92 protein-coding genes, 2 tRNA genes and 2 pseudogenes are annotated in these 99,285 nt (G+C 65.9%); 53 read left to right on the top strand and 43 right to left on the bottom strand.

Translation table 11 applies throughout. From position 1 onward, the window contains the following. Positions 1–417: 417 nt before the first annotated feature. The 8 genes from AC1DS6_RS24300 to AC1DS6_RS24265 form a co-directional block, all read right to left on the bottom strand. Positions 418–1,404, bottom strand: a complete 987-nt coding sequence (locus tag AC1DS6_RS24300) for an L-threonylcarbamoyladenylate synthase (protein ID WP_477103315.1) — start codon at positions 1,402–1,404, stop codon at positions 418–420. Between the two features lie 114 nt (positions 1,405–1,518). Continuing rightward, positions 1,519–2,763 carry a 5-(carboxyamino)imidazole ribonucleotide synthase gene (locus AC1DS6_RS24295; RefSeq protein WP_477103314.1) on the bottom strand — a complete coding sequence of 415 codons (1,245 nt, stop codon included), beginning with the start codon at positions 2,761–2,763 and terminating at the stop codon, positions 1,519–1,521. 59 nt (positions 2,764–2,822) lie between these two features. Continuing rightward, a complete protein-coding gene (gene purE / locus AC1DS6_RS24290; protein ID WP_035869268.1) occupies positions 2,823–3,320 on the bottom strand; it encodes a 5-(carboxyamino)imidazole ribonucleotide mutase in 498 nt (165 codons plus the stop codon). 60 nt (positions 3,321–3,380) lie between these two features. Continuing rightward, positions 3,381–4,289, bottom strand: coding sequence for a phosphoribosylaminoimidazolesuccinocarboxamide synthase (locus AC1DS6_RS24285; protein WP_441635984.1), 909 nt, complete (start codon positions 4,287–4,289; stop codon positions 3,381–3,383). Between the two features lie 173 nt (positions 4,290–4,462). Next, positions 4,463–5,527, bottom strand: coding sequence for a class II fructose-bisphosphate aldolase (fba, locus tag AC1DS6_RS24280; RefSeq protein ID WP_045237234.1), 1,065 nt, complete (start codon positions 5,525–5,527; stop codon positions 4,463–4,465). A gap of 124 nt (positions 5,528–5,651) precedes the next feature. Continuing rightward, positions 5,652–7,088: a pyruvate kinase gene (gene pyk, locus AC1DS6_RS24275; RefSeq protein ID WP_477103313.1), complete on the bottom strand. Its 1,437-nt coding sequence runs from the start codon at positions 7,086–7,088 to the stop codon at positions 5,652–5,654. 13 nt (positions 7,089–7,101) lie between these two features. Continuing rightward, complete coding sequence (locus AC1DS6_RS24270; protein ID WP_477103312.1) at positions 7,102–8,001, bottom strand: DUF4349 domain-containing protein; 900 nt, start codon at positions 7,999–8,001, stop codon at positions 7,102–7,104. A gap of 32 nt (positions 8,002–8,033) precedes the next feature. Beyond that, complete coding sequence (locus AC1DS6_RS24265) at positions 8,034–9,242, bottom strand: phosphoglycerate kinase (protein WP_441629322.1); 1,209 nt, start codon at positions 9,240–9,242, stop codon at positions 8,034–8,036. Positions 9,243–9,593: 351 nt separating this feature from the next. Between AC1DS6_RS24265 and AC1DS6_RS24260 the strand changes: the two genes are divergently transcribed. Continuing rightward, positions 9,594–10,757 (top strand): helix-turn-helix transcriptional regulator, encoded by a 1,164-nt coding sequence (locus tag AC1DS6_RS24260; RefSeq protein ID WP_441629320.1) that lies wholly within the window; start codon positions 9,594–9,596, stop codon positions 10,755–10,757. On the opposite strand, the gene AC1DS6_RS24255 is transcribed toward AC1DS6_RS24260, so the two are convergent. The 4 genes from AC1DS6_RS24255 to AC1DS6_RS24240 all read right to left on the bottom strand — a co-directional run bounded on the left by AC1DS6_RS24255 (position 10,730) and on the right by AC1DS6_RS24240 (position 16,239). Then, a complete protein-coding gene (locus tag AC1DS6_RS24255) occupies positions 10,730–11,053 on the bottom strand; it encodes an AzlD domain-containing protein (RefSeq protein WP_035869280.1) in 324 nt (107 codons plus the stop codon). The genes AC1DS6_RS24260 and AC1DS6_RS24255 overlap by 28 nt on opposite strands. Further along, positions 11,050–11,868: an AzlC family ABC transporter permease gene (locus tag AC1DS6_RS24250; protein WP_441629317.1), complete on the bottom strand. Its 819-nt coding sequence runs from the start codon at positions 11,866–11,868 to the stop codon at positions 11,050–11,052. Before AC1DS6_RS24250 ends, AC1DS6_RS24255 begins: the two co-directional genes overlap by 4 nt. Before the next feature lie 228 nt (positions 11,869–12,096). Then, positions 12,097–13,122, bottom strand: coding sequence for a Bug family tripartite tricarboxylate transporter substrate binding protein (locus tag AC1DS6_RS24245; protein ID WP_441629315.1), 1,026 nt, complete (start codon positions 13,120–13,122; stop codon positions 12,097–12,099). 177 nt (positions 13,123–13,299) lie between these two features. Then, the gene (locus AC1DS6_RS24240; protein ID WP_477103318.1) at positions 13,300–16,239 is read right to left on the bottom strand and encodes a DEAD/DEAH box helicase; all 2,940 of its coding nucleotides are present in this window, start codon (positions 16,237–16,239) and stop codon (positions 13,300–13,302) included. Positions 16,240–17,319: 1,080 nt separating this feature from the next. Here AC1DS6_RS24240 and AC1DS6_RS24235 point away from each other — a divergent pair. The 6 genes from AC1DS6_RS24235 to AC1DS6_RS24210 all read left to right on the top strand — a co-directional run bounded on the left by AC1DS6_RS24235 (position 17,320) and on the right by AC1DS6_RS24210 (position 21,987). Next, on the top strand, positions 17,320–18,240 hold the full coding sequence (locus tag AC1DS6_RS24235) for a branched-chain amino acid transaminase (protein WP_441629313.1): 921 nt from the start codon (positions 17,320–17,322) through the stop codon (positions 18,238–18,240). A 58-nt stretch (positions 18,241–18,298) separates the two neighbouring features. Then, complete coding sequence (locus tag AC1DS6_RS24230) at positions 18,299–18,493, top strand: zinc-finger domain-containing protein (protein ID WP_035869287.1); 195 nt, start codon at positions 18,299–18,301, stop codon at positions 18,491–18,493. A 121-nt stretch (positions 18,494–18,614) separates the two neighbouring features. Next, on the top strand, positions 18,615–19,637 hold the full coding sequence (waaF, locus tag AC1DS6_RS24225) for a lipopolysaccharide heptosyltransferase II (RefSeq protein WP_441629311.1): 1,023 nt from the start codon (positions 18,615–18,617) through the stop codon (positions 19,635–19,637). A 57-nt stretch (positions 19,638–19,694) separates the two neighbouring features. Further along, positions 19,695–20,135 (top strand): YybH family protein, encoded by a 441-nt coding sequence (locus AC1DS6_RS24220; RefSeq protein WP_035869293.1) that lies wholly within the window; start codon positions 19,695–19,697, stop codon positions 20,133–20,135. A gap of 55 nt (positions 20,136–20,190) precedes the next feature. Further along, complete coding sequence (locus AC1DS6_RS24215; RefSeq protein ID WP_441629309.1) at positions 20,191–21,264, top strand: YheT family hydrolase; 1,074 nt, start codon at positions 20,191–20,193, stop codon at positions 21,262–21,264. A gap of 123 nt (positions 21,265–21,387) precedes the next feature. Next, on the top strand, positions 21,388–21,987 hold the full coding sequence (locus AC1DS6_RS24210; protein ID WP_441629307.1) for a DUF2946 family protein: 600 nt from the start codon (positions 21,388–21,390) through the stop codon (positions 21,985–21,987). A gap of 37 nt (positions 21,988–22,024) precedes the next feature. Here the strand turns inward: AC1DS6_RS24210 and AC1DS6_RS24205 are convergent, their stop codons facing one another. After that, the gene (locus AC1DS6_RS24205) at positions 22,025–23,779 is read right to left on the bottom strand and encodes a M48 family metallopeptidase (protein WP_477103317.1); all 1,755 of its coding nucleotides are present in this window, start codon (positions 23,777–23,779) and stop codon (positions 22,025–22,027) included. A 204-nt stretch (positions 23,780–23,983) separates the two neighbouring features. On the opposite strand from AC1DS6_RS24205, the gene moaC reads away from it, so the two are divergent. The 4 genes from moaC (at position 23,984) to AC1DS6_RS24185 (ending at position 27,255) form a co-directional block, all read left to right on the top strand. Next, positions 23,984–24,466 carry a cyclic pyranopterin monophosphate synthase MoaC gene (moaC, locus tag AC1DS6_RS24200; protein ID WP_441629305.1) on the top strand — a complete coding sequence of 161 codons (483 nt, stop codon included), beginning with the start codon at positions 23,984–23,986 and terminating at the stop codon, positions 24,464–24,466. A 400-nt stretch (positions 24,467–24,866) separates the two neighbouring features. Then, positions 24,867–25,412 (top strand): Cache 3/Cache 2 fusion domain-containing protein, encoded by a 546-nt coding sequence (locus AC1DS6_RS24195; RefSeq protein WP_441629303.1) that lies wholly within the window; start codon positions 24,867–24,869, stop codon positions 25,410–25,412. Between the two features lie 743 nt (positions 25,413–26,155). Continuing rightward, a complete protein-coding gene (locus tag AC1DS6_RS24190) occupies positions 26,156–26,638 on the top strand; it encodes a hypothetical protein (RefSeq protein ID WP_441629301.1) in 483 nt (160 codons plus the stop codon). An 83-nt stretch (positions 26,639–26,721) separates the two neighbouring features. Beyond that, on the top strand, positions 26,722–27,255 hold the full coding sequence (locus tag AC1DS6_RS24185) for a YMGG-like glycine zipper-containing protein (protein ID WP_441629299.1): 534 nt from the start codon (positions 26,722–26,724) through the stop codon (positions 27,253–27,255). Between the two features lie 79 nt (positions 27,256–27,334). On the opposite strand, the gene AC1DS6_RS24180 is transcribed toward AC1DS6_RS24185, so the two are convergent. The 7 genes from AC1DS6_RS24180 to recA form a co-directional block, all read right to left on the bottom strand. Beyond that, entirely contained in the window at positions 27,335–29,182 is a 1,848-nt protein-coding gene (locus AC1DS6_RS24180; RefSeq protein ID WP_441629297.1) for a PglL family O-oligosaccharyltransferase, read from the bottom strand. 158 nt (positions 29,183–29,340) lie between these two features. Next, complete coding sequence (locus AC1DS6_RS24175) at positions 29,341–30,036, bottom strand: TerC family protein (RefSeq protein WP_276291409.1); 696 nt, start codon at positions 30,034–30,036, stop codon at positions 29,341–29,343. A 305-nt stretch (positions 30,037–30,341) separates the two neighbouring features. After that, entirely contained in the window at positions 30,342–31,223 is an 882-nt protein-coding gene (gene sucD / locus AC1DS6_RS24170) for a succinate--CoA ligase subunit alpha (RefSeq protein ID WP_035869320.1), read from the bottom strand. Positions 31,224–31,304: 81 nt separating this feature from the next. After that, positions 31,305–32,471, bottom strand: coding sequence for an ADP-forming succinate--CoA ligase subunit beta (gene sucC, locus AC1DS6_RS24165; RefSeq protein ID WP_441629294.1), 1,167 nt, complete (start codon positions 32,469–32,471; stop codon positions 31,305–31,307). Between the two features lie 68 nt (positions 32,472–32,539). Then, complete coding sequence (locus tag AC1DS6_RS24160; protein ID WP_441629292.1) at positions 32,540–33,214, bottom strand: DUF2889 domain-containing protein; 675 nt, start codon at positions 33,212–33,214, stop codon at positions 32,540–32,542. 300 nt (positions 33,215–33,514) lie between these two features. Beyond that, the gene (recX, locus tag AC1DS6_RS24155) at positions 33,515–33,982 is read right to left on the bottom strand and encodes a recombination regulator RecX (RefSeq protein ID WP_035869328.1); all 468 of its coding nucleotides are present in this window, start codon (positions 33,980–33,982) and stop codon (positions 33,515–33,517) included. A 138-nt stretch (positions 33,983–34,120) separates the two neighbouring features. Beyond that, entirely contained in the window at positions 34,121–35,188 is a 1,068-nt protein-coding gene (gene recA / locus AC1DS6_RS24150) for a recombinase RecA (RefSeq protein WP_045237253.1), read from the bottom strand. 310 nt (positions 35,189–35,498) lie between these two features. Between recA and AC1DS6_RS24145 the strand changes: the two genes are divergently transcribed. The 11 genes and pseudogenes from AC1DS6_RS24145 to AC1DS6_RS24095 all read left to right on the top strand — a co-directional run bounded on the left by AC1DS6_RS24145 (position 35,499) and on the right by AC1DS6_RS24095 (position 46,762). After that, positions 35,499–36,185 (top strand): response regulator, encoded by a 687-nt coding sequence (locus tag AC1DS6_RS24145; protein WP_035869333.1) that lies wholly within the window; start codon positions 35,499–35,501, stop codon positions 36,183–36,185. A 97-nt stretch (positions 36,186–36,282) separates the two neighbouring features. Then, positions 36,283–37,839: a sensor histidine kinase N-terminal domain-containing protein gene (locus AC1DS6_RS24140; RefSeq protein WP_477103311.1), complete on the top strand. Its 1,557-nt coding sequence runs from the start codon at positions 36,283–36,285 to the stop codon at positions 37,837–37,839. Continuing rightward, positions 37,836–38,153 (top strand): DUF4212 domain-containing protein, encoded by a 318-nt coding sequence (locus AC1DS6_RS24135; protein WP_441629286.1) that lies wholly within the window; start codon positions 37,836–37,838, stop codon positions 38,151–38,153. Before AC1DS6_RS24140 ends, AC1DS6_RS24135 begins: the two co-directional genes overlap by 4 nt. Positions 38,154–38,410: 257 nt before the next feature. Then, a complete protein-coding gene (locus AC1DS6_RS24130; protein WP_477103310.1) occupies positions 38,411–40,111 on the top strand; it encodes an MFS transporter in 1,701 nt (566 codons plus the stop codon). A gap of 182 nt (positions 40,112–40,293) precedes the next feature. Continuing rightward, a tRNA-Met gene (locus AC1DS6_RS24125) sits at positions 40,294–40,370 on the top strand. 103 nt (positions 40,371–40,473) lie between these two features. Beyond that, positions 40,474–40,635 (top strand): annotated as a pseudogene (locus tag AC1DS6_RS24120) (ParA family protein); the annotation flags it as partial. 20 nt (positions 40,636–40,655) lie between these two features. Beyond that, on the top strand, positions 40,656–41,069 hold the full coding sequence (locus AC1DS6_RS24115; protein WP_477103309.1) for a hypothetical protein: 414 nt from the start codon (positions 40,656–40,658) through the stop codon (positions 41,067–41,069). Continuing rightward, positions 41,062–41,514, top strand: coding sequence for a calcium-binding protein (locus tag AC1DS6_RS24110; RefSeq protein WP_477103308.1), 453 nt, complete (start codon positions 41,062–41,064; stop codon positions 41,512–41,514). The genes AC1DS6_RS24115 and AC1DS6_RS24110 overlap by 8 nt, the downstream gene beginning before the upstream one ends. Positions 41,515–41,898: 384 nt before the next feature. Then, positions 41,899–43,578, top strand: a complete 1,680-nt coding sequence (locus AC1DS6_RS24105) for an ABC-F family ATP-binding cassette domain-containing protein (RefSeq protein ID WP_441629278.1) — start codon at positions 41,899–41,901, stop codon at positions 43,576–43,578. Between the two features lie 622 nt (positions 43,579–44,200). Then, positions 44,201–46,405, top strand: coding sequence for an OsmC domain/YcaO domain-containing protein (locus AC1DS6_RS24100; protein ID WP_477103307.1), 2,205 nt, complete (start codon positions 44,201–44,203; stop codon positions 46,403–46,405). Positions 46,406–46,685: 280 nt separating this feature from the next. Next, positions 46,686–46,762 (top strand) — tRNA-Met (locus AC1DS6_RS24095). A gap of 270 nt (positions 46,763–47,032) precedes the next feature. Here the strand turns inward: AC1DS6_RS24095 and AC1DS6_RS24090 are convergent. The 3 genes from AC1DS6_RS24090 to AC1DS6_RS24080 are packed head-to-tail and all read right to left on the bottom strand — an operon-like array spanning position 47,033 to position 52,326. Beyond that, positions 47,033–49,534 carry a spermidine synthase gene (locus AC1DS6_RS24090; protein ID WP_441629274.1) on the bottom strand — a complete coding sequence of 834 codons (2,502 nt, stop codon included), beginning with the start codon at positions 49,532–49,534 and terminating at the stop codon, positions 47,033–47,035. A gap of 15 nt (positions 49,535–49,549) precedes the next feature. Next, on the bottom strand, positions 49,550–50,266 hold the full coding sequence (locus AC1DS6_RS24085; RefSeq protein ID WP_441629328.1) for a protein-L-isoaspartate(D-aspartate) O-methyltransferase: 717 nt from the start codon (positions 50,264–50,266) through the stop codon (positions 49,550–49,552). A gap of 23 nt (positions 50,267–50,289) precedes the next feature. Beyond that, complete coding sequence (locus AC1DS6_RS24080; RefSeq protein WP_477103316.1) at positions 50,290–52,326, bottom strand: thioredoxin domain-containing protein; 2,037 nt, start codon at positions 52,324–52,326, stop codon at positions 50,290–50,292. Positions 52,327–52,564: 238 nt separating this feature from the next. Here AC1DS6_RS24080 and AC1DS6_RS24075 point away from each other — a divergent pair, with 238 nt between their 5' ends. Both AC1DS6_RS24075 and AC1DS6_RS24070 read left to right on the top strand, forming a co-directional pair. Beyond that, positions 52,565–53,002, top strand: coding sequence for a universal stress protein (locus AC1DS6_RS24075; RefSeq protein ID WP_441629272.1), 438 nt, complete (start codon positions 52,565–52,567; stop codon positions 53,000–53,002). Beyond that, on the top strand, positions 52,999–53,124 hold the full coding sequence (locus AC1DS6_RS24070; RefSeq protein ID WP_441629270.1) for a hypothetical protein: 126 nt from the start codon (positions 52,999–53,001) through the stop codon (positions 53,122–53,124). The genes AC1DS6_RS24075 and AC1DS6_RS24070 overlap by 4 nt, the downstream gene beginning before the upstream one ends. A 57-nt stretch (positions 53,125–53,181) precedes the next feature. On the opposite strand, the gene AC1DS6_RS24065 is transcribed toward AC1DS6_RS24070, so the two are convergent. Next, complete coding sequence (locus AC1DS6_RS24065; protein WP_441629268.1) at positions 53,182–56,028, bottom strand: AMP-binding protein; 2,847 nt, start codon at positions 56,026–56,028, stop codon at positions 53,182–53,184. Between the two features lie 230 nt (positions 56,029–56,258). Here AC1DS6_RS24065 and AC1DS6_RS24060 point away from each other — a divergent pair, with 230 nt between their 5' ends. The 10 genes from AC1DS6_RS24060 (at position 56,259) to AC1DS6_RS24015 (ending at position 65,800) form a co-directional block, all read left to right on the top strand. Then, entirely contained in the window at positions 56,259–56,924 is a 666-nt protein-coding gene (locus AC1DS6_RS24060) for a TetR family transcriptional regulator (protein ID WP_477103306.1), read from the top strand. A gap of 222 nt (positions 56,925–57,146) precedes the next feature. Then, on the top strand, positions 57,147–58,151 hold the full coding sequence (paaA, locus tag AC1DS6_RS24055) for a 1,2-phenylacetyl-CoA epoxidase subunit PaaA (RefSeq protein WP_477103305.1): 1,005 nt from the start codon (positions 57,147–57,149) through the stop codon (positions 58,149–58,151). Positions 58,152–58,164: 13 nt separating this feature from the next. Next, a complete protein-coding gene (paaB, locus tag AC1DS6_RS24050) occupies positions 58,165–58,449 on the top strand; it encodes a 1,2-phenylacetyl-CoA epoxidase subunit PaaB (protein ID WP_035869507.1) in 285 nt (94 codons plus the stop codon). Between the two features lie 11 nt (positions 58,450–58,460). Further along, on the top strand, positions 58,461–59,264 hold the full coding sequence (gene paaC / locus AC1DS6_RS24045; protein WP_441629264.1) for a 1,2-phenylacetyl-CoA epoxidase subunit PaaC: 804 nt from the start codon (positions 58,461–58,463) through the stop codon (positions 59,262–59,264). 6 nt (positions 59,265–59,270) lie between these two features. Then, positions 59,271–59,816 (top strand): 1,2-phenylacetyl-CoA epoxidase subunit PaaD, encoded by a 546-nt coding sequence (gene paaD / locus AC1DS6_RS24040; protein WP_441629262.1) that lies wholly within the window; start codon positions 59,271–59,273, stop codon positions 59,814–59,816. A gap of 23 nt (positions 59,817–59,839) precedes the next feature. After that, on the top strand, positions 59,840–60,928 hold the full coding sequence (paaE, locus tag AC1DS6_RS24035; protein WP_035869387.1) for a 1,2-phenylacetyl-CoA epoxidase subunit PaaE: 1,089 nt from the start codon (positions 59,840–59,842) through the stop codon (positions 60,926–60,928). 45 nt (positions 60,929–60,973) lie between these two features. Continuing rightward, positions 60,974–62,662: a phenylacetic acid degradation protein PaaN gene (gene paaN / locus AC1DS6_RS24030; protein ID WP_477103304.1), complete on the top strand. Its 1,689-nt coding sequence runs from the start codon at positions 60,974–60,976 to the stop codon at positions 62,660–62,662. Between the two features lie 293 nt (positions 62,663–62,955). Then, on the top strand, positions 62,956–64,281 hold the full coding sequence (gene paaK / locus AC1DS6_RS24025; protein WP_477103303.1) for a phenylacetate--CoA ligase PaaK: 1,326 nt from the start codon (positions 62,956–62,958) through the stop codon (positions 64,279–64,281). Positions 64,282–64,398: 117 nt separating this feature from the next. Beyond that, positions 64,399–65,382, top strand: a complete 984-nt coding sequence (locus tag AC1DS6_RS24020; RefSeq protein WP_477103302.1) for a Bug family tripartite tricarboxylate transporter substrate binding protein — start codon at positions 64,399–64,401, stop codon at positions 65,380–65,382. Positions 65,383–65,560: 178 nt separating this feature from the next. Continuing rightward, entirely contained in the window at positions 65,561–65,800 is a 240-nt protein-coding gene (locus AC1DS6_RS24015; RefSeq protein ID WP_441629254.1) for a DUF2789 domain-containing protein, read from the top strand. Positions 65,801–65,875: 75 nt separating this feature from the next. Here the strand turns inward: AC1DS6_RS24015 and AC1DS6_RS24010 are convergent, their stop codons facing one another. The 3 genes from AC1DS6_RS24010 to ku all read right to left on the bottom strand — a co-directional run bounded on the left by AC1DS6_RS24010 (position 65,876) and on the right by ku (position 68,010). Then, on the bottom strand, positions 65,876–66,187 hold the full coding sequence (locus tag AC1DS6_RS24010) for a hypothetical protein (RefSeq protein ID WP_441629252.1): 312 nt from the start codon (positions 66,185–66,187) through the stop codon (positions 65,876–65,878). A 115-nt stretch (positions 66,188–66,302) separates the two neighbouring features. Continuing rightward, a complete protein-coding gene (locus AC1DS6_RS24005; protein ID WP_441629250.1) occupies positions 66,303–67,109 on the bottom strand; it encodes a MerR family transcriptional regulator in 807 nt (268 codons plus the stop codon). 7 nt (positions 67,110–67,116) lie between these two features. Next, positions 67,117–68,010 carry a non-homologous end joining protein Ku gene (gene ku, locus AC1DS6_RS24000; RefSeq protein ID WP_441629248.1) on the bottom strand — a complete coding sequence of 298 codons (894 nt, stop codon included), beginning with the start codon at positions 68,008–68,010 and terminating at the stop codon, positions 67,117–67,119. 372 nt (positions 68,011–68,382) lie between these two features. On the opposite strand from ku, the gene tolA reads away from it, so the two are divergent. After that, positions 68,383–69,096, top strand: coding sequence for a cell envelope integrity protein TolA (gene tolA / locus AC1DS6_RS23995; RefSeq protein WP_441629246.1), 714 nt, complete (start codon positions 68,383–68,385; stop codon positions 69,094–69,096). Positions 69,097–69,214: 118 nt separating this feature from the next. Here the strand turns inward: tolA and AC1DS6_RS23990 are convergent, their stop codons facing one another. The 6 genes from AC1DS6_RS23990 to AC1DS6_RS23965 all read right to left on the bottom strand — a co-directional run bounded on the left by AC1DS6_RS23990 (position 69,215) and on the right by AC1DS6_RS23965 (position 75,306). Beyond that, complete coding sequence (locus AC1DS6_RS23990) at positions 69,215–70,027, bottom strand: MetQ/NlpA family ABC transporter substrate-binding protein (protein ID WP_441629244.1); 813 nt, start codon at positions 70,025–70,027, stop codon at positions 69,215–69,217. Between the two features lie 132 nt (positions 70,028–70,159). After that, positions 70,160–71,614, bottom strand: a complete 1,455-nt coding sequence (locus AC1DS6_RS23985; RefSeq protein WP_441629242.1) for an efflux transporter outer membrane subunit — start codon at positions 71,612–71,614, stop codon at positions 70,160–70,162. Then, entirely contained in the window at positions 71,611–72,537 is a 927-nt protein-coding gene (locus AC1DS6_RS23980; RefSeq protein ID WP_441629240.1) for an efflux RND transporter periplasmic adaptor subunit, read from the bottom strand. Before AC1DS6_RS23980 ends, AC1DS6_RS23985 begins: the two co-directional genes overlap by 4 nt. Beyond that, entirely contained in the window at positions 72,534–72,743 is a 210-nt protein-coding gene (locus AC1DS6_RS23975; RefSeq protein ID WP_035869418.1) for a DUF1656 domain-containing protein, read from the bottom strand. Before AC1DS6_RS23975 ends, AC1DS6_RS23980 begins: the two co-directional genes overlap by 4 nt. 33 nt (positions 72,744–72,776) lie before the next feature. Then, positions 72,777–74,840, bottom strand: a complete 2,064-nt coding sequence (locus AC1DS6_RS23970; protein WP_477103301.1) for an FUSC family protein — start codon at positions 74,838–74,840, stop codon at positions 72,777–72,779. Positions 74,841–74,844: 4 nt separating this feature from the next. After that, positions 74,845–75,306, bottom strand: coding sequence for a MarR family winged helix-turn-helix transcriptional regulator (locus AC1DS6_RS23965; RefSeq protein ID WP_276286350.1), 462 nt, complete (start codon positions 75,304–75,306; stop codon positions 74,845–74,847). Between the two features lie 458 nt (positions 75,307–75,764). Between AC1DS6_RS23965 and AC1DS6_RS23960 the strand changes: the two genes are divergently transcribed. The 6 genes from AC1DS6_RS23960 (at position 75,765) to AC1DS6_RS23935 (ending at position 80,877) form a co-directional block, all read left to right on the top strand. Beyond that, positions 75,765–76,562, top strand: coding sequence for a crotonase/enoyl-CoA hydratase family protein (locus AC1DS6_RS23960; RefSeq protein WP_477103300.1), 798 nt, complete (start codon positions 75,765–75,767; stop codon positions 76,560–76,562). Between the two features lie 47 nt (positions 76,563–76,609). Beyond that, a complete protein-coding gene (locus AC1DS6_RS23955; RefSeq protein WP_477103299.1) occupies positions 76,610–77,788 on the top strand; it encodes a thiolase family protein in 1,179 nt (392 codons plus the stop codon). Positions 77,789–77,830: 42 nt separating this feature from the next. Continuing rightward, the gene (locus AC1DS6_RS23950) at positions 77,831–78,595 is read left to right on the top strand and encodes an SDR family NAD(P)-dependent oxidoreductase (protein WP_441629230.1); all 765 of its coding nucleotides are present in this window, start codon (positions 77,831–77,833) and stop codon (positions 78,593–78,595) included. A 110-nt stretch (positions 78,596–78,705) separates the two neighbouring features. Beyond that, positions 78,706–79,620: a LysR family transcriptional regulator gene (locus AC1DS6_RS23945; protein WP_441629228.1), complete on the top strand. Its 915-nt coding sequence runs from the start codon at positions 78,706–78,708 to the stop codon at positions 79,618–79,620. 352 nt (positions 79,621–79,972) lie between these two features. Beyond that, entirely contained in the window at positions 79,973–80,308 is a 336-nt protein-coding gene (locus AC1DS6_RS23940; protein ID WP_477103298.1) for a T6SS effector amidase Tae4 family protein, read from the top strand. Next, a complete protein-coding gene (locus tag AC1DS6_RS23935) occupies positions 80,305–80,877 on the top strand; it encodes a hypothetical protein (protein ID WP_441629224.1) in 573 nt (190 codons plus the stop codon). Before AC1DS6_RS23940 ends, AC1DS6_RS23935 begins: the two co-directional genes overlap by 4 nt. 139 nt (positions 80,878–81,016) lie before the next feature. Here AC1DS6_RS23935 and madM read toward each other — a convergent pair whose 3' ends face one another. Both madM and madL read right to left on the bottom strand, forming a co-directional pair. After that, positions 81,017–81,805, bottom strand: a complete 789-nt coding sequence (gene madM / locus AC1DS6_RS23930) for a malonate transporter subunit MadM (RefSeq protein ID WP_441629222.1) — start codon at positions 81,803–81,805, stop codon at positions 81,017–81,019. A 9-nt stretch (positions 81,806–81,814) separates the two neighbouring features. Further along, a complete protein-coding gene (madL, locus tag AC1DS6_RS23925; RefSeq protein WP_441629220.1) occupies positions 81,815–82,225 on the bottom strand; it encodes a malonate transporter subunit MadL in 411 nt (136 codons plus the stop codon). A 418-nt stretch (positions 82,226–82,643) separates the two neighbouring features. Between madL and mdcA the strand changes: the two genes are divergently transcribed. The 7 genes from mdcA to mdcH are packed head-to-tail and all read left to right on the top strand — an operon-like array spanning position 82,644 to position 88,817. Next, the gene (gene mdcA, locus AC1DS6_RS23920; protein ID WP_477103297.1) at positions 82,644–84,302 is read left to right on the top strand and encodes a malonate decarboxylase subunit alpha; all 1,659 of its coding nucleotides are present in this window, start codon (positions 82,644–82,646) and stop codon (positions 84,300–84,302) included. Further along, on the top strand, positions 84,302–85,210 hold the full coding sequence (locus AC1DS6_RS23915; protein ID WP_477103296.1) for a triphosphoribosyl-dephospho-CoA synthase: 909 nt from the start codon (positions 84,302–84,304) through the stop codon (positions 85,208–85,210). The genes mdcA and AC1DS6_RS23915 overlap by 1 nt, the downstream gene beginning before the upstream one ends. Further along, complete coding sequence (locus AC1DS6_RS23910; RefSeq protein ID WP_441636651.1) at positions 85,210–85,524, top strand: malonate decarboxylase subunit delta; 315 nt, start codon at positions 85,210–85,212, stop codon at positions 85,522–85,524. The genes AC1DS6_RS23915 and AC1DS6_RS23910 overlap by 1 nt, the downstream gene beginning before the upstream one ends. After that, on the top strand, positions 85,521–86,372 hold the full coding sequence (locus AC1DS6_RS23905; RefSeq protein ID WP_441636653.1) for a biotin-independent malonate decarboxylase subunit beta: 852 nt from the start codon (positions 85,521–85,523) through the stop codon (positions 86,370–86,372). Before AC1DS6_RS23910 ends, AC1DS6_RS23905 begins: the two co-directional genes overlap by 4 nt. Beyond that, positions 86,369–87,199 carry a biotin-independent malonate decarboxylase subunit gamma gene (gene mdcE / locus AC1DS6_RS23900; protein WP_477103295.1) on the top strand — a complete coding sequence of 277 codons (831 nt, stop codon included), beginning with the start codon at positions 86,369–86,371 and terminating at the stop codon, positions 87,197–87,199. Before AC1DS6_RS23905 ends, mdcE begins: the two co-directional genes overlap by 4 nt. A 32-nt stretch (positions 87,200–87,231) precedes the next feature. Further along, positions 87,232–87,882 carry a malonate decarboxylase holo-ACP synthase gene (locus AC1DS6_RS23895; protein WP_477103294.1) on the top strand — a complete coding sequence of 217 codons (651 nt, stop codon included), beginning with the start codon at positions 87,232–87,234 and terminating at the stop codon, positions 87,880–87,882. Next, positions 87,879–88,817 carry a malonate decarboxylase subunit epsilon gene (gene mdcH / locus AC1DS6_RS23890; RefSeq protein ID WP_441636671.1) on the top strand — a complete coding sequence of 313 codons (939 nt, stop codon included), beginning with the start codon at positions 87,879–87,881 and terminating at the stop codon, positions 88,815–88,817. Before AC1DS6_RS23895 ends, mdcH begins: the two co-directional genes overlap by 4 nt. Positions 88,818–88,826: 9 nt before the next feature. Here mdcH and AC1DS6_RS23885 read toward each other — a convergent pair whose 3' ends face one another. Next, on the bottom strand, positions 88,827–89,297 hold the full coding sequence (locus tag AC1DS6_RS23885; RefSeq protein WP_006158020.1) for an Lrp/AsnC family transcriptional regulator: 471 nt from the start codon (positions 89,295–89,297) through the stop codon (positions 88,827–88,829). 161 nt (positions 89,298–89,458) lie between these two features. Here AC1DS6_RS23885 and AC1DS6_RS23880 point away from each other — a divergent pair, with 161 nt between their 5' ends. Beyond that, complete coding sequence (locus AC1DS6_RS23880) at positions 89,459–90,370, top strand: DMT family transporter (protein ID WP_035869461.1); 912 nt, start codon at positions 89,459–89,461, stop codon at positions 90,368–90,370. Positions 90,371–90,471: 101 nt separating this feature from the next. Next, complete coding sequence (locus AC1DS6_RS23875; protein WP_035869463.1) at positions 90,472–90,852, top strand: hypothetical protein; 381 nt, start codon at positions 90,472–90,474, stop codon at positions 90,850–90,852. Between the two features lie 51 nt (positions 90,853–90,903). On the opposite strand, the gene AC1DS6_RS23870 is transcribed toward AC1DS6_RS23875, so the two are convergent. From AC1DS6_RS23870 to AC1DS6_RS23860, 3 genes are all read right to left on the bottom strand, one after another. Continuing rightward, positions 90,904–91,932 carry a DUF6352 family protein gene (locus AC1DS6_RS23870; RefSeq protein WP_441636659.1) on the bottom strand — a complete coding sequence of 343 codons (1,029 nt, stop codon included), beginning with the start codon at positions 91,930–91,932 and terminating at the stop codon, positions 90,904–90,906. 58 nt (positions 91,933–91,990) lie between these two features. Then, positions 91,991–93,226, bottom strand: coding sequence for an aminotransferase-like domain-containing protein (locus AC1DS6_RS23865; protein ID WP_477103293.1), 1,236 nt, complete (start codon positions 93,224–93,226; stop codon positions 91,991–91,993). 102 nt (positions 93,227–93,328) lie between these two features. Further along, positions 93,329–94,279: a Bug family tripartite tricarboxylate transporter substrate binding protein gene (locus AC1DS6_RS23860; RefSeq protein ID WP_276290381.1), complete on the bottom strand. Its 951-nt coding sequence runs from the start codon at positions 94,277–94,279 to the stop codon at positions 93,329–93,331. A gap of 264 nt (positions 94,280–94,543) precedes the next feature. Here AC1DS6_RS23860 and AC1DS6_RS23855 point away from each other — a divergent pair, with 264 nt between their 5' ends. Both AC1DS6_RS23855 and AC1DS6_RS23850 read left to right on the top strand, forming a co-directional pair. After that, the gene (locus tag AC1DS6_RS23855; RefSeq protein WP_441636663.1) at positions 94,544–95,491 is read left to right on the top strand and encodes a LysR substrate-binding domain-containing protein; all 948 of its coding nucleotides are present in this window, start codon (positions 94,544–94,546) and stop codon (positions 95,489–95,491) included. A 104-nt stretch (positions 95,492–95,595) separates the two neighbouring features. Then, positions 95,596–95,817 (top strand): hypothetical protein, encoded by a 222-nt coding sequence (locus tag AC1DS6_RS23850; protein ID WP_441636665.1) that lies wholly within the window; start codon positions 95,596–95,598, stop codon positions 95,815–95,817. Positions 95,818–96,018: 201 nt separating this feature from the next. Here the strand turns inward: AC1DS6_RS23850 and AC1DS6_RS23845 are convergent, their stop codons facing one another. Both AC1DS6_RS23845 and AC1DS6_RS23840 read right to left on the bottom strand, forming a co-directional pair. After that, a complete protein-coding gene (locus AC1DS6_RS23845) occupies positions 96,019–96,438 on the bottom strand; it encodes a carboxymuconolactone decarboxylase family protein (protein ID WP_441636667.1) in 420 nt (139 codons plus the stop codon). A gap of 81 nt (positions 96,439–96,519) precedes the next feature. Further along, positions 96,520–96,663 (bottom strand): hypothetical protein, encoded by a 144-nt coding sequence (locus tag AC1DS6_RS23840; RefSeq protein WP_441636669.1) that lies wholly within the window; start codon positions 96,661–96,663, stop codon positions 96,520–96,522. A gap of 276 nt (positions 96,664–96,939) precedes the next feature. Here AC1DS6_RS23840 and AC1DS6_RS23835 point away from each other — a divergent pair, with 276 nt between their 5' ends. After that, positions 96,940–97,377, top strand: a complete 438-nt coding sequence (locus AC1DS6_RS23835) for a universal stress protein (protein ID WP_045237308.1) — start codon at positions 96,940–96,942, stop codon at positions 97,375–97,377. A gap of 412 nt (positions 97,378–97,789) precedes the next feature. Here AC1DS6_RS23835 and AC1DS6_RS23830 read toward each other — a convergent pair whose 3' ends face one another. After that, positions 97,790–98,833, bottom strand: coding sequence for a serine/threonine protein kinase (locus tag AC1DS6_RS23830; RefSeq protein ID WP_477103292.1), 1,044 nt, complete (start codon positions 98,831–98,833; stop codon positions 97,790–97,792). Positions 98,834–98,857: 24 nt separating this feature from the next. Then, positions 98,858–99,285 (bottom strand): annotated as a pseudogene (locus AC1DS6_RS23825) (DEAD/DEAH box helicase); the annotation flags it as partial.

The raw sequence follows: 99,285 nt of genomic DNA, 5'->3' as shown, positions 1-99,285 counted from the left end.
GGTTCCGTCGTGGGCGCGGTGGCACCGGGTGATATGCCCGAGGCCTTCACCACCGCGCCCGCCCCACCACGAAACCATGGGCATGTGATGTGTCGTGGTAGCCCGCGCCGGTAACGGCAGATGTGGGCATGGTCACCGCGCACGAGGTCAGGGGCATCACTACGAAACCCATGGGTCGTGCCATTGCGATGCCCTGCAAGCTGGTAACGGCAGATGCCAGCAGAACTGCGGCCGTACGACGAAACCAGCGTCCCTCGCACTCGCGATTGCTCTGCCCCCGGCAGGGTCGGCTTTCTTCTCGTTAGTCTTCTTTGCCGAGGCAAAGAAGAGTGACCGGCGTCCCCCGCAGGGGGATGTCGTACGCTCTTGGGTCCAACAACCAACACCGCCAAAACCAACGCCCCAAGACCGCCCCCCTTACCCCCCAAACGCAGCAGCAGCCCGCTGCAACCGATCCCTAACCCCATCCCACTCACACCCATCCGGCAAGACCTCAAACACCAGTCTCGAATACCCCTCCCGATCCAACCTCCGCAACAACCGATAAAGCTCTCGAGCATAAGCCTCGGCGTCGGCAGGCGCCTGCACCCAAACGCACCGCGGATCGGCAACCGCCTCGCCCCCCACCCATGCCACTTTGGCATCAGCAGGCAAATCCGCCAACTGGGCCGGCAAATCCGCAGCGGAAGACAACGCCAGCGAAGTATGCGGCGCATAGTGCGCCTTAAGCGTCCCCGAAGCCCGCGGCGCAGCGGCATCCGGCGGCAAGGGCGTCACGCCCAGGACCTGCGCCATCATCGCCGCCGTAATCGCGCCAGGTCGCAGCAATACGGGGCCAATGCCCTGCTCCAGCCGCGATAGATCCACGATGGTCGATTCAATGCCAACCTCCACCCCATCGCCTTCGAGCACAAAGACGGCGTCGCCAAACTCATCCCGCACATGCTGCGCGGTGGTCGGGCTGACCTGGCCGAACTTGTTTGCCGACGGCGCGGCAATGCCTCCTCGCCCGCGCTTGAAGCGTGCCAGCAGCGCCTGCGCGACGGGATGCGAGGGGCAACGCAGGCCGATGCTGTCCTGCCCGCCGGCCACCGCTGCCGGTATATGACTGGCGCGCTTGAGGATCAGCGTGAGCGGGCCAGGCCAGAAGGCGTCGATCAGTTGCTGCGCGGCCGGCGGCACGTCGTCGACCCAGTAGCTGATATCGCCGCCGTCCACCACGTGCACGATGATCGGATGGTTGGACGGCCGGCCCTTGGCCGCGTAGATGCGGGCGATGGCCTGGGGGTTTTCCGCGTCGGCGCCGAGGCCGTAGACCGTCTCGGTGGGAAAGGCGACCAGCTCGCCGGCTTCCAGCAGTTGGACCGCTTGGTCAAGTTCGGCGGACGTGGGCATGCGCGACATCGGGGATCTCTGGGGTGGGCGTTACTACGAAACTACAAAACTACGAAGCTACAAGACTACGAAAGCGGGAGAACCCGCCGGGCACGCCGACAGCGCACCCGACCGGGCAAGCCTTCACGACTCGATGTGCAGCGCCTTCAAGGCAGCGTCGAACGCGCGGCCCGCATCGGCGGCTTCGCCGCCCACGCAGTTCACATGGCCCATCTTGCGCGAGGGGCGCGCATCGTTCTTGCCGTACAGGTGCAGCTTGGCACCGGACTGCGCCACGACTTCGTCCCAGGCCGGCGTGCGCTCCAGACCGAACTCGAACCACACATCGCCCAGCAGGTTGAGCATCTTGCCCGCCGAATGCTGGCGCGTGCTGCCCAGCGGCAGGCGGGCCATGGCGCGCACCTGCTGCTCGAACTGGCTGGTTTCGCAGGCGTCCATGGTGATATGGCCCGAGTTGTGCGGGCGCGGCGCCATTTCGTTGGCAACCAGCGAGCCGTCCGTCAGCACGAAGAACTCGATGCACAGCACGCCCACATAGCCCATCTCGGTGGCGATGGTGGCGGCGGCTGCGCGGGCCCGCGCGGCGATCTCGTCGGAAACGCTCGTGGCGGGCATCACGGTGGAGAACAGGATGCCGTCGCGGTGCACGTTTTCGGCCAGCGGCCAGGTGGCGGTGCTGCCGTCGGCGGCACGCGCGGCCAGCACCGAGACCTCGTAGGCCAGCGGCAGCATCTTCTCCAGCACGCAGGGCACGTGCTGCATGGCGCGCCAGGCAGCACGCACGTCCTCGCGGCTCTTGACGCGGGCCTGGCCCTTGCCGTCGTAGCCCATGCGCGCGGTCTTCAGGATGCCCGGCAGCAGGTCTTCGGGCAACTGGTCGACGTCGGCGTCGTGCTGGATCACCCAGTGCGGCGCGGTGGGCACGCCAGTGCGCTCGGCGCAGGAGGCGAAGAACTTCTTCTCGCCGATGCGGTTCTGCGCGATCGACACGCAGTAGCCGCGCGGCGCCACGAAGGCGCCCAGTTGTTCGAGCCGGTCCAGCGAGAGCGACGGCACGTTCTCGAATTCGGTGCTCACCGCCGGGCACAGTCTGGCCATCTCGGCCAGCGCGGCTTCGTCGGTGTAGGCCGCGCAGATATGCTTCTCGGCGATGGTGCCGGCCGGGCTGTCCTGGTCCGGATCGAGCACGCAGACCTTGTAGCCCATCGCCTGGGCGGCATGGGTGAACATGCGGCCGAGCTGGCCGCCGCCCAGCATGCCGAGCCAGGCGCCGGGCAGCACCGGCGCGCTGGGGTTGTCGATGCCGAACTCGGCACGCGACTCCGGCGTGTGGGCTTCGACCAGGTGGGGATGGATATCGGTGGGCATTGCGCGTCTTTCCGGATTCGGGGCTTAAGCTAGTCGGCTGGTCTGGTGTTGCTTGCGTGTTATACCGGCAGCGTCATCGCGCGCGCAGCTTCGGTCTGCCTGGCACGGAATGCTTCCAGCGCCGCGGCCAGCGCGTCGTCGGTGGTGGCCAGCGTGGCGATGGCGTGCAGCGCGGCGTTGGCGGCGCCAGCCTCGCCGATGGCGAAGGTGGCGACGGGCACGCCCTTGGGCATCTGCACGATCGACAGCAACGAGTCCTCGCCGCGCAGGTAGCGCGACGGCACGGGCACGCCGAATACCGGCACGATGGTCTTGGCGGCGATCATGCCGGGCAGGTGCGCGGCACCGCCGGCACCGGCGATGATGGCGCGCAGGCCACGTTCACGCGCCGTGGCGGCGTACTCGAACATATCGTCGGCCATGCGGTGGGCGGATACCACGCGCGCTTCGAAGGCCACGCCGAAATCCTTCAGCATGGCGACCGCGTTCTGCATCACGTCCCAGTCGGAACTGCTGCCCATCACAACGCCGACCAGCGGCTTGGCTGTATTGCTCACGTTAAATCCTTAAATATCGTCTGGCGCCTGGTGGCGCCAGTCCTCGCCATCCGGCAATGATTACTGCAGTTCCTCGCCGGTCAGGCGCGTCAGCGCCTCGCGGTACTTGGCGGCGGTCTTCTCGATCACGTCGGCCGGCAGCGCCGGTGCCGGCGCGGTCTTGGGCCACGGCTTGCCGTCGATACGCACCGATTCCAGCCAGTCGCGCACGAACTGCTTGTCGAAGGACGGCGGGTTGGTGCCGACCTGGTAGGAATCCGCCGGCCAGAAGCGGGAGGAATCCGCGGTCAGCACTTCGTCCATCAGCGTCAGCGTGCCGTTCTCGTCCAGGCCGAACTCGAACTTGGTGTCGGCAATGATAATGCCGCGCGTGGCGGCATAGTCGGCCGCTTCCTTGTACAGGCGGATCGAGATGTCACGCATCTGGCGGGCCAGGTCGGCGCCGATGCGGGCTTCGGTTTCGGCGAAGGAGATGTTCTCGTCGTGCTCGCCCATCTCGGCCTTGGCGGCCGGGGTGAAGATCGGCTCGGGCAGCTTCTGCGCGTTCTGCAGGCCGGCGGGCAGTTCGATGCCGCAGACGCTGCCGGTAGCCTGGTAATCCTTCCATCCGCTGCCGGCCAGGTAGCCGCGCACCACCGCTTCCACCAGGATCGGCTTGAGGCGCTTGACCACCACGGCGCGGCCTTGCACCTGCTCGACCTCGGCCGGGCTCACGACGCTCTCGGCGGAGACATCGGTCTCGTGGTTCGGCACGATGTGGGCCAGCTTCTTGAACCAGAAGTTGGCCATCTGGTTGAGCACGCGGCCCTTGGCCGGGATCGGCTCGCCCAGGATGACGTCGAAGGCCGACAGGCGGTCGGTGGTGACGATCAGCAGCTTGTCGTCGCCGACGGCGTAGTTGTCGCGGACCTTGCCGTGACCGAGCAGCGGCAGCGAAGTGATGGAGGACTGATAGAGAGCGTTCGACATGGTGGTTCCGATAGGAGGCACTAACAGAATGATCCCGAGTGATCCTGAGTGACCCGGCGCATCATTTTGTTAGTGCCTCTCGGGCCCCGGCAACATGCGCCGGGGCCTGAAAAGCGTCGTCCCCGCGCCTCTCCTTGTTACGGGATCAGGGCGGGGACGGCACGGGGTTCGGCTTACTGCACGACCTGGGCGAGTTCGCCCGACTTGTACTTCTGCGCGACGGCGTCCAGCGAGACCGGCTTGATCTTGGATGCCTGGCCTTCGCAGCCGAAGGCGATGTAGCGTGCCTTGCAAACCAGCTTGGCGGCTTCGCGGGCCGGCTTCAGGTACTCGCGCGGATCGAACTTGCTGGGGTTCTCGGCAAAGAAGCGGCGGATCGCGCCGGTCATGGCAAGGCGGATATCGGTGTCGATATTGATCTTGCGCACGCCGAACTTGATGGCTTCCTGGATTTCCTCGACCGGCACGCCGTAGGTTTCCTTCATGTCGCCGCCGAACTGGCGGATTTCGGCCAGCAGTTCCTGGGGCACCGAGGACGAGCCGTGCATCACCAGGTGGGTGTTGGGGATGCGGGCGTGGATTTCCTTGATGCGGTTGATCGCCAGGATGTCGCCGGTGGGCTTGCGGGTGAACTTGTAGGCGCCGTGCGAGGTGCCGATGGCGATGGCCAGGGCGTCGAGCTGGGTGGCCTTGACGAAGTCGGCGGCCTGTTCCGGGTCGGTCAGCAGCATGGAGTGATCCAGCTTGCCTTCGGCGCCGATGCCGTCTTCCTCGCCGGCTTCGCCGGTTTCGAGCGAGCCCAGGCAGCCAAGTTCGCCTTCGACGGTCACGCCGATGGCGTGCGACATCTGCACCACCTTGCGGGTTACGTCGACGTTGTATTCGTAGTCGGCCGGGGTCTTGCCGTCTTCACGCAGCGAGCCGTCCATCATCACGGAGGAGAAACCCAGGTCGATCGCGGCCTGGCAGATCACCGGCGACTGGCCGTGATCCTGGTGCATCACCACCGGGATATGCGGGTAGGCTTCCACGGCGGCTTCGATCAGATGGCGCAGGAAGTGCTCGCCGGCATACTTGCGCGCGCCGGCGGAGGCTTGCATGATCACCGGCGCATTGACCTCGTCGGCGGCCTGCATGATGGCCTGAACCTGTTCCAGGTTGTTCACGTTGAAAGCGGGCAGACCGTAGCCGTTTTCGGCGGCGTGGTCGAGCAGCTGGCGCATCGATACGAGTGGCATGTCAAAACTCCTAAAGAAAGAATGGGGTGTCTCGGTATTCGTTTATTCGTCTTCGCATATTGGCTATGCGTGTGCGGCTGATCCTACGTGCACGGCGGCCGGCGTTCTGTCCGGCGCGGCACACTCAGGCGCCGACGCGGACAATCTTCAGCGTATTGGTGCCGCCCGGCTGGCCCATCGGCTCGCCAATGGTCAGCACGATAAAATCGCCGCGCTGCACAACGCCGCGCGACAGCAAGAGTTCCTCGGCCTGCTCCAGCGCGGTATCGCGGTCGGCGCTGGCTTCCAGCGGCAGCGGCACCACATTGCGGTAGAGCTGCATCTTGCGCTGCGAGGCCACGTTGGGCGTCATCGCGTAGATCGGCACATGGATGCGGTGCCGGCTCATCCACAGCGCGGTGGCGCCGGAATCGGTCAGCGCGGCGATGGCCTTCACCTGCAAATGATAGGCGGTGAACAGCGCGCCCATGGCGATCGACTGGTCGATGCGGCCAAAGGTCTGGTTGAGGAAATCGGTGTCGAGCTGGACCACCTCGGATTTCTCCGCCTCGACGCAGACCGCGGCCATGGCTTCCACGGTTTCCACCGGATAGCGGCCGGCGGCGGTCTCGGCCGACAGCATCACGGCGTCGGTGCCGTCCAGCACGGCGTTGGCCACGTCCGACACCTCGGCGCGCGTCGGCACCGGGTTGACGATCATGCTCTCCATCATCTGGGTAGCGGTGATGGTCAGCTTGTTGGCCTCGCGCGCCAGCCGGATCATGCGCTTTTGCAGCGCCGGCACGGCCGCGTTGCCCACTTCCACGGCCAGGTCGCCGCGGGCCACCATGATGCCGTCGGAGGCCTGCAGGATCTCTTCCAGCACGCCCGGGCGGATCGCCTCGGCGCGCTCGATCTTGGCGATCATGCGAGCCTTGTGCTGGTGCGGCTGGCCGGCCACGGCGGCGAGCTGGCGGGCCATTTCCATATCGGTGGCGTTCTTGGGAAAGCTCACCGCGACATAGTCCGCGCCCAGCGCCATGGCAGTCTTGATGTCGTCCATGTCCTTGGCGGTCAGCGCCGGCGCCGACAGGCCGCCGCCCTGGCGGTTGATGCCCTTGTTGTTGGACAGCTCGCCGCCGATCCGGACCGTGGTGAAGATCTCGTGGCCGAGCACGCGGTCCACCACCAGCACGATCAGGCCGTCGTTGAGCAGCAGCAGGTCGCCCGGGCCCACGTCGCGCGGCAGGTCTTCATAATCCAGGCCCGCCCGCTCCTGGTTGCCCAGGGTGCAGGTGGAATCAAGGATGAAAGCGTCGCCCGGCTGCAGCGTGATCTTGCCGTTCTCGAACTTGCCGACGCGGATCTTCGGCCCTTGCAGGTCGGCCATGATGGCGACTTCCCGGCCGCAGGCCCGGGCCGCCTCGCGCACCAGGCGGGCGCGCTCGATATGGTCCGCGGCTACGCCGTGGGAGAAGTTCAGGCGCACCACGTCGACCCCTGCCGCGATCATGCGCGTGAGCATTTCCAGCGTGCTGGAGGCGGGACCGATGGTGGCGACAATCTTGGTCGAGCGGGTCATTGGCAAATCTTCCTTATCGAGGGCCAGCGCCGTCCGGCGGCGCCGGCACGGCTTGCTTCCTGCGCGCCACGCGGCGCCGGCGCCAGGCCAGCGCCAGCCACAGCAGCGGCACGCCAACCAGCAGCCAGGGCAGCGCGCCGGCGGCCACGCGGATCAGCACGGCCAGGCTGCCGAGGAACAACTCGGCGATATCGTTAAAAGCGTCGCGCAGCGGCGATACCTTTCGTTGGCTGACAAAGCTCTCGCGCGCAATAAAGTCGATACGGACTTCGTTGCGGTCGGTTTGCGCCGCCAGCATCTTGCGCAGGCCGTGGATGGTATCCAGTTCGCCCTGCACGCGCGCCAGTTCGCGCTCCAGCTCGATCACGTCGCGCAGCGGACCGCGCGCGTTCTGCAGCATGGCACGCAGGCGGTCGCGCAGCTCGGTGGTGTTCTTGATGCGGGCCTCGGCATCGATCACCTGGTCGGTCTTGTCTTCGCTCGACACGGCGTTGGATACCACCGTGCCGCCTTGCTCCGCCGCTTTCAGCAGGTCCGGCAAGGATTTCGGCGCGATGCGCGCGCGCAGCTCGCCACGCGGCGATGCGCCATCGCGGCTGCGCGTGAAACCCGCCTCCAGCAACTCGCAGCCCAGCGCCTGGCAACGTTGCACCACGCTCTTCCAGCCGGCCTCCAGGGCATCGGCGGTATTCTCCACCGTCAATGCGTACTTGAGCGCGAGGTAGCGGCGCTCCGCTTCCTGCTGCTCTCCCTGTCCACCCTGCCCGCGCGCCATTTCCGCCGCCGCCATGCCCGCGGCCGGCGCGGCAGCCAGGGTGCGCCCGTCGGGCGCGCCGCCCGGGCGGCCGCAGGCGGCCAGGGCCAGCAGCATCGCGGCCAGCAGCAACGCTGCAAGGCCGCGCCTGCCGCCCATGTCCCCGCCAATCCCCCGCAGAGCCGCCACCCTCAGCCCGCGGCGCGCTGTTCCAGCACCTCGAAAGCGGGCAGCTTCTTGCCCTCCAGGAACTCCAGGAAGGCGCCACCGCCGGTGGAGATATAGCCCACGCGGTCAGCGATGCCATATTTGGCGATGGCCGCCAGCGTGTCGCCGCCACCGGCGATCGAGAAGGCCCTGGACTCGGCAATGGCATGCGCCAGCACCTGCGTGCCGTTGCTGAACTGGTCGAATTCGAACACGCCGACCGGGCCGTTCCACACGATGGTGCCGGCGGCCTTGAGCTGCTCGGCCAGCATCTGCGCGGTCTTGGGGCCAATGTCGAGGATCATGTCGTCGTCGGCCACTTCCTTCGCGTCCTTGACGGTAGCCGTGGCGGTGGCGCTGAATTCCTTGGCGCACACCACGTCCACGGGAATCGGCACCGAAGCGCCGCGCGCGGCCATCAGGTCGATGATGGTGCGGGCGTCGGCCACCAGGTCCGGCTCGGCCAGCGACTTGCCGATCTTGAGGCCGGCCGCCAGCATGAAGGTATTGGCGATGCCGCCGCCAACGATCAGGTTGTCGACCTTGCTGGCCAGCGTCTTGAGGATGGTCAGCTTGGTGGACACCTTGGAACCGGCCACGATCGCCACCAGCGGGCGCGCAGGCTGGCCCAGGGCCTTGCCCAGCGCATCGATCTCGGCAGCCAGCAGCGGGCCGGCGCAGGCGATGGGGGCGTACCTGGCGATACCGTGGGTGGTGGCCTCCGCGCGGTGCGCGGTGCCGAAGGCGTCGTTCACATAGACGTCGCACAGCCTGGCCATCTTCTGCGCCAGTTCGTCGCTGTTCTTCTTCTCGCCCTTGTTGATGCGGCAGTTTTCCAGCAGCACTACTTCACCGGGCTTGACCTGGCTGACTTCGCCGGTGCCGTCGACCCAGTTCTGCACGAGCTTGACGGGCTTGCCGAGCAGTTCGCCCAGGCGCGCGGCTACGGGGGCAAGCGAATCCTCGGGCTTGAACTCGCCCTCGGTGGGGCGGCCCAGGTGCGACGTCACCATGATGGCAGCGCCGGCCTTGAGGCAAGCCTCGATGGCGGGCACCGAGGCGCGGATACGGGTGTCTTCGGTGATATTGCCGGCGTCATCCTGCGGCACGTTCAGGTCGGCGCGGATAAAAACACGCTTGCCGGCAATTTTGCCTTCGGAGATGAGATCGGAAAGACGCAGGACAGAGGTCATGGCGGTGGCTGGGGAGCGAAAATCGGGGAAAATCGGCATTTTACCTGATCGCAAGAGCCATTTTGCGCGATTGGAACCACGATGCACCCTGCCGTGAGTGCTGCAATCGCCGCATGCGGCGAACGACGTGCCGCGTCCTTGCAACGCACCCCCTGAAAGGAGGGTGCGACAATCGGCCTGCGTCTCGTACGCTCATGTCGAAGCGCGCGATGTATGCACAAAATATGCACGCAAAAACATAGCCGGAGGCCCGCTACAGACGGGACCCAAGGCACGGAGCCGGGCACGCCCGAATGAGCGGCGTCGGCGCCACACGGCTGATGCCGTTGTCGCGAAGGCAGGGGGGTAATCATGAACGAAGACATGCACGGGGCAATCCGTGGCTTGTACGAAGGGATTCTTGACGCGCAGGCGTGGCAGCAAAGCTTGTACACCATGAGCGGCATCGTTGGCAGCGCGCATGCATCGATGATCGTGCGCGACACGGATCGCGACCTGATGACGGTCAATGAAATGGTGCGCCCGGTACAGGAGTTGTTCAGCGCCTACGAAAAGGAGTTCCACGAAATCGACCCGGGCAAGCTGTTCGCCCACAACCTGAGCCCCGGCGAGTGGTACATCGACGTGCGCGATTTCGGCGAGGGCGCGATGCAGCGCAGCCCGTTCTACCGCGACTTCTTCCACCGCTTCGGCCTGTGCTCCTATGCGGCCTGCCTGGTGGAGCGAAAGCCGCACTACGAAGTGTATTTCTCCCTGCAGCGCGCCTTCTCGCAGGGCATGTTCACGGCAGCGGACGTCAGCGCGCTGGACTGGGCGCTGCCCCATATGCGCAGCGCCATAGCCATGCGCGATCGTACCGTCGAGCTGTCCACGCTGGCGCAGCTATCGGCGCAAATCCTGGAACGGCTGTCGTTTGGCGTGATCGCCTTCTCGCCCGAGCGCCGCGTCTTGCTGAGCAACAGCATCGGTGAGCGCTGGGTGCGGCGGCTCGACCCCGCCGGCAAGACCAGCGAGTGGCAGCTGTCGCGCTCGCTGCCGGACATGATAGCCGCGGCCTGCTCGCTCCAAAGCACGGTGCCGGCACAGGCCGCGATGGCACGCCATGCCGATGGCGGCAGCGCGCAGCTGATCGTGATGCCGCTGCCGCCGTCCCATATCTTCGCGCTGCCCTGGCAAAAGCCCAGTGCGCTGGTGGTGATCCATGAAGACGCGCATGCGCCGGTGCAACTCCCGCACCTGCTGCGCGAAATCTACGGCCTGACCCCGGCCGAGATCCGCCTGGCCACCCTGCTGGCCACCGGCATCGGCCTGCCCGAAGCCAGCGAGCGCCTGCGTGTGCGGCATGAGACCGCGCGCAGCCAGCTCAAGGCGGTATTCCTCAAGACCGGCGCCACCACGCAGGCCCGCCTGACACGGATGCTGACCCAGCTGAGTACCGCGCTCGGGCCCGGCACGGGAACCCCTGCTCCGGAATCCGCGCCCGACGCTCAACCGAGCAATCGAAGCGCTGTATAGACCGCCATGCCTGCCGCGATCATGCCAACCATGCGCCGCGTCAGCAGGTAGAACACCAGGGCGACCGCCCCGGCCACCAGCTTGTAGTTGCCCGGCGCAATGGTGAAATGCCCCTGCCACGTCATCAGGTCGGGCAGGATGATGGCCGCCAGCGCCGCCGCCGGCGCGTAGCGCAGCGCGCGCTGGATGCGGTCGGGCACCGTCACGCGCTCGCCCGCCATCAGGAACAGCGCGCGGGTGACGATGGTCACCACCGCCATGCCCACCAGCGCGACCCAGATCTCGAGATGGCTCATGAACGGTCCTCGGCCGACTGGGGAGGCACCTGCGCCGCCGCATGCTCCAGCTTGCGGCGGCGGATACCGCGCAAGGTCGCCCGGGCCGCCAGTTCGTCGCTGGCCATGCCGGCCGCGATCGCGCCCACCACTGCCGCCACCAGGCCCAGCCGGTAAGGCAAGTGAAAGCACAGCAGCGCCAGGGTCGAAGCCACCGCCACCGCCAGCATCGTGGAACGCGAGTTGATGGTGGAGACCATGACCGGGATCAGCGCGAGGGTACCGGCCAGCCCAAGGCCCCAGCTATCCGGGAACGCGCTGGCCAGCACGATGCCGATGATGGACGAGACCTGCCACATGGCGAAGTTGGTCAGCGCCATGCCCCAGAAGTAGCCCTCCTTGCCCGGCTCGTGGCCCGGCGTGGCATAGCGCTGCATGAAGTAGACGAAATGCAGGTCGCCGTTGAAGGACCCCAGCAGGGTGCGGCGCCACAGCGGCAGGTAACTGAAATGCGGCTGCAGTCCCGCACTGAAGATGACAAATCGCAGGTTGACGATGGCGGCGGTCAGCCAGACCGTCCACAACGGCAAACCCGCCGCGAACAGCGGCAGCACCGACAACTGGGCCGAGCCCGCGTAGACCAGCAGCGACATGCCGATCGCCTCGGGCACGTTCATCACCGATTTGCTCATGGCCACGCCGGTCACCAGCCCCCAGGAGAACACCGCGGGCAGGGACGGGGCGAAATAGCGCGCGCCCTCGATAAAGCCGGCCCGCTCGGCCGGGGCAATACGATGCCAGGGACGCAGCAGGGCCTGGGGCGGTCGGAATGTCATGTTCTAAGGTCTTGGGGGGAAGCGGCGCCGGCTCCGCCACAGTGGAAAGCCTGGGGCACGTGAGTTGCCCGACGGGCGGGGCGCGCGGGCAAGGCCCCATTATAGGGCCAGCCCCGGCCACTCGTAAGCAACCGCTTAACAGATTCGCCGTTGCCCTTGGCTGGGGTGCCTGCAAATAAAAAGCCCCCGCATGCGGGGGCCCTGCAGGTGGGGACGGCCGTGCGGGATTCAGTCGATCGAGGCGCCCACGCTCTTCACCACGCCGGCCCACTTCTGGCGATCCGCCTTCACGGTGGCCCGGAACTGTTCGACCGTCTCGATCCGCGGCGAATTGCCGGCATCGATCAGTTTCTGCCGGATCGCCGGCGTTTCCAGCGCGACCTGGACCGCGTCATTGATCTTCTTGCTGATCCTGGCGTCCAGTCCCTTGGGTCCGAAGAAACCAAACCAGATAGTGCTGTTAAACCCGGCCAGGCCACTCTCGGCAATCGTCGGCACCTCCGGGATCACCGCCACTCGGTTCCTGGTGGTCACGCCCAGCAGCCGGACCTTCCCCGCCCTGTATTGCGGCAACACGCTCTGCACCTGATTAAAAATGCAGCAAACCTCGCCCTTTAGCACGGCCTGCAACGCATCCGGGCCGCCCTTGTACGGCACGTGGACCATGTCCAGGCCGGCGCGCGCATTGAACTCGGCGAAGGCCAGGTGGGTGCCGGTACCGTTGCCGGTGGACGCGTAGTTGTACTTGCCCGGATTGGCCTTGACCTTCTCGATGAATTCCTTCACCGACTTCACGTCGATCACGGACGGGTTGACCGTCAGCACATTGGACACTTCCACCAATGGTGCCACGGGCGTGAAATCGGCCTCGGCGTCGAACGGCAGGCTCTTATACAGGGCCGGGTTGATGCCGTGGGTGGCGGCGGTGCCGAGCAGCAGCGTGTAGCCGTCGGGCTTGGCGTGCGCGACCACTTCGGAGGCCACGTTGCCGCCCGCGCCGGGGCGGTAGTCATAAATGATGGTGGTCTTGAGCGACTTCTGCAGCGATTCCTGCAGGGTGCGGCCGACCATGTCCACGCCCGAACCGGCGGTAAAGCCCATCAGGATGGTAATCGGCTGGGCGGGCCATGCCGGGTCCTGGGCACGGGCCGGCGCGGCCAGCGTGCAAAGCGCGGCCAGGGCGCCCAGACCGGCTGCCAGGCGAGAAACCGGGCGGGAAACAAGGGAAATGCGGCGGGATGCAATGCGGAGCATGGGGGTACCGTCGGAAAAATGAATGCGGGTCGGGGCTGCCGGCCGGGGTCTGGCGCCCCGGGCCAAAACAGCAAGATACCAACGATCCGCCGCATTACCAACGATGGAGTTCGCTTGAAGGTATGCCATGTTGGTATAAGCAGACATGGAGCGGAATCGCGATGGGCAACGACGCCCCTAGTTGCGCAGCAGACCCACCAGTTCGTCGATGTCTGGCAGCGCGGCCGCCGTGCCGGTCAAGCCGTCCCCGCCCTCCCCGATCTCCAGGATGCCGTCGGCCAGCGCCCGCTTGCCGTGGTGCAGCGCAAGGATGCGCTCCTCGATGGTGCCCGCGCTGATCAGCCGGTACACCGTCACCGGCCGCTGCTGCCCGATGCGGTGGGCGCGGCCCATGGCCTGGTCCTCGGCGGCCGGGTTCCACCACGGGTCGGCGATGATCACGTAGTCCGCCGCGGTCAGGTTGAGGCCGAAACCACCGGCCTTCAGGCTGATCAGGAAGACATCGCCCTGCCCCGCCTGGAAAGCCGCCACGCGCCGGGTGCGCTCGGCTGCCGGCGTGGCGCCGTCCAGGTACTGCCACGCCAGCCCGGCCTCGTCCAGTCCCCGGCGCAGCAACTGCAGGAAGTCGACAAACTGGCTGAACACCAGCGTCTTGTGGCCGTTGGCGGCCAGTTCGCCGGCCAGTTGCACGAACGCGCGCACCTTGGCGCCCTCCTGCCCCAGATCCAGCTCGGGCGTGACCAGGCGCGCGTCGCAGGCGGCACGGCGCAGCCGCATCAGTTGCGCCAGCACATGGATGCGTGCCTCGGCGCCGGGCTGGCCGGAGGCGGTCCGGCGCGCCTTCGGGCCGCTGACCGCTGCCTCGGCTTCGGCCAGCGCCTGGCGGCGCAGCGCTTCATAGTGAGCCGCCTCGACCGGCTCCGGCTCGATGCGCAAGACCAGTTCGGTGCGTGGCGGCAGTTCGTCCAGCACCTGGGCCTTGGTCCGGCGCAGCACGAACGGCGCGATCATGCGGCGCAGCCGCTGGGCCGCCTCGCGCACGCCGTTGCGCTCGATCGGCACGGCGAAGTATTCGTTGAAGCGGACCAGCGAGCCAAGCAGGCCCGGGTTGCAGAAGCGCATGATCGACCACAACTCGGCCAGGCGGTTTTCCACCGGCGTGCCCGACAGCGCCATGCGGAAGCCGGAGCGCAGCTCGAACATCGCCTGCGAGCGCTTGGTGGCGGCGTTCTTGAAGGCCTGCGCCTCGTCGGCCACCACCGTGTGCCATTCCCGCTTGCAGAACGCTTCCCGGGCCTGGAGCAACAAGGTGTACGAGACGATCACCATGTCATGCGGGCCGGCGTGTTCCAGCAAGGCCGCGCGCTCGCCCTCGGCATAGATGTGCACGCGCAGCGTCGGCGCGAAGCGCCGCGCCTCCTCGGCCCAGTTGCCGCAGACCGAGGTCGGCGCGATGACCAGCGCGGCGCCGCCGTCCGCCCGCGCCAGCATCACCGCCAGCGCCTGCAGGGTCTTGCCCAGTCCCATGTCGTCGGCCAGGCAGGCGCCGAAACCGGCTTCGGCCAGCGACATGGCCCAGCGGAAGCCGTCCTCCTGGTAAGGCCGCAACTCGGCGGCAAGGTTGGCAGGCAGCCGGGCATCGCCGTCGCGCGCCCGGCGCAGGCGCGCCACGCGCTGGCGGAAATGCGCGTCGGGATCGATGCCCGCGCCGGCCAGCACATCGTCCAGCCAGGGCGCCGCCATCAGCGGCACCTTGATGCCGCCGGGCACGCTGTGCGCCACGCTCGCGAGGTCGCGCAGCCGCGCGCGCAGGCTGCGCGTGAGCGCCACGTAGACGCCCTGGCCCATCGGCATGAAGCGCCCCGCATGGCTGCCGGCCCACGCCAGCAACTGGCCGAGCTGCAGCACCAGCCCCTCGGCCACGCTCAACTCGCCGACCAGCTTGAACCATTCGCTCTCGGTTTCGATATGCACCGCCAGTTGCGGGATGTCGGCGCCCACCACCCGTATTTCCTTGCCCCTGGGCCACTCCACCGCCAGCACGCCAGGCAGCCCGGGCAGCTGCTCGACCACCGACAGCGCTTCCTCCGGGTCGGCCAGGGTCCAGTCGTATTCGCCGCTCTCGGGCGAGCGCGGCACCAGGAAAGGCAGCGCGTCAAAGACTTCGGCCACGTGGGTCAGCTCGGACTTGAGATCGCGCACCGTGGCGAGGCTCTCCCCCTTGACCGCCGCCATCAGCCGTTCGCGCCCGCTGCCCGGCGCCAGCCGTGGCCCGAGCGGACCGAGCGGCGTCACCACCAGGCGCAGGGCCAGGCCCTCGCCCAGCGGCGACAGCTCGGCCCGCAGACGGCTCTCGGTCTCGAGTTCGCGGGCGCTGCCGTCGTGGTCAGAGTGCACCTGGAAATGGCCGGACAGCGCGCGCAGCGTGGCGTCGAGCTGGGCATGCGCTTCGGCTGGCACCGCCAGCCCGTCGGCGATCAGTTGCGCCGCGCCTTGCTGCGCGGGCGTCAGCCGGATCACGCGCAGGCGCTGCGAGCCTTCGCGCAGCACGGTGATCTGGCGCAAGGCCTCGGCATCCGCGCGGCTGCCGGCGGGCAGGAAGCTGTCCAGCGCCGGCGCCTCCCGCACCGGCGGCGAGACCCGCAGCGTATAGCGCCCGCCCTGGCGCACGACTTCCAGCGTGGGCGCCCCTTCCACCACTTCCAGCGTCTGCTCGGGCGCTTGCGCCAGCACGACGCCAGGATGCCCGACCAGGGCGAGCATGGCCGCGGCGCGATCGAGTACGTAGCGCCGGTGATAGGACTGGTCACGGCGGACCGCGCGGGCTACGCGGGCATCCCAGGGCTCCAGGCGGTCGTCCTCGGCGAGCCGGGCCAGCGGCAGCGGCCGCGGCTTGTTCCAGCCGCGCGGACCGCGCAGCTGCTCCAGCGGCTCGATGGTGCCGAGCGCGCCGTCGGCGTCCAGGCTGAGCGCCCACAAGATGCGGCTGGCACTGGCGCCGTCGGGCGCGCGCGCCTCGCCCGCAAGGGTCTGCAGCGCTTCGAGCGCCAGCCGCCAGCTCTCCTGGCGCTGGCCGGCGAAGAAGACGTCCGGCACCGGCTCGCCGGCCTCCAGCATCCGGGCCGCATTGAGTTGCTGCCCGAACCAGCGCAGGCCACAGGCTTGCAGACGGACATGCAGGCCGTCGATGGCTTCGGCGCGGGCCGCCGCTGGCTGGCGGCGTCCGCTGGCTTGCGCCACATCGCCCAGCCAGGCGCGCAGCATCACGCGCCAGAATTGCGCGAGCGGCGGCACTTCGGGACGCAACTCAAATGCGGCTTCGTCCAGGCGAGCGTCGCCGCGATGCACCGCGAGCGCATGACACCACAGCCCCCAGCGCCCGGTAGGCGCAGGGGTGCGCGAGCCGGCTTCCGCCTGGCAGAACTTGCGTGCCTGATCGAGGTGCGCGGGCGTGCGCTGGGCGAGCAAGGACAGCGGGTAGTATGGCGCCAGCGCGGGCGACAGCAAGCCGGTGCGCTGGCCGCGCTCGGTTCGCAGGCTCTTGAGCGCGGCTTCGAAACCGGCCTGGGCCCCCGCCCAGTCGCCATCCCCGGCATGCGTAAAGGCATGCAGCGCCAGCGCCTGGCCGCTGCCGGGCACCGTGGCCAGCACCGCCAGCGCACGCTGGCGCTCGCCGCCATACAGCAAGCCCTCGGCCAGCACCCCGCGTAACCGCCCCGGCACCGTGGCGAATTCGCCGTCGCCGCGTGCCTGCGCATCGGCCAGGTAGTCCAGATAGGGCCGCAGGGCCGGGTCCCAGTCCGCATACAGCGCATCCAGCACCGCGTGCAGCATGCGCCAGCGCCACGGCGATACCACCCGCGCCAGCGCCGCCGGCCCGCCGCTGCCCAGCGCCGCGGATACCAGCAGCCGGGGCAGGCCGGAACCCGTCTCCCATGGCGCCAGCAATTCGTCGATCTCCGCCTCCGGCGCCCCGGCGAAAAGCATCCCGCGCAGCCGTTCGGCGCGCACACCGGCAAGCGGATCGGAATCAGAGGCGGCGGGTCGTGATGATGGCGAAAGGGGCACGGGTGGCGGTGGCGGCATACACAATGTGACGATTTTAGACCCCCGCGAGCCCGCGCCCGCGTTGGCACAAGGGGTCCCGGGGTTTACAATGCCTCCTTTGCATTGCTGACGGCCTCACGGAGAAGAACCATGTCGATGGCGGATCGCGACGGAAAAATCTGGATGGACGGCAAGCTGATCGAGTGGCGCGACGCCAAGATCCACGTGCTGACCCATACCCTGCACTACGGCATGGGCGTGTTCGAGGGCGTACGCGCCTACAAGACGCCGGCCGGGACCGCGATCTTCCGCCTCAAGGAGCACACTCGCCGCCTGTTCAACTCGGCCAAGATCTTCCAGATGCAGATGCCGTTCGACGAGGCCACGCTGGCGGCGGCGCAACGCGAGGTGGTGAAAGCCAACCAGCTCGAATCCTGCTACATCCGCCCGCTGGTCTGGATCGGCTCTGAAAAGCTCGGCGTCTCGGCCAGGGGCAACACCATCCACGTGGCGATCGCCGCATGGCCCTGGGGCGCCTACCTGGGCGAAGAAGGCATGGAGCGCGGCATCCGCGTCAAGACCTCCTCCTTCACCCGCCATCACGTCAATGTCTCGCTGGTGCGGGCCAAGGCCAGCGGCTATTACATCAACTCGATCCTGGCCAACCAGGAAGCCACCAGCCTCGGCTACGACGAGGCCCTGCTGCTGGATACCGAAGGCTATGTGAGCGAAGGCTCGGGCGAGAACGTGTTCGTGGTGCGCAACGGCGTGATCTATACGCCTGACCTGGCCTCGTGCCTGGACGGCATCACCCGCGACGCGATCCTCACCATCGCCCACGATCTCGGCATCGAGGTGCGCGAGAAGCGCATCACGCGCGACGAAGTGTACTGCTCGGACGAAGCGTTCTTCACCGGCACCGCCGCCGAAGTCACGCCGATCCGCGAACTCGACGACCGCGTCATCGGCGAAGGCCGGCGCGGCCCGGTGACCAAGCGCATCCAGGATGCCTTCTTCGCCGCCGTCGGTGGCACCAGCGAACAATACAAGCACTGGCTGACCCTGGTCTGAACACCGGCCAGCCACTTACCTAGTCCTGACAAAAGACCAAGTCCATCCCCGCAACACCATGACGCAAACCGCATCCGTAATCGAAATCGGCGCAGAAGATCTTCCCCTGCACTGCCCCACCGGCAATACGCCCGCCTGGAATTACCATCCGCGCGTCTTCCTCGACGTGACCGACACCGGCGAGGTGAAATGCCCATACTGCGGTACCGTCTACAAGCTCAAGCCAGGCACCGTCATCAAGGGTCACCACTGACACGGCTCGCGTTTCACCGCACCACCCCGATGCTCCGGCCCGCCAAGCGGCGCGCCGGAGCGTTGGCGTGCGTGGCGCGCGCAGACCGCGCCACGCCCATTCTTCCGGCAGCGCCCCATTCATGAAAAAAGCCCTCGTCATCGCCCCCAACTGGATCGGCGACGCCCTGATGGCGCAGCCGCTCTTCGCGCTGATGAAAGCGCGCCATCCGCGCCTGCAGATCGACGCACTCGCCCCCAAATGGGTGGCGCCGGTGCTGGCACGCATGCCCGAGATCCACCAGGTATTCCCCAGCGAACTGGCGCACGGCAAGCTGCAACTCTCCGCACGGCTGATGTTCGCCCAGCAGCTCAAGAACGAAGGCTACGACGCGGCCTACGTGCTGCCCAATTCGCTCAAGTCGGCCCTGATTCCCTGGCTGGCCGGCATCCCGCTGCGCGTGGGCTATCGCGGCGAAGCGCGCTTCGGCCTGCTCAATATCCGCCACGGCAACCCGCCGCGCGACCACCGCCCGCCCATGGTCGAGCACTACGCGCGGCTGGCGCTCAAGCCAGGCGCGCGCCTGCCCGAAGACCTGCCCGAGCCGCGCCTGCGCATCGACCCGGTGCGCATGGCCAAGACCGCGGAGCGCTTCGGCATTGCGCCGCAGACCCGCCTGATCGCCTTCTGCCCGGGTGCGGAATTCGGCCCGGCCAAGCGCTGGCCGGCGGCGCACTTCGCGGAACTGGCGCAGATGCTCAAGCGCTCGTTCCCGTATGCGCAGATCATCACGCTTGGCTCGCCCAAGGATGCCGCGATCGCCGACGAGATCGTCAAAGGCGCGCCGTTCGTGCGCAATCTCTGCGGCCAGACCTCGCTCGACGACGCCGTCGACCTGCTGGCGATGGCCGAAGGCGCCGTATGCAACGACTCCGGCCTGATGCACGTCACCGCGGCGCTGAACCGGCCGCAGGTGGCGGTGTTCGGCTCCAGTGACCCACGCCACACTCCCCCGCTGTCGCAGGCTGCGAGTATCATGTGGCTGCAGCTCGAATGCAGTCCGTGCTTCAAGCGTGAGTGCCCCCTCGGACACTTGCGGTGCCTGAAGGACATCGAGCCCGAAATGGTGTTTGTGGAGCTGCGCAAGCTCCTGCACCGGGCCTGAAGCGCTGACCCGCCGTTCGTAATCATCCGGCCAACGAATCCCTGAGCCCAGTCCACCATGCCTCGTTTTGCCCGCCTGTTCGATTCCGCCGAAGACATCGTAGAAGCCTTTCGCGAGGCCATGAAGCTGCGCGATGCGGACGGCGCCCTGCGCCTGTGGCTGGATGAGGATTCGGTAACGTGCGTGATGCCCGACGGCCAGCGCCTGATCGGCCACGAGCACCTGCGCCAGGCCTTCGCGCAGTTGCTGGCCTTGCAGCCGGTGCTGATCGACGTGATCGAGACCAGCAGCCACACCTCGATGGGGGTCGCCATCTTCGACGTGACCGAAGCCCTGCGCTTCGGCGACGACCGCATCGAAGCCGACCTCTACGTGCACACCACCTATGTGCTGATGCAGAACCACGAGGGCTGGCGACTGGCGCATATCCATTGCAGCCCGGCCAACGCCAGCCAGGTCGCCACCGTCAGCACGGCGCCGGGCCAGGCGCTTCACTAGCGGGATCCGGCGCGGCGCCACGGCCCGGCAGCCCGCCAGCTCCAAGCATCCAGGCATGAGCCAGCTTCCGCCATCGCACCACAGCCCCCCAGGGGCGGTGTCACCCGTTCCGGGCGCCTCCTCGTTCGGCGGCGGCCGCCGCATGCCGTGGTGGCTCTCCGGCGGCCACGCCCAGACCATCATCCCGGCGCGCTTCACGCAGCGCCCTGCGCGCGTGGCCTTCAAGCGCGAGCGCTGGACCGCGCCCGACGACGACTTCGTCGACCTCGACTGGACCACGCACCCGGTGGCGCCCGATACCCCGCTGCTGGTGATGTTCCACGGCCTGGAAGGCGACTCTGGCAGCCACTACGCGCAGGCCATGATGCATGCGCTGGCCGCGCGCGGATGGCAGGGCGTGGTCCCGCACTTTCGCGGCTGCTCGGGAGAGCTGAACCTGGCGCCGCGTTTCTATCACTCCGGCGACTCGGAGGAGGTCCACTGGATCCTGGAACGGCTGCACAGGCAGTATTGCGCGCATGGGCGCAAGCTGCTGGTGGTCGGCATCTCGCTGGGCGGCAATGCCCTGCTGCGCCTGCTCGGCGAACAGGGCAGCGGCGCGGCCTTCATCGGCGCCGCGGCGTCGGTGTCGGCGCCGCTGGACCTGGCCGGCGGTGGCGCGGCGCTGTCGCAGGGCTTCAACATGCTGTACACGCGCATGTTCCTGCAAACCCTCAAGCGCAAGTCCCTGGCCAAGCTAAAGCAGTATCCCGGCCTGTTCGACCGGGAAGCCATGCTCGCCAGCCGCGACCTGTACGCCTTCGACAATATCGTCACGGCGCCGCTGCATGGCTTTCGCGACACCGACGATTACTGGGCGCGCGCCTCCAGCAAGCCCGTGCTCGACCGCATCGCCGTGCCCACGCTGGTGCTCAACGCGCGCAACGACCCCTTCCTGCCGGCGCGCCACCTGCCGGGCCCGGCCGACGTCAGCCCGCAGGTCTGGCTGGAGCAGCCAGAGCACGGTGGTCACGTCGGTTTCATGACGCCGCGCGAAGATAAGCTGCGCGTGTTGCCGGTACTGCCCTATGCGGGGCATATCGAGTGGCTGCCGGCGCGCATCCTGCGGTTTTTCGACGCCGTGGCTTAGCGCGCCGGCGCAGCCCCGCACACCCGTTGCGAACGGATGGCAAACCCGGGCGGCCACCTGAATGAATGCGAGCGGGATGCCCTTCATGGACGGCATGAACGGCCCCGCAAGGAGACAGCGACGATGGATGACACAGTCAAGCAAGCAATGGCCCGCTGGCCCAACGTCCCCAACTGCTACGGCTGGCTGGCGCTGGACCGGCGCGGGCAATGGCGCATGCGCAACGAGTACGCCCAGCAGCACGGCCTGTCCGGCGACCCGATCCGGCACGAAGCGCTGATCGCGTTTATCGAGCGCAACTACCAGCACGACGAGCGCGGTGCCTGGTACTTCCAGAACGGCCCGCAGCGCGTGTTCGTGTCGCTGGCCTACGCGCCGTGGATCGCGCGGCTGCATCAGGGCCAGCTGCGGACCACATCGCAGCACGCCTTCGCGCTGCGCGCCTGCCATGCGGACGAGCATGGCAATGTGCTGCTGGTCGGCGAGGTGGAAGGAGAGAGCGGGAATGCGGGCAAGCCGCAGGTCGCGCTGCTGCACGACCATGACCTCGATGCCTTCAGCAGCGCCTGCACCTGGCACGGTGAGGCGTGCGGCGGCAATCTCGGCGTGTTTCATTTCAACGGTACCGACGTGGCGATCGAACCGATTGTCGAAGACGAGGTGCCGACGCGCTACGGCTTCGTGCGCCAGCCGCTGCCGCCCGCGGGCGAGCAGGCCGCCTGAGCGGCGGCGGCGGGAACAGCGGTAGCGGGCGTGGCCGTCAGTTAGGCATGCTCTTGCTGTCCTGCTTCTCTTCGCGGAACTGGCGCTCCAGCTGGTGCAGGCGCGCATCGACCTCCGACAGCGTGTAGAAATCGCCATCGCCCGCCTTGCGCGCGATCTGCAACTGCTCGATGGCGGCCTGGTAGGCGCCATCGACCGCATACTTCTCCGCCAGCGCCTGGTGCTGCTGTACACGCCGGCCCTGCGCGGCATAGGCCCGCGCCAGCATGTCCCACCACTCGGAACGCGCGACCTCTTCGCGCGTGCGTTCGCGCAGGAAGGTCACCGCCTGGTCCGTCCGGCCGGCACCGAGCAAGGTCGCCGCGTAGCTCAGCGCCACCGCGTGCGACAGCGGAAACGCCTTCATCGATACCATGGCCTGATTCAGCGCATCCTGCTGCCGGCCCTGCGCGCGCGCCAGCTCGATCGCCATCACATCGAGCATGGCGCTGCCGGAAGTGGCGCCGGGAATATTGCCGTACAGCCGGCGGGCTTCGGCCAGGAACTGCTCCGCGGCAGCGTTGCGGCCCAGCCGCTGCTCGGCGAAAGCCATCCCGTAATACAGCGCCGGCAAGCGCACCGGTGAAGCTGCCGCCAGTTGCGTCTGCAGCGCGGCACGCACGTTCTGCAGGTCGCTAGGCGTGGTTTCCTGGATGATGCGCGCACGCATGCGAGCGAACTCGTATTCCGGGGTATTTGGCACCTTGCGCACCGCCACATGGCTTACGCGGTCCTGCATGTCGGCGATCCGCTCCGAGGTGAGCGGGTGGGTGCGCACGTAGGCCGGCACCGAATTCTCCGAGATGCCCATCACCCGCTGCAGCCGCTTGAAGAAGTCAGGCATGCCCTGCGGATCGAAGCCGGCGGCGGTCATGATCTGGAACCCGACCCGGTCGGCCTCCCGTTCCGCCCCGCGCGAGAACGACAACTGGTTGGAGATGGCGGCCGCCTGCCCGCCCATGGCCAGCGCCGCGGCCGCATCGCCGCTCTTGGTGGCCGCCAGTCCCGCGAGCACCATCGATGCCAGCGCGATCCACATCGACTGGTCCTGCGTGGTGATGCCGCGCGCGATATGCCGCTGCATCACGTGGCCGATTTCGTGGCCGAGCACCGAAGCCAGCTCGGACTCGGTATCCGACTGCACCAGCAGGCCGGTGTGCACGCCGATGTACCCGCCCGGCAGCGCAAAGGCATTGATGGTACGGTCGCGCACCGCGAACAGCTCGAAGCCGGTCGCAAAGGTGCCGGCACCGTTGGAGCCGGAGATGTTCTGCCGGCGCGCCGCCTGCACCAGGCGATAACCAAGCATGTTCAGGTAATCGGCCAGCAGCGGATCCGACACATAGTCCGGATCGCGCCGGATATCGCGCATGATGCGATCGCCCAGGCGCTTTTCCATATCGGGCGTCAGCGACGCCGTGGACGGGTCTCCCAGGTCGGGCAACTGCGCGCCGTTGGTCTCTACCACCGTGTTGTTGCTGCGCAGCCCGAATTCGGACTTCTGCCCCGCCTTGACGCTGCGGTTCAGGTTGTCGTAGACCTGGTCGCTGCCACCGCCATCCGTCCCCGTGGTGGCGGCTGCGGCGGTGCGCGCGGGATCGTTCAGCAACACGCGCTGCTGGGGCCAGGCGGGTAACGCCATCGTCAGCGCCAACAGTGCCGCCAGCGAACGGCGCGCAAAGCGCCCCGGTTTCGCGGACGCGCGCAGGGGTACGGCCGCGGGAACGGCATCGGCATGGCGCACGGGGCCCATGCGAGATTTGAGGCGCGCCTGTCGGGCGGGCGAGGAGAGCGCTCCGGCGAGCGTTTGGTTCTTGCGCATATTGCTATGATAGCGGCCTCCGGAGGCCATTCCCACCGGGCATCGCCCGGTCTTGCCACGCCCTGCCCCGGCTAGCGCGGCAAATGCGGCGGACGCCTCCGCCACGCTTTCCTCTCGACTCCGCAGGTCCATGCCATGAGCCAGCTCACCCATTTCGATTCAGCCGGACAAGCCCATATGGTAGACGTCGGCGCCAAGGCCCATAGCCACCGCGTGGCCGTGGCCACCGGCACCATCACCATGCTGCCCGCCACATTCGCGCTCGTGCGGGACGGCACCGCCAAGAAAGGCGATGTGCTCGGCATTGCCCGCGTGGCCGCCATCATGGCCACCAAGCGCACCTCCGACCTGATCCCGCTATGCCACCCGATCTCGCTCACCAAGGTAGCGGTGGACTATGCGCTGGACGAAGCCAGCGGCACCATCCGCTGCACCGTGCGCACCGAGACGCACGGCCAGACCGGCGTGGAGATGGAAGCGCTGACCGGCGTGCAGGTGGCCCTGCTGACCATCTATGACATGTGCAAGGCGGTGGACCGGGGGATGGTGATGGGGGATGTGAAGTTGCTGGAGAAGCATGGGGGGAAGTCGGGGGACTGGGTGGCCGGCGACAGTTAAGCGATTGTTTTATAAGCCTTAGCCTGACGCACGTCATCACCCGCCCTGCTGACCAATTGCCTCATTGCCTTGACGGCAACGGATGCCATGGAGTGACGCAGAATCGATTTTGACCAAATTTTCTCCAAATGGTCACGGGAGATGGAATCGATGCGGCATTGGGAACAAGCGGCAGGCACGGGTTTCGCGCAACGGATTTCCACCGGAAGCAACGACTTCGATCGCGCCCAATTCGTTGAAATTCCCGCTGTCCCCAAGTAATGGTCTCCATAAGTGCTATTTGCCATCGTGCTGGTAAGCAAATCACGGCAACCTATACTCCAGACGGATGAATGGGCAATCGATCCTGTCCCGGGGATGTTGCCGCCCCGTTGCATCGGCAATCCTGTTCGGAGATGACATGATGCCGAATGTAAAGCGGACGAATTTCATTTTACGCTGGGTTGTCCTGGCGGCACATGGAATTGCATTCTCGATTTTTCTCCCCACCGTGGGTCACGCACAATCGGTGGACAACGTCAGATACGCCATGGTGCTGTTGAAGATGAAAGTGCTCAATTTGGGCGCACCGGCGATCAAAGGAGAAGAAGCCGTTGCCGGAAAACCCGCACCGGCCTTGTATTTTGGCGCTAACAAGATGAACAATAACTTTGCCGTGGTTGACGATGTGAAAAACACGGTGGGCGGTACCGCAACGCTATTCGTGAAGAGCGGTGAGGAATTCATCCGTGTGGCAACGAATGTGCAGAAAGACGATGGGTCGCGCGCCATTGGCACCGTACTCGATCCCAACGGCAAGGCTATCGCGGCAATTCGCGGCGGTGGCGCGTACTATGGCGATGCCGACATTCTCGGAAAGTCCTATATCACAGGCTATGAACCGATACAGGATCCCCTTGGCAGAGTCATCGGCATCTACTACGTAGGTTATCTCAAGGCGCAGTGAGTCTGCGTAGGCTCTACTTTATACCCCGCGTCGCCACCCCGGCGACGCGGGGCCCCGAAAGCCCGCTCACAGTAGGCGACACTACCGGCAATGGTCTGAACACTACTCCGAAAAAGCGCTATCCACGATAGCTTTCGGCCAAATTCCCAGGCATTCCGAATAGCACACTAAGCCTTGCTTCTACTTAAGGCACTTCCACCACACTTTCCCCTGACCAGCAATCTATTTCCAGATTTTGTCGGGATGCGCGCGACGCCATTATGGTCCGACGAAATTCCCTTATCAAATCCAAGAACCATCTCCTTGGACGGATCCGATCGAACAATGATTTTCCTGGTATCCAGTTCGATGCCATCAAAATTACCAACAACATCGGTTATCCCCAAGACACAAACGATTGACGGACCGCAGGAGCCCGTTACGTTCTTGGTTTCGACTTCATCCAGGGATTTCTCCCCTCTGCGCTTGCAGGGCGGGCGGTGGCCCACAGCAATCAAAGATGGATCCCGCCGGATCTCTGGCGCGCGCCTGCAAGTATCCGATCCGCATCACAGCCCCCCGCCTCTCTTATCCGCCATGACACACGCTTACGCCGTGGCCCCTTCCGCTGTAACAAGCGTAACGCCGCATTTCGCCAGCAGGGGGCACCGCGCCACATGCGTCAAATTGGTATTCAATGCAGTTAAGGGGGTGCAGGTGCAGCCCCGCGGGACATCGTTCCGCATCGATCCAGGGTGAGCAACATGAACGGGCGTAGGGTTGGCCAGCTTTTGCTGGTGTTGGCGGCGCTGAGTGCGGGCGGGACGGCCCTGGCAGGCGGCGGCCACGGTGGAGGCGGCGGCGGCGGACATGGCGGGGGAGGCTGGCACGGGGGCGGCGGCTGGCACGGCGGCGGTGGCTGGCATGGCGGCTGGCACGGGAGCGTGGGGATCTATGTCGGGCCCGGCTTTGGGTATGGATACGGTTGGGGCTACCCCTACTCCCCCTACTACTACCCTCCTGGCTACTACTATCCGCCCGCGGCAGTGGGAGTGCCGAGTTCTCCACCGCAATACATAGAGCAGGGCCAGGACGGATCGTGGGAAATGAACAGCGGCGCTGTCGCGGCACCGGCGCCCCGGCAGGAGGCGTACTGGTATCACTGCGCCAGGCCGGATGGCTACTATCCGTATATCAAGGCGTGCCCCGGCGGCTGGCAGAAGGTTCCAGCGCAGCCACCCGCCTAGCGCCTGGAGCGCGCGTTTCCAACCTGCGGCGCGCAGCACCGCTGTGTGCGATGTTTCGATGACCGAGGTACCGAGGTGCCGAGATGAAAGCCTTTGACCGTCCCAGCTTGCCTGGACTCCCGATCTTGCTGAGCCTGCCGCTGGCAGCGCTTGTTCTGGCCGGCTGTGCCGTGATGCCCAGCGGTCCCAGTGTGATGGTGCTGCCAGGCACCGGCAAGAACTTCGACCAGTTCCGGGCCGACGACTATGCCTGCCGCCAGTTCGCCTTCGGCCAGGTGGGCGGCGTGACCGCAAACCAGGCGGCAACCAACAGCGCGGTCGGCAGCGCCGCGGTCGGCACCGCGCTGGGAGCGGCAGCGGGTGCGGCGTTCAATGGCGGCTCCGGCGCGGCAGTGGGTGCGGGCATCGGCCTGCTCACCGGCGCGGCGATCGGCTCGAGTAATGCCCAATACGCCGGCTACGGCAGCCAGCGCCAGTACGACGCTGCTTATGTGCAGTGCATGTACGCCAGCGGTCATCGGGTGCCGGTCTACGGCAATATGGCGGCGGCCCCGCGGCCTGCCGCCCCGACTTACTACTATCCGCCGCCCCCTCCGGGCTACTACCCGCCGCAGTAACCCTGCGAGCCCCGGCCCGGGGTGCCGCAGCCGCGTACGGGCAGACTCCGCGCGCCGCGATCCGCCCGCCGTGGAGCGCTTATTCCGGCTTGCCCTTGTTGCGCGCCTTCACCCAGTCGCAGAAATCGCGCGGCCGCGCCGCCGCGTCGACTTCGGCGCAGAAGCGGGCCAGTTCGGCGAACTGGTTTGCCTCGTCGCCAGCAAAGTAGAAATGCAGGCGCTCCAGCCATGCGCGGCCCTGAACGGGATCGCCGCTCAAGGCCAGCAGCCAGGCGGTGCGGGCAATCAGCGTAGGCGTGGGCAGCAGGTGGACGGCGGCGATATGGGGCGCCAGCAGCTGCGCTGCATTCTCCGGCGTGATCCTGGCATCCTCGGTCGCATCCGCCGCGGCGGCCTGGCGAAACCAGAAATGCGGCATCGGCAGCGCTTTCCGGTGTTCGTCACGCGCATATTCGCGTGCCTCGGCACGCCGGTAGTCCTGCCACATGGTGGCAAGGATGACGGTCGTAGCGCCGATGAACGCCCCAACGGCCAGCACGGCAAGCCAGCGCGGCGTGCGCACGCGGCCGAACCCCGAGGGCTCCAGCCAGCCCAGCATGAAGCAGAACGGCAGCATGAAATACAGGTAGTGCAGCGGGTACTCCAGCATCGAATGTGCGCATAGCATCGCCAGCCACGTGAGCACCACCACCGTCTGCGCCCGGTCCGGCCCGTCTCCAAGCCACAGCCGCCGGTGCGCTACACGCCATAGCCACGCCAGCAATGAGAGCACGACACCGGCGGTGCCGACCAGGCCCGTTTTCGCCAGCAGGTCCAGCAGCGCGTTGTGCGCATGCAGGGACATTTCCACCGTCACGCCGACTTGCGCCAGCTGCTGGAACTGCGCCCAGCCGAACTCGCCCCAGCTCACCCCCAGCCAGGGATGCGCGCGGAACATTGCCCAGGCGTGGGACCACAGCGCCCCGCGCGCCGACACCTGGTCGGCTTGCCCCAACTGCGCCAGCGTATCGAACAGGCGCCAGTCGAAGACGTGCCCGGCGCTCTTCATCAGCGGCTGCAGGATCACCAGCACCACCACCATCGCCACCGCGGCGAAGGCAAGCCCGGCTGGCCGGCTCATGGGGTTGTGACCGGCATGGCCCGGACGTTGCATCGCACCCGGCCCGTCCCGCCCTGCCCCGCGCGCCATCCATGCGGCGAGCAATGCGTAGGCCGAGGCCAGCCCGACATGGAGGACACCGGTGCGCGATCCGGACAACACGATACCGCTCTCCAGCAACAGCACCGCCGCCAGCCAGGCTGGTGGTCGCAGCCAGCCGCGCGCGGCCAGCCACACGGCTGCCGCAAGCGCCAGGCCCTCAACCGTGGCCTGGTGATTGGGCTGGTTGAGGTTGCCCCACAGGCGTCGGTTGTCGTCGTAGAAGTAGGTGGAGACCATCCCGAACGTGTCGGACTCCAGGCCGAAGACCTGGACCCACTGCGCCAGCGTGCCGAGCAATCCGGCCACCAGCCAGGCAATCGCGAGCGCATCGGTCATCGCCTGGCGCTCGAGCGGAGACGCTGTCCGGCCTTGCCGCCAGGCTGCCCATATCACTGCGGCGGCAAGCGCGAGCACGAGTTCGGTGATCAGCCGGCTGCCCGACAGGTCCCTCATGCCGGTTAGCCCTTGCGTGACGCCGGTGGCGATCAGCCAGAGGGCAAATACGACGATCCACGGGAACTGAGCGGGAACGTCCCGATAAGCGAGCCCCGAGGCTTGCGGGTTTGCCACGGCAGCAAGCGCGATGACGGCCAGCGCGAACAGCAATGCCGAGGCCCATTCGCCATAGAAAGTGGCAATGGGGAGCGTGTGACGGGAGACCAGTAGCGGCGCAATCAGTGCGACGGCGAGGAAGCTGAGAGGTATGGCTGACCGGGAGGGCAGCATGCGGGGCGCCTTGTTATGCCTTGTTGGCAAAAGGCGGATGATAGCTCGGGGAGCAGGCAAAGAAAAAGCGCCCGAAGGCGCTTTTTCTTTCCGGACGGGCCGCACGCTGCCGTGCGGCCCGTCCATCGACAGACCGTCTGCCGACGGACTATTGTCCGTCAGGCCGGTTGTACCGACCGTTTCTGCAGCAGCTTGCCCACCACCACCACCAGCGCCGCGCCGATTGCGCCAAACACCAGGTGCGCATGCGGCACATGCATCTCGAACCACGCGGCGTCCACCGGATCGCTCACCAGCATCTCGCCTGCCAGGTAGCCCAGCAGCGCCGCGCCCAGCACGATGATGATGGGGAAGCGGTCCATGACCTTGAGCAGGATGGTGCTGCCGAACACGATCAGGGGAATCGACAGGCCCAGGCCAACGATCAGCAGCATCAGCTGGCTGCCTTCCGGCCCCTTCTGCGCCGCGGCGGCCACGGCCACCACGTTGTCGAGCGACATCACCAGGTCGGCGATCAGGATGGTGCGGATCGCGGACCAGATATTGTCCTTGGCGTCGTGGCCGTCCTCGTCGTCTTCGCCGGTCAGCAGCTGCACGCCGATGTAGACCAGCAGCAAGGCGCCGACGATCTTCAGGTAAGGCAGGCTCAGCAGCTTGACCGCGGCCACCGTCAGCACCACACGCATGATGATGGCGGCGGCACTGCCCCAGAAGATGGCTTTCTTCTGCTGGGCGGGCGGCAGGTTGCGGGAGGCCAGTGCGATCACCACGGCGTTGTCGCCGGAGAGCACGATGTTGGTCAGGATGATGGATCCCAACGCGATCCAGAACGCAGTGGAGGACAGCAGTTCCACGGTAAAGCTCCTCGAGTTTCTAAATTATGATTCGAACGCCACATATGTACCGATTATCACCGGTGCTTACGGAATTTCGGATGTCTGAGTCTTCAGACATGAAGATTTACCGTATCAAGCTTTCGATTCGGTTTCAATCGGCATGTCGCGCGCCTCCGGAGATACCCTAGGTGACTGGCGCTCCAGAATGAGATGCCCCCGCACGGAGGCGGGGGCATCGAGGTCCGATGTGCGGTTGCAGTCATGCAGCCGCACCGGCTCCGGCAATCTCTCCCGCCCGCGGGCGGAAAAGCTGCTGTTCGGTATTACAGGATCGACTTGAGCAGGCGAGCCATTTCCGACGGATTCTTGGTGACCTTGATACCGCAGGCTTCCATGATTTCCAGCTTGGCTTGCGCCGTGTCGGCACCGCCCGAGATCAGCGCGCCGGCGTGGCCCATGCGCTTGCCCGGAGGCGCGGTCACGCCAGCGATAAAGCCAACCACCGGCTTCTTCATGTTTTCCTTGATCCAGTAAGCCGCGTTGGCTTCGTCCGGGCCACCGATTTCGCCGATCATGACCACGGCGTCCGTTTCGGGATCGTCGTTGAACATCTTCATGATGTCGATGTGCTTCAGGCCGTTGATGGGGTCGCCACCAATGCCCACTGCCGACGACTGGCCCATGCCCAGCGCGGTCAGCTGACCCACCGCTTCATAGGTCAGCGTGCCCGAGCGCGACACCACGCCGATGCGGCCCTTGCGGTGGATGTGGCCCGGCATGATGCCGATCTTGATTTCATCAGGCGTGATCAGGCCCGGGCAGTTGGGTCCGAGCAGCAAGGTCTTCTTGTTGCCCTTCACCATCTTGTCCTTGAGCTCCATCATGTCGCGCACGGGGATGCCTTCGGTGATGCAGACCACCAGGTCCAGGTCAGCGTCAACGGCTTCCCAGATCGCGGCAGCGGCGCCGGCGGGCGGCACGTAGATCACGGAAACGGTGGCGCCCGTCGATGCCTTGGCATCCTTGACGCTGGCGTAGATGGGAATGCCTTCGAAGTCTTCGCCGGCTTTCTTCGGGTTCACGCCGGCAACGAAGCAGTTCTTGCCGTTGGCGTAGTCGCGGCAGCCACGGGTGTGGAACTGGCCGGTCTTACCGGTGATGCCCTGGGTGATGACCTTGGTGTCTTTATTGATCAGAATCGACATGCTGTAATCCTTTGCTTGGCTCAAAGCAGCGCGCGAAGGCCTGGCCCCGGCGCGCTGCTGGCGTTCGTGTTCGCGTCTGGCTTACTTGCCCGCGGCAGCGGCCACGACCTTCTGGGCGGCTTCTTCCATGGTGTCGGCCGCGATGATGGGCAGGCCCGAGTCGGCCAGCATCTTCTTGCCGATCTCTTCGTTGGTACCCTTCATGCGCACGACCAGCGGCACGGACAGCGACACGGCCTTGGATGCAGCGATCACGCCTTCGGCGATCACGTCGCAACGCATGATGCCGCCGAAGATGTTGACCAGGATGGCCTTCAGGTTCGGGTTCTTGAGCATCAGCTTGAAGGCTTCGGTCACCTTCTCGGTGGTGGCACCGCCGCCCACGTCGAGGAAGTTGGCCGGCTCGCCGCCGAACAACTTGATGGTGTCCATGGTGGCCATGGCCAAGCCGGCGCCGTTCACCAGGCAGCCGATATTGCCGTCCAGCGAGATGTAGGCCAGGTCGAACTTCGAAGCTTCGATTTCAGCCGGATCTTCTTCGTCCAGGTCGCGGTAAGCGACGATTTCCGGGTGACGGAACAGGGCGTTGGAGTCGAAGTTGAACTTGGCGTCGAGCGCGATCACCTTGCCGTCGCCGGTCAGGATCAGCGGGTTGATTTCAGCCAGCGAGGCGTCCGTGTCCCAGAATGCCTTGTACAGGCCTTGCAGGGCCTGGCGGGCTTGCGCCACGCTTGCGTCGGGCACGCCGATCTTGCGGGCGATGTCGTCAGCGTCCGCGTCGAGCAGGCCGGCCGACGGATCGATGATCAGCGTGTGGATCTTTTCCGGGCTGTGGGCAGCGACTTCTTCGATGTCCATGCCGCCTTCGCTGGAGGCCATCAGGGCCACCTTTTGCGAAACGCGATCGACGACCAGGCTGACGTACAGTTCCTTCTTGATGTCCGCGCCTTCTTCGATCAGCAGGCGGTTGACCTTCTTGCCTTCCGGGCCGGTCTGGTGCGTGACCAGCGTCATGCCCAGGATGTTGCTGGCGTAGGTCTTGACCTCGTCGATGCTCTTGGCCACCTTCACGCCGCCACCCTTGCCGCGGCCGCCCGCGTGGATCTGCGCTTTGACGACCCATACCGGGCCGCCCAGTTGTTCAGCAGCCTTCAGGGCCTCATCGACCGAGAACGCGGGGATGCCGCGCGGAACCGGCACATTGTATTTGCGCAGGATTTCCTTGCCTTGGTACTCATGGATATTCATGCGTGTTTCCTTTCGGGTAGGCGTAAAAAGTGGAGATGGAATCTCGGCGGATAGCAGGCCGGCCTGGCTTAGCCAGAGGTGCCGGTAGGCCTGCGGGACGTGGCGCCGCCATCGGTGGCGGCGAGCGCCTCCGAAGGTTGCGCCGCCGGGATCGGCGACCCTTCGGTCTTGATCCTCGGCTTTGGCTGGTGACCATACCAGCGCGGGTAAAACTGGCGCACCACCTCACCTTCGAAATGCAGGGCATGGCAGCCGTGCAACTGGTAAGGCGGTTCGGGATTGGTGTCTTCGGTGCCGGCGTCACGGATATTGAACACGTCGCCGGCAAAGGCCTGGATCGCGGTGGTCGGCAGCACGCCGGCCAGCTCGGTCAGGTGGGTGCAGCCCGACACGCCGGACAGGCGCTCTTTCACCGCCTTGCGGAAACCCTTCATCAGGTTCAGGCCGATCAGCTTGCGATAGGCCGGGCCGATGGTGTCGCACTGGCCGGGATACGGTACCCAGTCGGAACAGGCGTCGGCGTCCACGACGTTCATGCGCAGGTCAATGGTGATGCGCAGCCACAAATCATGCAGCGGCTCGCCCAACGGGCGCACGCCACCACCGGCAAGCGGGATCTCGCGGGGCTTGGTGTCGGTCAGGCGCGCTTCGATATCCCATAGGCCATCGTCCCTAAGATAGGCCTCGGCCGTGATGGCACGGCGGTGGCGCAGGGCGCGATTGACGGGCGGGGAAAGCGGCATAACACCAGGCAGGAGCGGGAGAAAAGGACGGCTGGGCCGGAAAACCGCAGGATTTTAACATGCCGGACAACTTTGGCCGGGAACAAACTGCACCCAGGGCTGTTGCCGGGAATTGTCGTGTGACGGGCAAGCGCTGTGGAGCGTCAAAATGCGCGGATGCGCGGGACTGAACCGGTGCCCGGATCACATGCGGTCAGCGCGGAATACGCCTACTGGCAAAACAGGTATGCGCACCGCGCCGGTGCAAGACGCCATCGCGGCATCACTTCGGACCGCGATCCGGCAGGTCCGCCCACGGCATCAATCGCTGCCGTCCAGCCACTCATCCGCCCCCTTGATCACCTGGCTCACCACCGAGCGGGAAAAACCGCGCGCCACCAGAAAGCGGATCTGCCTGGCCTTTTCCTCGGGCGTGGCGGGTGGCGTGCCGAAACGCTTCTGCCAGACCGCGCGGCCACGCTCCAGTTCGGAGCCGCGCAGGCGCTCCTGCAGGTCGGCGAGCTGTTCGCCGCCGAGCTGGTGGGTGCGGGCTTCCTGCATGACGCGGGCGGCGCCATAGCGGCTGGCGCGCCGGTGCACCAGGCTATCGACGAAGCGCTCGTTGGACAGCCAGTTCTCGCGCTCCAGCGCATCCAGCAATTGCTCAAGGGCTTCGGGCGATTCGGCGTGCGGGGCCAGCTTGCGTGCCAGCTCCGCCCGGCTGTGCTCGCGCCGCGACAGGTAGCCTACGGCGCGGGCCTTCAGGGAAAGAGGGGGACGGGTGGCCATGAGGATGGAGCTCGGCAGTGTGAGCTCGACATCGAGCTGTGAAAATGCGCTTCAAAAACGCAAACCGGGGCGGCGCGCGTCGCTGCGCGTGCCGCCCCGGGCGGGGTTCGCGGCCGGGAGCGCCCCGGCCGGCGAAGCTCAGTCTTCGGCGGTGGCCACAGCGGCGGCCGGCGTGCCATTCATCAGCACCACGCCCAGCGATTCGCGCACCTTGTTTTCGATCTCGTCGGCGATATCGGGATTTTCGCGCAGGTATTCACGCGCGTTGTCCTTGCCCTGGCCGATCTTCTCGCCCTTGTAGCTGTACCAGGCGCCGGACTTCTCGACGATCTTGGCGTCCACGCCCAGGTCGATGATTTCGCCCTGGCGCGAGATGCCCTGGCCATACAGGATGTCGAAGAAGGCTTCGCGGAACGGCGGCGAGACCTTGTTCTTGACCACCTTGACCTTGGTTTCGTTGCCGATCACCTCGTCGCCCTTCTTGATCGAGCCGATGCGGCGGATATCCAGGCGCACCGAGGCGTAGAACTTCAGCGCATTGCCGCCGGTGGTGGTTTCGGGCGAACCGAACATCACGCCGATCTTCATGCGGATCTGGTTGATGAAGATCACCAGGCAGTTGGTGCGCTTGATGGTGCCGGTCAGCTTGCGCAACGCCTGGCTCATCAGGCGGGCCTGCAGGCCAGGCAGCGAATCGCCCATCTCGCCTTCGATTTCGGCCTTGGGCACCAGGGCCGCCACCGAGTCGATCACGATCAGGTCGACCGAGCCCGAGCGCACCAGCGCATCGGTGATTTCCAGGGCCTGCTCGCCGGTGTCCGGCTGGGAGATCAGCAGATCGCCAACCGCCACGCCCAGCTTGCTGGCGTAGTTGACGTCGAGCGCATGCTCGGCGTCGATAAAGGCGCAGGTGCCGCCCAGCTTCTGCATCTCGGCCACGACCTGCAGCGTCAGGGTGGTCTTGCCCGAGGATTCCGGACCGTAGATTTCCACCACGCGGCCGCGCGGCAGGCCGCCAACGCCCAGCGCGATGTCCAGGCCCAGCGAGCCGGTGGACACGACCTGGATATCCTGCTCGACTTCGGCATCGCCCATTTTCATGATCGAGCCCTTGCCGAACTGCTTCTCGATCTGGGCCAGCGCGGCCGCCAGCGCCTTCTGCTTTTCGGCGCTTACGCCAGCACTCGCCTTCTTGCCGTCATCCATGGTCGTCCTTCCGTCAATGGTGTATAAATAGGCCGCATGTGGCGCGCCACCCGCTTTTTTCGGGCAACCGCCCAGCCCGCGCCGCGCCGCGAACTCCTGATGACGATGAACCTGGCAGCAGGGGCAAACATTGGGGCGAACGTTCGGTAAAAAACCAGTACAAATTCGGTAAAGCCCGGTTTGCATCGGAGACAAATCGAATGCGACCGGCATAAGCGGGTACTGTATAAAAAAACAGTATGCTTGGCAAGTCCCGCCCGCGTCATTTGATGGAAAGGGGCGACACAGCCGGGCCAGGGTGGAGACAACCATGCGTATTCTGATCGCCGAAGATGACGATGTGCTGGCAGATGGCCTGACGCGCTCGCTACGTCACTCGGGCTATGCCGTCGACCATGTGGCCAGCGGGGTCGAAGCCGATTCCGCGCTGTCGACCCAGACCTTCGACCTGCTGATCCTCGATCTCGGCCTGCCGCGCATGCCGGGGCTGGAAGTGCTCAAGCGGCTGCGCACGCGCGGCGCCATGCTGCCGGTGCTGATCCTGACCGCGGCCGATGGCGTTGACGAACGTGTCAAGGGCCTGGACCTGGGCGCCGACGACTACATGGCCAAGCCCTTCGCGCTCTCGGAGCTGGAAGCGCGGGTGCGCGCGCTGGTGCGGCGCGGCACGGGCGGCGGCGCCACGCTGACCCACCACGGCCCGCTCGCCTTCGACCAGGTCGGCCGCATCGCCTACCTGAACGATCAGATGCTGGATCTCTCGGCGCGCGAAGTGGGATTGCTGGAGATCCTGCTCACCCGCACCGGGCGGCTGGTGTCGAAGGAGCAGCTGGTCGACCACCTGTGCGAATGGGGCGAGGAAGTCAGCAACAACGCCATCGAAGTCTACGTGCACCGGCTGCGCAAGAAGATCGAGGTGGGTGGCATCCGCATTGCCACGGTACGCGGGCTGGGCTACTGCCTGGAGAAATTCCAGGCCGCCGTGGCGCACGACTAGGAGTCGCCATTAGAATCGGAATCAGCAACAGAACCCGCGCCATCCTTGCTTCATTGCCTGCCGGCCACGCCGCCAGGCCCTGCCACACCTTTTCCCAATGAGCCTGCTGCGACTGCCCCGGCGGCGCCAGCGGCCCGCGCGCGCCGCCCCTCCTCCCTCCGCGCCTGACGAGATCGTCAGCGACGAAGCGCTGGCCGGGGCCCTGCCACACCTTGAAGACAGCGCCGGCCACCCGTCGCCGCGCTCGCTGTTCGGCGAGATCCTGGACTGGATGCTGGCGCCGCTGCTCCTGCTGTGGCCGATGAGCATTGCGGTGACTTACCTGGTGGCAAAATCGATCGCCAACGGCCCTTTCGACCGCTCGCTGGAAGCCAGCGCCATTGTGCTCTCGCAGCAGGTGCGCGAGGTCAACGGGCGCGTCACGCTGCAACTGCCGCTGTCCGCGCGCGAGATCCTGCGCGCCGATGAAACCGACAATATCTACTACCAGGTGGTGGGCACGCATGGCGAATTCGTCGCCGGCGACAACGACATGCCGCTGCCAGGCGAAGACGACCGCGGCCATGCCGGGCTGGTCTCGCTGCGCGACGACCGCATCGCGGGCAACGACGTGCGCGTGGCCTACACCTATGTCGATCTCGAGCAGGGCGGCGACGCGCAGCCGGTGTTGGTGCAGGTTGGCGAAACCCTCGACAAGCGCGCGCGCCTGGCCAACGAAATCATCAAGGGCGTGATCCTGCCGCAGTTCGTGATCCTGCCGCTGGCGGTGGTGCTGGTGTGGTTCGGCCTGACGCGCGGGCTGGCCCCGCTGACCGCGATCCAGCAGCGCATCCGCGCACGCAATCCCGGTGACACCAGCCCCATCGACGAACACGCCGCACCGCAGGAAATCACGCCGCTGGTGGCCTCGTTCAACGACCTGCTGGCGCGGCTCGACGTTTCCGTGCAGACGCAAAAGCGCTTTATCGCCGATGCCGCCCACCAGATGAAAACGCCGCTGGCCGGGCTGCGCATGCAGGCGGAACTGGCGCAGCGCGAACAGTCGCCGGAGGAACTGCGCAAATCGCTGGCGCAGATCGCCGGCAGCTCGGAGCGCGCCGCCCACATGGTGACGCAGCTGCTGTCGCTGGCACGCATGGAAAACCTGGCCGGCGCGGGCAACATGGCGCCGCTTGATCTGGCCGCCCTGGCGCGCGAAGTGGTCAAGGACTGGTTGCCGCAGGCCTGGGCGCGCCGCATCGATCTGGGCGTGGATGCCGACGACCACCCCGTGATGGTGCAAGGCAACCGCCTGATGCTGACGGAGATGCTCAACAACCTGATCGACAACGCCATCCGCTACACGCCCGCGGATGGCCACGCTACCGTGCGGGTCAGCGCCGATGCATTCGAGCCTTTCGCGTATCTCGAAGTGGAAGACACCGGGCCCGGCATCCCGGTGTCCGAACGCGAGCGCGTGATGGAGCGGTTCTACCGCGTACTCGGCACCAAGACCCAGGGCAGTGGCCTGGGCCTGGCCATCGTGCGAGAGATCGTGCAGCAGCATGGCGGCGACGTCAGCATTCTCGACCACGTCTACCAGACGGAGCCGCGCCTGGCCGGCGCCTGCTTCCGCATTACGCTGCGCCGGCCCTCCATCCTGGAGCCAGCATGAACGATCCCGATCACACACGCGGCGGGCGCGACCAGGCCGACCAGTCCGAACGGCGCGCCTGGCATCGCAACCTGCGCTGGATCGCCGTGCTGCTGTCGATCTGGTTCGTGGTCACCTTCGGCGTGGCCTGGTTCGCCCGCGAGCTGCGCTTCGATTTCTTCGGCTGGCCCTTCTCCTTCTGGGTCGGCGCGCAGGGGGCGCTGGTCGTCTACGTCCTGATGGCGGCGCTATATGCCTGGCGCATGAACCGCGACAATGACGAAGATGCCGACAACGGTGGCGCGCCCGCCCGGCAGCATGACGATGCTGCATAGCAAGAAATACAGACGCGCCCCTTAACACTGGTTCCGGTGCGATTTTCCGCGGCCGCGCGCGTCGCGGCGCAGCAATGCCAAGCCCGTTTTTTGCCTAGCGTATACCCCGAGCACTTTGCGGCGTACGGCGCGGAAATTGTCAGAACGCAGTAAGTTTCACCACCCACAATCCATTGCAACTTCGGAGGTAATCGTGCGTGCTAGAGCTGGAGCGCGCATGCGGCCCCGAAAGATTCCGATCACAAACGGAGGAGACAATGGCTAATGCACAGAACGTGGCGGTGCCCGGAAGCAGCGCCCAGAGCTCGGCAATGACCGCCGAAGAGAGGAAGGTGATTTTTGCCTCCTCGCTCGGCACGGTGTTCGAGTGGTACGACTTTTACCTTTACGGTTCGCTGGCGGCCATCATCGCCAAGCAGTTCTTCGCCGGGCTGGATCCGACCGCGGCCTTCATCTTCGCGCTGCTCGCCTTTGCCGCTGGCTTTATCGTGCGCCCGTTCGGCGCGCTGGTATTCGGCCGCCTGGGTGACATGATCGGGCGCAAGTACACCTTCCTGGTGACAATCCTGATCATGGGGGTCTCGACCTTCATCGTGGGCCTGTTGCCGGGCTTCAACACCATTGGCTGGGCCGCCCCGATCATCCTGATCGGGCTGCGCATGCTACAGGGCCTCGCGCTCGGCGGCGAGTACGGCGGTGCTGCCACCTATGTGGCCGAGCACGCGCCGCACGGCAAGCGCGGCGCGTACACGGCCTGGATCCAGACCACCGCCACGCTCGGCCTGTTCCTGTCGCTGATCGTGATCCTGGTGTGCCGCAACCTGACCGGTCCGAACTTCGACGTATGGGGCTGGCGCATTCCGTTCCTCGTTTCGATCCTGCTGCTCGGCGTATCGGTGTATATCCGCCTGTCGATGAGCGAATCGCCCGCCTTCCAGAAAATGAAGGCCGAGGGCAAGACCTCCAAGGCACCGCTGACCGAGTCGTTCGGCCAGTGGCGCAACCTGAAGATCGTGATCCTGGCGCTGGTGGGCCTGACCGCCGGCCAGGCCGTGGTCTGGTACACGGGCCAGTTCTACTCGCTGTTCTTCCTGACCCAGGTGCTGAAGGTCGACGCCACCACCGCCAACCTGCTGATCGCGGGCGCCCTGGTGATCGGCACGCCCTTCTTCATCTTCTTCGGCTCGCTGTCGGACAAGGTTGGCCGCAAGTGGATCATCATGGCCGGCTGCGCGCTGGCGATGCTGACCTACTTCCCGCTGTTCAAGGCCCTCACCCACTACGCCAACCCGGCGCTGGAACGCGCGCAGCAAAGCGCCCAGATCGTGGTGACCGCTGATCCGAAGCAATGCTCCTTCCAGGGCAGCCCGATCGCCCGCGAAATCGATTTCCGCAGCTCCTGCGACATCGTCAAGCGGACCCTGGCACAAGCCTCTGCCAGCTATGAAGTCGTGGAAGCCCCGGCCGGCACGGTGGCATCGGTGAAGATCGGCGACAAGGAGATTGCCTCCTTCAACGCCGCACTGGTACCGGCGGGCCACAGCTTCGACGACGCCAGCAAGAAACAGATCGCCGCGTTCAAGAAGCAGGTGGGCGAATCGATGGCCTCGGCCGGCTACCCGACCAAGGCGGACCCCGCGCAGATGAACACCATCATGGTGCTGGTGATCCTCGTCATCCTGGTGATCTACGTGACCATGGTGTACGGCCCGATCGCGGCCATGCTGGTGGAAATGTTCCCGACCCGGATCCGCTACACCTCGATGTCGCTGCCGTATCACATCGGCAATGGCTGGTTCGGCGGCCTGCTGCCCACCATCTCGTTTGCCCTGGTGGCCCAGAACGGCAACATCTACTACGGGCTCTGGTACCCGATCATCATCGCTGGCATCACCCTGGTCATCGGCTCGCTGTTCATCCGCGAAACCAAGGATGTGAACATCTACGCCAACGACTGATCCTGGCATCCAGGGCAACGAGCTCATGCACGACTGATCCGGTAATCAGTCGCTCCACCCGGCGGGCCACAAGGTCCGCCGGTTTTTTTTTGGGCGCGGCGAAGGCGCCTTGCACCCCCACAAAGTTTTTAGGAGAGGGTGTTGACAGGTCCAAATCCACATGTATAATAGCGGTCTTCGTTGGCGAATTAGCTCAGTCGGTTAGAGCGACGGAATCATAATCCGCAGGTCCGGGGTTCGAATCCCTGATTCGCCACCAGTATTTCTGTAGGAAATCAGTACTTGCCAGCCCCTTCAGGCCTCAGACCTGAAGGGGCTTTGCTTTTGGCCCTCCCGAAGTTTTCACTTTCGGAGCGCCAGCAATGATCAAGTTCTGCATGTTGTCCACCAAGGGCGGGGTCGGCAAGACCACGCTCGCCGCCTCCCTCGGCGGTCTGCTCGCCGATATGGGTCTGCGCGTCCTCCTCATCGACGCCGATATCCAGCCCTCCCTCTCCAAGTGCTACCCCGGATCCTGGAGAGCCGCCGGCACCTGCATATCGGCATGACCGCCAGCTACGTCGCCGACGATCTCATCCAGCCGCTGCGGCAGGGCCGTATCCTCGAGCTGCGGCAGACGCAGGCCGTGGTCGAGGACACCGCCACGCGCCGGCGCTGGGCCTTGCCCTATGCCGCGGTCATCGCCGATGCCACCGCTGCGGCCCAACCGTCACCGCAAACCTCTCCATCCCCGCCCCGTGCGCAACGTGCTGACTTCATGGTTGGTGACACGGTGGCCTTCACGGATCAGCACTTGCACGAGCGCATCGGCACCATCGTACGCATCAGCCAGAAGACTGCTTCTGTGCAGTGCAATCCCGATGAGGCCACTGGCGTGTCTCGTTTGCACTTCTGCACAAGGTCGTCGACCTCTGAGCTTCCAGCCTTCCATCAACATCTGTACGACAAACATGTCTAAACGCAAGATCGAGCCGGACCGCGAACAGCGAATCGAGATGGAGGTGGTCGTCGACGCCTACAACTCAGAGGAGCGGTCTATGGCATGGTACGACTACCTCGAGGAGCAACTCACCATTCCGTTTGAAGCTGAGGTTCGCAAGAGATCGCCAACCTCACCGCTCAGCCCCGGCGACCGGGCTCAGGTGATCGCAATAGCGCCGGAGGAAGTGTGCGAGACTGAAGCCTTCATGTGCATACGATGGAACAAGCGCAAGCTTGCTGTACCACTAGCGCAACTCGTGCCACTGGCGAGCGACGAGCTGACGCAGCAGTATTCCAAAGTCAACATGGGCTCTGCTGACGGATACGTTTCAATCGCAGATGACGCTGCATATGAGCCAGTGCCGGACAATCGATTTCACTGGCTACCTCGGGTATGGCCGCTTCCCATCTTCGAGGAATAGATCGATAAGCATCAGATTCAGAACAGACGGAAGGTCGCCGCGCCCCACACTGCATCAATCCGGGACGCGCAAATGCGGCTTAATTTGTAGCCGATGAGCCGCCGTTTGGCTCGATGCGACTCAATGAACGTCCACGGAAGACTCTGAACTTCGATACACCGGCTGAACGATTCCATCAATCCGTTGCATCGACCGGTTGAATCCTCAGTCCAAGAGCCGTCATTCACCGCTATGTTCGCCGGCCCCGCAGCCGGTACGCCCGGTGCGCCAGGGCCTGCCTTGCTTTGTGGCCGGTGGGCGCCGCAAAGCGCAAGCGGCTCAGAAAAGAGACAGCCCTGCGCGTCCGGTCGGCTATCATGCTGATCCTCTCCGAAGTGGCTCCTTATGATTTCCGTCCGTAATGTCACGCTGCGCCGCGGCGTCAATGTCGTACTCGACCGCGCGTCCGTCACTTTCACCCCCGGAGAAAAGATTGGTCTTGTCGGCCGCAATGGCGCCGGCAAGTCATCCTTCTTCGGCCTTCTCAACGGCACGCTGCACGAAGACAGCGGCGAGTTCTCGATTCCCGCCGCATGGAAGATGGGCCAGGTCGCGCAGGAGATGCCGGAGACCGAGCAGAGCGCGACCGACTTCGTAGTCGAGGGTGACACCGGGCTGCTGGCCGCGCAGGCCGAAGTAGCCGCCGCCGAGGCCAGCGACGACGGCATGCGCATGGCGCACGCCTACATGGCCCTGCACGACGCCGGTGCACACGATGCCCCCGCACGTGCCCAAGCGCTGATCCTCGGCCTTGGCTTCAGTGCTGAGCAGCTTAGCCAGCCGGTCAACAGTTTCTCCGGCGGCTGGCGCATGCGACTGCAGCTGGCGCGCGCGCTCATGTGCCCGTCCGACCTGCTGCTGCTCGACGAGCCGACCAATCACCTCGACCTCGACGCGCTGGTCTGGCTGGAAGCCTGGCTCAAGCGCTATCAAGGAACCCTGGTAATGATCAGCCACGACCGCGAATTCCTCGACGCGGTGACGCAGGTGACGGTGCACGTCGACAACGCCAAGCTCGTGCGTTATGGCGGCAACTACAGCAAGTTCGAAGACATGCGCGCTGAGCAGCTCGTGTTGCAGCAGGCCGCGATGGCCAAGCAGGTGGAAAAGATCGCCCACCTGCAGAAATTCATCGACCGTTTCAAGGCCAAGGCCTCGAAGGCGAAGCAGGCGCAGAGCCGGGTCAAGGCGCTCGAACGCATGGAGAAGATCGCACCGGTGCTTGCCGATGCGGAGTTCAACTTCGAGTTCAAGGAGCCCCTCAACGTCCCGAACCCGCTGTTGTCGATGCTGGACGCGAGCTTCGGCTACCCCGCGCCGGCCGGCGCACTGCCGGGCACGCCGCCCACGGTCATCGTGCGGGGCATCAACCGTTCCGTGCTGGCAGGGCAGCGCATCGGCATTCTCGGTGCCAACGGCCAAGGCAAGTCCACGCTGGTGAAGACGGTGGCGCACGCGCTGGCGCCGATTGCCGGTGAAATCAGCGAAGGCAAAGGCCTGAACATCGGCTACTTCGCACAGCAGGAACTCGACGTGCTGCGCCCGCTCGACACGCCGCTGGAACACATGATCCGCCTTGCCAAAGAGACGCCGGCGCACATGCGCGCCCCTGGCCAGAGTGGCACCGAACAATCGCTTCGCACCTTCCTCGGCACATTCAGCTTCAGCGGCGACATGGTCCATCAGGCGGTTGGCACGATGAGCGGCGGCGAAAAGGCGCGGCTCGTGTTGTGCATGATCGTGTGGCAGCGTCCCAACCTGCTGCTGCTCGACGAGCCTACCAACCACCTCGACCTGGCCACACGCGAAGCGCTAGCCATGGCGCTCAACGAATTCGAAGGCACGGTGATGCTGGTCAGTCACGACCGGGCCCTGCTGCGCGCCGTATGCGACGAGTTCTGGCTGGTCACCAAGGGCGGCGTCGAGCCCTTCGACGGCGATCTGGACGATTACCAGCAGTTTCTGCGCGACGAAGCGCGTCGCATGCGCGAGCAGGCTGCCGCAGAGCAGAAGGTCTTCGCCTGAGATTTACCGCTGGCGGGCGGCGGGCGTTGCATGGGAGGCGAAGCGCGGACGTTCGCCAAGGACTTCAGCAATCGTGCGGACCGGCGCGCCAGCTGCCGGCGACTAACGCCAACGCATGGCGAGCCCGACGATACTTGGAACGCATGGCGCGAATAGGCTCAAGGCTGTCTGCAGTCTGATCGGTGGCGACGTGGGCAATGCGGCCACCAGTGCACAACGTCGTTCCGAAATCGCCCGCCAGGAGGCGCTGGCAGGTGGCGCGGATGCAGCCGGCTCGTGCTGAGACAACGCCGCGCTGCGCGTGTTGGAGAGTTCCGACCCGTTCCCGCGCGATGAGAACGGCAAAGGGCCGGTTAGCCTCATCATCACATTCCGTCCCAACGACTAATAAGGCACCTCCAAGTGGGCAGCACGCTACGCAGCCTGTGCCGCCCCCCCTGGCGCTGCCCAGAATATCGCCATGGCGTGACGTTCCAGCCACGTCCTGCGCAAATTGCGTTCGCCTGTCAAATTATCCGTATGCGACGGCGCTTGTAGAAAGCATCGATATATTACAATGCACCAGCGCGGCGTCGGATAATAGCGGTCGCATCATTTTGAGCACCATTTTGGAATTACCCCCATGGAAATTAAGGTCAACTTTCTCGATAAGCTACGTCTTGAAGCCAAGTTCGATGACTTCACGGTGATAGCCGACCAGCCTGTCCGCTATAAAGGCGATGGCTCCGCGCCGGGTCCGTTCGATTATTTTCTGGCCTCGTCGGCATTGTGTGCGGCTTATTTTGTTAAGTTGTACTGCGTAACTCGCGACATTCCGACCGATAACATCCGCCTGTCGCAGAATAATATTGTTGATCCGGAAAACCGATATCAGCAGATTTTCAAGATTCAAGTTGAGTTGCCGGCGGATATTTCCGCCAAAGACCGCCAGGGTATTTTGCGCTCCATCGATCGCTGTACGGTAAAAAAAGTGGTGCAAGCCGGACCCGAGTTTGTGATCGAAGAGGTAGAGAACTTGGATGCCGATGCTCAGTCGTTGCTGGCGCTGAAGCCGGCGTCTGGAGCCAGCACCTATATTGCGGGCAAGGATCTGCCATTGGAGCAAACCATCGCCAATATGTCGGGCATTTTGGCGGACTTGGGGATGAAGATTGAAATCGCTTCATGGCGTAATATCGTTCCCAATGTCTGGTCGCTGCATATCCGTGATGCACACTCGTCAATGTGTTTTACCAATGGCAAGGGTGCGACCAAGGAAAGCGCGTTGGCGTCGGCGTTGGGAGAGTTTATCGAACGTCTGAATTGCAACCATTTTTATGCCGGTACGTTTTGGGGCGAAGACCTCGCCAATGGGGCGTTCTTACATTATCCGAACGAGCGCTGGTTCAAGCCTGGACGCAAAGATGCGCTACCGGCTGAAATTCTCGATGAATACTGCCTGCCCATTTACAATCCCGATGGCGAGTTACGTGGCTCGCACCTGTATGAAACCAACTCGGGAAATGTGCAGCGCGGTATTTGTTCGCTGCCGTTTGTACGGCAGTCGGACGGCGAAGTGGTGTATTTTCCCTCCAACCTGGTCGAAAACCTCTACGCCAGCAATGGCATGAGTGCCGGTAATACACTGGCCGAAGCCCAAGTGCAATGCTTGTCCGAGATTTTCGAACGGGCGGTAAAGCGCGAAATTCTGGAGGGCGAAATGGCATTGCCTGATGTGCCCCATGAAGTGCTGGCGAAATACCCAGGCATTCTGGCTGGCATTCAGGGGCTAGAAGAGCAAGGTTTTCCGATATTGGTGAAGGATGCTTCGTTGGGTGGAATTTATCCGGTGATGTGCGTCACCTTGATGAACCCACGAACCGGCGGTGTCTTTGCTTCATTCGGCGCGCACCCAAGCCTCGAGGTGGCGCTGGAACGGAGTCTGACAGAATTGCTACAGGGTCGCAGTTTTGAAGGCCTGAACGATTTGCCACAGCCCACCTTTGTCAGTAACGCCGTGACTGAGCCGAACAATTTTGTTGAGCACTTCATTGATTCCAGCGGCGTGGTGTCGTGGCGCTTTTTCAGCGCCAAGGCGAATTTCGATTTTGTCGAGTGGGATTTTTCTGCCCAGGGCGAGAACTCCAATGCCGAGGAAGCAGCAACCTTGCTCGGCATTCTTGAGGACATGGGCAAAGAGGTGTACATGGCGGTGTATGACCAGCTAGGCGCCGTAGCTTGCCGGATTTTGGTTCCGGGCTATTCGGAAGTCTATCCTGTAGAAGATTTGATCTGGGATAACACCAACAAGGCACTGTCGTTCCGCGCAGATATCTTGAACTTGCATTGCCTGGACGACGCAAGCCTGGAGGCCCTGCTTGAGCGTCTGGATAACAGTGAGCTCGATGAATACGCCGACATCGCCACGCTGATCGGCATCGAATTTGACGAGAATACGGATTGGGGGCAGCTGACAGTTTTGGAGTTGAAGCTGCTCATTCATCTCGCCTTGCAGCAATTTGAAGCGGCGCACGAGCTGGTGGGCGCCTTCTTGCAGTACAACGACAACACGGTCGAGCGCGGACTGTTTTACCAGGCATTGAATGTGGTGCTGGAGGTGCTGTTGGATGACGACCTGAACCTGGACGACTACGCGGTCAACTTCCGTCGGATGTATGGCAATGCGCGGATGGACGCAGTGCTGGGTTCAGTGGACGGCAGCGTGCGTTTCTTTGGTTTGACGCCAACCAGCATGAAATTGGAGGGGCTCGACAGGCACCACCGCTTGATTGACAGCTACAAAAAATTGCACTCGGCGCGGGCAAATGTGGCGGCTACAGCCAGTTAGGGCTAAGGGTCAAGAAGGCGGTGAAGGCCGCCATCGGGAAGCACTCGCCTTTAGTGTCCGCTTTCGAGAAAGCTCAAAGCCCGCTCAGGGTCGAGGCCGTGTGGAAACGTCTCTCGAATCGCACCGATGCGCGTCCCCTCCGGGGCGTAGACTTCTTGTCGAGCGTCTTTAGACATGACGTGGCTTGTTGACAAAAGCTTCCGTCTTCGGCAACATTCGCCGCTCAGGGGGGCAAGGCAGCAACGGGTCTTGGTTCCCTACAGAAACACGCAAAATCTTTGGCGAATTAGCTCAGTCGGTTAGAGCGACGGAATCATAATCCGCAGGTCCGGGGTTCGAATCCCTGATTCGCCACCATATTCGTTGGCGCCTGGCAACGGGCCACAACAAAAACCCCTCCCGATCGCAAGATCGGGAGGGGTTTTGCTTTTGGGCGCTCGAAACACGCGATTCGGCGGCATGTTGAAAATGCCAGCCAGATCGGACCACTGCCGAAATGTCCCATGTCGGCATGAAGCGCCAGACGGCAGGCGTCAGCACGCATCACCATGGAAGAGCGGGCGCCGAACAGTCCCACGAGCAGGATCGGCGTGAGCGTGCATCAGTCTCTCGTGTGACGCCCGAGGTTTATGGACAAATGAATGCCGCCGCGAGATACAGCAAAAGCGCTATCAGCACCACCGCGGTAAAGCCAAGATGGATTGCTAACAGCGTGGCCAGGACTGCAGCCACCACCGAAGCACAGGCGTTGATGCCCCAGGCCCATGGCACGAGCGGTTCAACGCGGGAGGCAACGCGCCCGAGTCCCAGCGGAAACGGCATTCCCATCGCGAACGCGAGCGGCGCGACCAGCAATGCGGAGATGGCGATCCTGGCCGGGTCCGGGAGGGAAATCAGCAGCCGAAACAAGGTTGGCAGGATCGCCAGGTAGAGCAGCGAGATAAGACAGATCGCGCAAACGACCCACCCGAGCGGGTACCACCGCCCCGTCCTCCGGCCCGGATCCGGCGTGGGGCCGCGTGAAGGCGGGCCACCCGCTTGCAGGCGCTGTGAGTATCGGCTTCCCAGTCCGGCAAACGACAGGAAGGCGCATAACACCACCGCCACCGTATAGAGCGGGTGACTCAAAAACAGGATGAACTTCTGAATAAACGCGATCTCGACGAACATGAAGGCGGCGCCGACCGCCAGGAAGTAGAGCACGACGCGCCGGCCCGACAGGCCCTTTGCTTCTGTGCCATCGCCGGCAAGGGATGTCGCCGGCGGCGACGGCTCATGAACCAGCCCGGGACGGCGTCTTATCACCCAGAGCGGAAGGACGATCAATACCAGGGTTGCGAGTACGGCCTGAAGCAGCGTCGCGACCAGCACGGGATAGCCCCACTCCAGCAATGGCAGGCTTCCTTGCGCCTTCAGGGCGAGGAGTTCGGGTAGCGAGCGCCATTTGAAGAAGTGGAAGAAGTACGGCTTATCGTCGGTGGCGGGCCGGACATCGAACTTGTAGCGCGCCCAGAATCCGTCGCGATCGGTGCCCTGCAAGGCTTGCGCCGCGTCGAAGAAATACGGTTCCTCGAGCAGGTTGTACTGGTTTGCCTCCGCGGCCGCCATGCCGGAGTAGTAGTCGACGTCGAACGAACGGGCACGGCAGAATTCGTGCAAGGCGGCGATTTCCGCACCGCTGATGTCCCCGTTCTTGACCACCAGCGTTGCCGTCTTCCAGCCACGAATCAGCGCGAGCCGGCGCGACGGCTGCGACACGCCGTTGCGTTCCATCGCGATCAGCGCGGTGCCGAATAATTTGGGGATATCGCGCGGCGGTAGCGTGACCCAGCGCGTGATTGCCAGCAGGCCACCGGGATTGAGATGGCGGAGGTAGTCCTGGAACGCTTCCACCGTGTACAGATAGCTCTCGGAAAGCGCGTAGAGGCCGGCCGACGAGGCGCCAAACGAATCCAGCAGCGCGACCTGGATAAGGTCGTAGTGTTCGCCGCGACCAGCCATGAAGCCGCGCGCTTCGCCCACGAAGACACGGACGTTGGGCGCGCTGTAGGGCTTGCCGGAGAAGCCGGCAAAGCGGTCCTGCACCAAGTCGATCACCTGCGGATTCAACTCTACCGCGTCGATGGCGCCCGCCTGGTGGTAAATCGCCTGCAACACATCGGCCCCGGCGCCGCTTCCAAGTATCAGGACCCGGGGGCGCTCCAGCAGGTGATAGGGAAGCGCGGAGGTGAGGTAGTCCAGATAGCCAAGTGGCTTTCGCCGCCCGTCATAGCGATTGAGCGCGGAGAGCCCGTCACCATCCGTAAACACGCCCAGCTGTGGCGGCGGTTCCAGGGCCGCGTTGAGGCTCAGCCCGGGTGCATGCCGGAAAGGGATCGAAGCGTTTTCCACCACCGTGATGAGACCCAATGGGCTTGAGCTTTCGGCGGCCACCCGTGCGCCCTTGATGCGCAGGGTCTGACTCAATTCCTTGTAGTCGGAGGGCCGCAGTGCGATCCAGTCGCCTGGCAGGCTAGCCGGCACAATGACCGCTGCGGCCACAAGCAGTACCGGCAACCAGCGCCGATGCCAATGGCACTCGATGCTTGCCAGCGCGGCCGCCGCCAGACCCGCGCTGCCCACAAGGCGGAGCGCATTCACAGGCGTCAAGCCAAATAGGGCAACGATGATGGCAATGCAGCCTATCCCGGCTCCCAGAATGTCAAAGCTGTAGATGCGGTGGACCTGATGATGGAACCGCGTGAAGGTGAGACAGACACACGTCGCAGCGCAGAAAAAGGGAACGAACAGGAGCAGATAGATCAACAGCAAACGCAGCGCCTGCCGCGGTTCCCACAAGATCTCCAGAGGATTGAATGCGACGCGCTGGGCGAGCGCGAAACAAGCGATCGCAGAAACGCCGAACAACAGTGCGCCGGTCACGAACACCGCTGCAAACCTCGGCGTGATCGTGCGCTGCATCAGGGCCACGATCGCACCGGCCGCGCCGTAGCCCAGCAGGGCGACACTGATCATCATGTAGGCGAAGTGGTGCCATTGGATGATGGAGAGCAGGCGCATCAGCAGGATTTCGTAGCCAAGCGCGGATGCGGAAAGCAGGGAAAGGGCGAAGAGCGGCGGGGAGAGCATGATGGCGTGACGACATCAGCGCCCACCGACCAACGGCACGAACCTGACAGGCAAGATCTGTTTGGTGGAAATCGTGCCGTCCCCCGCTTTCTCGATCAGCAGCAAGTACTGGGTCAGGAACTGGGCGCCCACCGGGACCACCATCCTGCCGCCGGGTTTCAGTTGCCGGATGAGCGGGGGCGGAACATGACTTGCAGCTGCGGTGACGATGATGGCGTCATAGAGTGCGTTGTCCTCCCAGCCGTAGTAGCCGTCGCCCACCTTGGTCTTCACTTGCGTGTATGCGAGGCGTTTCAAGCGTTCCTGCGCCTGTGCCCCCAGCGGCTCGATGATTTCGATCGTATAGACCGCTCGCGCCAGCTCTGCGAGGATCGCCGCCTGGTAGCCGGAGCCGGTGCCGATTTCCAGCACGACGTCGGTGGGCTTGACCCTCATCAGGTCGGTCATCAGGGCAACGATGTAAGGCTGCGAGATGGTCTGGCCGTAGCCGATGGGCAGCGGGCGGTTCTCATATGCGTTGCCCTCCTGCTCCGGTGGAACAAACTGGTGGCGGGGCACCTTCTCCATGGCCGCCATGACGCGCGCATCAAAGGCATGCCTGCCCGTTTCGGCGCCGGTATGAACCGATAGCGCTGCGATTTCCTTGACCATCAGAGTCCGGAGCGACGCAAAATCATCGGCGGCGCGGACGCCGGCGGACGCCACCGCCAGCGCGATTGCCGGAATCAACATGTGCAGCAGGAGCGTCGCTGGTTTCACAATGGCCTCCCTGCTTGCGCACGCACGGGGTGCTTCGCGTCTGCGCCTTCCGCGCAGCGTTCAAGCAGCGCCTTGCCACTCGTAACCGGCGTTGCACAGGTGCGATGCCGGCATACGTAGGCTGCCGGCCGGCCCTTGACGGGGTGCCGCCCCCGGCCGTTCGGGACGTCTTCGGCAAATGCCAGGACGCGTGCCGGCAGGTACGCGCGGTGAACGCTTTCCACGAGAGCCGCTGCCGCCGCCTTGTCGCCAGCAAAAATGATCTCGAACGGGCCGCGCTGCGCGAAATCCCGGGCGGCCAGCAGGTGTGGGAAGCCGGCCGGGGCCGCGGCGGCGGCGGCCCGGTATCTGTCGAATTCTTGCTCGGCGATGTCACGATAGAAATCGAGGCCGGTGAGCGCATGCAGGCGCAGGAAGGCGAACACGCTGGTTGATATGCCTGACGGCCAGGCGCTGTCGTGCGGCGCCCGGGGCCTATGCACCAATGGCTCGCCATCGCGGGGCGTGAAAAACAGTCCGTCCTCGCGGAACTTGTCGAGGATGAGCGCCACGAGTTCGACCGCGCGATCCAGGTATCGCTTGTCGAAGCAGGACTCGTAGAGGTCGATCAGCGCGTTGGCCAGGAAGGCATAGTCTTCGAGGAACCCAGGCACCTTGGCTACCCCGTCCTTCCAGGCCCGGTACACGCCACCGTCCGGCATGGTGAGTTTTTCCTCGATAGCGCTGGCGGCACGCCTCGCGGCAGCGAGGTACGCAACGGCGCCCGTCGCTTGGTAAGCCGCACAGAGTCCCTGGATCATGAGGCCGTTCCAGCCCGTGAGAATGTTGTCGTCACGGCCAGGGCGCGCGCGTTGGGTACGCGCCGCCAGGAGCCGCTCGCGCCAGTCTTCGAGGCGCGCCTCGTCCAATGCGTCCAGCGCGGCAGCACGGTGGAGCACCGATGTACCGTGTTCGAAGTTCCCGCGATCGGTCACGCCGTAGGCCAGGCAAGCCCGCGCGCCCTCGGAATCGCCCAGGACCGCCTTCACCTCGGCCGGCGTCCAGACATAAAACCGGCCTTCCGCCCCTTCGCTATCGGCATCTTCGCCAGCGTAAAAGCCGCCATCGGGATGCGTCATGTCGCGCAGAATGTACGCGATGGTGTTCTCAAAGACACGGCGCCAGGATGGCTTGCCAGTCAGGCGATAGGCGTTGGCGTAGAGCGCGACGAGCTGGCCGTTGTCATAGAGCATCTTTTCGAAGTGGGGCACGCCCCAGCGTTCGTCGACGCTGTAGCGCGCAAAGCCGCCACCGAGCTGGTCATGGATGCCCCCCGCCGCCATGCTGTCGAGCGTGCGCTCCAGCGCTTCAAGCAGCGCGGGTTCACCGGTACGGTGATAGATCCGCAGCACGAGGTCGTAGCCGCTCGCGTTGGGAAACTTGGGGGCGCCGCCAAATCCACCATGGACCGGGTCGGTGCCTCGTGCCAGGGCGCGAGCTGTCTCTGCGGGCAGGTCCTCGACTTCAGCGGCTTCACGGCGCAGGTCCGCCTGGTCGAGCCGTCTGAACTCCGACTGAAACTGCTTGACCATGTCGTGCAGTTCGTCGCGGCGATGCGTCCAGGCATCGCTCAGGCTCAGCAGCAGCCGCACGAACCCTGGCCGGCCGTAGCGGTCATCGGGCGGGAAGTAGGTGCCGCCGAAGAACGGTTCGCCTTGCGGGGTCAGGAACACCGTCAGCGGCCAGCCGCCGCCCTGCCCCATCATCAGGGGGACTTTCTGGTAAACGTCGTCGATGTCGGGACGCTCCTGCCGATCTACCTTGATGCTGATGAAACGTTCATTCAACAGGCCGGCGATCCGGGAGTTCTCGAACGATTCGTGTGCCATGACGTGGCACCAGTGGCACGCGGCGTAGCCGACGGAAAGCAGAACCGGCTTGTCTTCGTCGCGCGCACGGCAAAAGGCCGCTTCGCTCCAGGGATACCAGTCGACTGGATTGTCCGCGTGTTGTCGGAGGTAAGGCGAGGTTTCTGTGGCGAGCCGGTTTCTCATCATCGTCTCCAGCCTGATCCGATAGAACAACTGTGGCGCAGAGCAAGGCGTCCTGCAAGCGCGTGTTCGGGTCGTTTGACGTGCGGCCTTCGGCACCTATACTCACTTCAGGAGGCGGGCGACTGGAGGCAACCAATGGGGCCTTGCGCTTTCGATTGTCGCCTTGCCATCGCACGCCTTCCGGCGCGAAAACGCAACCGGCTCCATGAGCCCCGAAGCGGGGTACAAGGAGAGCAGTATGTTTACGCACCTTCTGCTGGCGGTTGACGGTTCCCCCCTGTCCGACGCGGCATTCCACAATGCGCTCCTGTTGGCGCAGGAAATGGAAGCGCGGATCACTGCGCTGCGAGTCGGGCCCAAGTACCACCTGTTCGCCTATCACACCGAAATGCTGACGGACAGCCGGGAGCTGTTCGCGGAAGAGATTGGGGAAGCAGCAAAGAAGTATCTGGAAAGGATCGCGCTGGAGGCAGCCGAGGCTGGTGTGACTTGTGCGACGACCTTTCTGGTCGACGATCACCCGTACGAAGCCATCATCAAGACTGCCGAAGACAGGGGCTGTGACCTGATCGTGATGGCGTCTCATGGAAGGCGCGGCGTGCAGGGTGTGCTGCTCGGCAGCGAAACACAGAAGGTGCTGACCCACAGCAAGATCCCCGTGCTGGTTTACCGTTGACACCAGCGTTTTCGCGTTCGCCCCACGTGCGCGAGCCGGACACGTCCGAGTGGAACTTCACCAGCGCGCTGCTCGGTTCGTTTGAACGCAGGCAAGCCAAGGTGTTCGCGCTCGAGCCTTGAGCGAGCCAGCAGCATGGCCTGGCGCAAGATGCGCGACGCCGGGCATGGGCTATGGTTCTATATCCGCCTGGAACCCCGGTGTGTCGCGCGCAAGCCATCCGGCTCGCCGCAATAGTGCAGGATCTCTGTGCGCGCGGTATTGCGCAGGCGCACGGCGGCGGGCCAGTCGTCGCCATCCGGCCACAGCGGGCTGCCGATGACCACACCGATCGGTCCGCGCCGCGGCAGCCATTGTCCGTCCCGCAGTACGGAGCGCGTACCCCGGATGGCGACCGGCACCACCGGCGCGCCGGCGTGCGCGGCGGCCAGGAATGCGCCCGTGCGGAAGCTTTGCAGGCCGGGCGTGCGCCCAAACGTGCCCTCCGGAAAAAACAGGACAGAGTGCCCGGCGCGCACCGCCGCCACGATCCGCTCCACGTCCTCGTGCTCTCGCCGCGGATCAAGGCGGTCGATGAAATCCGCGCCGATGCTGGCCAGGTAGGCGCCGGGTATGCGCTGGGATTGAAGCTCGCGCTTGGCCACGAAGCAGATCGGCCTGGGCAGGGCCGCCACCAGGACGATACCGTCCAGGTAGCTGGCGTGGTTCGATACCAGGATGCACGGCTGGTCGCGCGGCAGGCGCTCGGCCTCGTCCACGAACCAGGGTATCGCGCTCAGCCTGAGCAGCAGCCTTGCGGCGCGGTGGCTGACGGCCCAGCCCAGTTGCGGCCGATGCAGTACTACCGAGGCCAGCCAGGTCGCCGGGGTCAGCGCGGCGAACAAGGCCCAGGCGTAGCAGGCATAGGCCAGGCCTGCGCCGGTCTGCCGGATGCGCCGCAGTTGGGGAAGCATCGCCTGCCATCCGAAGCGGGCGATCTGCAGCCAGGGAGCGCCCTGCCCCCGGCCGAGCCGGCCTTGCTCGAAGCGCTCCCGGCAGGCGGCGCGGCGGATCTTGCCACTCGAGGTCTTCAGGATGCTGTGCGGCGAGACCAGGGCAATGTGGTCGGGAGGCAGGCCCAGCACGTCGATGGCCGTCTTCAGCACCTGCCGGTGCAGCATCCGGCGCGCATGTAGATCCTTCACGGCGGTTTCGGCCATCACCACGATGCGTTCCGTGCCGCTGCTGGGGTCCGGGCAACCGAAAACGGCAACACAGCCCTTGCGCATGCCCGCGATGGCGCCGATCGCCTGCTCGAGCTCGTACGGGTAGATATTGCGGCCGCCGCGCACGATCATCTCCTTGGCGCGGCCGGTGATGAAGACATCATTGCCGGCGACATAGGCGTAATCCCCGGTGTTCACCCAGTCGTGATCAAAGAGCAGGCGCGTCTGCTCCGGATTGCGGAAATACCCGCTGGTAGCCGACGGGCCGCGGAACTGCAGCAGCCCCTCGTGGCGCTCGGCCAACTCGTGCCCGCTGGCATCGACGATGCGCACTTCATGGCCCGGGAGCGGCCGGCCGCAGGCGGGGAACTCCAGCACATCGCTATCCTGCTCCGCCGCGGCGGCTGCCCTGGCGGCGCGCATGAATTCGGTCCGGCCGATGCGATCGACCAGCAGGCCGCGGTCCAGCGGAGGAAAGCTGAGGCCCAGCGACGCCTCGGCCAGCCCATACACGGGGGAAATGGCCTCCGGGCGCAGGCCGTAGCGTACAAAGCGCTGCGCAAAGGCGCGCATGGTCTGCACGCTTACTGGCTCGGCACCATTGAAGGCGAAGCGCCAACTACCCAGGTCAAGTCCGGCCAGCGCCGCATCGGCCAGCTTGCGCAGACAGAGTTCGTAGGCAAAGTTGGGGCCGCCCGACAGCGTGCCCCGATACTTGTGGATCGCCCAGAGCCAGCGCTCTGGCCGCGCAAGGAAGGCCAGCGGCGACATCACGACCAGGGGATAGGCGTAGTAGAGGCTACCCAGCCACGCCCCGATCAGCCCCATATCGTGGTACAGCGGCAGCCAGCTGACGAAGACATCCTGGGAGCCAACGCCCAGGGCCTGCCCCATCGCCCGCAGGTTGGCCAGCAGGTTGGCGTGGGTCAGGACGACGCCCTTGGGCGAGCCGGTGCTGCCAGAGGTGTACTGCAGCAGGGCGATATCGTGCGCACGCACGATCGCGTGCACCGGCGCGCCGCCACCCGTGCAAGCCTCCAGTTCCGTCGGCGTCACCACGTCGTGCAGCGTACCGGTGCTGGCCTTGAGCAGTGCGGCCAGCGGCTTGGCTTGCGCGACCGTGACCAGGATGGGTGCCTGGGCATTGGCCAGGATGCCGGCATGGCGCTGCAGATGATCGCCGATCTGCGCCAGCCGCGCCGGCGGATAGAGCGGAACGGGGATGCCACCGGCAATTAGCACGGCGCAGAAACTGTAGAAGTACTCAGGGCTGGTGGGCAGCATGATGGCCACGGCCGTGCCCGGACGCAGACCCCGTTCGGCCAGCCCCGTGGCCATGGCCGTCGCGCGCTGGTGCAGTTGGGCAAAGCTGATCGGGATGTCGTCGCTGCTGCCGTCCTGCAGGATGATATGAGTTCGGTCCGGATGGCGGCGCAGATGCCAGCCGAGCACATCGGTCAAGGTGACGGCACTCTCCGGAGCCTGGGCCGCAGGGAACGGGCGGGCACGCCGCGGGAGCGTTCCGCCCGTGCCAGGCGGCAGATCCTTGGCGGCCAGCAAGGCGCGCAGCAGGGCGCGCGGCGTGTCGGCCTGGGCCAGGACTTGCTCGGGCAGGCTGACGCCAAACCGCTGCTCGACGCGAGTGAGGAGTTCGACGCGCGTCAGGCTATCGAAGCCCAAGTCGCCTTCGAGCGTGCTGTCCAGCGAGACCGGCATCTCGGCGGTCCCCTGCTGCTGCACTGCCGACGACATCTCCCGGACAATGTCGAGCAGCGCGTTGTCGTAGCTTTCCCGGGAGGGTGAATTTGGTCCCATGCGCATGGCAGCCGTTCCGTCCAAGCCGGCGGCGCGCCCGCCGCTACTGAGGGGATGCGGCAAATGTGGCGTACAGGGTGCTCGGATAGCGGCACAGAGTGACACACCCTTAAGATAGACCGCCTGCCAGCTTTGTCGAGGCGGGCAGGGCCGGACCCGGCGCGCTTGGCCACTCCGGCGCCGGCTCGCTATCCTTGGAAGTGGCGCAGTTGCGGATTCTCAAGGAAGTGCGAGCCATGAAGGAGCACGCCGATCTGGCCGACAGGATTCTGGAGGTCGCGCTGAGACTCGCCGAGCGCGGCGGATGGGATGCATTGCATCTCCATGAGATTGCCGCGTCCATGGAGATCGGTCTGGCCGACATTTACCGGCACTACCGGCAGAAGGACGATCTGGCAGAGGCCTGGTTCGGCCGGGCCGACTTCGCGCTGGTTTGCGCAACCCAGCGCGAAGGCTGGCATGGCCTGTCCACGCGCGAGCGCCTCTCGCTAGCCATCCTCGCCTGGCTGGAGGCCCTGGCGCCGCATCGGCGGCTCACCGCGGAGATGCTGCGCTACAAGCTGCAGCCGGAGCACTTGCATCTGCAGGCGCAAGGCCTGCTGCATATCAGCCGCACCGTGCAATGGATCCTGGAGGCCGCCTGCCTGCCGGCGGCCGGCTTGCGCCGGGAGGCGGAAGAGGTCGTGCTGACCGGGATCTTTCTCTCCACATTTGGCGTCTGGCTACACGACCCGTCACCGGAGGCCAGCCGCACGCAGGCCTGGCTAGACCGGCAACTACGGCTTGCCGAGCGGCTGGCCTTGCGCACGCCCGGCGGCGCGGGGGGCGCCCGCCCAATTGCGATGACCATTCGGCAAACTCCGACCGGTCCACATGCGCCCTGGTCGTTTCCCCGCTCCTAGCGGGTGATCCAGCCCCAGCGAACGAAAACCGTCAAATCCGGCAATGCCAACGACGGATCAACCCCACTGCAGGCAGCCTCACGCACACCCGCGCAACGCCGCGTAGCTAACCCTCCACACTCACCCCTCAAAACTATCACTTGATTAAATTCATCCAAACAATTCATCGACCGACCGGTCGGTTTATAAATATACTGCGGCATCGCCTCACAGGAAATCTCCATGTACACCCAATCTCTCGATCTCCCGGGCAACGCGCAACAGCCCGGCACGGCGCCGGCCGATACCTCGCCGCAGCAAGCGCATTTCGACGCCCTGATGGCGGCTGACGGCAAGATCGAGGCGCAGGACTGGATGCCCGATGCGTATCGCAAGACGCTGATCCGGCAGATTTCCCAGCACGCGCACTCGGAAATCATCGGCATGCAGCCCGAGGGCAACTGGATCAGCCGGGCCCCGAGCCTGAAGCGCAAGGCGATCCTGCTCGCCAAGGTGCAGGACGAGGGTGGGCATGGCCTGTATCTGTATAGCGCAGCCGAAACGATGGGCGTGTCGCGCGACCAATTGGTCGATGCCCTGCACGCCGGCAAAGCCAAGTACTCGAGCATCTTCAATTACCCCACGCCGACCTGGGCGGACGTGGGCGTGATCGGCTGGCTGGTGGATGGCGCGGCGATCATGAACCAGATCCCGCTGTGCCGTTGCACCTACGGCCCGTATGCCCGCGCCATGATCCGCATCTGCAAGGAGGAGTCCTTCCACCAGCGCCAGGGCTTCGACGCCCTGCTGTCGATGATGAAGGGCACCCAGGCGCAAAAGGACATGGTGCAGCAGGCGGTGGACCGCTGGTGGTGGCCGGTGCTGATGATGTTCGGCCCGAGCGACAAGGATTCCATCCATAGCGGCCAGTCGTTCCAATGGGGCATCAAGCGGATCTCGAACGACGACCTGCGCCAGAAGTTCGTCGATGCCACCGTCGAACAAGCCCGCATCCTCGGCGTGACGCTGCCCGATCCGGACCTGAAGTGGAATGAAGAGCGCAAGGCGCACGACTACGGCGCGATCGACTGGGAAGAATTCTGGCGCGTCGTGAACGGCGACGGGCCTTGCAACAAGGAGCGCCTCGCCACCCGGGTGAAGGCGCACAACGATGGCGCGTGGGTGCGCGAAGCCGCGCTGGCGTATGCCGAAAAACAGGCCGTGCGGGCTCACAAGCAAGCCGCTTGAACAGGAGATGAAGATGAACAAGGAATGGCCGATCTGGGAAGTATTCGTGCGCAGCAAGCAGGGCCTGGACCACAAGCACTGCGGCAGCCTGCACGCATCCGATGCGAGCGCCGCACTGCGCATGGCGCGCGACGTCTACACGCGCCGGCAGGAAGGCGTAAGCATCTGGGTGGTGCCGTCGGCGGCAATCACGGCATCCGATCCTGCCGACAAGGAGTCTTTCTTCGAGCCGGCCGGCGACAAGATCTATCGCCATCCGACCTTCTTCGTGCTGCCTGCCGAAATCGACCACATGTAAGACGAGACGCAATGATGACCACGCCCCAACATTTGTCGTACGTGCTGCGCCTGGCCGACAACGCGCTGATCCTCGGCCAGCGCAACAGCGAGTGGTGCAGCCATGGCCCGGCGCTCGAGGAGGACATCGCGCTGGCGAATATCAGCCTCGACCTGATCGGCCAGGCGCGGCTGCTGTACTCGCACGCGGCTACGCTCGACGAAGCGCTGAGCGGCGCGAAGAAAACCGAAGACAGCTACGCCTACTTCCGCTCCGAGCGCGAGTTCGCCAACTACACGATGGTGGAGTTGCCGCACTTCGGGCCGTTCGCAGGCACCGCTCGCACCGAACGCGACTATGCCGTCACGATAGTGCGCAACTTCCTCTACTCCGCGCTGATGGCCCATCTGTGGACGGCATTGCAATCGTCCAACGACGAGCAACTGGCGGCCATCGCCGCGAAATCGCTGAAGGAGACGCGCTACCACCTCAGCCATGCCAGCGAGTGGCTGATCCGCTTCGGCGACGGCACGGCGGAGTCGCACCGGCGCGCACAGGCGGCGCTGGACTACCTGATGCCGTACACGCGGGAGTTCTTCGCAACCGATGCGGTGGAAATCGCGATGGCCGAGGCCGGCGTCGGCCCCCTGGTGGCTGGCCTCGAACCTGCATGGCAGGCAGACGTTGAGCAGGCCATTGCCCAGGCCACCCTCAAGCTGCCGTCGCCGGTGAAACACGTTACGACCGGCAAGCACGGCGAACATTCGGAACACATGGGCTTCCTGCTTGCCGAAATGCAGTCCCTGGCACGCCAGCATCCCGGCGCTACCTGGTAGATCGCGATGACCGCCGCCACATTGATGCATGCCGACACCACGCTGGAACGTGCCTGGACCGTACTTGAGGCGGTCCCGGACCCGGAGATCCCCGTGGTATCGATTCGCGAGCTGGGCATCCTGCGCGACGTGCGCCGCGGCGCCGACGACGCCGTCGAAGTCGTCATCACGCCAACCTATTCGGGGTGCCCGGCGATGTCGCAGATTGCCGAGGATATCGGACAGGCGCTGGACGCCGCCGGGATCGTCCCCCATCGCATCGTCACCGTGCTTGCCCCTGCGTGGAGCACCGACTGGATGACCGGCGAAGCGCGCGACAAGCTGCGCCGCTATGGCATTGCGCCACCTGCCGGCAACTGCGGCAGCGCGGATGCGCCGCAAGAAAAGACCATCCGCTTCGTGCCTCGCGCGGCCGCCCGGGACAAGCCGGCCTGCCCGCAATGCGGCTCGGTGCACACCGAACTCCTCGCCCAGTTCGGCTCGACGGCATGCAAGGCGCTGTACCGCTGCATCGATTGCCGCGAGCCGTTCGATTACTTCAAACCGTACTGACCGTACTGACCTGGACCGACATTATGGCGACTCCACAATTCCATCCTTTGCGTATCCGCGAGGTACGGCCCGAAACCGCCGATGCCGTGACCGTCTCCTTCGAGGTGCCCGAGGACCTGCGCGATGCGTACCGCTTCACGCAAGGACAATTCGTCACGCTGAAGGCGCATCTCGATGGCGAGGAAACCCGGCGCTCGTATTCGATCTGCGTGGGCGTCACCGACTACGACCGCGATGGCGAACTGCGCATCGGCATCAAGCGCGTGCGCGGCGGGCGCTTTTCGAACTTCGCGTTCGACACGCTGCAACCTGGCCATGAGATCGAGGTGATGACGCCCGATGGCCGCTTCTTCACGCACCTGAACGCCGACCTGTCGCGGACCTACGTGGCGTTCTCGGGAGGCTCGGGCATCACGCCCGTGCTCGCGATCATCAAGACCACGCTTGAGACGGAGCCGACCAGCCGGTTCACGCTGGTGTACGGCAACCGCAGCGTCGACGCGATCATGTTCGCCGAGGAACTGGAAGACCTGAAGAACCGCTATATGAGCCGGTTCTCGCTGTATCACGTGTTGTCCGACGATTTGCAGGAAGTCGAACTGTTCAACGGCGTGCTGGATCAGGAGAAATGCCGGGCATTCCTGGAAACGCTCACGCCGGCCGACGAAATCGATGAAGCGTTCATCTGCGGCCCCGGCCCGATGATGGATGCAGCCGAAGCCGCGCTAAAGGCAGCCGGCGTGGCGCCGGAGAAAGTGCACGTCGAACGCTTCGGCACACCGCTGCCGCAAGCGGGCGTGCCGCCCATCGAAATCACCGACGACATGCCGGCGGCGGACCTGGAAGTGATCATCGACGGCAAGCGGCGCAAGCTGCGGCTGCCTTATGTGGGGGTCAGCGTACTCGATGTCGGCCTGAAAGCGGGCCTTGCCCTGCCCTACGCCTGCAAGGGCGGCGTGTGCTGCACGTGCCGCGCGAAAGTCCTCGAAGGCGAAGTGAAGATGGAAAAGAACTACACGCTCGAACAACATGAAATCGACGATGGCTTCGTCCTCACCTGCCAATGCCATCCGGTGTCGGATCGGGTTGTCGTCAGCTACGACGAACGGTAAACGCTAATCGCAGTCCTGCAACCTCTAAAAAATACGCCCCCCGCAATGAATCATTCCCTCTTCAGCAAACACGAAAAGACGCTCGAGCGCGCCCTGGAAGCCATCCGGACGCGCGGCTATTGGAGTCCCTTCAACGAGATGCCCAGCCCGCGCGCCTATGGTGAAACCGCCGCCGCCGACGGCGAAGCGGCATTCAAGGCACAGCTTGGCCAGCCCTTCACACTCGATCAACCCGGCAGCAACGGCACGATCGGCGAAGAGCGCTCGCCATTCGGCCAGACCTTGCATATCGGCTACCCCAAAGCGGATCCGGACGCGCTGATCGCGGCGGCACAAAAGGCGCAGGCACAGTACCGCAAGGCCGGTCCGAAAGCCTGGGTGGGCGTGAGCCTGGAAATCCTGGCGCGGCTGAATCAGGCCAGCTTCGAGATCGCGCACAGCGTCATGCACACCACCGGGCAGGCGTTCATGATGGCGTTCCAGGCCGGCGGCCCGCACGCGCAGGATCGCGCGCTCGAGGCCATCGCCTACGCGTGGGACGCGATGCGCGACATTCCGGAGACGGCCTACTGGGAAAAGCCGCAGGGCAAGAATCCTCCGCTAGCCATGGAGAAGCGCTTCACCGTCGTGCCGCGCGGCATCGGCCTGGTGATCGGCTGCTGCACGTTTCCCACCTGGAACAGCTACCCGGGGATGTTCGCCGACCTTGCAACCGGCAATGCCGTCATCGTCAAGCCACATCCGGCCGCGATCCTGCCGCTCGCCATCACCGTGCGTATCGCGCGGCAAGTGCTACAGGACGCCGGCTTCGATCCCAACGTCGTGACCTTGCTGGCGACCGCACCCAACGACGGCCCGCTTGTGCAGTCGCTGGCCACGCGCGACGAGATACGGCTGATCGATTTCACCGGCAGCACCGCCAATGGCGACTGGCTCGAGACACATGCGCCGCAGGCCCAGGTCTACACGGAGAAGGCTGGCGTCAACCAGATCGTGATCGATTCGGCGGACGAACTCAAAGCGGTGGCCCGCAACATCGCGTTTTCTCTCGCGCTGTATTCCGGCCAGATGTGCACCGCGCCGCAGAATATCTATGTGCCGCGTGGCGGCATCAAGACAGCCGAAGGCACCGTCCCGTTTGAAGAGGTCGCCCGATCCATCGCCGGCGCCGTGCAGAAGCTGACTGCCGATGCGGCCCGTGCCGTCGAACTCACCGGCGCGATCCAGAACCAGGGCGTGCTCGCCCGGATCGACGAGGTCGCCGCGCTCGGCACGCCGCTGCTCGCCAGCCAGCGCCTCGTGCATCCCGAATTCCCCGACGCAACGATCGCCACCCCGGTCCTGCTGCAACTCGACGCCAGCCGCGACGATGCTACCTTCACGCAGGAATGGTTCGGCCCGATCGCGTTTGTGATCGCGACCGACTCCAGCGCGCAGTCGCTGGCACTCGCGGCGCGCATCGCCCGCACGCGCGGTGCCCTGACGCTGTCCGTCTACAGCACGGACGAAGCGGTGCTCGATGCCGCCGGGGAGGCTGCCGTGGAAGGCGGCGTCGCCTTGTCCGTCAACCTGACGGGCGGCGTCTTCGTGAACCAGTCCGCAGCGTTCTCGGACTTCCACGCAACGGGTGCAAACCCCGCGGCCAACGCCAGCCTTGCCGATACCGCGTTTGTTGCCAATCGCTTCCGCGTCGTGCAAAGCCGCCGGCATGTCCCGCAGCGCGAGCCGTCGTAAGCGTCGCTGACGAAGCCGCGGATTCGCCCGTCCCGGGCGTTCAGGTGGCTTCGCATCGTCATCCGCAGTCAAGCCAGGGTGCCCGCTATCCGGCCGGCCGGCGCGCATGCGTCGGCCGGGTGGGCGCCGCTATGGAGTTATGGAGTTATGGAGTTCCGGATGCTTGACGACCCGGCACGGCACCACGGCAAAGACCGTTGCCGCGCATAGCCGGGTTGCCGAGCCGTCGTGTGGCGCCCCCAATCCCGCCACCGTTCCATCCTATTCAGTCGCTTCACCATCAGGAGACAACCGTGGTCCAGCCAATTCCCCAACCGGGCGAACTCGAGCCCATCGAACTCGCCAGCCGCGACGAACTCCAGGCGCTGCAACTCTCACGGCTCAAATGGTCGCTCCGTCATGCGTATGACAACGTTCCGCACTACCGCAGCGCCTTCGACGCCGCCGGCGTGCACCCGGACGACCTGCGCCAGTTGTCCGACCTGGCGAAGTTCCCCACCACCTCGAAGAAAGACCTGCGCGACAACTATCCGTTCGGGCTGTTTGCCGTGCCCAGGGACGAGGTCGTGCGCGTGCATGCATCTAGCGGCACGACCGGCAAGCCGACCGTGGTGGGCTACACCGCGAAAGACATCGACACCTGGGCCAACGTAACGGCCCGCTCCATCCGCGCGGCGGGCGGCCGCCGCGGCGATACGCTGCACAACGCATTCGGCTATGGACTGTTCACCGGCGGCCTGGGCATCCATTACGGCGCGGAGCGCCTCGGCTGCATGGTCGTGCCGATGTCCGGCGGACAGACCGAGAAGCAAGTCCAGCTGATCCGCGACTTTGAGCCGTCGATCATTCTCGTCACGCCCTCCTACATGCTCAACCTGCTCGACGAGATGGCGCGCCAGGGCATGGATCCGGCGGCGTCATCGCTGAAGATCGGCATCTTCGGCGCCGAGCCGTGGACGCAGGGCATGCGCGCCGAGATCGAGACGCGCGCGGGCATCCAGGCCATCGATATCTACGGGCTCTCGGAGATCATGGGCCCCGGCGTTGCCTGCGAATGCATTGAAAGCAAGGATGGACCGGTCATCTGGGAAGATCACTTCTATCCCGAGATCATCGATCCGATCTCCGGCGAAGTGCTGCCCGACGGCAGCCAGGGCGAGCTGGTATTCACCTCGCTGTCGAAGGAGGCCATGCCCATGATCCGCTACCGCACGCGCGACCTGACCACGCTGCTGCCGCCGACATCGCGCTCGATGCGCCGGCTGGCGAAGATCACCGGGCGTTCGGACGACATGCTGATCATCCGCGGCGTCAACGTGTTCCCGAGCCAGATCGAGGAGCTGATCCTGGGCATCGGCCGCCTGAGCGGCAACTACCAGTTGTGCATCACCCGCGAAGGGCATATGGACTCCCTGTCCGTCTCGGTCGAGGCGCGCGCCGGGGTCTGCGACGCGCTCACCGACAGCGACCGTGCGCAGCTGGGACGCGAACTGCAGCACCGGGTGAAGACCATGGTGGGCGTTTCCACGGCGGTACGCGTGCTGAACGCCGGTGAGATCAAGACTACAGCCACCGGCAAGGCCCAGCGCGTGCTCGACCTGCGCCACGTCGGCGCCTGAGTCCGGGCAACGGTGCCGCCCGCGCCGGATGAACGGCGGCAGGCGGCCCGGCAGATAAAAAGGAAAGCAAAAAAGCGGAAAACAACACCGCAAGCAAAATTCAAAACAGGAGACAAGATGATCACCATCCGCAAATTGATGGCAGTTGGCCTCGGCCTGGCTGCCCTGCCCTGGACCGCGGCAACGGCTGGCGCGGAACCCGCCTTCCCGAGCAAGCCCGTGCGCTGGATCGTGCCCTACCCCGCCGGAGGCGGTTCGGACTTCCTGGCGCGCTCCATCGGGCAGCCGCTCTCGACCCGCCTGGGCCAGCCGGTCGTGGTGGACAACAAACCCGGCGGCAACACCGCCATCGCCGCGGCGGAAACCGCTCGCGCGCCGGCGGATGGCTACACAGTGCTGTCGGCGGACAACGGCACGCTGGTGTTCAACCCCGCGCTGTACAAGTCCCTTTCCTACAATCCGTTAAAAGACCTGGCGCCGGTTACGCTGCTTGGCCGCTTCCCGATGATCCTGGTGGTGGGTCCGGGGATACGTGCCAGCAACGTGCAAGAATTCATTGCCGCGGCGAAAGCCAAGCCGGGCGGCATCGACTATGCTTCCGCGGGTGCAGGCAGCCCGCATCATCTGGCGATGGAACTGCTCAAGGTGGAAGCTGGCCTGACCATGGTCCACGCGCCGTATCGCGGCGCGGCGCCTGCGCTGGCCGACGTTGCCGGCGGGCAGGTCCCGGCCATGATGGTGGATCTTGCCTCGGGCGCCGGTTTCATCAAGGGCGGCAAGGTCAAGGCACTGGCCGTGGCCAATCCCACCCGCCTGCCGCAGTTGCCCGATGTGCCGACCTTCGCCGAGGCAGGTTACAAGAACGTGGAGGCCGCCGCGCTCGTCGGAATGGTGGCGCCGTCGGCCACGCCTCCCGAGGTGATCGCCATCCTGAACAAGCAGGTCGTGGCTACCATCAGGGAGCCGGCAGTCAACAAGCGGCTGGTGGAGTTCGGGGTGGAACCCGTGGGCAGTACGCCGGCGCAGTTTGCCGATCTGCTGCGCAGCGAGACCGCTCGCTGGCACAAGCTCATCCGGGATCTGAAGATCAAGCTGGATTAAGGCGGAGACGAGCGGTGCCGCCGCCCGCTACCGGCGGCACCGTGCCATTGCCCGTTGCCCGCCTGTAGCCTGTACCGTTCGATGTTGCGCACAAAAGCTGCGTTGTCGCATAGCATGGTGGCAATGCACTCGCCGAGCTGCACGAACATCGATCTCTTGAGCAGAAGGGGCAACCATCATGGACCAGGGCTTTCATCACTTTTCCGAACTGTTCGCGCAACTGGGATTGCCGGCCAGCGAAGCGGAGATCCGGACCTTCATCGCCACGCATTCCCCGCTCGCCGACGACGTGCCGCTCGCGGACGCACCGTTCTGGACGCCCGCCCAGGCGGCGCTGCTGCAGGACGAAATCCTTGAGGACGCCGATTGGGCGGAAGTGGTGGACCAGCTGAATGTGGCCCTGCGATGCTCGAAATGACAAGATCCCGGCACGCGGGGTGAATCTACCCTGAAGAATGCGTACGGCCCGTGGCAGTGCGGCGCTCGCGGCCTCTCAATGCGCAGGCATGCACCTGAGCACGGAGGCGAAGTGATCCATCGAGATCTCAACCTCGTCCTCCAGCCTGACTCCGCCGAATTCCGCAAGCCGCTGGCCGGCTCGCTCGATGCTGAAGACCACAGCCTTCCAGGTGCCGTCGGGCACCGAGAGCGTCAGGCGCGTATTAAATTCCACCTGGGGATCGATCCGGCTTCGCACTGTCACAAGGTCGCCCGCCTGCGGGCGGATGGCGCCAACCGCAACCACGTCGCCGACAACCGGTTGCCCTGCCGGGTATGCTGCGCTCGCCATGTCTTCGTGATTCATGGTCCCAAACCCTCCTTTGCGTTAATCCTACAAAATGGCCGCCGCTTTTTCAAAGCGGGGAACCGTGCGGAAGCACCCGATGGCACGCGCCGCCAGCGCCACGCGCGGCGGGCATTCACTGCGGCTGCAGCTTCCGGTATGCGTTGAAATGCCGGATCGCACGCATATCGTCCCCCAAGGTTTCATACAGCCGCGCTGCATTGAAGTGGGCATCCGCGAACTCCGGGGCGAGTTCGATGCAGTGCCCATAGCTGGCCAGCGCCTCTGCCTGCAGCCCGTCGTCTTCCAGCGCGACGGCCAGGTTGAAGTGCATCAGCGGTTCGTCCGGCAGATGCGCAAGCCCGCAGCGGTAGAGCGCGATCGCCTCTCCGAAGTGGCCGGCGGCGCAGAGCATGCACCCCAGGTTGAGATAGGGTTCGAGATAGCTCCCATCGGCTGAGAGCGCACGGCGGTATGCCTGCTCCGCTTCGCCAGGCGCCTCGGCTTCCAGCTTGCAACCGGTCTGGAACCAGATGCTCGCTTCGGCGGACGGGGCTTGGTGCAGGGAATGGACGGCGGCAGCGCCGGCCTCCTCTGGCTCGAAATCCATCAGCAGCTGGCCCGATTCCGCCTGCCACTGCCTGACGGTGTCGCGGGTCGCCACCTCATTGCCGATCGCGCGAATTCGCACGCCGGTCAGCGGCGCTTCCTGCCCTCTGGACGCCTTCAGTTTCGAAAGCGCGCGCGAGATGCGGCGGCTCGGGATCTGCGCCTCGCGCAATGAGTTCGCGGTGCGCAGCATCACCATGTCCTGGAAGGTGAAGAGGTATTCGCGGCGCGCGCCGCGGCTTGGCGTGACCACGCCATCCGCGATCAGCCTGGCGGCAACCGAGCGCGGGATGCCGAGCATGGCCTGGACCTCGCGCAACGTATATAGCGTCATCTGCCGGTCACTTCTTGCCTGCCGCTCGGCGCGCGGGTGCCGGCGCGGGCGCGGTGGCGCGGCGCGCGGTCTTGCGTGCCTTCGGCGCATCCGGCGCCGCGGCCGTTTTCCCGGCTGCGCGTTTGCGCTGCTGCACACTGGCGCGCAATGCTTCCATCAGGTCGATGACTTCCGCGCCCTGCGTGGCTTCGCGTTGTTCCGTCACGGTGATCTTCTTGCCGGCGATTTTCTTGTCGATTGCCGCGAGGACCCGCGCCTTTTCTTCGTCGGCGTAGGCGGCGGGATCGTAGCTGCCCACCGAATTCTGCTCGATCAGTTGCTGCGCCAGCGCCAGTTCCGCGGGCTGTACGTCCGCCTTCTCCACATGCAGGTCGGCCATGGGGCGCACTTCGTCGGCATAGAGCAACTGCTGCAGGATCAGGCCATCGTCGCCTGGCCGCACCTGGACCATGTACTGCTTGCCTTTCCACACCCATCGGGCCAGCGCGCAGGTGCCGGTCCGGCGCATCGCTTCGGTCAGCAAGGCATACGGCTTCGCTCCGCGCTTGTCCGGGCCGAGGTAATAGGCATTGTCGAAGTAGATCGGATCGATCGCGCCGGCCGGCACGAACGACACGATGTCGATCGTATGGCGGCCCTCCGCCTCCAGCGCATCCAGTTCTTCCGGCTCGAAGACCACATAGTGATCCTTCTCGAACTCGTACCCCTTCACCATCTCGGAGCGCTCCACCACCACATCTTCGCGCAGGCAGATGTACTGCTGTTTCAGGCGCGATCCGCACCCTTTGTGCAGCAGGTTGAAGCTCACCCCGGATTGGCTTTCCGTCGCGGTGTACACCTTGACCGGAATCGAGACCAGCCCGAAGCTGAGGGAAAGCGAAGCGAGGGAACGAGCAGCCATGGCGAATCACCCTGCGAGGACGGGAGCGGGATCTTTCGCATATAGCTTAGACCGTGCCCGGCAAAGGGTTGAATGCATGGACGCCCGCGGAGGCAGAGTCGCCACTTTTTGGGCCTGTAGGCGATTTTTTGACGTGCAAGCTCGGCGGACCGGACGTGTAAATTCTGCGATGGACGGAGTCCGGCATGGCGCGGCGGCAGCCCCACGGAATCTCGCTTGCCTAGGCAGCCAATGCCGACCTAAGCTCCATACAGAGGATCCTAAGCGCGGGTTGGCGCACAAACCATCGCGAAGTGTCCTTTCATATCGATGTCAGAGTGATGCCAGAGCTATGCCGCGTGGAACACCTGCGGCCTCTGGCCAGCCCGCGCCATGGAGCCCATCGCCTATCCGTATCAACTGGTACAGGAGCGGGGAACGCTGAAATGTTTCCTGCTGGCTCTGTTCATGCATCTGCTGCTGGGCATCTTGCTCTACTACGGCGTGCACTGGCAAAGCCGCACGCCGGCAGGCGTGGAAGCCGAATTGTGGGACAGTGTTCCCGACATTGCGCAGCCCCAGCCGGTGGTCCAGCCGAACCCCGAATCCGTGGTCAAGCCGGAGGAAAACGCCGATATCGCGCTGCAGGCGCAGAAGCGCCGCCAGGCCGCGGCGGCGGCGGCGGAAGCCAGACAGGCCGAGCAGCGCGAGCGTCAGGCGGCGCTCAAGCAACAGCGCCAGAGCGAACTGGCACGCCTGCAAGCCATGGCCAACAGCGCCCCCACCACCGGTGGCGTGGGCAACCGTGCGGGCACCGGCGCCGGCGCGGGCGGCGCTGCGTCGCCCGGCTACGCGGACCGCGTGCGGCGCCGCGTCAAGCCGAACATCATCTTCACCGAAGAGGTGGCCGGCAACCCGGCCGCGGTGGTGACGGTGCAACTGGCGCCGGACGGCTCGTTGCTGTCGGCCCGCCTGACCAAGTCCAGCGGCAATGCCGGCTGGGACAACGCGGTGCTGCGCGCGGTGGAGCGATCCGATCCGCTGCCGCGCGACGAGAACGGCCTGGCGCCCGCCAAGGTCATCATCACCTTCATGCCGAGGGAATAGGCAGGCAGCCAGACTGCAAGGCCCAACGAAAAACCCCCTCCGGATCGCAGGATCCGGAAGGGGTTTTGTCCTGGCAAGCCAGCGCGGGACCAATGAAGCCCCCGCATCGCCCGCGCACTCAGAACGAAGGCACCATCGCGCCCTTGAACTCGTTCTTCATGAACTGCTTCACCTCTTCCGACTGGTAGGCAGCCACCAGCTTCTTCACCCACGGCTTGTCCTTGTCCTGGGTGCGCACCGCGATGATGTTCGCGTACGGGCTGTGGATGTCTTCCAGCGCGATGGCGTTGCGGGTCGGCTGCAGGCCGGCGGCCAGCGCGTAGTTGGTGTTGATCACGGCCGCCGCCACATCGGGCAACGCGCGCGCCAGTTGCGCCGCGTCGAGTTCGACGATCTTCAGCTTCTTCGGATTGTCGCTGACGTCCAGCGGCGTCGCGTTGACGCCATTGGTGCCCACCCCGCTCTTGAGCTTGATCACGCCTTGCGCGGCCAGCAGCAGCAGCGCGCGGTTCTCGTTGGAGGGATCGTTGGGAACGGCCACCCTGGCGCCTTGCGGCAGGTCCTTGGGCGACTTCAGCTTTTGCGAGTAGATGCCCAGCGGCGAGATGTACGTGTAGCCCACGCTGACCATCTTGTAGCCGCGCTGCTTGACCTGGCTGTCGAGATAGGGCTGGTGCTGGAAGCTGTTGGCGTCGAGGTCGCCGGCGTCGAGCGCGGCGTTGGGCTGCACGTAGTCGTTGAACTCCACGACCTTGATATTCAGGCCTTCGCGCTTGGCGACTTTCTGGACCACTTGCCAGACCTGCGCGTCCGGACCGCTGACCGTGCCGACGCGCAAGGTCTGTTCCTGCGCCGGCGCGGCGCCCGAGGCCACGATGCCAAGCGTGGCGATCGCGATGGACAGGGTTTTCTGGATCGAGGGATAAAACATGGTGCTGCTATTCCTTTGTGCTCTTTGTACGCTTTGTACTGGTTCGGCTGATCCGGCGGGTTCGGCCCGTTTGCCCAATTCGGTCAAGCAAGATGCCGGGCATGAGAGTGTAAACGGACGCACGCCGCGCGCTCAATCCCCGCCCATCGCCTGCGTCTTCACTTTCGGCGCATCCTGCCAGCCGCCGCCGAGCGCGAGGAACAGGTTGATCTGATCCAGCGCGACCTGGCTTTCCGACGCGGCCAGCGAGGCTTCGGTGCTGGCCAGCGTACGGTCCGCATCGAGGCTGGACAGGTACGGCGAACGTCCGGCCTGGTAGAGCTGGCGGTTTTGCCGCGCCACCTCGTTGGCCTTGTCGCGGGCATCGCGCAGGGCCGCGGTGCGCTCCAGTTCACGCGTATAGCTGCTCAGCGCGGACTGCGTTTCGCGCAGTGCCTTGAGCACCACGCCGTCGAAGCGCGCGAGCGCCGCCTCGGCGCCGGCTTCGGTGCCATGGATGCGCGCGCGGGTGCCGCTGGTCGGAATGTTCCAGGTGATCAGCGGGCCGAAGCCCCAGTGCGCCGTCGGCGCCTGGCCAAGATGGTCCAGGATGCCGGTAAAGCCGGCGGAAGCGCCGATACGGATGGACGGATAGAGATCCGCCGTGGCGACGCCGATCTTTGCCGTGGCCGATGCGAGTTCGCGCTCGGCCTGGCGCACGTCGGGCCGGCGCTTGAGCAGCGCTGCGCCGTCGCCCACGGGCAAGGCCTGGCTCAGCCTGGGTTCTTCATGGCAGGCATATTCCGTCAGCGACGCGGCGGTGGGCGGCTTGCCCAGCATCACCGCCAGGCGGTACGCCGCGCCTTCCTGCTCGGCCTTGAAGCGTGGCAATGCAGCGCGCAGCGTGTCGGCCTGGGCCTGGGAGCGCAACAGGTCGACCGGCTGGCCGCGCCCCGCCTCTACCATCTTGCGCGCCAGTTCGACGCCGCGGCGCTGCAACTCGAGCTGGCGCTCGGCGACTTCCAGTTCATGCGTGGCGGCGCAGCCCTGCACATAGGCCCGCACCGTCTCCGCGGCCACGCCCACGCGCGCCTGGTCGAGCGCGGCCTGGCTGGCCTGCGCGCCGGCCAGCGCCGCTTCGTCCGCGCGTGCGAGCTTGCCGAAGAAGTCGATCAGGTAGGAGACGTTAAGGCCGACGTCGCCAAAGTTCATCACCGGAATCTTCTCTTCCTTGAGCAGCGGCTCTCCGGCGATCTGCCCGCGCTGCGCACCGGCCAGGAAACGGGCCTCGGGCAGGTTCTCCGCCTCCACCTCGTGATAGACCGCGATGGCGCGCTTGAGATTGGCGGCGGCGACGCGCAGATCCGTATTGGCGGTCAGCGCTTCCTGCACCAGCTTGTCGAGCCTGGGGTCGTCGTACAGGCGCCACCAGCCGTCGGGCACGGCGCCGATCGACACGGCCGGGTTGTCCGTGCCGAGCAAGGGGCCATTGGCGGCGGGCGCGTTCACGGTCGCATTTTCCGGCACGTGGTAATCGGGGCCGACGGTGGTGCAGGCGAACAGCAGCGGCACCAGGGCCGGCAGCAAGGCTAGGCGCAAGGCGTTCACTGCACGGCTCCGTGGGTTGCGGCAGCCTGGCCCGAGGCCGCGAGCTTGTCCTTGCCGGCCGGCTCGCGCACCGATACGGTGGCCGTGCGGCCCGCCACCAGCCGCAGATCGGCGGGCGGATTGTCCAGCACGATGCGCACCGGGATGCGTTGCGCGAGGCGGACCCAGTTGAAGGTCGGGTTCACGTTCGGCAGCAGGTTGGACCCGTTGCTGCGGTCCCGGTCCTCGATGCCGGCGGCAATGCTTTGCACATGGCCATGCAGCACGCCGGATTCGCCCATGATGCGGATCTCCACCGGATTGCCGATATGGATGCCATGCAGCTTGGTTTCCTCGAAATAGCCTTCCACGTGGAAGGAATTCGCGTCGACCATCGACAGCACCGGGCGGCCCGTGTTGACGTAGTCGCCAAGGCGCGGCAGCCGGTCGTTCAGGTAGCCATCCACCGGGCTGAGCACGATGGTGCGCTCCAGGTTGAGCCTGGCGATATTGACCGCCGCCTGCGCCTGCGCCAGCGCGGCTTCGCCTTGCTGGACCTTGGCCAGACCTTCTTCCACCACTTCCTTGGAAACCACCTCGGACAGCGCCTGGCTGCGCCGCGCCTCGCGGCGGGCCTGGGCCAGCGTGGCGCTTTGCGCGGCCACCGTGGCCTGCGCCTGCTGCAGCGCCAGCGCGAAGCGGTCGCGGTCGATCTCGAACAGCGGCTGGCCGCGCTGCACGCGCTGGTTGTCCTTGACCAGGACCTTGGTCACCAGGCCGGACACGTCAGGCGCGATCTGCACCACGTCGGCGCGGATATGGCCGTCGCGCGTCCATGGCGCGACCGTGTAGTAATCCCACAGGTGTTTGACGACGACGACCGCGACCGCGGTGACGACAAGGGTGAGGACGATGGGTCCAAGCGTACGAAGATTGAGTTTCATGACTGCAGCCGATAGGCCAGGTAGACGGTGCCACCCAGGACGATCCCGTATAAAGCCAGATTGAACAGCGACCGGTGCCAGACCAGCCGGTAAAAGCCCACACGCGCCAGCACGGCGCGCGTGCAGGCGGTGATCAGGAAAGCCACCAGCATCCACGCCAGCAGGCTCGGGACAAACACACCATAGACGTCGACTTCACCGCTCATTGCCATTGCTCGCTGTATTGATCGATTCCATGCTCATTTCTCGATTCCGGCCGGGCTTGCGGCCTGAGCCACAGCTGGGCTCATCGCCAGGGGCGCTGCCGAAAACAAGGCGACGTGCATTTCCACCAGCGCGGCAAACGCCTCGCGCGAGGCCTGGTCGGCACGCGTGGCCACCTTGCGGATCGCCTTGCCCATCCGCTCGCGCAGCACCTGCGGCGGGGCTTCGGCCCTGGCATCCAGGCGTGCCTGGTAGTAGCTGGCCACGCCCTGCAGCACGCGCCGCACGGCACGCTGGTGTTCCGGCGCCAGCGCGGGCAGCTCGCGCTGCAGCGCCAGCGTGCTGAGTTCGACGCGCACTTCGGTGAAGCCGTCGCTGGTGGTTTCATCCTCGCTGGCGGCCAGCCGCGGCACGATCTGCGCCAGCCGGTCCAGCATGCGGGCGCGCAGGTTGGCGTGCTCGCCGGGTTCGCGGCCGGTGGCATTGCGGGCAATGTCGCCCCAGCTCGCGCGCACCAGCCGGCGCACCGCCGCCCTGGTGCCGAAGGGGCGGGCCACCAGGGTCCACACCAGCGCGAACAGGATGCCCGCGATACCCGCCACGTTGCCGTTGAAGAAGGCATTGAAGTCGGCGTTGTATGCGCCCTGCAGGCCAATATCGTTGGCGGTGACCACCGCCAGCGGCATGGCGATCAGCGCAAGCCGCGGCTGCGCCATCATCAGGCCGATGAGCAGGTAAGGCGCCGCGAACATCAGCACCAGCATCTCGAAGTCGTGCGCGTTGGGCAGGACCACGAACAGGTAGACCGTTGCCAAGACCAGGCAGACCACGTTCCAGCGGAAGAAGGAGCGGATCATCGGCGCCGGCTCGTCCATCGCGGCAAAGAAGCAGCAGGACACCGCGCCCAGCGCGACGGCGCCGGCGCCGTCCGCCCAGCCCGTCCAGATCCAGACCAGGCCCATGCAGAAAATGGCCAGGGCGGTCGTGGCGGTGGAGAACAGCAGCATGCCGTGATCGTAGTGCCGCGCCGCGCCCACGCCCCAGCGCTGGAACACCGGCGTCCAGTCGCCCTGCGGGGCGGCCTCGCCGATGCGGCGCTGCAGCGAGACGCAGTCCTGCCACAGCTCCATCAGTTCGAGCAAACGGCCTTCGGCGGTGGCGGCCAGCGCGGCGTGCCAGTCCGGGCCGGCGCTGCCGGCATCGAGACCCGCGTCATCGGCGGGCGCGGCAGGAGACAACTGCAACGCGGGCAGCGGCGCTTGCGCGCCCTCCCCGATCCACGCCGAGACCTGCGCCATGTTCTGCGACAGCCGGCGGGGCACGCCCGCCGCGTGCTGGTGGAGCGCCTCCACCACGGAGGCCAGCGACGACAGCACGGGCAGCAGCATGGTCATGCGGCCGCGCAACTCCTGCGCGTGCTTCACGCGCGCGGCGCTTTCGGCGTCGTAAGAAAGCTGGCTGATCAACTGGTCGAGCGCGAGGATGTCGGCGGCCAGCCGGTGCCGGCTGTGATGGCGCGAGACCTTGGCGGCCGGCTGCGCGGATAGCATATCGGTGGCCCACAACGCGGCATCGGCCAGCCATTGCGCGGATCTCTGGCCGAGCACCGTGGCCACCTTGGCCGGGAAGATGGTCGAGCCGACGATGCTCGCGCACAGGATGCCCAGGCAGATTTCCTCGGCGCGCGCCACCGCGAGATCGAACACGCCGCCGGGATCGCCCACGGCAGGCAACGCCACCATGGGCAGCGTATAGGCCGCCAGCATGAACACATAGCTGCGCGGCGTACGGTGCAGCAGGGCGATATAGAGCAGGACCCCGATCCACAACGCAACCGCGGCCATCAGCAAGACCGGCGCATTGACCAGCGGCGGCACCATGGCAACCGCCGCGGCCGCGCCCAGCAGCGTGCCGAGCACGCGGTACAGCGCTTTGGAGCGGGTCGCGCCGGTGAGCGGATGCGCCACGATATACACGGAAGCCATCGCCCAGTAGGGGCGCGGCAGACCGAGGTACAGCGCGATGAACAGCGCCAGCATGGCCGCTGCAAAGGCTTTAAAGGAAAAGATCCAGTCTCTTCCGGTTGGCCAGCTCAACATGTTCTCAGGACCCGGAAGCGGTATTGGGCGCGGACTCGGCGGCGCGTGCGAGTGCGTCGAGAACGCGCATGGCGCCCTCGAAATCCTGCTCGCTGATGTCGGCGAAGACCGTGGCGCGCACTTGCTTGAGTTCGATCTCGATTTTTTCGGCCAGCGCCTCGCCGGCGTCGGTCAGCCAGAGCGTATTGGCCCGCCGGTCGTTCGCATCGACCTCCCGGCGCACCAGGCCGGCGGCGCAGAGCTGGTCGAGCAAGCGCACCAGCGATGCGCCTTCGAGCCCCACATAGTCGGCCAGCCTGACCTGGCGCACACCGCCGCCAAGGCGGCGGATAAACAACAAGGGCCCGGCGGCCGCGGCGGAAATGCCGTAGGCGGTGACTGCGCCCTGGGAGATCTGGCGCCATTGGCGGCCGGCCAGCATGAGCTGGCCGGTAAAGGCGAAACGGAGGGCGTCGATAGGAGGCATGGACTAAATGATAGCAGCCATATAGTTAGGATGCAAATGATCACCATGCGAAGCAATATCGTATTGCGTCGTGCGAATAATGCAGCACACGGACCGCAGGACGGCAGTGCAAGCTCGCCGCCGCCGATATCCATGGGATATCACTGCCGCTGAAATGAATATTGGACACCTAGCGGCACGGTCCCTTAGCCTTTTGGGATAAACCCGGCCCCGGAGCCGGGGTACAAGAGGAGACCCGATGCACCCTGTCCGCCGCCTGCCGCTGGCCGCCATGGCCGCCAGCGCACTCGTGCCCGGCACCGGCGCCGCGCGCCGACTAGCCCGAACGGCCCACCAGGATGATGGTGTCGTCCCCGCCCGGCAACAGCACCGATCGTGCCAGCATTCCCAAGCCATGACATTCGTCACCAGAGCAAGGCCAAGCAGACACGCCTGACACGCCAACTAGGAGACTCCGCATGACCAGCTTCCTGCGCTATGAACAACAGGGCCACATCGTGACCCTGACCATGAACGAGCCCGAGCGGCGCAACCCGCTCACCGGCAATACCGCGGTGGCCGACTTCCTGGATGCCATCGACCGCATCCACCGCGACACCAGCGTGCGCGCGGTGATCATCACCGGCGCCGGCTCCGCATTCTCGTCGGGCGGCAATATCCGCGACATGGAGCGCCAGGCCTCAGGCCAGGTGCCGGGCATGGAGATTCGCCAGGACTATCGCCTGGGCATCCAGAGGCTGCCGCTGGCGCTGTTCAACCTGGAGGTGCCGGTGATTGCCGCCGTCAATGGTGCGGCCATGGGCGCGGGCCTCGATCTGGCGTGCATGTGCGATATGCGCATTGCCTCGGAGCAGGCGCAGTTTGCCGAGAGCTTCGTCAAACTGGGGATCATTCCGGGCGATGGCGGCGCGTGGCTGCTGCCGCGCGTGATCGGGCTGTCGCGAGCGGCGGAGCTGACCTTTACCGGGCAGGTCATCGATGCGCGCCAGGCGCTGGAGTGGAATCTCGTTTCGCGCGTCGTGCCGGCGGAGCAGTTGCTGCCCACGGCCAATGAACTGGCGGAGCGCATCGCCGCCAATCCGCCGCATGCGGTACGGCTGGCCAAGCGCCTGCTGCGCGAAGCGCTGCACACACGGCTGGATACGCTGCTGGAATTGTCGGCCGGCTTCCAGGCGCTGTCGCACCAGACCGCGGACCACCGGGAAGCGGTCTCCGCCTTCCTGGACAAGCGCCAGCCGGCGTTCACCGGCAATTGATCCGGCACCACACCAACTTCCATCCACCGCACATCCGGAGCACCGCCATGCAGCAAGCCGTCATCGTAGACGCCATCCGATCCCCCATGGGCCGGTCCAAGCCCGGCTCGGCCTTTACCGGGTTGCACCCCACGGAATTGCTGGCGCAGGTGCTGGCCGGGCTGGTGGAGCGCAACAAGCTGGACCCAGGGCTGGTGGAAGACGTCATCACCGGCTGCGTCAGCCAGGTGGGCGAGCAGTCCGCCACGCCGGGCCGCGTCGCGTGGCTGGCGGCCGGCTTTCCCGAGCATGTGCCTTCCACCACCATCGACCGCAAGTGCGGCTCCAGCCAGCAGGCCGTGCATTTTGCCGCGCAAGGCATCATGGCGGGCGCCTACGATATCGTGATCGCCTGCGGCATCGAATCGATGAGCCGCGTGCCGATGGGCTCCGGCCGCATCGGGCAGAACCCCTACGGGCCGTCCTTCGAGGCGCGCTACGCGCCCGGGCTGGTGTCGCAGGGCGTGGCGGCGGAGCTGGTCGCGGCGCAGTGGGAACTGTCGCGCGGCGACCTCGACAACTACGCCGCGCAATCACACCAGCGCGCGCACCAGGCGCAAGAAGCTGGCGCCTTCCGCCGCGAGATCCTGCCGATCCGCACCGCCGCCGGCCTGGTCCAGCACGATGAAACCATCCGCCCCGCCACCACGGCCGAGCGCCTTGCCACGCTGGCGCCGTCGTTTCGCGACGAGGCGCTGGGCCAGCGCTTCCCGCAGATCGGCTGGAACGTAACCGCGGGCAATGCCTCGCAGATCAGCGACGGCGCCTGTGCCATCCTGCTGATGAGCGAACGCGCCGCCTCGCGCCTGGGCTTGAATGCGCGGGCGCGTTTCGTGGCCTTCGATGCGTGCGGCGACAGCCCGCTGACCATGCTGACCGCCCCGATCCCGTCAAGCAAGCGCGCACTGGAAAAGAGCGGCCTTGGCCTCGATGCGATTTCCCACTACGAGATCAACGAAGCCTTTGCCTGCGTGCCGCTGGCCTGGCAGCGCGCGCTCGGCGCCGATCCCGCGCGCCTGAACCCGCGTGGCGGCGCGATCGCGCTTGGCCATCCGCTGGGCGCCTCGGGCGCGCGCCTGATGACCACCATGCTGCACGCGCTGGAAGACAGCGGCGAGCGCTACGGCCTGCAGTCGATGTGCGAGGCCGGCGGCATGGCCAACGCCACCATCATCGAACGGCTCTGAGCCGGTACCTGTGCATCCATACCAAGAACGAGGAGAGTCCAGATGAAACTTGCCAACATGTCCGCCGTCGTCACCGGGGGCGCCTCGGGGCTGGGCCTCGCCTGCGCCCGCCGCCTCACCGAGCGCGGCGTGGCCGTGGTGATCGCCGACCTGTCCGAAGAGAATGGCGCCGCCGCCGTGCGGGAACTCGGCGAGCTGGCCCGCTTTGTCCAGGCCGATGTCTGCGATACCGCGCAGATGACCCGCGTGTTCGACGCGGCGGACGCCCTGGGCACCATGCGCGCGCTGATCCATTGCGCCGGAGTGGGCGGCCCGGTGCGCCTGGTCGAGAAGGACGGCCAGCCCGGTTCGCTGGAAAAGTACGAATCGATCGTGCGCATCAACCTGGTCGGCACCTTCAACACGCTGCGTCTCGCGGCGGCGCGCATGGCCCGCAACGAACCGGTCGACGGCGAGCGTGGCGCCTGCGTGCTGACGGCATCGGTAGCCGCCTACGAAGGGCAGATCGGGCAGATCCCCTACGCCTCGGCCAAGGCCGGCATCGTCGGCATGACGCTGGTGGCGGCGCGCGACCTGGCCCAGCGCATGATCCGCGTCTGCACGATCGCGCCCGGCCTGTTCGATACGCCGCTGCTGGCGCGCCTGCCGGAGAACGTGCGCGCATCGCTCGGCGCCTCGGTGCCGCACCCGGCGCGGCTGGGCACGCCGGATGAGTTCGCCTCGACCGCGCTGCATATCCTGGAGAACGCCATGCTGAACGGGGAGACCATTCGCCTGGACGGCGCGATCCGCATGACGCCGCGCTGAACCAAAGCGCCGCTTGCGAGGCCCCGGTGCTGTCCACGGGGCCGCGCGGCTTCGAATCTGGTTATCATGCTCCGGTCACCGCCACCGCACGCACGAACGCCGCGCCTCCTATGCGAAACCGGATCAACGAAGAAATCACCTTCCGCAAGCTGGAAGTCCTGCTTGCCTACATGGAGACCGGCAACCTCGCCAAAGCCGCCGAGGCGCTGGACGTGAGCACCGTCAGCGTGCATCGCGCGCTGCACTCGCTGGAAGAAGGCATGCGCTGCGCCCTGTTCCGCCACGAAGGGCGCAACCTGCTGCCGACCGAAGCCGCGCATGTGCTGGCGGATGTGGCCGACGATGTGATCAAGACCATGGCCGACGGCATCCGCGCCACGCGCCAGGCCGCCGGGTACTCGGCCGATCACATGAAGATCGGCTCGCTCTATTCGCTGACCATCCGCACCGTGCCGGACGTGGTGATCGGCATCAAGGTCAGGCGGCCGGAACTGCAGGCGGAACTCGTGCTGGGCTCCAACGCGGACCTGCTCTTCAAGCTCAAGCAAGGCGCCATCGACGCGGCGCTGATGGCCATGCCAGAGCCGGATACGGAGATCGAGTCCATTCCCTTGTTCGAGGACGAGATCTACTTCGCCGCGCCAGCGGATTCGCCCTACGCGCAGCAAGCATCCATCGACCTGCGGCAATGCAGGGACGAGCCCTTCGTCACGCTCAGCGAGGGCTTCATCACCTATCAAGGCTTTATGGAGGCCTTCCGCATTGCCGACTTCACGCCCAATGTGGTGATGAAGGTCGGCGACATCTTCTCGCTGATGAACTTGGTCAGCGGCGGCGTGGGCTACGCCCTGCTGCCAGGCCGCGTGCGCGACGTGTTCCCGCACAAGGTGACGCTGATCCCGCTGTCCTCGCAATACCGGCTGCGCCAGACCATCGGGCTGAGCTTCCTGCGGCGGCGCGAGCGGGATCCGAACCTGCTGGCGCTGGCGGCGGTGTGCAGGTTGGCGATGCGGGCGCCGAGCTAGATACCGGCAACGGACTCTGCGCAAACGCCTGTGGAGTACGTTATTGGTGACGCCTCAGGCGTCCCCAAGGGCGCCGCGCGGGCGATTCCACTTGGCGTCCATCCGAACGGATTCTGCACTTGCTCTCGCACCCAGTGCGAACCCGTGACCATTTTTCGTGCAATAGCCAATCTGCACATGGCCAAACAGGCTGAGCAGTTGCGCCCAATTCCTGGCCAATCCCTTCTAGCGGACCAAACGTGGGCGTCAGGCATGTATCCGGAAATTTCCGCATGCAAATGCAGACCTTTCCACTCGCTTACTGCGCTACGCTGCCGCATCGACACCGATCTGGCACGTATTTGAATCCGCAATGGAGAAGTCATGGGAGCGAGCAAGCCAAACGGACTGGCTTCGGCTAAAGCCGTTCGCCGGCATTGGTGTACCGGAAAATATCACCGGCGCCGAATGGCAGAGGAAAATCAAGGGTCGTACTGGCATTGTCGCATTCAAGAACTATTGGAGGCGCTCAGGCCAGTCCAACGCAACTGGCGGTCATATTGACCTCTGGAATGGCTCCAGGTTGACGTCAAGCAGTGCTCAGGGTGCAGTAACCAACTTCCTGCGCTTTGCGGTCGGCGTCAATGCCACGCCCTTTTACTCTGATCTGGGCAACTCAAGCGAAATATTGTTTTGGGACATCAAGTGAAACGTGTGGCTTCCGTTGTCTTGTTAAGTGCCATCGGCGCAGTCATTGGGCTTTTGGCTTCGTTGCCGCTTGCTCGATTTGTCCCGATTTGCGGAGAAGATTGTTCAGGGCAGCGACTTGCGCAGACTGCGTCCTGGTCGCTTGGCACTGCGGCCCTTTTCCTGCTAGCTGGTATTTTCTGGTTTCGGAGCCCTGCTTCCCATTGGACCAACTGGCTCGTCCGGCTCGTCGTACTTGTGCTGCTAGTTGGCGGCGCATCGGCGGCAAGCTATGTCCACAAGCTCCAGGTCGAGAATGAATACCTGCACAGCATCCGCGAAATACAGCGCAGCAGCGATTTCCCCACGTTGGTGATCCTGAAGAAGGAAGTGTCCGTACTTGCAAGCTCCGAGGCTGACGGCTCACCAACGCTCTTCCGTGCGGCGAGGTGGGAACGGTGCGCAATTGGGCGTCAAGAGAGCCTGCCACCGAGGCGGATCGAGATTCAGTGCCGCGCTGGGACGGGATGGCTAAGTGCGGAAGACGCGAAAAATCTGATCGCCGTCGCGCCACGGGACAACCATCCGTGAACCCTCCTGATTGCGCAGCACAACGAGATCCGGAATAAGGGAGGGCGCATCGGCGCGATGGTTGCAGCGGGCAAATCAGAAATCCAGCAAACGAGCTTGCCACTGCTGCAACGAGCGCCTCTCATCCGGACGGCGTCGACTAACCCACCACCGCCTTGGTCGCCAGAAACAACAACGACGGCCCCAGCAAGCACCCCAGGCCAGTGTGGAACGTCGCCACCAGCGCACCATAAGGCACCAGCCTGCGATCCGTCGCCGCCAGCCCCGCCGATACACCGCTGACAGTACCCGCCAACCCGCCGAACACCATCGCGGCGCGCGGGTTGTTCAGGCCAAGGAAGCCTGCCGCCATGGGCGTTCCCACCATCACGATGATGGCCTTGATCAGCCCCGTGGCAATGCTCAGCGCGATCACGTCGGAGCTGGCGCCCAGCGCGGCGCCGGTCACCGGCCCCACGATATACGTCACCGCCCCGGCGCCGATGGTGGTCATGCTGACCGCGTCGCTGTAGCCGAACGCGCGCGCCACCGCGGCACCCACGATAAACGGCAGGATGGTGCCGAGCAGCAGGGAGATGGCGCCTACCAGCCCCGCCTTGCGCGCCTCCGTGACCTGCACTTCGAAGGCGGTGGCGACGATGGCGAAATCGCGCAGCATGGCGCCGCCCATCAGGCCGATACCGGAGAACAGCGAGATGTCGGCCAGGCCCTTCTCCTTGCCGGTGGCGATGCCACCGTAGTAAGCCAGCAGCAGGCCTATCACGATGGCGATGGCGGAGGCATGGACACGGCCGAAGGTCAGCCAGCGTGACAGGCGCGAGGACAACCACATGATGATGCCAACGGCAGCGAAGGCGGTGACCAGGCCGTTTTGCAACAGGATGGTATCCAGCAGGTGGGGAATGGATTGTGCGGAGGAAATCGACATGGCGGCCTCTCAGTGCGAAGCGTGGCTGGGGGTGGCTTCAGGGGACGGCAGCGGCGGCAAGGGCGCGTGGTCGCCGGTGCGGCTGAGCACGGCGATGCAGCAGGCTGACACCAGCACCGCGCCGATTGCCGCGATCAGGGCTACCGGCCCGCCGCGCAGCGCGGCCACCACGTTCTGCTGCGCAGCCATCGCTACCACCACGGGGATATACATCGCGCCCCAGAAGCCCACGCCCGCTTCGGTCTCCTTGGGCAAGAGCCCGCGCCCGTGCAGATAGAGCCGTATCGAAATCAGCAGCAGCATCGCGATGCCGACGCCGCCCACATTGGCCTTGACGCCGATGGCAATCCCCAGCAATTCGCCGAGGAACAGGCCGGCGAGATGGCAGAGCGCCAGCAAGGCGGTTCCGTAGATGATCATGGTGCTGTCTCCTGATGGCCTGTCCACATGCTTGCGCGCAGGCTGGTTCCGGGTTTGTGTTTGGCCCGCTCTATGGGCGGCGGGTCCGCCGGTGCAGGGAGCGGGCTTGTGCGCGCACATCCGTCCGGTATGGATGCAATCTAGGCGAGCCGCCGCAGCGCATCAATCAACCCGGGGAGTGAATCGTTAGCATGGGATTAACGTCGCGCCAGGAGCCTTGAATGCTCGTAGTGACCGGACAGGCATTTGCCCGCCGCGCAGCGGCGTTCGGTCCGCACGCAGTGCGAGTGACCGGCTTGCATGTCGTGCCGCCAACACTTACACCTAGAGTAACGATGCCGCGGGCAGCGTCATTGCTTGCGCCGCACGCCGTGCGTATCTTGGTGCCATCACCCGCATCAAGCACACCGGAGACGCGATGCCGAACCCAGCCACGGACAGACAGTGGGACACCCGCCGCACGGAGAAGCGCCGCCGCCTTGCCCGCGGCGCCGCCTTTGCCAGCGGCCGCGTCGTGCCCACCGCCGACATCATCCCTTTTCTCGAAGCCATCACCGCGCCGGGCGACCGCGTGGTGCTGGAGGGCAACAACCAGAAGCAGGCCGATTTCCTCTCGCGCTCGCTGGCCGGGGTGGACCCGGCCAAGGTGCACGGACTGCACATGATCATCCCGAGCGTGAGCCGGGTGGAACACCTCGACCTGTTCGAGCGAGGCATCGCCAGGAAGCTGGACTTTGCCTTTGCCGGCGCGCAGAGCCTGCGCATCTCGCAGTTCCTGGAAGACGGGCAACTGGAAGTCGGCGCCATCCACACGTACATTGAGCTGTACGCGCGGCTCTATGTGGACCTGACGCCGAACATCGTGCTGATCGCCGGCTACAAGGCCGACCGCGACGGCAACCTCTACACCGGCGCCAGCACCGAGGACACGCCGGCGCTGGTGGAGGCCGCCACCTTCCGCGACGGTATCGTGGTGGCCCAGGTCAACGAGATCGTGGACGACCCCGCCGGCCTGCCCCGCGTGGATATCCCCGGCTCGTGGATCGACTACGTGGTGCAGGCGGACAAGCCCTTCTTCTGCGAGCCGCTGTTCACGCGCGATCCGCGCCTGATCAAGCCGGTGCACGTGCTGATGGCGATGATGGCGATCCGCGGCGTGTACGAGCGCCACCAGGTGCAATCGCTCAACCACGGCATCGGCTTCAATACCGCGGCCATCGAACTGATCCTGCCAACCTACGGCGAGTCGCTCGGACTCAAGGGCAAGATTTGCAAGTACTGGACGCTGAACCCGCACCCCACGCTGATTCCCGCCATCGAATCCGGCTGGGTGGAAAGCGTGCACAGCTTCGGCAGCGAACTCGGCATGGAGAACTACGTGGCCGCGCGGCCCGATGTGTTTTTCACCGGCGCCGATGGATCGATGCGCTCCAACCGCGCCTTCTGCCAGCTTGCCGGGCAGTATGCGGTGGACCTGTTCATCGGCTCCACCCTGCAGATCGACGGCGACGGCCATTCCTCCACGGTCACACGCGGCCGCTTGTCCGGCTTTGGCGGCGCGCCAAACATGGGCCACAACCCCGGCGGGCGGCGTCATCCCACGCCCGCCTGGCTGGACCTGATCGAGACCGACGATCCGCTGGCGCGCGGCCGCAAGCTGGTGGTGCAGATGGTGGAGACCTTCCAGGCCGGCGGCAAGCCGACCTTCGTCGAATCGCTCGACGCGGTGCAGGTGGCGAAGGACAGCGGCATGCCGCTGGCGCCGGTGATGATCTACGGCGACGACGTAACCCATGTACTGACCGAGGAAGGCATCGCGTATCTCTACAAGGCGCGCTCGCTGGAGGAACGCCGCGCCATGCTGGCGGCGGTCGCCGGCGTGACGCCGATCGGACTGCGCCACGACCCCGCCACTACGCGCCGCATGCGCAGCGACGGCCTGATTGCGCTGCCGGAGGATCTCGGCGTGCAACGCAGCCAGGCAACCCGTTCGCTGCTCGCGGCAAAGAGCATGGCCGACCTGGTCGACTGGTCGGGCGGGCTGTACGAGCCGCCCGCACGGTTCCGGAGCTGGTGATGGCGAGCCCCGCATGGCTCGCCGGGCCGGGCATCGATGGCGCCTTCGAACCGGAGGCGATTGCGCTGGCGGATCTCGCCGTGAGCGCGCTGATCGACGAGGCCGCGCTGTCGCCCAAGCCCGGGCTGGTCGATGGCCGCGGCAATGGCGCGCATGCCGATCTCAACCTGGACCTGATGCGCGTCTCGGCGCGCGCGCTGCACCCCGCCTTCGCCGAAATGGCGGCAGCGGGCATGCGCGCCGCCCGGCCCGGCGTGGCGCTGCGCGAGCGGCTGGGCGCGCTCGGCCGGGACGCCGAGGCCGCCATGATGCGCGCCACCGGCGGCATCAACACGCATCGCGGCGCGATCTGGAGCCTGGGCCTGCTGGTGGGCGCGGCTGGCCTGCACCGGGATACGCGCAGTGCGCACGGCGTGGCACGGACCGCCGGCGCCATCGCGCGCCTGCCCGACCGCCATCGCCCCGCGCACACCGGCAACAAGGGCGAACGCGCGTGCATCGACTACGGCGTCAGCGGCGCGCGCGGCCAGGCGCAGGCAGGCTTCCCGCATGTACTACGCGCCGGCCTGCCTGAGCTGCGGCGCAGCCGCGCGCGCGGCGACGCGGAGCCCAGCGCGCGCGTCAACGCGCTGCTGGCGATCATGCGCCGCCTCGACGATACCTGCGTGCTGGCCCGCGCCGGCCGCGAAGGGCTTGCGCTGATGCAGGAAGGCGCCAGCCAGGTGCTCGCGGCAGGCGGCATCGCCACGCTGGCCGGACGCCGCCTGCTGCGCCGCCTGGAAGCCGGCATGCTGGCCTGCAACGCCTCGCCCGGCGGCGCGGCCGATCTGCTCGCCGCCACTTTTTTCCTGGACCGGTTGCCATCCGCGACACCGCCGGTACATTGCCCCGTGCAAGGAGACAACTAATGGAACAGCTCCAGTTCGAATATCCCGCCGGTGCGCCGGCAAGCCAGCGCGTGCTGGTAGGCGTGGTCGGCTCCGGCGACCTTGAAGTGATGGTCGAGCCCGGTACGTCCGGCACCACCACCATCCATGTCACCACGTCGGTGGACGGCTACGGCAAGGTCTGGGACGCGCAGCTCTCGCGCGTGTTCAGCGCCGAACCGCGCGCCGCCATGCGTATCCGCATCCACGATTTCGGCGCCACGCCGGGGGTGGTGGGCATGCGGCTGGCGGAAGCCTTCGAAGCGCTCGGCACCGATGGCGGGGAGCAATCATGAACCACGCATCGCTACTGACGCGCGAGAGCTTTGTCGAGCTGGGCGCACGCGCAAGGGCGCATGCGCTGCTCGATCCCGGCAGCTTCCGCGAACTGGCGGGCCCGTTCGATCGACTGGTCTCGCCGTGGCTGGAACGCCAGGGCGTAGTGCCGCAGGCCGACGACGGCGTTGTGGTGGCCAAGGGCCGCATCGGCGGACAGCCCACCGTGGTCCTCGCCATCGAGGGCGCGTTCCAGGGCGGCAGCCTGGGCGAAGTGGGCGGCGCCAAGATCGCCGGTGCGCTGGAACTGGCCGCGCAGGACAACCGCCGCGGCGTGCCCACGCGCGCCGTGATTTTGTTCGAGACCGGCGGTGTGCGGCTGCAGGAAGCCAATCTGGGACTGGCCGCCATCGCCGACATCCACGCGGCCATCGTCGACCTGCGCCGCTACCAGCCGGTGGTGGGCGTGATCGCCGGGACGGTGGGCTGCTTCGGCGGCATGTCGATCGCGGCGGGGCTGTGCAGCTACCTGGTGGTGACGCGCGAAGCGCGGCTGGGCCTCAACGGCCCGCAGGTGATCGAGCAGGAAGCGGGCGTCGCTGAATACGATTCGCGCGACCGGCCGTTTATCTGGAGCTTTACCGGCGGCGAGCAGCGCATCGCCACCGGCCTGGCCGACCGCTACGTCGACGACGACAGCGATGCCATCCGTGCCGCCGTGCAAGCGCTATTGGCAGGCGGCGTGCCGGCCGCGCACCGCAGCGAACGCTACGCGCACTACCTGCAATGCCTGGCCGAATACGATCCGGCGCGCCAGCCGGAGCCGGAGACCGTCCGCGCCATCTACGCACCAGGAGCAAAGTCATGAGTACAAGCACGAGTACAGCAAGCGCCCCAGGCCGCGGCGAAACCTGGCTCGCGGCGCTGACCCGCAACGCCCCGCGCCGCCCCGGCTATCCCGCCACCGTGCAGGTTGCCGACGCGGAGCTTGGCGGTCGGCCGGCACGCTTTATCGCGGTGGTGCCCGACGCTGCCAACGCCTACCCGCGCGTGCGCGGCGGCGAGGTGGGCCTGCTCGAAGGCTGGTCGCTCGCGCAGGCGGTGCATGAAGCCGTGCAGGCCGACCGCGACGCCGCGATCAGGCGGCCCATTGTCGCCATCGTCGATACGCCCAGCCAGGCCTATGGCCGGCGCGAGGAAGCCTTCGGCATCCACCAGGCCCTGGCCGGCGCGGCCGGCGCCTACGCCACGGCGCGGCTGCAAGGGCATCCCGTGATCGCGCTGCTGGTCGGGCGCGCCATGTCCGGCGCCTTCCTGGCGCACGGCTACCAGGCCAATCGCCTGATCGCGCTGGACGATGCCGGCGTGGAAGTGCACGCGATGGGCAAGCAGGCCGCCGCCCGCATCACCATGCGCAGCGTGGAGGACCTGGAGAGCTTTGCCGCCAGCGTGCCGCCGATGGCGTACGACATCGGCAACTACGCCACGCTGGGGCTGCTGTGGAAAATGATCGGCGTGAAACACGCCGCGCAGCCGGATGCTGCCGATCTCGACGCCGTGCAGGGCGCGCTGCTGGCGGCGCTGGCCGATATCCAGGCCGACCCGCAGCCCGATCTGCGCAGCCGCCTCGGCGGGCAAAACCGGCAGGCTTCCGGCCGCGTGCGCGAAGTACTCGCGCAGCAGTGGCAGGACTGAAGCCATGGCATGCCGCGCCGCAGGGCAATGACATGACCGCACGCACGCTGCTGCCACACGACCTGCTGTGGCTCACCGACCCGCAGGCCTTCGCCGGTGCCAATGCGCTGCCTGCCTGGGCGACGGTCGAATGGCTGGCGCGTGCGCCGCTTGTCGTGCGGCGCGACCGCCTTGACGGTGCCCGCGTCCCGGTCGGGCTGCGCGGCACCACGCGCGCGCAGCGCCACGCGGCGTGGCTGCCCGATACGCAAGTGGCGCGCGTGGTGACGCCGGGCATGATCGCGCGGCAGGCGCGCTGGCGGGACCATCCACGCCGCCGGGAATTGCCGGCGCTGGCCGCGCTCGCTCGCGTGGCGCCGCTGCTGGACGATGCGCAGGTGAACTGGGGCGTGACGGGCGGAACCGGCTTCACGCTCGCCTCCGGCATCGATGTGCTGCATGCCGGCAGCGATCTCGATCTGCTCGTCACCGCCACCGTGCCGCTTGCCACGGGCACCGAACGGGCGCTCGCCGCCCTGCTCGACGCTACCGATGTCCGCATCGATATCCAGGTGTCCACGCCCTTCGGCGCCTTTGCGCTGCGCGAACGCGCACGCACGGGAGGCCGCGTGCTGCTCAAGACGGCGAACGGTCCCGTCATGAGCAACGATCCATGGCACCCCCTGATTTGCAGCACGCCATGAGCACGCTGTTCACCTTCCCCGGCCAGGGCGCCCAGCGTCCCGGCATGCTGCACGCGCTGCCCGCTCATCCGGCGGTGCGCGCCGCGCTCGACGAAGCCAGCGACGCACTCGGGCGCGATGCGCTCGCGCTCGACAGTGCGGCCGAACTCGCCTCCACCGTGGCCGTGCAGCTCAGCCTGCTGATCGCCGGCGTGGCGATGGCGCGCTGCCTGCTTGCCGAGGGCGCCAAACCCGATGCGGTGGCAGGCCTGTCGATCGGCGCCTACCCGGCCGCGGTGTGCGCGGGCGTGCTGGACTATGCTGATGCGCTCAGGCTGGTGGCGCTGCGCGGCCAACTGATGGAGCAGGCATATCCGGACGGCTATGGCATGACGGCGATCCTGGGCATGGAACTTGGCCCGCTGGAGCGCGTGATCGCGCAGGTGCACGGGCCGGGATCGCCGGTCTACCTGGCCAACCTCAATGCGCCCGCCCAGTTCGTGATCGCGGGTGCCGCACCGGCCATGGCGCGCGTCGCGGAACTGGCGCTGGACAGCGGCGCGCATGCGGCCAAACCCATCGCCATCAGCGTGCCTTCGCACTGCGCCCTGCTCGACGGCGCGGCGCACGCGCTCGTTCATGCCTTCGCCGACGTGCGCCTCGACCGGCCGCGCCTGCGCTACTTCAGCGCCAGCGCGGCGCGCGAGTTGCGCGACCCCGCCCGCATCGGCGCCGACCTGGCGCGCAACCTCGCCGTGCCCGTTCGCTGGCACGAGACCATGCTGCTGGCGCGCGAATGCGGCGTGCGCCTGGCGGTGGAAATGCCGCCCGGCAATGTGCTGACGCGGCTGGCCGCGCCCCTGCTGTCCGACGGCATCGCCGTGGCCTGTGCCGACACGCGCATCGACAGCGTGGTGGCGCTCACGGCGCGCGAAGCGCTGCGGGCGTCCTCCTGAGCCAGCGCCTCAGCCCAGCGGCAATGCCGTGCTGTACAGCACCTGCTTGAGCGCAAAACTCGAACGGATGCTGGACACACCGGGGATGCGCGTGATCTGGTCGATGATCAGCCGCTCCAGCGCTTCCACGTCGGCCACCACCACGCGCAGCAGGTAATCGGCATCGCCCGACATCAGGTAGCACTCCATCACCTGCGGCAAGGTGGTGATACGCCGCTCGAAGGCATCGAGCGTTTCGCGGCGCTGCTTGTCCAGCGAGATCTGGATGAACACCACCACCTTCAGGCCGAGCCGGCGCGCATCCAGCAGCGTCACCCGGCGCGAGATCACGCCCTGTTTTTCCAGCTGCTTGACCCGCGCCAGGCACGGCGAGGGCGACAGGCTGACGCGGCTGGCCAGCTCCACATTGGTCAGGCTGGCATCTCGCTGCAGCTCGTTGAGAATCCGGATATCCGTGGCGTCCAGGTCAATGTCCAGCACGTTGCGCTCCCGCTTTTTCGAATAGCAGCATTCTATGCCGCAGCGAGCGGGATTTGCAGTTGGCTTCGGTTTATGCTGCGGCGCAATAGACCGTAGACTTTCCAGCCTCCCCCACCCATCCGCGGCGGCGGGGCAATCTGGTCACGGAATCGAGTAGAAGCATGCAAGCACAACAAGGATGGCGCCGGTTTATTCCCCTCGCCTGCGCCGTGGCGATCTGGGGCGGCAACTGGCCGGTCATGAAGCTGGGCCTGACCCACGTCAGCCCGCTGTGGTTTGCCGCCGCGCGCTTTGTCTCGGCCGCCGCGATCAGCTTCCTGGTGCTGGGCGCCCTGCGCCGGCTGCGGCTGCCGACGCGGCAGGAGTGGCCGCTGGTGATCGGCGTGGGCCTGCTGCAGATGGCGGCCTTCACCGCGCTGGCGCTGTGGGCGCTGCAGTACGTGCCGCCGGGCCGCGCCTCGGTGATTGCCTATGCCACCTCGGTCTGGGTGATTCCGCTGTCGTCGCTGGTGCTCAAGGAGCGGCTGTCGCGCCCGCAATGGATCGCCACCGGCCTGAGCTATGCCGGTATCGCGCTGATGATCGCGCCGGCGCTGCGCGACTGGCAGCTGCATACCGCCGTGGGCCTGGTGATGCTGCTCGGCGCGTCGCTGGCCTGGTCGCTCAGCATCATCCAGTTGCGCGCGAACCGCGCGGTGCGGCTGGGCGCCGACATGATCCCGTGGGAGACCGCGGTCGCCTCGGTGCCGCTGGTGCTGCTGGCCCTGCTGCGCGACGGCGCGCCGCACTTCCTGTCGATGCCCGAGATCTGGCCGCTGCTGTTCTATACCGGGCCGCTGGCCACCGCGCTGACCTTTATCGTGGTGCTCAACATGACGCAGACCCTGCCGCCCGCCGCGACCTCGATCGCCATGCTGTGCGTGCCGGTGATCGGGCTGGTGGTGTCGGCGGTGGCGTTCCAGGAGCGCATCTCGGCGGATCTCTCGGCCGGGCTCGCGCTGATCGCGCTGGGCGTGGCAACCTCCGCACTGGCGCCCTGGCTGGGGCGGCGCCTGCCGTGGCGCAGCGCTTGATTTCCACCGGAGTTACAAGAAGACACAGTTGTATTGGCCCGCTAATACCTGACAACGGCGCGCCGCATTACAGTGGCGGCAACTACTAACCGGAGTCACCCGTGCGGAAACTTGCCACCCTTTGCGCCTTTGCCGCTGTCGCGGGCCTTGCTTCAGGCGCGGCCTTCGCGCGCGTGGACGTGGACATCGGCATCGGCCTGCCCGGCCCGGTGTTCGTCGCCCCTGCTCCGGTCTATCAGGCGGCTCCCGTCTACCAGCCGGCCCCGGTCTACCGCGCCGCGCCGGTCTACGAAGCAGCCCCGGTATATGTCGCGCCCCAGCCGGTCGTGGTGGCGGGACCTGGCTACTACGGTCCCAGATACTATGGCCGCGGCGAGCGCGAGTGGCGTGAACGCGAATGGCGCGAGCAGCGCTGGCGCGAACGCGAGCGCCATGAGCATGAGCACGAATGGCGCGACCGTGATCGCGACTGGCGCCGCTGATGGCGAGGACATGGCTGCTTCTGCTGGCACTGCTGCTATTGCGGCAAGTGCCTACGACACCGAGGCCAGCGGCAGATTCAGCAGCAGATTCTGCGGCTTCATCCTGAAGACGCCGGCCTCGTTCATCGCCGCGGCCAGATAGACCGGGCGGCCGGCAACGTCCGGCCTGACCACGGACGGATCGGCAAAATCCAGCCGGAACAGCGACAGGATGCGCCGTTGCCGCTCCGGCTCCAGTTCCTCCCCCCGGTACAGATCGTTGAGGATCTGCGTGGCCTGCGCGTCCAGCCCGATGTGCCAGGCCCAGTGCCGGTCCTCGATCGCGCTCAAGGGCATCACCGTCACTTCCACCCCGAAGAAGTGCCGCACCCACCGTGCGAGCACGCGACTGAACGCCCCGAGCGCCGCGCTGCCGCTGGCGAAGCGGATCACGGTGTCGCGGCGTTCGTTGCGGGTCCAGTAAGCCGGGGCGTTGTCGCGATCCAGCACATCCAGTTCGACCTTGCGCGCGGGAATCTGCGCTTGCGCCAGCAAGCGTCCCAGTTCGCCGTAGACGCTCCCCGATGCGTGCAGTTCGACCGTTTCGGCATCGGCCAGCATGACCGCGCCCTCCTGCAACGACACTTTTTGCGCGCGGGAGAACAGTTCCGCCGCGCGCCATTCCATCGGGTCGGGGTTGTCATGCAGGATGCCGTGCACGATCAGGTGCGCGAGCTGGTCGATAAAGACCGGCGGTACGGTCACGTTGCCCTGGCGAAAGATATCCAGGTAAGCCGCCTCGACGGTGGGCGCCGCTAACAGGCGCTCGCGCATGGCCAGCACCACGCCGTAGTTCTCGCGCGCATCGGCGTCCTGCAGCGCGGCAATCTCCCCGGCGGCCACCGGCCGCCGGGGATCCGCGATCAGCGCCGCGTGCAGCGCGCGCTCGGCGTCGCACGACGCCTCCACCGGCGCCACTTCGGGACGGCGCCACCACGTACGTAGCAAGTGATCGCCGGGGAGCAACTTGCCGTCGCTGTCGCGGGCGGCGGGGTCGAAACCGGAATGGGGCCAGGCGTCGCGAGGCCAGGAAGCGGGCATGGTGAGCGGGGATACCGGGGCTGGAAGATCGCCCCAGTATCCCATAGGCGGAACCGGCTCAGCCCGCCGCGCCGCCCTGGCTGGCGCGCACCGCTTGCGCCAGCCGTTCCACGCCTTGCACGATCTGCTCATCCGAAGCCGTGGCGAACGACAGCCGCAGCGCGCCCGAGCGCTGCCCGTCCACGCTGAAACTGGCGCCCGGCACATACATCACCCGCGCCGCGATGGCATGCGGCAGCAGGCTCGCCGCATCGGCCACGCCTTCGATCTCGCACCACAGGAACATGCCGCCCTGCGGGGTTTCGCCGCGCAGCGCGGGGCCAAAGGCATCGGCCAGCGCCCGCACCATCAGGTCGCGCTTGTGGCGGTACAGGTCGATGATGCGCGCGGTCTGCCGGGCCAGCAGGCCATCGGCCAGGCAGGTGGCCATCGCCAGTTGCAGCCACGGCGACGTGCAGAGATCGGACACTTGCTTGGCGATCACGGCACGCCGCAGGATCTCGGCGGGCCCCGCCATCCAGCCCAGCCGGAGCCCGGGCGCCATGGTCTTGGAAAAACTGCCGAGGTAAATCACCCAGGGCGTCAGCGCGGGGTCTTGCGCGGCCAGCGACAACAGCGATGGCAGCGGCTCGCCGTCGAAACGCAGGCTGCCGTAGGGATCGTCCTCCACCACCACGATGCGATGCTGCGCGGCGAGCGCCAGCAGCGCGCGGCGGCGCTCCAGCGCCAACGTGCGGCCGCTCGGGTTGGCAAAAGTGGGCACCAGGTAAAGCAGCCGTGGCCGCTCCTCGTCACGGCAGTCAGCCAGCATGGCGGCAAGGGTCTGCACGCACACCCCGTCCTGGTCGGACGGGATGCCGCGCACCGCGGCGCCGGCCAGCCGCAGCGCCTGCACGGCGGCGGGATAGGTCGGCGTCTCCACCCACACCGGCGTACCGGGCGCGACGAAGGCCTGCACCAGCAACTCGAACCCTTGCTGCGAGCCCGATGTCACCACGATCTGTTCGGGCGGCAGGGGGGCGCCGCGCCCGGCCATCAATGCCGACAACTCGCGACGCAGCGCCGGCATGCCTTCGGTCGGCCCGTATTGCAGGCATTGTGCCGGGTCGCTGGCCATGACCCTGGCCGCGGCGTCCTGCAACGCGCCGGCATCGAAGCTGGCCGGGGAGGGATAGCCGCCGGCGAAGGAGATCATGCCCGGCAGGCTCATATAGGGAAACAGTTCGCGGATGGGCGAGCCCTGCGGCTCCCGCATGGCGGGCGCGAAGGCGTACGGATGGACTGGCGTGCTCATGGGATGCTGGCGGAGAGAGGCAAAGGCGGGGCTGCGCGGCGTACTGCGAGAAATCTGGCCGGCCCCGCGCGGCAGCATGCGCGGGGCTGGCGTCGGCCGCGCTCAGTCGACCGTGGCGCCGGACAGCTTGACGATCTCGCCCCACTTGCGGCGGTCGTTGCGGACCAGCTCGGCGAATGCCTCGGGCGTGTTCGGCGCCAGTTCGGCGCCCTGCTCGCGCAGCTTGGCCTGGATGGCCGGATCGCTGGTGGCGCGTGCCAGGTCGCGGCTGATCTTCTGCGCCAGCGCGGCGGGCAGGCCCTTGGGGGCGAACAGCCCGAACCACGGGCTGGCGTCGAAGCCCTCGACCGGACCGGCCGCCGCCACGGTAGGCACATTGGGCAGCGCCGCCGAACGGCCGGCGGAGGTCACGGCCAGCGCCTTGAGCTTGCCCGAGCGGACGAACTGGATCGACGCCGGCAGGTTGTCGAACATCACGTCCACGCTGCCGCCCATCAGGTCGGCCAGCGCCGGGCTGCTGCCCTTGTAGGCAACGTGGCTCATCTGCGTGCCGGTCATGCGCTGGAACAACTCGCCGGCCAGGTGGGTCGAGGTGCCATTACCTGCCGAAGCCATGTTCACCTTGCCGGGATTGGCCTTCAGGTAGGTGATGAACTCCGCCAGCGTCTGCACGCGGGCGCGCTCGGCGAACGCCGGCGAAACCACCACTACATTGGGCACCTTGGCGACCAGCGATACCGGCGTGAAATCCGCCGCGGCGTCATAGGGCAGCTTCTTGTACAGCGTGGGATTGATGCCGAACTCGCCGACCGAACCCATCAGCAGCGTATAGCCGTCGGCCGGCGACTTGGCCGCCACGCCGGTGCCCACGATGCCGCCCGCGCCGGGACGGTTGTCCACCAGCACCGGCTGCTTCCACATCGCGGTGAGCTGGTCGCCGATCATGCGCGCCACCATGTCAGTGGTGCCGCCGGCCGGGTACGGCACGATGATGCGCACCGGCTTGTTGGGGAATTCTTCCGCGCTGGCCGTGGCCGCCGCGAGCAGGCCCATTGAAATGCCGCAATGGCCGATGATGCGAAGCAGTCGATTCATGCCGGTCTCCTCGTTTCCTTATGGTTGTGATGTCCCCTCTCGTGGTCCGTCTCTCGGGGGGCGGGGGACGCGGGAACCCAGGACGCTGGGTTCCCGGAGATCGGCATTTTTAGTCATCAACTTTTTTACATCAAGCGAGATTTACGCATAGGATGATGACTTTTTTACATCAAGTTGCAGAACCCATTCCCGCCAGGGGATTCCCACCAACGCATTGAGACCATGAGCGCCTCCCGCATTCCCAGCCTGAGCAGCCTGCGCGCCTTCGAAGCCGCCGCCCGCCACCAGAACCTGCGCCGCGCCGCGGCGGAGCTATGCCTGAGCGAGAGCGCCGTCTCGCGCCAGATCGCCACGCTGGAGAGCCAGCTCGGCGTGGCGCTGTTCCATCGAGCCAACCAGCGCGTCAGCCTCACCCCGGCCGGTTCCCTGTACGGCTACCAGGTGCGGGAAAGCCTGCAGAAGCTGCAGCGCGATACGCTGGACATCATGGCGCACGAGGGCGCGGGCGGCATCGTGGAACTGGCGTGCGTGCCGACACTGGCGGTGGAATGGCTGATTCCCCGGCTGCCCGCGTTCTATGCGCAGCATCCGCAGGTGGTGGTCAATTTCAGCGCGCAGGCGGATGTATTCCTGTTCGATGGCACGCCCTATGACGCCACCATCCACTACGGCGAGGCCAACTACCCTGGCGGACGCGCCGATCCCCTGTTCGACGAGGAATCCGTGCCGATCTGCCATCCGGACTTCTTCGCCGGCGAGGCGCCGGTCAGCGCAGAGCGGATCGCGCAGGCGCCGCTGCTGCATCTCTCGACGCGGCGGCTCGACTGGAAGAACTGGATGGAAGCCGCAGGCGTCGGCGACGTCAACGCCATGCGCGGCACGCGCTACGACCACCATAGCATGGTGATCAGCGCCGCCCGCGCCAGGCTGGGCGTCGGCCTGGTGCCGCGTTTCCTGGTGGAGGAATACCTGGCGCTGGGCCTGCTGGTGATGCCGGTGGCGCAAGCCATGCGCTCGCAGCGCGCCTACTACCTCGTCGTGCCCGACTCGCGGCCCGTGAGCGACGCCATGTCGCGCCTGCGTACGTGGCTGCTGGCCGCGGCGCAGGATTTTGCGGCCCGCCAGGCAGAACGCCTGGAACAGCAAGCGACGATTAATCAAAAAATTTGAACATTAAATACGATACAGGGCCGCGCGCCAGATCCGTGCCAGATCTATCCTTTGTCACATGGAGACGCAACATGTTCTCCCGATTTCAACAAGACAAATAGATCATGAAAGTCACCACCGCCCGCCTGCTCCTCGCTGCCGCCATCGCCGGCACCGCCCTGCTCTCGCTGAACTCCGCCTTTGCCGCCGGCACGCACGCCGGGGACGACTACGGCTACGTGCACCGCGCCACCGACGCCTACACCAACGGCGCGCGCAAGGTCGACGCCTTCAGCGACGGCGCCCGCACGGTATTCCAGGACTATCCGTTCGGCTTCGCGGTATGAAAGGCAACGGCGGTGCGGCGCGCACCGCCCCGTCCGGGACGCACTGACAGACAGCAGGAACGCATCATGACCATCAAAGACACTGCCCTGATCCTCGCCGGATGGATTGCCGCCTGCCTGGGCAGCGGCTACCTCGTGAGTTTCGCGGCGCAGGCGCTGCAGCGCTGACAAGCCCGGCGGGCGATCGCCACCAAGCTCCCCTCATTCCTTCGCGCCAGCCGCCTCCAGTACATCCGTCAGCTTTCGGCCCGCATCGAGCGCCGCCGGAAAGCCGCAGTACACCGCGCTGTGCACCACCAGTTCGCGCAATTCCTGCGGCGTCACGCCATTGGCCAGCGCCCCGCGCAAATGCCCGGTCAGTTCCTGCGGCCGGTTGAGCGCGATCAGCATCGACACCGTGGCCAGGCTGCGCTGCTTGCGGTCGAGCCCTTCGCGCGTCCACACCGTGCCCCAGGCGAATTCCGTGACAAGTTGCTGCAGGCCGACATCGCCCTGCTGCTGCGCGGCCTCGAAAGCGCGCTGCACGTATTGCGCCCCCATGACCTCCGAACGAACCTCCCGGCCGGCTTCGAAAGCCGGTGTCTGCGTATAAGCGGTGGGATCTTGCCTGGCTTGCGTCATTTGCTGCCCTCCTTTGCCGTTTGCATGCGCACCGGCAGTCTGAACCGCGGCCGGCAACTTGTCCACGGGCCAGCCCCCCCCTCATGGACCTTGCTCGTCGGGCTCCCGCGCAAAGCCCTCCTCGCGGCGCGCGATGGCGCTGGCCAGCCCGAATTCCCTGACAAAGAGCACGATCAACGCGAGCACGGCGAGCGCGCCGATCGCCAACCGATAGTAGATCCACATGGCGGCAAGCCGGAACAACCGGTAGAGTTTTCCTATCTGCAGGGTAGGCTCCGGCACATCAAAAAGGCGCTTAGATGCCCGTGGCGCGGTGCAAAGAAGCCGTCAAAACGGCAAGGAACGACATCGCCAAAGCGCGGAAAGATGCACGCAATTTGATCTGGATCCTGGCAAGGCCGGCACGCGGGTGCCATGATGATCGCAGTGGCCGCCCCCAACACACATGCAGGCGCCGCCCCTTTCCAACAACGATTGCAGCCATACCAGGAGATAGCCGCCATGACCAACATTGTGCTCGCCACCGACGGTTCGCCCTTTGCCGACGCAGCCGCCCGCTTTATCGTCGAGGGCAAGCTGCTGCAAAGCGGCTTTACCGTGCACGTGGTCCATGTGACGCCCGAAGTCACCGGCCAGGTGCGCGCCTTCGTCAGCAAGGACACCATCGACGCCTGGCACCAGGAAGAAAGCGAGAAAGCCATGAAATCCGTAGCGGACATCCTCGCCGCCGCGGGCATCGCCTTCGAGCAGCACGCACTGCACGGCTTCGCGCCGGAACGCATCGTCGCCTATGCCGCCAGCGTGGACGCGCGCGCCATCGTCATGGGCACGCACGGACGCGGCTCATTCTTCGATGCGGTGATTGGCTCGGTAGCGGGACGCGTGCTGGCGCACGCGCCGTGCCCGGTAGTGCTGGTGAAAGCACCGGGGAAGAAGTAAGGCCCGAAAGGCCGAAGAGTCGAGGATAAAAACGCTACCGCCCGATCAAAGATTCGGTGTATCCGTGTTTGCCGCCCGAGGGGCGGCAAACACCCACCCGCGATGCGAAGCGAGCCGTCAAGGTGTACCAGGCCGTATGGGGCGCCTCGTCGGCAGGCAAAAAGAGCGGAAAAGAGGGACCCATGTTTGAGTATCGCCTTAAGGCGATGCGAGTTTGGGTCCCGGCCGCTCTTTTTGTCTGCCGACGAGGGGGGGTCGCCCCATCCGGCGCGCCTTCTTTGCCTACTTTCTTGGCAAGACAAGAAAGTAGGTCGCCGCCCCGCAGGGGTGGTGAAACTGCCTTTGACTTTAAGCCTTTAAGGCTTTAAGGCTTTAAGCCGTTGAAGTTAAGCAGTCAAACCCCCAAAACCCCTCATACCGGCCAAAGCGGCCCCTCATCCATCAAAGCCACCTGCTCCCGCAACTCCAGAATCCTATCCTGCCAATACCGCGCACTCCCAAACCACGGAAACGCCGCCGGAAAAGCAGGATCCCGCCACCGGCTCGCCAGCCAAGCGCTGTAATGCAGTAACCGCAGCGTCCGCAACGCCTCAACCAGATAAAGCTCCCGCGGCTGAAACTCCGCGAAATCCTCATACCCGGCCAGGATATCCGCCATCTGCCCCTGCATGGCGGCACGATCGCCCTCCAGCAGCATCCACAGATCCTGCACCGCCGGCCCCATGCGGCTGTCGTCGAAGTCGACGAAATGCGGCCCGGGCGGGCGCGAGCCAGCCCGGGACGCTTCGATCCACAACACATTGCCGCGATGGCAATCGCCATGCAGGCGCAGCAGCGACACATCGCCGGCGCGCTCATAGCAGCGGCGCGCCCCCTCGATGGCCAGATCGGCGACGGCCTGCCAGGCCGGGCGCAGTTCCGCCGGAATGCAGTCCTGCGCCAGCAGCCAGTCGCGCGGGGCCACGCCAAAGCTCTCCACGTCGATCGTGGGTCGCGCCTGGTAAGGGCGCGTGGCGCCGACCGCATGGATGCGGCCGATAAAGCGCCCGAGCCAGGTCAGCGTATCGGCCCGGTCCAGTTCCGGCTCGCGCCCGCCACAGCGGGGAAACACCGCAAAGCGAAAGCCGCCATGCGCCAGCAGCGTGGTGCCGTCGCGCGCGATGGCCGGCACCGCCGGAATCTCCGCCTCGGCCAGTTGCTGCACGAAGGCATGCTCTTCCAGGATGGCGGCGTCGCTCCAGCGGCCAGGCCGGTAGAACTTGACCACCACCGGCGCGCCGCCCTCGATCCCGACCTGGCAGACCCGGTTCTCGTAACTATTGAGCGCCAGCAGGCGGCCGTCGGGTTCGAAACCGGCGGCCTCCATGGCGTCGAGCATCAGGTCCGGCGTGAGGGTGGCATACGGGACGCCACCGTCATCGCCGGGAACCGGAAGGTCATGACCTGGACTGGACATTGCGCGCGGCCGCCTCGCTGTGGATCAGCGCGTGGGCTTGGCGCGCTGGCCGCCCAGCAACGCGGCTTGCGGCGCCGGACGGCGGCCGCGCGGGGCGGCATCCTGTCCGGTGCGCGGCTGCGCTGCGTGGCTGTTGCCATTGGCGCCGCCGCCGGCGCGATTGCCGTTGGCGTCGCTACCGCGGCTGCGGTTGCCGTTGCCGTTGCCGGCGGCGCGGTTGCCATCGACATCACCATTGCGATTGCCGTTGCCGGCGGCGCGGTTGCCGTTCACCTGGCCATTGCGCGGGTTGCCTTGCCCGGCAGCGGCCGGACGGCCGCTGCCCTGGCCAGCGCGCTGGCCCTGGGCCTGCGGCGCGCGGCGTTCGCCGTCGGCAGGTGCCGGGCCACGGCCTTGCGGGGCGCGGGCCGGACGCTGCTGGCGCTCGCCGGCTTCCGCCGCCGGTGCCCGGC

It is taken from the genome of Cupriavidus sp. 05L310 (genome assembly GCF_056398185.1).
Note: the sequence above shows the minus strand (reverse complement) of the source record. Positions and strands in the feature narration are given on the sequence as shown.

Excerpts from the sequence above, each read along its gene's own strand:
- AC1DS6_RS24300 (WP_477103315.1), bottom strand. The coding sequence starts at position 1,404 with ATGTCGCGCATGCCCACGTCCGCCGAACTTGACCAAGCGGTCCAACTG.
- AC1DS6_RS24295 (WP_477103314.1), bottom strand. The coding sequence starts at position 2,763 with ATGCCCACCGATATCCATCCCCACCTGGTCGAAGCCCACACGCCGGAG.
- AC1DS6_RS24285 (WP_441635984.1), bottom strand. The coding sequence starts at position 4,289 with ATGTCGAACGCTCTCTATCAGTCCTCCATCACTTCGCTGCCGCTGCTC.
- fba (WP_045237234.1), bottom strand. The coding sequence starts at position 5,527 with ATGCCACTCGTATCGATGCGCCAGCTGCTCGACCACGCCGCCGAAAAC.
- pyk (WP_477103313.1), bottom strand. The coding sequence starts at position 7,088 with ATGACCCGCTCGACCAAGATTGTCGCCACCATCGGTCCCGCCTCCAGC.
- AC1DS6_RS24270 (WP_477103312.1), bottom strand. The coding sequence starts at position 8,001 with ATGGGCGGCAGGCGCGGCCTTGCAGCGTTGCTGCTGGCCGCGATGCTG.
- AC1DS6_RS24265 (WP_441629322.1), bottom strand. The coding sequence starts at position 9,242 with ATGACCTCTGTCCTGCGTCTTTCCGATCTCATCTCCGAAGGCAAAATT.
- AC1DS6_RS24260 (WP_441629320.1), top strand. The coding sequence starts at position 9,594 with ATGAACGAAGACATGCACGGGGCAATCCGTGGCTTGTACGAAGGGATT.
- AC1DS6_RS24255 (WP_035869280.1), bottom strand. The coding sequence starts at position 11,053 with ATGAGCCATCTCGAGATCTGGGTCGCGCTGGTGGGCATGGCGGTGGTG.
- AC1DS6_RS24250 (WP_441629317.1), bottom strand. The coding sequence starts at position 11,868 with ATGACATTCCGACCGCCCCAGGCCCTGCTGCGTCCCTGGCATCGTATT.
- AC1DS6_RS24245 (WP_441629315.1), bottom strand. The coding sequence starts at position 13,122 with ATGCTCCGCATTGCATCCCGCCGCATTTCCCTTGTTTCCCGCCCGGTT.
- AC1DS6_RS24240 (WP_477103318.1), bottom strand. The coding sequence starts at position 16,239 with ATGCTGGAGGCCGGCGAGCCGGTGCCGGACGTCTTCTTCGCCGGCCAG.
- AC1DS6_RS24235 (WP_441629313.1), top strand. The coding sequence starts at position 17,320 with ATGTCGATGGCGGATCGCGACGGAAAAATCTGGATGGACGGCAAGCTG.
- AC1DS6_RS24230 (WP_035869287.1), top strand. The coding sequence starts at position 18,299 with ATGACGCAAACCGCATCCGTAATCGAAATCGGCGCAGAAGATCTTCCC.
- waaF (WP_441629311.1), top strand. The coding sequence starts at position 18,615 with ATGAAAAAAGCCCTCGTCATCGCCCCCAACTGGATCGGCGACGCCCTG.
- AC1DS6_RS24220 (WP_035869293.1), top strand. The coding sequence starts at position 19,695 with ATGCCTCGTTTTGCCCGCCTGTTCGATTCCGCCGAAGACATCGTAGAA.
- AC1DS6_RS24215 (WP_441629309.1), top strand. The coding sequence starts at position 20,191 with ATGAGCCAGCTTCCGCCATCGCACCACAGCCCCCCAGGGGCGGTGTCA.
- AC1DS6_RS24210 (WP_441629307.1), top strand. The coding sequence starts at position 21,388 with ATGGATGACACAGTCAAGCAAGCAATGGCCCGCTGGCCCAACGTCCCC.
- AC1DS6_RS24205 (WP_477103317.1), bottom strand. The coding sequence starts at position 23,779 with ATGGGCCCCGTGCGCCATGCCGATGCCGTTCCCGCGGCCGTACCCCTG.
- moaC (WP_441629305.1), top strand. The coding sequence starts at position 23,984 with ATGAGCCAGCTCACCCATTTCGATTCAGCCGGACAAGCCCATATGGTA.
- AC1DS6_RS24195 (WP_441629303.1), top strand. The coding sequence starts at position 24,867 with ATGATGCCGAATGTAAAGCGGACGAATTTCATTTTACGCTGGGTTGTC.
- AC1DS6_RS24190 (WP_441629301.1), top strand. The coding sequence starts at position 26,156 with ATGAACGGGCGTAGGGTTGGCCAGCTTTTGCTGGTGTTGGCGGCGCTG.
- AC1DS6_RS24185 (WP_441629299.1), top strand. The coding sequence starts at position 26,722 with ATGAAAGCCTTTGACCGTCCCAGCTTGCCTGGACTCCCGATCTTGCTG.
- AC1DS6_RS24180 (WP_441629297.1), bottom strand. The coding sequence starts at position 29,182 with ATGCTGCCCTCCCGGTCAGCCATACCTCTCAGCTTCCTCGCCGTCGCA.
- sucD (WP_035869320.1), bottom strand. The coding sequence starts at position 31,223 with ATGTCGATTCTGATCAATAAAGACACCAAGGTCATCACCCAGGGCATC.
- sucC (WP_441629294.1), bottom strand. The coding sequence starts at position 32,471 with ATGAATATCCATGAGTACCAAGGCAAGGAAATCCTGCGCAAATACAAT.
- AC1DS6_RS24160 (WP_441629292.1), bottom strand. The coding sequence starts at position 33,214 with ATGCCGCTTTCCCCGCCCGTCAATCGCGCCCTGCGCCACCGCCGTGCC.
- recX (WP_035869328.1), bottom strand. The coding sequence starts at position 33,982 with ATGGCCACCCGTCCCCCTCTTTCCCTGAAGGCCCGCGCCGTAGGCTAC.
- recA (WP_045237253.1), bottom strand. The coding sequence starts at position 35,188 with ATGGATGACGGCAAGAAGGCGAGTGCTGGCGTAAGCGCCGAAAAGCAG.
- AC1DS6_RS24145 (WP_035869333.1), top strand. The coding sequence starts at position 35,499 with ATGCGTATTCTGATCGCCGAAGATGACGATGTGCTGGCAGATGGCCTG.
- AC1DS6_RS24140 (WP_477103311.1), top strand. The coding sequence starts at position 36,283 with ATGAGCCTGCTGCGACTGCCCCGGCGGCGCCAGCGGCCCGCGCGCGCC.
- AC1DS6_RS24135 (WP_441629286.1), top strand. The coding sequence starts at position 37,836 with ATGAACGATCCCGATCACACACGCGGCGGGCGCGACCAGGCCGACCAG.
- AC1DS6_RS24130 (WP_477103310.1), top strand. The coding sequence starts at position 38,411 with ATGGCTAATGCACAGAACGTGGCGGTGCCCGGAAGCAGCGCCCAGAGC.
- AC1DS6_RS24115 (WP_477103309.1), top strand. The coding sequence starts at position 40,656 with ATGACCGCCAGCTACGTCGCCGACGATCTCATCCAGCCGCTGCGGCAG.
- AC1DS6_RS24110 (WP_477103308.1), top strand. The coding sequence starts at position 41,062 with ATGTCTAAACGCAAGATCGAGCCGGACCGCGAACAGCGAATCGAGATG.
- AC1DS6_RS24105 (WP_441629278.1), top strand. The coding sequence starts at position 41,899 with ATGATTTCCGTCCGTAATGTCACGCTGCGCCGCGGCGTCAATGTCGTA.
- AC1DS6_RS24100 (WP_477103307.1), top strand. The coding sequence starts at position 44,201 with ATGGAAATTAAGGTCAACTTTCTCGATAAGCTACGTCTTGAAGCCAAG.
- AC1DS6_RS24090 (WP_441629274.1), bottom strand. The coding sequence starts at position 49,534 with ATGCTCTCCCCGCCGCTCTTCGCCCTTTCCCTGCTTTCCGCATCCGCG.
- AC1DS6_RS24085 (WP_441629328.1), bottom strand. The coding sequence starts at position 50,266 with ATGTTGATTCCGGCAATCGCGCTGGCGGTGGCGTCCGCCGGCGTCCGC.
- AC1DS6_RS24080 (WP_477103316.1), bottom strand. The coding sequence starts at position 52,326 with ATGAGAAACCGGCTCGCCACAGAAACCTCGCCTTACCTCCGACAACAC.
- AC1DS6_RS24075 (WP_441629272.1), top strand. The coding sequence starts at position 52,565 with ATGTTTACGCACCTTCTGCTGGCGGTTGACGGTTCCCCCCTGTCCGAC.
- AC1DS6_RS24065 (WP_441629268.1), bottom strand. The coding sequence starts at position 56,028 with ATGCGCATGGGACCAAATTCACCCTCCCGGGAAAGCTACGACAACGCG.
- AC1DS6_RS24060 (WP_477103306.1), top strand. The coding sequence starts at position 56,259 with ATGAAGGAGCACGCCGATCTGGCCGACAGGATTCTGGAGGTCGCGCTG.
- paaA (WP_477103305.1), top strand. The coding sequence starts at position 57,147 with ATGTACACCCAATCTCTCGATCTCCCGGGCAACGCGCAACAGCCCGGC.
- paaB (WP_035869507.1), top strand. The coding sequence starts at position 58,165 with ATGAACAAGGAATGGCCGATCTGGGAAGTATTCGTGCGCAGCAAGCAG.
- paaC (WP_441629264.1), top strand. The coding sequence starts at position 58,461 with ATGATGACCACGCCCCAACATTTGTCGTACGTGCTGCGCCTGGCCGAC.
- paaD (WP_441629262.1), top strand. The coding sequence starts at position 59,271 with ATGACCGCCGCCACATTGATGCATGCCGACACCACGCTGGAACGTGCC.
- paaE (WP_035869387.1), top strand. The coding sequence starts at position 59,840 with ATGGCGACTCCACAATTCCATCCTTTGCGTATCCGCGAGGTACGGCCC.
- paaN (WP_477103304.1), top strand. The coding sequence starts at position 60,974 with ATGAATCATTCCCTCTTCAGCAAACACGAAAAGACGCTCGAGCGCGCC.
- AC1DS6_RS24020 (WP_477103302.1), top strand. The coding sequence starts at position 64,399 with ATGATCACCATCCGCAAATTGATGGCAGTTGGCCTCGGCCTGGCTGCC.
- AC1DS6_RS24015 (WP_441629254.1), top strand. The coding sequence starts at position 65,561 with ATGGACCAGGGCTTTCATCACTTTTCCGAACTGTTCGCGCAACTGGGA.
- AC1DS6_RS24010 (WP_441629252.1), bottom strand. The coding sequence starts at position 66,187 with ATGAATCACGAAGACATGGCGAGCGCAGCATACCCGGCAGGGCAACCG.
- AC1DS6_RS24005 (WP_441629250.1), bottom strand. The coding sequence starts at position 67,109 with ATGACGCTATATACGTTGCGCGAGGTCCAGGCCATGCTCGGCATCCCG.
- ku (WP_441629248.1), bottom strand. The coding sequence starts at position 68,010 with ATGGCTGCTCGTTCCCTCGCTTCGCTTTCCCTCAGCTTCGGGCTGGTC.
- tolA (WP_441629246.1), top strand. The coding sequence starts at position 68,383 with ATGGAGCCCATCGCCTATCCGTATCAACTGGTACAGGAGCGGGGAACG.
- AC1DS6_RS23990 (WP_441629244.1), bottom strand. The coding sequence starts at position 70,027 with ATGTTTTATCCCTCGATCCAGAAAACCCTGTCCATCGCGATCGCCACG.
- AC1DS6_RS23980 (WP_441629240.1), bottom strand. The coding sequence starts at position 72,537 with ATGAAACTCAATCTTCGTACGCTTGGACCCATCGTCCTCACCCTTGTC.
- AC1DS6_RS23975 (WP_035869418.1), bottom strand. The coding sequence starts at position 72,743 with ATGAGCGGTGAAGTCGACGTCTATGGTGTGTTTGTCCCGAGCCTGCTG.
- AC1DS6_RS23970 (WP_477103301.1), bottom strand. The coding sequence starts at position 74,840 with ATGTTGAGCTGGCCAACCGGAAGAGACTGGATCTTTTCCTTTAAAGCC.
- AC1DS6_RS23965 (WP_276286350.1), bottom strand. The coding sequence starts at position 75,306 with ATGCCTCCTATCGACGCCCTCCGTTTCGCCTTTACCGGCCAGCTCATG.
- AC1DS6_RS23960 (WP_477103300.1), top strand. The coding sequence starts at position 75,765 with ATGACCAGCTTCCTGCGCTATGAACAACAGGGCCACATCGTGACCCTG.
- AC1DS6_RS23955 (WP_477103299.1), top strand. The coding sequence starts at position 76,610 with ATGCAGCAAGCCGTCATCGTAGACGCCATCCGATCCCCCATGGGCCGG.
- AC1DS6_RS23950 (WP_441629230.1), top strand. The coding sequence starts at position 77,831 with ATGAAACTTGCCAACATGTCCGCCGTCGTCACCGGGGGCGCCTCGGGG.
- AC1DS6_RS23945 (WP_441629228.1), top strand. The coding sequence starts at position 78,706 with ATGCGAAACCGGATCAACGAAGAAATCACCTTCCGCAAGCTGGAAGTC.
- AC1DS6_RS23940 (WP_477103298.1), top strand. The coding sequence starts at position 79,973 with ATGGAGAAGTCATGGGAGCGAGCAAGCCAAACGGACTGGCTTCGGCTA.
- madM (WP_441629222.1), bottom strand. The coding sequence starts at position 81,805 with ATGTCGATTTCCTCCGCACAATCCATTCCCCACCTGCTGGATACCATC.
- madL (WP_441629220.1), bottom strand. The coding sequence starts at position 82,225 with ATGATCATCTACGGAACCGCCTTGCTGGCGCTCTGCCATCTCGCCGGC.
- mdcA (WP_477103297.1), top strand. The coding sequence starts at position 82,644 with ATGCCGAACCCAGCCACGGACAGACAGTGGGACACCCGCCGCACGGAG.
- AC1DS6_RS23915 (WP_477103296.1), top strand. The coding sequence starts at position 84,302 with ATGGCGAGCCCCGCATGGCTCGCCGGGCCGGGCATCGATGGCGCCTTC.
- AC1DS6_RS23910 (WP_441636651.1), top strand. The coding sequence starts at position 85,210 with ATGGAACAGCTCCAGTTCGAATATCCCGCCGGTGCGCCGGCAAGCCAG.
- AC1DS6_RS23905 (WP_441636653.1), top strand. The coding sequence starts at position 85,521 with ATGAACCACGCATCGCTACTGACGCGCGAGAGCTTTGTCGAGCTGGGC.
- mdcE (WP_477103295.1), top strand. The coding sequence starts at position 86,369 with ATGAGTACAAGCACGAGTACAGCAAGCGCCCCAGGCCGCGGCGAAACC.
- AC1DS6_RS23895 (WP_477103294.1), top strand. The coding sequence starts at position 87,232 with ATGACCGCACGCACGCTGCTGCCACACGACCTGCTGTGGCTCACCGAC.
- mdcH (WP_441636671.1), top strand. The coding sequence starts at position 87,879 with ATGAGCACGCTGTTCACCTTCCCCGGCCAGGGCGCCCAGCGTCCCGGC.
- AC1DS6_RS23880 (WP_035869461.1), top strand. The coding sequence starts at position 89,459 with ATGCAAGCACAACAAGGATGGCGCCGGTTTATTCCCCTCGCCTGCGCC.
- AC1DS6_RS23870 (WP_441636659.1), bottom strand. The coding sequence starts at position 91,932 with ATGCCCGCTTCCTGGCCTCGCGACGCCTGGCCCCATTCCGGTTTCGAC.
- AC1DS6_RS23865 (WP_477103293.1), bottom strand. The coding sequence starts at position 93,226 with ATGAGCACGCCAGTCCATCCGTACGCCTTCGCGCCCGCCATGCGGGAG.
- AC1DS6_RS23860 (WP_276290381.1), bottom strand. The coding sequence starts at position 94,279 with ATGGGCCTGCTCGCGGCGGCCACGGCCAGCGCGGAAGAATTCCCCAAC.
- AC1DS6_RS23855 (WP_441636663.1), top strand. The coding sequence starts at position 94,544 with ATGAGCGCCTCCCGCATTCCCAGCCTGAGCAGCCTGCGCGCCTTCGAA.
- AC1DS6_RS23850 (WP_441636665.1), top strand. The coding sequence starts at position 95,596 with ATGAAAGTCACCACCGCCCGCCTGCTCCTCGCTGCCGCCATCGCCGGC.
- AC1DS6_RS23845 (WP_441636667.1), bottom strand. The coding sequence starts at position 96,438 with ATGACGCAAGCCAGGCAAGATCCCACCGCTTATACGCAGACACCGGCT.
- AC1DS6_RS23840 (WP_441636669.1), bottom strand. The coding sequence starts at position 96,663 with ATGTGGATCTACTATCGGTTGGCGATCGGCGCGCTCGCCGTGCTCGCG.
- AC1DS6_RS23835 (WP_045237308.1), top strand. The coding sequence starts at position 96,940 with ATGACCAACATTGTGCTCGCCACCGACGGTTCGCCCTTTGCCGACGCA.
- AC1DS6_RS23830 (WP_477103292.1), bottom strand. The coding sequence starts at position 98,833 with ATGTCCAGTCCAGGTCATGACCTTCCGGTTCCCGGCGATGACGGTGGC.